The organism is Ferruginibacter sp. HRS2-29 (assembly GCF_024343615.1).
In the GTDB taxonomy this organism is placed as follows: Bacteria; Bacteroidota; Bacteroidia; order Chitinophagales; family Chitinophagaceae; genus Ferruginibacter.
In genome coordinates this window covers 1-91,928 of the sequence record NZ_RJUB01000126.1, presented here as the reverse complement: position 1 = coordinate 91,928, position 91,928 = coordinate 1, and the positions used below count along the sequence as shown (strand labels likewise).

Sequence of the window (91,928 nt, the reverse complement as noted above, 5' to 3'; positions counted from 1 at the left end):
CATTTACCTGGCCGTAGGACTCAATAGGGACGGTAAAAAAGAAGTACTGGGTATGTGGTTGGGCAAAAGTGAAAGCGCCGCATTCTGGTTGGGTGTATTAACCGATTTGAAGGCAAGAGGCGTGGAAGATATCCTTATTACAGCTACCGACAATCTCAATGGATTTACACAAACTATCAAGCAAGTGTTCCCTCAATCACAGACACAGATATGTGTGGTACATCAGATCCGTAACTCAGCCAGGTATGTCGTATGGAAAGATAAAAGACAGTTTACAAAGGATATGAAGCAGATTTATGATGCGCCTACCAAACAGGCAGCTAAAGCTTCACTGGAACATTTTGCTTCGCAATGGAACCATAAATATCCATATGCCATTAAATCCTGGGAGGATAACTGGGAGGAACTCACCGTATTTTTTGACTTCCCGCTTGAAATCAGAAAAATCATTTACACCACCAATCTTATAGAAAATCTGAACGGTAAAATAAGGAAGTATACCAAAAACAAATTATCATTCCCGACAGATGAGGCAGTTTTAAAATCTGTATTTTTGGCCCTGAGAGAGGCTACGAAAAAATGGACGATGCCCATACAGAACTGGGGCTTAATCCTAAACCAGTTCTTAACAATATTTGAAAAAAGGGTTCAGCTTTAATAAAAAAGCCAAACCCTAATATTTTACTTACACACTTTATGGGATAGTGTCTTTTACGAAGTAAAACAATCTGTGTAATCACCCTCATCCCTTTATAATCTGTGATCCTCTTTCGCTAAGATTGTTAATTCTTAATTTTAAATTTTTAATTCTTAATTAAGCAAGGTTACCTATTCAGAGATTCGTGTATTATGTGATAAGGATGCATCCGATATCTTATCACTAACAAATCAATCAATTTTTATGTTTAAGTTCAAACCCTTTATCGGGGGCGTGGTTGCGCTCCTGCTGATAGCTTCATGCCAGGATGGAGTGAAAGAATCCAGGTCATCCAACGATCTCATCTCTTCCGTTGAAACATCCCCCAATGATGCCGGCACCCACAAAGATATTCCCGTCATCAACGACCAGCAACCTCTTGCCACCGACAGTACTACACCAACATCCGGCCCTTCTGCCGGCACAACTCCGGCAGTAAAGTCTGCTGCGCCCATAACAGTAGTGGATTGGTCAAAAAAGATCATCAAGACCGCTACGGTAAAAATAGAAGTGAAAGATTTTAAAACATATGGCGAAGGGCTCAACGGAAAGCTGAAACAATATGGAGCCTATGTTGCGCAGGAAGACAACAACATGACAGAAGGAAGATCGGAATCGGTACTTTCAATCAAAGTGCCTGTTCAGTATTTCGATGAACTGATGGCCGCATTGCCGGGGACGGATGCTGTGGTTACCGAAAAAAGTATCCGTACCGAAGATGTTACCGGAAGCATTGTGGATACACGCTCCAGGCTGGAAGCAAAAAAGCAGATGCGCCTCAAATACCTGGATTTCCTGAAAGAATCAAAAAATATGGCGGAAGTGCTGCAGGTGCAGGAAGAAATAAACGGCATCCAGGAAGAGATAGAATCAGCCGCGGGAAGATATGCATCACTCACATCGCAGGCGGCTTACAGCACCATCAACCTCACTTATTTCAAGGGAGCAGGAGCATTGAAAGCACCCGATGAAAGCCCGTCATTTTTTGCAAAAGCAGGGGAAGCGTTTTCTACAGGCGCTGCCTGGGTGGCCGGCTTGCTGGTAGGGCTCGTATCCATCTGGCCATTGATATTGCTGATAGTAGCAGTATATTTTATTTACAAAAAAAGAAAGCCGGCGGATGTTTCGAAGCAAAATGTTTAATTTGAAACATGAAAAAGAAACACCTGGTGGTACTCACAGGCGCCGGTATAAGTGCCGAAAGCGGGTTGAAAACTTTTCGCGACAGCGATGGATTATGGAATGGGTATGATGTGCGGGATGTGGCAACACCCCGGGCATTCATCAAAGATTCCGCATTGGTGCTCGATTTCTATAACATGCGTCGCCGCGATGTTGCTGCCGCTTCGCCCAATGCCGCACATACCGGGCTGGCAGGACTGGAAAAAGAATTTAACGTAACTATCATTACACAAAATATAGACGACCTGCACGAACGTGGCGGCTCAACAAATGTATTGCACCTGCATGGAGAAATTTTCAAGATGCACAGCATAGGCCGTCCTGGTGAAGTGCTCGAAATACGGGGAGATATAAATGTAGGCGACAAAGGAAACGATGGTACACAACTCAGGCCGCACATCGTATGGTTTGAAGAGCCCGTACCCATGATTGAAAAAGCAGTGCAGGTGGTATTGACGGCAGATATTTTTGTGGTGATCGGGACATCCTTGCAGGTATACCCGGCCGCGTCACTGATAGATTATGTGGCGCCGTCTGTTCCAAAATTCATCGTTGATAAGAGTATCCCTTTTGTAAATGATCCATCTATACAACTGATTGAAATGCCGGCTACGACAGGAGTAAAAGAGTTGAAGAAGCTACTAGATAATGGATAATTGATAACGGAATAATGGATAATGTTTCCAATCGATGGTATTCTCCTTATACGGAAGAACTTTCAATAGGAAGCATTATCCATTATCCTTTATAAAATTATCAATTAAATCGCCTTCTCTACGAAAGAAATTCCATGTTTTTCCAATTCTTCCAGCACCGGCTCATAGATCACCGGACTTGTAGGAATATGCAATCCTTTTAACTTCAATTTGTCTTCCAGTATCAGTTTTGCGGCAATTCCGAGCGGAAGACCGACCGTTTTTGCCATGGCCGTATTCATACTGTCTTCGCCTTTTACGATCAATGAGCTGGTGAGTAATTTTTTTGCGCCGTCTTTTATATATTCTATTTCATGTACCATCACCACCAGGTCTTTGTCGTGTGGTTGCAAAACCAGCTTTGTTTCCAGCGCCATTTGCAATACGTCCGCAGCACTGCAAAGTCCTTTATTGATGAAGGTCTCACTATCATCCATTCCTAAAAAATTGAGTTGTTTTACCACCAACTGCGGAAGGCCGGATAATTTATCGCCGGCATGAGCCTGAAAAAAATCCTGCAGCGTTCTTCCATCACTTTCATAAGAAATGGTTTCATCAGTGAGGTTCAATGCGATGATATGTTTCCATCCTTCCATGAAATCAGGATAGCGAAGGGTAGTGCGCACGAAAGTTTCTACATGATGAAGTTGGTAAAGGTCAAGATAGGGCAGGCTGTCGCGATTGGGGTAATAACTCAGCGAACCGATCGTTTCATCACCGGTAGGGATAGCCCTGTCAGTCCTGAAAAGCTCATCGTATTTCTCAGTGACCGTATGATTGTTTTCTTTGTAAACGGCGCCTGCTTTTCCCGCCAGGACCACATTCCGCGGATTCCAGCTGATCTTGTAATGCCATGGGTTATCATCACTTTCAGGTGCTACCAATCCACCGCAATGGCTTCGGAAAGAAACCACATCGCCACCTTCAGATTTGATGCGGTTAAGCAGCAATAAAGCGCTCATGTGATCGATGCCCGGATCCAATCCCATTTCGCAAAGGAATAGTAATTTACGATTGCTGATCTCATCCCGCAGGCTGCTGATCTGTTTGTCAAGATAGGAAGCGGTAAGCAGATGTTTCCGGTATTCCACACAATCTTTTGCCACCAGGAAATGCAGGTGCGGCGGCATCATGGATATCACGACATGCGATTTCTCTATCAACTTCGAGCGTTGCTTCTCATTGGTGATGTCCAGCTCAACCGCTTCTGCATAACGTGAATTTTTGGTCTTGAGCAGTATCTGTTCTTTATTCGCATCTGCGATGATAAACTTCCAGTTGTTCTTTTCCGCTTCGTCTGTAAGGTAATCTATAAGTACAGTGGCGGATTTTCCGGCACCGATGAGGAGTATCGTTTTCAAGCAATTTGATTTTTTGCAAAGTAAACGATTTTTTACCTAACGAGTTGTCAACTCCCATGAGTTGTCAACTCGTAGGAGTGGACTACTCGGAGCGCAAACTATTGACCGGGTTGGCCCTCGCCGAACGTACCGCCTGAAAGGATACCGTCAGCAACGTGATGATGGCCGCCAAAAACGCGGTGATGGCAAATACCCACACGCTGATGCTGATCCGGTAGGCAAATTCCTGTAACCACCTGTTCATCACATACCAGGCGATAGGTGATGCGATGATGAACGCGATCAATACCAGTTTCAAAAAATCTTTCGACAACATCGCTACCAACCCGCTTACATCGGCGCCCAACACTTTCCGGATACCGATCTCTTTCCTGCGTTGTTCAGCCATGAAAGTAGCCAACCCGAAGAGGCCGAGACAAGCCACAAAAATGGTGAGCCCGGCGAAAATGCCGAGGATACGGCCGATGTATTGTTCGGCTTTATATGTATTATTAAAACGGTCGTCGAGGAATGAATACGAAAAAGGTGCTTCTGCATGAAGGTTCTTCCATTTTTGCTGAATATTTGCCAGCAATCCCGGCATGTCTGCAGTTTTCACTTTCACGATCACGCTGCCATTATCTTTGGCCAATACCATCACCAGCGGCGTGATGGCTTCGTGCAGCGAGCGGAAATTGAAATCTTTTACCACACCGATCACATGATAACTCTCCTTTGAACCATCATTTGAATTATGCGTAAGCGTATGATTCAACGGATCATTTGTCCAGCCAAAACTGCGTGCCGCCGCCTCATTGATGATGATGCCTGAAGAATCGGTGGGAAATTGCGGAGAAAAATTTCGCCCGCTGGCGATACTGATCCCGAGGGTGGGGAGGTAATTTTCGTCTACATCATAGCGTAAGGTCTTTATCAACTGCTGTGCATTATCATCCGCCGAAACAAAAAAGTTGTTATTCGCCGAATTTCCTGCCGGGAGAAAACCTGATACCGAAACGCTTTTCACCCCCGGATCCTGCATGAGCTGGCTGCGAAATACATCCAAATTATTATTGAGCCAGTATGCCTGTTCGATCACTAGCACCTGTTCCTTATCAAAACCCAATTCTTTATTGCGGATATAAGAAAGCTGTTTATATACTACGGTTGTACCAATGATAAGGCTGATAGAAATGATGAACTGAAAAACCACCAGGCCACTCCTTAGTCCGGCGCTTTTTTTACCGGTCGAAAACTTTCCTTTCAATACTTCCACAGGCTTGAAGGAGGATAAAAAGAAGGCCGGGTAACTGCCCGCCAGTATGCCTGTAAACAATCCGAATGCGATCAATAACGGTAATGCATAGGGGCTGTTTGTCAGGCTTATCTTAAGATGCTGGCCGGTGAGATCATTGAAGAATGGTAGCAGCACGTAAACCAGCAGGATGCCGATCAGCAAAGCGATGGAAGTGATGAAGAGAGATTCGAGCAGGAATTGGGATACCAGTTGTTTTTTGACCGAACCAAGCACTTTCCTGATACCGATCTCTTTTGCTCTTTTTGCAGCGCTTGCGGTAGAAAGGTTCATGAAATTGATGCACGCGATGAGCAGCATGAAAAGCGCCACCGCACTAAAGATATATACATACTTTATATCACCGCCGGGTTCCATATCACCTGTCAGGTTGGAGTGTAAGTGAATATCGGTGATGGGCTGCAGGGCAAAACTGATACTGTTCCCTTTACTTTCAAGTTCTGCAAGCGTTACTCCAAGCCCCTGCTTCAATTGAGGGCCGATATATTTTTGCACCATTTCGGGAAAATGACCGGCAAATTTTTTCGGATCAGTGCCTTTACGCAGCACCACATAAGTGTAAAAACCCGATACCATCCACGAAGATTCGTTGGCCTCCGGAAGGTTGGATGTTGACGCGAAAACTTCAAAGTGAAAATGTGAATTTTCCGGAATTTCTTTAACCACTCCGGTAACTGTAAAAAAGGTATGCTGATCTTTCAACGTGAGCACCTTTCCGATAGGATCAGCCGTACCGAAATACTTTTTTGCAAGGACACTGGTGATGATGGCTGTATTAGGCTCCAATAGTGCTGTAGCCGCATTGCCCTTCTCAAGGGGAAGTGTAAAGACCGTAAAAAAATTCGGATCCACATAGGCAAGGCCGTCGGTAAAAACCTTGTTTCCATAGGTGATCCTTGTACCACCTCTTGCCTGTAAGCGGGTTGCCTCTTCCACTTCAGGATAATCATTCTTAAGGGTTTGGGCCACCGGCGGCATTACACTGGCTTCTTTGAGATCGCCGCCCTGCATCCGGCTATTAAATGTGACACGATAAAGCCGATCGGACTTCTCGTTGAACCGGTCATAACTTAATTCTTTCTGCACAAAAAGCATGATCAATAAACAGGTTGCAATTCCCAGCGAGAGGCCGAGAATATTGATGGTAGAAATACCTTTGTTTTTCCACAAATTCCGGAGGGCTATATTGAAGTAATTTTTAAACATCGGATGGGTTTTATTTTATTTCACATACAAGTGCAAAGGGATCACAAAGTCACGGCTTTGCTTTATCCCTTGAACCTTTGCCTGAAATTATTGCCAAAGGTTATGCCGGTAAAATAACTTATTAATAATCAACACTATAGATGTAAGCCATATTTTCTTACTGTCCGATTACGATACACATCCTGTTCAGTTATGAAACAGCAGTTCCGTAGAAAAATAGTTCTCCACAAATGTGTACAATATCACCCTAAAACAACGCTGTTTTAACGTGGAAAAACGGCTTATTTTCAGTACTTTCGCCACCTAGAAAATTATATGGAAAATAACGAAATCAATGACGAAGCTAACCTCAACAACCGGGGCAAGATAATACCGGTTAATATCGAGGAGCAAATGAAAACTTTTTACATCGATTACTCCATGAGCGTGATCGTTGGCCGTGCACTTCCGGATGTACGTGATGGGTTCAAACCCGTTCACCGCCGTGTCTTGTTTGGTATGATGGAACTGGCCAATTACAGTAACAGGCCTTATAAAAAATCTGCCCGTATCGTAGGGGAAGTAATGGGTAAATATCACCCGCATGGTGATTCATCCATTTATTTTACCATGGTACGTATGGCGCAGGAATGGGCGATGCGGTACACACTTATCGATGGCCAGGGTAACTTCGGTAGCCAGGATGGTGATATGCCGGCTGCCATGCGTTATACGGAAGTACGTATGCAGAAGTTCGCTGAAGCGATGATCGAGGATATCGATAAGGATACGGTGGATTATCAGCTCAATTTCGATGATTCGTTGAAAGAGCCAACAGTACTGCCAACCCGTGTTCCGCAATTACTTGTAAACGGAAGCAGCGGTATCGCGGTAGGGATGGCCACTAACATGATGCCCCACAACCTCAGTGAGGTGATTGATGGCTGTATCGCCTATATCGACAATAACGATATCGAACTCGAAGAACTGATCAAATATATAAAGGCTCCGGATTTTCCTACAGGCGGTGTTATTTACGGCTACGAGGGCGTTAAACAGGCATTGCTTACCGGCCGAGGCAGGGTAGTATTGCGGGGCAAAACTACCATTGAAACCGATGCACGTGGTAAAGAAAAGATCGTCATCACCGAGATACCTTACCAGGTGAACCGTGATCAGCTGACGCAAAAGATCGGCGACCTGATCAACGATAAAGTGATTGATGGCATCAGCGACGTAAACAATGAAAGTAATAATAAAGAAGGAACAAGGATTGTTGTAGAGCTTCGTAAAGATGCTGTAGCGCAGGTAGTAGTGAACCAGTTGTTCAAACATTCCGAGCTGCAGACATCTTTCGGTATCAACAATGTGGCGCTGGTAAAAGGCCGCCCGAAGATCCTGAACATAAAAGAACTCATCTCCGAATTCATCGAATTCAGGCATGAAGTCGTGGTTCGTCGTACGAAGTTTGAATTGAAGAAAGCGGAAGAGCGTGCACACATCCTCGAAGGATATATCATCGCGTTGGATAACCTGGATGCTGTGATCCAACTCATCCGCGAAAGCGCCACTCCAACCATCGCACACGAAGGGTTGATGAGCAATTTCGGCATGAGCGAAATTCAGTCGAAAGCCGTACTGGAACTGCGTTTACAACGCCTTACCGGTATGGAGATCGATAAGATCCGTGAAGAGCATGCAGAGATCATGAAACTGATCGAACGGTTGAAAGAGATCCTTGCCAATGAAGGTCTGCGTTTCCAGATCATCAAAGATGAACTGGCTGAAGTGAAAGCGAAATTCGGTGACGAACGTAAATCTGAGATCGTATACGCAGATGATGAGATCAATATGCTGGATCTGATAGAAGAAGAAGATGTGGTGGTAACCATTTCACATCTTGGTTATATCAAACGTACTTCTGCACGTGATTACCGCCAGCAACGCCGCGGTGGCCGCGGGGCGAAGGGAAGCAGTACCCGCCAGGAAGATTTTATCGAGCATCTGTTTGTGGCAAGCACCCATCATACACTGATGATCTTTACAGAAAAAGGCCGTTGCTTCTGGCTGAAAGTTTACCAGATACCGGAAGGCGACCGCACCAGCAAAGGACGTGCATTGCAGAATATGATCCAGATAGCGCCGGACGATAAGGTTCGTGCGATCATCGATGTGAAGAATTTCGAAGACGAAGAGTACGTCAACAACCACTACATATTATTGTGTACCAAACAAGGTATCATCAATAAATCCAAGCTGAAAGATTTCAGCAGGCCAAGGCAAACGGGTATCAACGCGATCGAGATCCGTGAAGGAGATCAGCTGATAGCAGCCCGCATGACCGATGGAAACTGCGAGATCATGATGGCTGTGAAGAGTGGCCGTGCGATCCGTTTCCCTGAGAATAAAGTACGTGCTACAGGCCGCGGCGGTATCGGCGTTTACGGTATCGAAGTGGATGAAAAAAATGATGAAGTAGTGGGTATGATCACGGTGAATACGGAAGATAAAACCAGGACAGTTCTGGTAGTGAGTGAAAAAGGTTACGGAAAACGTACTTTCCTCGATGATCCGGAAACGGGTGAAGCAAACTACCGTATCACCAATCGTGGTGGTAAAGGGGTGCGTACCATTAAGATCACTGACAAGACGGGTGGGCTCGTTGGCCTGCTGGACGTAACTGAACAGGAAGATCTGATGATCACCTGCGAAAGTGGTATTACCATCCGCATGGCGGTGAAAGCCATCAGCGAGCAAAGTCGCGCTACACAAGGGGTTCGCCTGATAAAAGTAGACGAAGGGGATTCTATCGCGGCTATTACCAAACTGGATGAACAGGAGGAAGAAGAAATAGAGGAAGCAGTAGTGGTAGCAGAAGATGGTACATTGACTACCGAAACTGTAGTACCGGCGCCTGAAGGTTTGGAAGATGCTGATGAAGCAACTGATCAAATTGAAGACGAAGATGATGCAGAAGATACAGAAGAAAAAACAGAAGAATAATTATAGTGTGAGCACTAAATTGAGAATGGCTGCCTGTGAAGGCGGCCATTTTTTGTTTAAACCACAGAGAACCGGAGAACTCAGAGTTTCCAGAGAAAGAAAATAAGCTTTTTTACTCTGTGCCCTCCAATCCTCTGTGGTTCACCTTAATTCGCTTCTAACAGCTGGTTAGTTTCTTCCCGGTTATTCTTTTTGAACTCCAGTTTCCCGAACTTCCACGTGAAGTTTATACCGATCGATCTGAAAGGTATCTGACGCAGCCTTACCGCATCATACCCGGGCCCGAAAAGGCGTGTACGCTGATCAACATATTTTGCAAAGAAATTATTGGCAGTAAGGGCAATGCTGCCATTCTTGTTCCAGAATTGTTTGCGCATCGCGAAAGTATAGGATATGAATGCCGGATTAGTGCCCTGTGCTTCTCTTCTGCGTGAGTTGAAATTCTGGAAATATTCAGCCACAAGGGTAGGGGCAAACTGGTAAGTAACGTTGAGGTTGATCCTGCAAAAATAACTTTTAGCGTCAAAGCCTTCATCGATCACGTTGATCGTATGCCTCCTGAAAATGAAAAAATTCCCCCGCAATCCGAGCTTTGAAGTAGGGTGCATATCACCGAAAAAATTCGCACCGAAATCTTTTTCCGTCCCGATATTCTGATCTGTGGTAACAGACACATTCGTGTAAACGCTGTCGCCAACGGTGTAAGAAGGATAGTAGAGAGCGTAAGACTGGATATCGTTTTCATTGACACGGTAAAACATACCGATGCCTGCAGAACCTTTTTTACCAAAATCAATATTGTAGTTCAATGCCAGTCGCTTGCTGGTTTCGGGTACGAGACCGGGATTGCCGGTTGAAAGATTTTTTGGATCGGTGGTATTCACAAATGGATTCAGCTCATTGTAATCCGGGCGCTCGATCCTTTTTGAATAACTTAAGGTCAGCGACTGGTGATCGTCCAGTTTTTTATTCAAATAAAATGAAGGCACAAATGTGTTGTAGCCCGGTACATTTTGTTGCTGCTGCGCATTGGAGAAAAATGCATCTGTTTCCGTGCGTTCATAACGTCCGCCTGCTTTTCCGGCGATGCCCGCAAAAAGTGGAAAGCTCAGTTCCGCGTAAGCGGCATATACCTTTTGATGGTAACGCAGGCTGCTGGATAAGGAATTATCAGGAGTATATTTTTTCGATACGTCGTCATATTTCAATGCCGATGAACTGCTGTTAATGTCGTCGATGCTGAGTTTTACGCCGGTGCCCAATACAAGATCTTCGCTGACAGGCTCGGTGTAATCTGCCGATAATTGTGTGGAAACCGTTTTACCGGGGTTATTACTTTCTGTACCAGTACTCAATACTGATTGGGGATAAGCGTATTGTTCATTGGAAGTGATCGTACGGCCATTGCCGATGCTGCTGTTCACTTCAAGGTCAAGTTCACGCCCGTCTTTTGGAAAGGTACGTTTGTAATTAAAGCTGAGATCGGTGTTATGAAATTTCGGCCGGGCCAGGCTGTTTATTTGTGTAAACACAGGAGCCGGGCCACCATTTTTATCTACATCCAGTTGCTGAAAGGTGGAGCCCTTTCCTTTGCTCCCAAATTCATTGTAACTCACAGCGCCGGAGAAGCTATTGTATTTTTTTACCGTCCAGTCGAAGCCGATACCTGACTGGTATCCATGCCGCTGAAACCTGCTGCGGCCGTCCTGTTCAAGATAATCGATGGTAGTACCATTCGCGGTATTCCTTTCAGAATGAAACAGTACCGTTGCGGGTAATCTTGCACTGCCGCTGACAAAAGCGTTCATGCCGAAATTATTGTTGCGCACATTGAAATTGAATGAACCGTTCTGCTGTAATGTTCCTGCCGTCAACGAGAGGTTCCCATTGTAACCCTTTGTTTTACTGGCTTTGAGAATGATATTGATGATGCCACCCATTCCCTGTGCATCGTATCTGGCACCGGGATTGCTGATGACTTCAATGCTTTTTATCTGGCTTGCAGGAATGGATTGTAATACATCCGCGATGCTGCTTCCGAAGGCTGTGGAAGGTTTGCCATTGATGAGGAAACGTACCCCGCCACTGCCGGCAAGCTGCACATTACCGTCCACATCCACGGATACCTGCGGCACTTTCTTCAACACATCTGAAGCGGTACCGGTCTGCGAACTGATATCTTTTTCCGCATTGAATACCATACGGTCAATTTTATGCTCTATCACTTTTGCCTGAGCCGTTACAACAACAGCATCCATGGTTTTTCCGCTGCTGCGCAACGAAAATGTTCCAAGGTCGCGGGATTTATCTGTGCCGGCGATCACAAGATCATGTATGGAGAAAGGTTGATGGCCGATACTTTCTATCAGCAAAGTGAAAGTTCCTTCCGCGGCATCATCCAGGGAAAACTTTCCGGTCGCGTCTGTGATCGTGCCTGTCAGCGGCTTTGCTATTCCTATGGGCAATAGGGTGATCGTTGCAAACTCCACAGGGCGGCGGCTGGACGAATCGATCACCGTTCCTTGTATGATAAACTTTTTTTGACCTTGAGAATTAGCAATGCCTGAAATACAGAGGCAGGCGAGGAGTAACACGAGGATTTTCATTCAGTGATAAAATTTACGAAGGCAAATGTCAGCGTAAAAATTGTAGGAAAACTGAAGAGGAAGAAAATTTTATTACCGTTCATCAAATAATGATCGCTGATTTTAAAAGGATGAATGGATGACGCAGATTATTTTGCTACGCAAAATGAAAATGCAGTTTGTAAAATTTTGAATTCTTTACAAAGTTCAGCATTTTATAAACTGCATTCAGCTTTCCTGCTTTGCAGGAAAGAATCAGCGTAATCACCCAATCTTTTTTAATCAGCAATCACTTTTTGCATCAGTACTTATCTGCAAATTCTTTTGCAAAATCTTCCAGTTTGATTTGCCCGGTTACAGGGGCGCCTTTCGCAAAAAAATCTGCCGCAATGTTTCCGTTCCGCAAACCTTGTCCCATCTCGGTATACAAACCTGCGATCTCGTGGGGCAAGCCGGCTTTCAACATACCATCCAGCGATTGTTCGTCGGTGAATTCCACCCAGGGTAATCCATCTTTGCCGATCGCTTGTCCGAATACTTTGGCCGCATCGGCAGGAGTGCGGAGGTCGCTTATTATATAACGTACATTTTTTCCTGCAGATGGGTTCACCAGTTCATCGGCAGCAGCGGCTGCAATATCAGCAGGATGCACCAGGGGCATTTTCGTTTCCGCCGGGTAATTGGCGCCTATGATCCCCAAACCTTTGATCAACGGAACATCATTGTAATAATTGGTATAAAAAAATCCCGCCCGCAGGAAAGTCACTGAAACCCCTTCCAGGTCATTGTACAATTTTTCTATCTGGTGAATGGAAGCGATAGGGCCGTTTCCGCCGGGAAGATGGGCGCCGATGCTGCTGAGCATTACTACGTGTTTCACACCCGAATTGAGAATCGCTTCTGAAAAAGATTTACCCGCGTTAACCGTGTTTTCAATCACGTTGGAGCCGCCCATGTTTGGCGGGGTCATGGCAAATACTGCATCTGCACCGGTCAATACCTGTGTCAGAAATGCGGCGTCGCTCACGGATCCGATTGCCGGAACAGCGCCAAGCGCTTCAATAGCTGGTTTCCGGTCAGCAGAGCTGGAAATTACCGTCACCTTATGTCCGGCTTGTACTAATTTGTTTGTCAATGGTTTACCTACGTTACCTAAAGAACCTGAAATGATGATGTTCATTTTTTTATTTTTTAATTGTTGGGCAACAAAGGTATATTTGTACATACTTTTATACAAGTACTTACCCTAAAGTATGTATCATGACAGCTATCAAGGAACAATCGACCATCCAGGAAAACAAACGGTATGCGCTGGCGCAATGCCCGGTGACTTATGTGATGGAAAGGATCGGCGGTTATTGGAAACCGATCATCATTTATCATCTCGCCAAAGGAGAAAAGCGTTACAGTGAACTGAAACGGAATATTCCGGCTGTGACAGAAAAAATGCTGATCCAGCATTTAAAGCAACTGGAAAACGACGGGATCATCATCCGGGAGGCAAAGCCCGTGGTGCCGCCGCATGTGACTTACAAACTCAGCGAATCCGGTAAGAAATTATATAAGGTGGTAGATGCTATGGCCATTTGGGCGATCGGGGAATTGAGTGGAGTAAAGGAGTATGAGATGTAGGAAACGTGTTTCTAAACTAATTATCCAAAAAGTGGTTGATATTTCTTTAAACCACTACTTAACATAATATTAATTATAGGTTTCAAATATGATTTAGTTGCAATAAGCAGTTTATTGTAAACAATTGTAAATTAGCAACATATTAGACAAACCGCAAACCCAACGCACATGGCAAAACTCAACCTATCTGAAATCAGCGATCAGGAACTTCTCCGTAATGAAAAGTTGTTGAAAACATTGATCCCGGTTTTTATTACGGCGCTGGTGATATTATTTGTTTCTTCCATTTTCCTCGGCTTACGAAAAGGTTTCTCCGCATTGTCGGTAGTACCGGTTGCGTTGTTGCCGGTTTTGATCATAAACATCAAAAGCCGCCAGGAGATCCGGAAAGAGATCAAGGCAAGAAATTTATGAAACCCCGATTTTTTACTTCTCAGCAAAGCCTTCGTTCCTGGTTAAAAAAAATCACCGGCAAACCAGAACCATTTGAGCGCTAATGTGACTTGCTTGCACTTTAAGGGAATGTTATAACTGATAAAATGAAACCCACACTTGTATTATCTGCATTGTTATTGGTAATGGTATCATCCTGCAACCACCGCGATACGGCAATAAAATGAAGAGAAATGACCAAAGAAGAAAAACTACATTTCAGCAATGGCTACTCCGACGTAAACGGATTGAAAATGTATTACGAAATTTATGGAGAAGGCAAACCACTTGTGCTGATTCACGGAGGGGGTTCTACCATACAGTCGAATTTTGAGAAAGCAATTCCTCTGTTTGCAAAAAACAGGAAAGTGATAGCCGTTGAATTGCAGGCGCATGGCCGCACAAGCGACAGGAATAAAGGTTCTTCCTTCGAACAGGATGCCGATGACGTGACTACCCTCCTCAAAAATTTAAACATTGCCAAAGCTGATTTTTTCGGTTTCAGCAATGGTGGTACAACCACGATCCAGATCGCCATCCGTCACCCGGAGATGGTGAACAGGATCATTCTGGGTTCCGCATTAGCCAAACGCAATGGTGTACCCCCATGGTTCTGGGATTTCATGAAAGAGGCAAAACTGGAAAATATGCCGCCACAATTGAAGGCCTCCTATTTAAAAGTAGCGCCCGATTCGAATGGCCTGCAGGTGATGCACGACAGGGATGCCAAGCGTATGGTTGATTTTAAAGACATTCCCGATGAACAGCTGGCTTCCATCAAGGTTCCCGCTTTGATCATCAATGCAGATAAAGATGTGATCACGATCGAACATGCCATAGAGTTGCATAAAAAGATCGTCCATTCCGAATTAGCCATCATTCCCGGTGCTCATGGAGAATACATCGGTGAGATCACTACTATCAAACCGGATTTTAAAGAAAGTGAACTGGCAGTGCCGATGATTGAGAAATTTTTGAACCAGAAGAACTGATGACTGAATTTTATAACAACAACCAGTACTTTTTAAAGTCTTTTACAATCCTTACACAAGCCATCATCATTTAGAGAACTATAGACTCTGCTACATCAGCCCTGTAGTCTTCTCCCGGATAGAATACCCTACCCACAATTCCCTTTTGCAAAATTGCTCCCACTGCGTTATTTTTATACAACATCTCAAAATCAATCTTCATGGGAGAGCAAAAAAATGAATCAGCTGACCTGGCCCCTAAAGTGACCGGCATCGGCGGTATTTTCTTTTATTCAGATGATCTACAGAAAACAAAAGACTGGTATACACAAAACCTGGGAATAGAAATCAATGCCTGGGGATCGTCAAGTTTTGATTCCAGGAACATCGATAAACCCGAAGAAGTGAACACCCTGCAATGGAGCCCGTTCAAAAAAGACAGCGATCATTTTGCTCCTTCCCAAAAAGAGTTCATGATCAATTACCGCGTACAAAACCTGGATGCATTATTGAGCAGGCTCAAAGAAAACGGCGTTTCCATACTGGATGATGTCGCTACCTACGACTTTGGAAAATTCGTACACATCATGGATGCCGAAGGCAACAAGATCGAACTGTGGGAACCGGCGGAATAAAGTTTGCTTCTTAAATCCATTCACCAAAATCTTTACCCATGCACGAAGATACTTTGGCCTACAACGATCACCAGTCCGGTGACGAACAGCTCATCTGCCGGGAACTGGCCGGATTGATCGATAAAAATCTAAAAGCTGCGGAGAACAAAGTATGGCATGCGCATCCTGTGTGGTTCCTGGATGGCAATCCTGTGGTCGGTTATGCCAAACGTAAATGCGGCATCAACCTGCTTTTCTGGAGCGGGCAATCTTTTGACGAACCTGGATTAAAGCATGAAGGAAAATTCAAAGCGGCTGAGATCTGTTATTCTGCTTTATCTCAGATCAATAAAACCGATCTCAAACGCTGGCTTAAAAAATCTGCAGCCATACAATGGGATTATAAAAATATAGTAAAGAGAAAAGGTGTGCTCGAAAGGTTGGTCTGACTGATATTCAGTGAAGAACCCATAAATCGTTTTCGCCATGAAAGTGTCTGCCGCTATTTTTTTTATCATTTGCTCCTGCTCTTCCGGATGCACCATTCCCTGTAATATTTAATACTTCCCGGCTGACAACTTCATGTGCTACATCAATGCCCGGCTTTTTTGATCATCGCATAAATAAACCCGATAATGATCGTAACTATTACTGTGGAAATGAAAAAGAGCAGTATCCCTATAATATAACTCGACAATCCTCTAAAGAACCCGCCAACACTACGTTGCTGGAAAAACTGCATATATACCCCGATGTGATAACTTATCGAGATCACACTGATAGTGATGCTGAAAAAACGGATGACATTAAAATCCGTACCGGTAATGAAGAGGAACAACATCAGGATCATACTGATCAGGGTTGTCTGGGCGGTGATGAATGTATGCAGGGTAAGATGTTCAGCATAATTGAGTTTATATTTTCGATACACCCAGAAGGTCGCCAGCGACATAAACGGTAGTTGCAGGAGGATCATAATGTTATAATACTTACTCTGGAGATATGATATCTGCTGCATCATAGCCGTCTGCTTCGTATTGGCAGGATCGGTCATGGCCATGATCTTCATCGCATTTTCCATGAAATGAGAATTGACCACTACAAACGTGGCGATGGTTCCGATGATAAGCAGGTATTGAAAAGGCATAAAATAACGTTTACGCTTTTCTTCTATGATGTACTCCCGCGCTACGTTTCCCGGCGCTTTGAAAAGGCCCAGCATCAGATGAAAAAATCCTTTATCGGCATGCGTGAATGCATGTGTGATATCATGAAACAAATGCCCCATCGTGATCCGGTGCGCCATCTTTTGCCCGCATCTATTGCAGTAATCCCCTGAGAAATGATTGTCGCAGTTGCGGCAGGTATGCTTGTCCATTAAGTAGTTAGTTTGTTAGTAAGCAGCAAATTAATTAATAATTAATAATGAATAATTAATAATTATTGCCCTTGGGGGCGTGATTTTTTGGTATTGTTTGACCGTTAATCCTAAAGAATTATTCATTATTAATTATTCACTATTAATTAAACTAGCTTTGCAGCATGAACGAAACAAACAACAGCGCTTATTTAAGCAAGCTGAATATAAAGTCGCTGAATGATATGCAGGAAGCGGCGATCAAAACCGCGGCTGAAAAGAACGACATCATCCTGCTTTCTGCTACCGGCTCCGGCAAAACACTGGCTTTCCTGTTGCCAATGCTTGCTACGCTGAAAGAAGATATTAAACTCGTGCAGGCGCTGATCCTGGTGCCGAGCCGCGAACTGGCGCTACAGATCGAGAGCGTGCTGAAGCAGATGCAAACCGGTTATAAAGTGCTTTCCTGCTATGGCGGGCACAAAAGGGAAATTGAAGAAAACAGCCTCGTGGAACCACCAGCCATCATCATAGCTACGGCCGGCCGTATGGCAGATCATATCCGCAGAAATAATGTAGACCTGAAAGAGATCCAATACCTGATCCTGGACGAATTTGATAAATCGCTTGAGTTGGGTTTCCTGGAAGAAATGAAATTCATCATCGAATCGCTGCCAGCGGTAAAAAAACGCATGCTCACTTCAGCAACATTCGCCGAAAGCATTCCTGATTTTGTGAAAATGAATGAACCGGAAATGCTGAATTTTCTTCCGGAAGAAGCTGTTTCGTCGGAGATATTGCGCATCAAAACTGTATTATCGCCCGATAAAGACAAACTGGAAACACTGCTGCAATTGATTTGTTATGCCAATAATACCTCCACCATCGTTTTCTGCAATCACCGCGAAGCGGTGGAACGTGTGAGCAATTTCCTCAGCGATCAGGGCCTGGTAAATGTATTTTATCATGGCGGTATGGAGCAACGCGACCGAGAAGTAGCCCTTACGAAATTCAGGAATACCAGTTCCAACATCCTTATCACCACCGATCTTGCCAGCCGCGGACTCGACATCGCCGACATCCGCAACATCGTGCATTATCACCTTCCATTGGAGGAGGCATCTTTCACTCACCGCAACGGCCGTACTGCCCGCATGGGCACTACGGGTAACGTATACGTGATCCATTCGGAAGATGAAAAAATGCCCGCTTACCTCACGGAAAATGCAGAAGAATTCGTGATGCCCGACAGGCTGCCGATACCTGAAAAGCCCAAGTGGAGCACGCTTTTCATTGATGCAGGTAAAAAAGACAAGATCAATAAGATTGACATCGTAGGGTTCCTTTCACAAAAAGGTATGCTGAAAAAAGATGAGATCGGGTTGATAGAAGTGAAAGATTTTATGGCTTTCGCTGCTGTACGCAAATCTAAAGTGGGGAATGTATTGGAGCTGATCAAGAACGAAAAACTCAAAGGAAAGAAGATAAAGATCGCCGTAGCCAAGTAATTACGAATTAGTAATTACGAATGATGCGGAGAGCGAAGCGAATGGGATCACAGATTTCAACTGATGAAGGGATTACACAGATTATTTCCTGCTTCGCAGAAAATTGAAATGCAGTTTATAAGTACCGCAACTTTTAAATCAAAGTCAAGGTCTTATAAACTGCATTTTTATTTTTCACGAAGTGAAAAAGCAATCTGTGCAATCCCCTTCATCAGTTGAAATCTGTGATTATCCTCTCGCTTCAATCACATTCGTAATTCGTAATTCGTAATTATTAATTGATCATTGTTCTCATCATCGGCCCGCCCGGCACTGCATTATTTCCTCCGCTTCCCGTACCCGTGAATTTATTGAACCTGAATACAAAACTGAGCATGTAATACCTCCCCAGCCTGTTAGTACGTGTATCGGTGAAACCCGTACCAGTCACAGTTCTTGTTACACTGGTGTTTTCGTTCAACATATCGTATGCGTTCAACTTTATGGAAGCATTGTATTTTTTAGAGATCAATTTTTCTATACTGCTGTTGATGATGAATGGATTTGCAGTAACGTTGTCTGCATAACCATCATTGATCGATTTGTCGAGGTCGTAAGCGATCGTGATATCTTTCGGCAGAAATATGCGGGAGTAATGAGTAAGACTCCAGGCTTTGGTATTTGAATTCAACCGCTTGTTGAGTGAATATTTAGCGTTATTCAACGTGAAGTTGGCGCCGGCGCTGGTTTCCAGCCATTTTTTAATGGTGATGGTGGTAGAGAAACGTTGCCCGACAATCCAGTTCTGCCCGGTATTTTTGGCGCTTTCAACGAAAGAAATATTGTTGTTGTACATGATCGAACCTCCGTAATTGAACACATATTTCCTGTTGCGGATCGGTTTGCTGAACGCATAGAAACCGGATGCGGTGTAGTACCCATCAGTATTCAGGTACCTTGTTTCCTGCCCGATGTATTTCGGGTTGGTGGGATCGCTCACATCAAAACGCTGAAATACATTGTTGACGATCTTATCTTTTATGTAAGAAAAATTAAGGTTACCAAAGAATACATTCCCGGTAATGAAATCAAAATTATTGTAACGGATGTTCACGTTGTTGTTGAATTCCGGTTTGAGATCAGGATTACCCAGCGTGATGTATTGCGGATTGGAATAATCATACACCGGTTGCAGTTGCTGGTACGAAGGCTGCGATGTGCTTCCGTTGTAATTCACGCTGAAAGAACGGCTACGGCTGAAATTGTAAGCAAACCGGATCACCGGGTAATAGTTCACCAGGTTCTGCGAATACTTTGTGTTCGTGGATTTCGAATCACTTTTGATGGTAGCAGGCTGCACCGCAAAACCAATCGTGTAATTATATTTCTTCTGCGTGGTGCGGAAGTTTACACCGATCCTGTTGGTGATATAATCATTGTCGTAAATGTTGCTCGCCGTATCCACGAAGGTTTTGTTGCCATTCAATGGATCAACTGCAAAGTTTTCACGATCGATGCCGGTGTAACGTTTGTTATACGAATAATTGAATTCGAGGCTTTGTTTTTTATTCAATGGCTCAATGTAAGAAGCCGAAATGCCATAGTTGTGATTGTTATTATCCTGCGTTACAAACTGGTTGAGCACAGAATCTTTATACTTCACACCCAATGTATCGTAAAAACCCGTGAGGCTGGTGTAGATATCTTCGCCATCGGAGGAAGAACTGCCGCCGCTAAGGTTGAGGGATAATATCCTTCCTTTTTTATCGAAGCGGTGATTGAACAGGATCGTACCGCTGATATTCGGCGCTTTGGAAGTTGTACGGTCTGTGGTGCGGCCGTTATTGCTAAGTTTGTTATTTTGCGCATTGCTGAAGTCAGATATATAATTACTGTTCGTGGTCGTGTAATTCACTGTAGGCGTGAATTTCAGATAATTGAACGAATCGATCTTGTATTCCATGTTGAACGTAAAACGATGATTATCGGTAGTGGTATAATCATTCGTCTGTTGTTTATTAAGGATATTCGAACCCTGGAACAGTGTCTGTTGTGTAACATCCCTTTCGGTGCTGGTTTCTTTGTTGGTAAAACTGTAACTGCCATAAACAGATATTTTGCTGCCCCATTGATCGCGGTAATTCAACCCGATGGATTTGGTGGTGGCGATACCGTTACCCGTGTTGCCTGAAAAATTTGCCCCCATGCTGCGGGCCATTCCACCCATTGCCCCACCCATCGAACCGAAGTTGAAGGTACTGGCATTGGTATTATTGAGGTTGCCGAGCAGCGAGATCTGCTGCTGTCCGTTGAATTTATTTACATTAATTGAATTCGTGTAACGCCCTTCTGTACCGGCTCCCAGCGAAGCATTCCCAAAATATCCTTTGTTCTTATCTTTTTTCATCTGGATGTTCAGGGTCTTCGTCGCCTCTCCGCTTTTTACGCCGGTGAAAGCCGCCTGGTCCCCATAATCATCAATGATGTCGATCTTGTCTACCATATCCGCATTCAGGTTACGGGTTGCTGTAGTTACATCGCCACCAAAGAAATCCTTACCATTCACTTTTACTTTTGTCACCTCCTGCCCCTGCGCCGTCACTTTACCGGTTTTATTGTCCACTTCCACCCCTGGAAGTTTTTTCAGCACTTCCTCCACATTATCATTTTTGCGGTACATGGTACTATCGATCTTGTAAGAAACGGTATCTTCCTTTATCTGCACTTTGGCAGCTTCCACTACCACATTGGCAAGGGTTTGTCCCCCGGGGGTGAGTTGCAGGTCTACAATATTCTGTTCACCGGTAGCGGTAGAATAATCGTAATACCTGGCAAGCGTGTTATACCCGATAAATGACACGATGATGCCGGTATTGGCCTGTTTTACATTGGTAAACTGGAAAACGCCTTTATCGTTGGTAACCCTGCGCACACTGTCTTTGGCACCTTCATAAAAAAGTGTGACGGAAGCATTGCTTAAGGGCTTTCCATCTTCATTGCGTACCACACCACGTATGCTGATGGTTTGTGCACTGGCTGCCGAGGCAAAAAACAAAAGGAATACAAAAGGTAAAAAAGATCTCATGTTATTAAATTAATTTCTGGTTGAACGGGTATCAAATGATGCGGCAAAAATAATGGAACTCTGATCTACGAAAGTTACCGTTTATCATTTTAAAGCGCTAATGTGAAGATTATTTACCCAACGGCAGCGTCGGGAGTGGAATTTGCATATTTATTAACAGAATTGAAGATTATACCGGCAAATTTTTCGGTTTCGCCGAATAAAAAGCGGTGACGAATAGGAATTACAAAGACCGGGAAATCCAGCAGCTCGTTTTTATATTTTTCCAGGCGCACGGCATCTTTTTCTGTGGTTAAAACGATTTTCTGCTCCGACTGCAGTTTTTCAAATTGTTTTTTGATGTCTTTCAGGTCATCGGTAGAAAAAATATGATGATCCGCATACCGCAGCATATCATAACTATGCACCTGCGAAGCCAGGAATTCTTTCAATGGTTTGGGATTGGCGATCCCGCAAACGAGCAGGCAATCGGTATTACCATCCATCTGCACCGGCGCTTTGCTGAACAGGTGATAAGGTTGTGAGTAAACGATCTCCGTAAAAAATACCGATTGGTTCGCCAATGGTTTTATCTCTGCAATGAGCGCTTTTCTTTCTTCTTCCGAAAGCCCGGGTTTGCATTTGGTCACCACGATCACATCCGCCCTGCGGGCACTTTTTTTCACATCACGCAGGTCGCCCGCAGGCACCATCAGGTCGCGGGTGTAGAGGTTTTTATATTCGGTCAGCAATATGTTCAACCCGGCTTTTACTGTACGATGCTGGAAAGCATCGTCGAGAATGATCACCTCCGTTTCCGGCCGGTCGTGCAGCAACTGCGGTATCGCCACCAGCCTCTCCTCTCCTACCGCCACCGTGAGCTTTGGAAATTTCTGATGGAACTGCATCGGCTCATCACCGATATCGAGCGCTGTGGTGGCATCGCTGGCGATGGCAAACCCTTTTGTCTTACGTTTGTATCCTCGGCTAAGCGTTGCCGTTATATATTTATCCTGCAGCAATTCCACCAGGTATTCGGTCATGGGTGTTTTGCCTGTTCCACCAGTAGCCAGGTTTCCCACGCAGATGATGGGAAAATTAAAAGAAGCCGATTTGAGGATGTTCTTGTCAAACATCCAGTTGCGCAGCCACACCACCGCACCATAAATAAGTGCAAAAGGGAAAAGCAGGTATCTGAAACTTTTAAGCAAACGTATCTGGTTTTTTAAAATTCATAAATAGTTTCCGGGGTGATGCAGAAATCCAGCGGCACATCCCATTCATCGGTATCATCAATCGGCTGTTCCGCTTCAAAAAAACTGAAGCCGATCCTGATCACATCTTCGCGGCAGCGTTTCAGGAAACGGTCGTAGTAGCCTTTTCCGTAACCCACCCGATGCCCGTTTACATCAAATGCCAGCATGGGGACGATCACCAGGTCAATTTCGCCGACAGGCATCTCTTCGCCGCTCTCCGGTTCGCCGATGCCATACCTGTTTTTTACAAAAATACTGTCTTCCTCCACAATAACCGCACGCATATCATTGCTATCGCCGTCCACCACCGAATAACTCAATACCTGGTCGGGATTTTTGAAAAGGCAATAATCGGTGATCAGCTGCGGATCAAACTCGTTGAATTTTCCAAAAGGCGCATAGGTCATGATATTCGCGGGGATCTCAATATTGAGCCGCTGAAACTGTATGAGAATTATATCCTCCAGCTTGTTTTTTTGCTGCGAAGTGATGGAGAGGCGCTTTTGTTTGTATGATATGCGGAGTTCGTTTTTTGTCATATTGGTTGTTGAACCACAGAGAAACAGAGGACACGGAGTAACACGGAGGCTGAAAAAATATACTCTGTGTCTCTGTGGTTCTATTCGTTTATGAAGACAGAAAATATCGTGGTGCCGTAATTCCTCTCCGACCGGTAAAAAGGGAATTTTTTATAATCGTTCCTCGGTGTATGCTCCAGCACAAACCATCCGCCTTTTGTCAGCAGATTTTTTTCAAACACCATTTTCGGCAGGTCATCGATGGTGGTAAGCGCATACGGCGGGCCGGCAAAGATGAAATCGTATTGCTGGTTGGTACTTTCCATGAACTTGAACACATCTGATTTTACGAGCTTGAAATTCTCGAGCTTCAGCATTTCAGCCGTGTTTTTGATGAAATCGTACATCTTATTGTCTTTCTCCACGATGGTGAGATCGGGCGCCCCCCTGCTGGCCAGTTCGTAACTGATGCAGCCGGTGCCGCCAAAAAGATCCAGCGTTTTCAATTCATCTATTTCCAGGTTGTTCTGCAAAATATTGAAAAGCCCTTCCTTAGCTATATCCGTGGTAGGCCTGGTATGAGGCATGTTTGCAGGCGGGTTAATTCTTCTGCCACCATGTATGCCGCTGATTATTCGCATGCAGCCAGTGAGATTAAATGTTGAAAATAATGTGGGGGAAATTCTTCAAACCCTGCTGATAAGGTGACACTCTCCGGCAAAGGACTGAATTCTACCTGTAAAAAATAATTATATAACTCTTTGTAAAGCGCTGACTTTCCGTCTATCATGCCGCTTAATGCTAATTGAACATCCTCCGGCTGAAGTTCAAATTCCCGGCAGGTATGAAGTAATTGATATACGATGTCGATGGCCGTAGTGTAAGAAAAATGACGGGCTATCTGTAGCCTGCCGTCCTTCAGCAGCAGCATATTTACCGATTGCTGGTAAATGATGCAATGCAGCCTGGCCCCTTCCACCGGTACCTGCGGTATCAGCAATGTATTGACATGGCCCGAAACGGAGAACGGAAAGAACTCCCGCAGCGCATCCACGATTGATCTGTTAACACGGTAAATATTCACCATATCCTTTCCCTTCACCTGCTCATCCGATACAGCCGCATCTTTATCACTTCCAAATATCAACGCCAGTATTTCTTCCTTCACAAACGGGTTGTGAAAGCTGGAAGGAACCAGCGTAGCTTCTTTTACATTATATAAGATACGGGTAGAATGGAAACTTTGTTTTAAAAGAGGCTCATCCGCCAGCAATGTTTTGAGATCGGCCGCCACCTGTGTTGCATCCTGAACCCCTTCTAGCTGGTATGCCAGCAACCCCTCCCCCCGGAACGGCGACCTCGTATACAAAAGAAACGAAATATTTTCGGTTCCGGCTTCTACCAGCAGGTGCTGCGGCCGGCTGATTTCTTCCGTTGGCAATATTTTAAAAGCGGTCTTCAAATAATTAATTTTGGGTCGCAAAATAAGATTTATTTTGCTGACTTTATGGAAACAGCGGTATCAAACAATAATTTAAAAGTTGAGGTCAACAACCGGCAGATACTCTCTATCGCCCTGCCGATCACGCTGGCCATTCTTATTCCACAGCTCAACCTGCTTATTAACAGCATATTCCTGGGGCGTGTAAGCGAAGAAGCGCTCGGCAGCGCAGGTATCACCGGGGTATTTTACCTCATTTTCGCGGTAGCGGGCAATGGGTTGAATAATGCCATGCAGACTGTTTTTTCAAAATATGCTGGTGCCGATAAACCAGATGCTTTCAAAACCATCCTTACCCAGGGCATACGCATCAGCCTTCAATTTGCGGTGGTATGCATCATTTTCACCTGGCTGATAGCGCCTTTCATCATGCAGGCGGCATCAGATCCTGCCAATTATCCCCGCGAAATGGGTTTCCTGCGCATCCGTATTTTCGGCCTGCCGTTCCTGTACCTCTTCCAGATGGGCAACGCGTTCCTGGTGGCTTCGCTCAACAGCCGCTACCTGATGATCGGGTTCATCGCCGAAGCATTGGTGAACATATTGTTCGATTACCTGCTCATTTTTGGTAAGGCCGGTTTCCCCCAAATGGGTTTCAATGGCGCCGCGGTGGCTTCCGTAATGGCCGAATTCGCCGGGTTCATCACGGTACTGATCGTACTCAATAGTACAGGGCTGAAGAAAAAATACGGCCTATTAAAAACATTCATTTTCGATAAGGTCATCAGTAAGGAAGTATTGAAAGTATCGCTGCCGCTGGTTTTGCAATACCTGATCAGTGTAAGTACCTGGCTGGTATTCTTTCTGCTGATCGCCTCAAAGGGCGATGATTCCAAAGCGATCAGTAATATCATGCGCAATGTATTCGGACTTGCAGGGGTATTCGTGTGGTCGTTTGCCAGCACTTCCAATACCATGGTGGGGAACCTCATGGGACAAAAACGCGAAGACCTCGTCCTGCCTGCCATCACCCGCATCACCTGCTGGAGTTTTCTTTTCGGCGCTGTGATCTGCGGCTGCCTGAACCTTTTCCCTGAATTATTTTTCCGTTTATTCGGACAGGATGAAAATTTTGTGCAGCAGGGCATCCCGGTGATCCGTGTGGTTACGCTGGGCATTTTGTTCCTGAGCATCGCCAATGTGTGGCTCAATGGCGTAACAGGTACCGGCAAGACAAGGATGAACCTGGCGATAGAGATTGTGGCTATCTCGCTCTACATGGGATATACCTGGTATTTCACCAAGCTGCATTACGTTTCGCTGGCAATGGCATGGAGCAATGAATTTGTGTACTGGACGGCCATCTTCCTCATGGCATTCTTATATTTGAAAAGCGGGAGATGGAAAACAAAGCCTGCCACTTAAACGATATCGATGAATCATTTTAAGATTATTTTTTGCTTACTGTTCTCACTTACTATGTCGGGGAATTCGTATGCCCAGCAAAGCCTTAGCGGCACATGGACAGCAGTGTCGCTCACCGTGTCCGACCAGGTTTATATTGACATGGAAAAAGATTCGATCCATATCGAAATGAGCTTTATTAAAATATATGGTCGAAAAGATATAAAGGATAGTGCCGGTTTAAGACGTGCGTTGCTAAAGGATTTCAGCAAACTTGTTTTCACTATCGATAAAGAAGGTAGTATTTACGAAAATTCGGAACATGAAAAAATGGGTCACTACAATGCTTCGGATAATACGATCACCTTTATTGATAACACCAGGAAAAAAGAAAAGACCCTTCCGGTAGAAATGAAGGATGGATTGCTGAAATTTGTTTCGCCGGTGGCGGAAGACAAGGTGGTATTGTGGTGCAGGAAAACCAACTGAGCATTAAGCATGTCGTTCTCAATTAATCAATGATAAAAACAACTACAATGATAAAAATGATCAAAGTCAGCCTGGTAATTGCTGCACTCCTCTTTTGTTCAGCAGCCTGCTTTGCACAGGCAAAACTCGAAGGTTCCTGGAAACCGGCAAAAGTGGAGATAGGCAACCTGATGTATATAGATGTAGATAAGGATTCTGTATTTTTTTCGGATGCCTTCATGAAAGAGCTGGACAAGGATGGTAAAATGGACAGTGCCGCCAAAGCAGGTACGGTAGACGTTTTGAAAGCTACCTTGGGAAGTGCATTCCAGAAGATCACCATCAATATCGATAAAAACGGGGGCATTTACGAAGGTGAAAAGAAGGAGAATATCGGTCAATATGATGCCACTAAAAACCTGATCACTTTTACTGATAAGGATACAAAAAAATCTATAACAGGGCCTGTTGAGATCAAGGATGGATTGCTGAAAGTGATCATGCCATCTGACGAAGAGCAACTGGTGATCTGGTGCAGGAAAGCCAATTAATTACGAATTAAAAATTACGAATTACGAATGCCTGAGTTGTCATTCTTAATTCTTAATTCTTAACTCTTAATTTTTCATGCTGTTTTGTATGAAATTTACCATCACCAACGGACAAGGCCTGATCTCGATCGGGTTAAGCGAGATCGGAAGTTATTTTTCCTTTCGTGCTCCTTTGTCTGTGGTATGGGGCGATTGCCGCGGATCGATCGGTAAATATTTCTGCCTGCTCCCCTACGATCAAGAATACCGGAATGCTCTTCGCGATAAACTGCTCGGCCATCTCAACACTGATTTTTCTGAAAACCTGCAGGGGCTCTACGATCTGCTGAGCCCTATTTTTCCATTGTTCCAATCGGGCGAATATTATTTGTCGTTCGCCAGCATGGATTCCATAACATTGGAAATAACCGAAGCCACCGATATTGCAAAGACCGAAGAGAAGCAAAAAGAACATAAGCTGGCGATGCAGGCCAAAGACCCAACGTATTATATCAGCAATATCCTCGAATACAGCACATACAATAATTATGAGGTCGACACTTCGTTGTATGCTAAGCAACCCATGTCTTCCATCGATCAAACACGTGTACAATATTTTGAAGAAAAGATCAGCAGCGGCGAGCGTCCGCTCGTGATACTTTTCCAGAGCTCCATCGGGGATCTTTATTCGGAATATTTTGTGCTCGATGGCCATCATAAATTATTGGCGTATCAAAAACTCGGGGTCAACCCTCCCGCGGCTTTTATCACTTACGCTCCGCAAACCGAAGAAGAGCTGGAATTTGATGCTGAAAAACTGGCAACACGCTTGTTCCCCTGGCAGACAAAACATCTGCTCAGGAACTGGGACGCGAAAGATGCCTACATCGTCGAAAAATTAAAAGATCCGGAAAGCCCTTTACATGCGTTTATCCGAAACGGTTATGTGAAAGAGTACCATGAAAACGGGATGCTGAAGCATGAAGGATCTTACATCAACGATCATCCCGAAGGGGAAATAAAAGAATGGTTTGAGAACGGGAAGCTGAAGTACCGTAAATTTTTTGAGAACAGGTTACGCAAAGGAACCTGGGAAGAATATTTCCCTTCGGGAAAATTGTATTTCGTACAGCCTTTTGATGACCAGGGGCAATATCATGGCGATATCATTTCCTATTATGAAAATGGACAAAAGCGCATTTTGCAACGGTATGAAAATGGCCGGAACGCAGATGGCATAACGTATATCGGGTGGTTTGAGAATGGTGATAAAGAAGCCGAACTCACTTTTGAAAAAGGCATCATGACCGTGCGTAAGAACTGGAACATCTATGGGGAATTTGCCAATCACGAAGTATACGATCCCGAACAACACCGGTTAGTAAAAGTGGATATTCCCACACGCGAAAAATATGACCTAAGTTCCCAAAACTATCACGTACACCAGCAGGAATTGAAGGAACTTGTTCGCAGGAGAAAAAGCCATTCTCCACCTTACGATGCAAAATTTTACCTCAGGATAGCCGCACTTATACTCCTGGCAATGATGTTTTTGATGAGAGCCTGTAAATGATGATCATCTTTTGTGGATACTAAAGATCACCATGTCTGAATGATCGCCCTGCACATTGAACGTCTGGTAAATATTTTCGCAGCAAGCCTGTTCTGTAAATAATTCGGGAAAACCGGGGATGCAATAGGCTACAAAGAGCGGCTCTTTTTTCTGTTGCGCATGTTCAATGATATTCATCACCACAGCTTCCATCGTCTTTTTTCCAAAGGGGTTGAACAGGTAGATCAGGTTGACAGTGTCGGGGATCTTATAAACCGTAGCATCGTTCTTTCCCACCTGCCAGGGTACTTTGTATCCATTACGGCTCATTGTTTCGCAATTTCTTCGGGCACTTTCCGAAGCTATTCTATCGAGTTCCACACCAAACACTTCGTTTACCTGCAGCAGCATGGCCATGTTGAGCACGCGCCCGTCGCCGCAGCCGATATCGAGCAAATGTATTCCGGTAGCAGGCAGACCTGTTTTTTGAAACACTTTTTTTAAATGATAGAAGGAAGAAGCATGGTTGGGATGTGCATCGTTATGCACCGAGCGGGCATTGGTATCTTCCAGGTCGAAATTGCCATCCGGGTGCACCACGCCCATATTGCGGAACTTACGGCGGTAATAATGCTCGAAATATTTGAACTTCAAAAATTTCCATATGCCCCTGTAGTGGACTTCCCGCACAAGAGCCCCCGATTTTGCCCGTAAAGATTGAAACATATGAAAGATTTTAGTCTAAAAAATCCTTCTCATACTTCAGGGAAAATGCCGGCAAACGAACACTTGTCTGCGGTTTACCCTGTTAAGTTACACAAAAAAACCGCCGGGGAAATACCCGGCGGCCGATAAAGTTATCCTCATTTTTGCATGCTAATTTCCCGGAGACGCAGCCTGGGTGGCCGTCCACACGTTGTTATCCATCTTCACATCGGGAAATTGTTTTTCGGCGTCGATGGTCACGCTTTGCAATTCTTCCGTTGTATTCAGCTTCACTTTAAATGTTCCTGTATTGTTCCATATCTCTACAGGAAGGCTTTTAGTGCCCTTCACGCCCGATCTGGTTTCGTAAGTAAGCAGCACCGGCATGGCCATCTGCTGCAGGTTCAGTAAAGTAACGATGGCGCCATTGGCAGGTTTGTCTTTTTCATAAGTCACTCCGCCGATGGCCTGATCGAGTTTGTAATTTTCTACAAACCATCCTTTCCAGAACCAGGTAAGGTCTTCGCCCGCGGCATTGTCCATAGTGCGGAAAAAATCCCATGGCGTTGGATGTTTGTATGCCCAGCGATGAACATACGTGCGGAAAGCATAATCAAATCTCTCGGGGCCGAGCACATAGTCCCTCAGCAGTTGAAGGCCGTAGCCCGGCTTTGCATACAAAGCATTCCCGATGTTTCCTTCCTTCATCGCGTCAGGGGTATACATGATGCCTTCGCTGTTGGCACCAAACAGGTTTTTCGCCATACCTTCCTTGCTGCGTTTTGCGCTGGCGTATTCGCCCTTGTTGAAATCCTGTTCTGCCAGCGAATTGATGAACGTATTGAACCCTTCATCCATCCAGCCATATTTACGCTCGTTGCTGCCCACGATCATAGGAAACCAGGTATGGCCAAATTCATGGTCGGTTACCCCAAAGAGCCCGCCCCTGCTGGCATTGGAGCCGCAGAATACGATGCCCGGATATTCCATGCCGCCGATATTGCTGGCCACATTGGTGGCTACCGGGTACGGGTACGCGAGCCAGCGTTTGCTGTAATTTTCAATGCTTCCTTTTGTATATTCTGTAGCCCTGCCCCATTTGGTATCGCCATCACTTTCTATAGGATAAACACTTTGCGCCAGCGCTTTTTTACCACCCGGCAGATTGATCTTTGCCGCATCCCAGATGAATGCTTTCGAGCTTGCCCAGGCAATATCCCGTGCATTCGTCATTTTGAATTTCCAGGTAAGTGTGGGGGTTTGGGTTGGCCTCGAAGCCGGATCAGCCACTTCGCCTGCAGAGCGTATGATCACCGTCTTGTCGCTGTTCTTCGCTTCAGCCATACGCCTGAGCTGCGTGGCTGTAAGCACTTCAGCCGGGTTCAGCAATTCGCCGCTTGCCACCACGATGTGGTTGGAAGGCGCTGTGATGCTGAAATCAAAATCGCCGTACTCGCAATAGAATTCACTGGGGCCAAGATATGGATTGGTGTTCCAGCCCAGCACATCGTCGTACACACACAAGCGTGGGTACCATTGCGCTACTGCGTATATATCGCCTTCTTTGGTAGACAATATCCCGCAGCGGTCAGCGCCATATTTCGGCAAGGTGAAAGAATAATCGATTTTTATTTTGATCGTTTCACCGCCTGCTTTCATTGCCTTTGGCAAACGAATCTGCATGCGGGTATCGGTGATGATATAGTCGGCATTGCTGTTATTGGCCAGTAATTTCACCGCACTTATTTTATAGCCTCCATCAAAGTTGCTACCGGCATCGCCATAGCGGCTACGGGCACCAACCGGCATACGTGCCTGCCCGCGGCTTTCGCTGTTGAACAGGTTCTGATCGAGTTGCAGCCACAGAAAAGCCAGCGCCTGCGGACTGTTATTTTTGTAGGTGATCGTTACCGATCCTTTAATGATATTGGTCTTGTCATCCAGGGAAACGGCTACCTGGTAATCGGCCCTGTTTTGCCAGTAAGCCGCACCCGGTGCCCCATCAGCTGCCCTCGTGGGAGTGCCGCCAAAAGGATAAAAGTTGGGAGCGAATAAAGCATGTGGATCGTAGGTAGAAGTGTTGTTGGCCTGCCCGAAAGAAAGGACAGTGATGCTGCAAAAAGCTGCAGCCAGGAAGAAACGAACATTCATAGTCAAAAAATTTGCTCCGAAGTTATCGAATAACAGGAAGGAAGGGTTTAAATATTGGATAATTGGTAAATAAGGTGGATGCATGCAAAAATAGGCTGTCAGCCTGAGCTTGTCGAAGGCATTGCCGAATCCATCCTGCCTTCGACAAGCTCAGGCTGACAGCAGGAAATGTTTATTCGTAATCCTTTATCATCTTCAGCGCATCCGCTTTATGCTTTGCATCGTCTTCTGTAACATTGGGAAATCCCTGCACCGCTTTCAGCAACGCGATAGCTTTGGTGTCTTCATCATTTTTATGATAAGCTTTTGCCAGTTCGATATTGTTGAGGATAAAATGCGGACTGAGCGTGCGGGCCTTTTCAAAATACATGATGGCATCTTTCAACGATCCCTGCGGAATGCCGCCAAAGAACACTTTAGCAGCGGCTTTCTCTACGCCGCTCACGTTACTCAGCTCGTAGTTCCACCTGCCGAGGATATGCCAGGCCAGGTAATTGGAAGGGTTGGTAGCCAGTGCCACATCCAGGTGTCTCTTGATCTCTTTGGCCGATTTTATCTTTTCTTTCCCGCTTTTGGTGAGTGATGATTTACCCAGCGCCATTGCCCTGCACACATTTGCCCGATCGTTTTTTGCATCTATCAGCAATGCTTTATTGGCATACGATAATGCTGCCGCAAAATAGATATCGCGGTTGGCCGCAATTTTTTCGCGGCTGCCGATCCTGCTGCACAATTCGCTGCACTTGGTGAGCGCCTGCATATTGCCGGGCTGCACCACCAGCACTTCTTTAAATTTGTTGAAAGCTGCTGTTTCATTGGGCACCAGCTCCAGCCTGTCGGCCTCTTTGAGCAACGCCGCCGCATCCTGTGCAACAGCACCGCTGAACGACCCGATGAATAATAAAACAGAAAATAAAAATTTCATAGTCAATACGATTTTAAAAGGGATACCCCTACACTTCCTATAAAATTACTGATCGGCGGGTGCAATTTTGTAATGGTTATGTTAATTGTGCGGATGCGGTTGTCCAGCAGGGATACATTATCGCAGATATCATGTGCGATGCTTTCCAATAGTTTTGTCGGCCGCTGAAAGATCTCCTTGATCACATCATACACTTCCACATAGTTGATGGTTTGTGGGAGTGTAGTGATCTTTTCCGGAGCATCAAAGCTGATGGAAACCGATACATCGAAATCGGTACCCGTTACCCCTTCTTCATCATGATAACCATGGTGTGCGAAGAAGCGGAGATTGTTGAGATGGATGCTGTTCATATTTTTTTATTACACGAATTATAGCGAATTACACGAATTTAAAAAGACCACCGACGACGGACGACCAACCACAGAGTAACAACTACACACTACGTACGTCAGGAGACTAATATTTGTTACAAAAGGTTGTCAGAAATCTTCCCTTCTTCCCGACAAAATCTCTATTGAAACCCCTTATCCCAAGGGGTTTCATCCGGGTGGAAATTACCTGAATTATTTTAAAATAAAAGCCGTTTCTCCCGCGAATTGTACTTTTTACTCTTCGAAGGCACAAATATTCATCCTGAAGCTGCTTATTCTAAAGTAAAAATGCCACGCTTAAAAACGTGGCACATATATGATAACCCTCAAAGGTTTGACTATTCACTATTGACCATTCACTATTAAAATGCCGGAGGCTTTTTAATGCAACCCCGCTTCGCCCAGATACCTTTCCGCATCCAGCGCTGCCATACAACCGCTTCCCGCTGCCGTCACCGCCTGGCGATAGATCTTATCCTGCACATCGCCGCTGGCGAAAACGCCTGCAATGTTGGTCTTGCTTGTACCGGGGATCGTTTTGATATAACCCGCTTCATCCATATCCAGCACGCCTTTGAAGATGTCGCTGTTGGGTTGGTGACCGATGGCCACAAAGAAAGCGCTCACTTCTATCTCACATTTTTCGCCGGTCTGGTTGTTGAGCAGGCGCACGCCTTCCACTTTTTTGTCGCCCAATACCTCGTCGGTTTCGGCATTCCAGTGTATGATGATGTTGCTGGTCTTTAATACCCTGTCCTGCATTACTTTGCTGGCGCGCATTTCGTGCCTGCGCACGATCATGTGTACGTTGTTGCAAAGTTTGGAAAGATACAAGGCCTCTTCAGCAGCCGTATCCCCTGCCCCTACGATGGCCACATCTTTGCCTTTGAAGAAAAAGCCATCGCACACGGCGCAGGCGCTCACGCCATGGCCATTCAGTTTTTGTTCGCTCGGTATGCCCAGCCATTTAGCCGAAGCGCCGGTGCTAATGATCACTGAGTCGGCTTCGATCCATTTTTCTTCATCTATCTGCACTTTCAGCGGATGGCCCGAAAAGTCTACTTTGGTAGCCAGGCCATAACGGATATCCGTACCCATACGGGCCGCCTGTTTTTCAAAATCCAGCATCATTTCCGGCCCCTGGATCCCTTCCGGGTAACCCGGGTAGTTTTCTACTTCGGTAGTGATGGTCAGCTGTCCGCCGGGCTGAATGCCCTGGTACAGCAATGGTTTCATGTTTGCCCTGGCGGCATATATGGCAGCGGTATAACCTGCCGGCCCCGATCCTATGATCAGGCAGCTTACTTTTTCGTTTCCTGTATTCGTTTCTGTGCTCATCTTATAGTTTATTTCAATTGTACTTTATTTGATTATTTGGCGTGCAAGATAATGTTTAATGGATAATTGTATAATGGATAATGGATAATGTTTTCGGATTGAGAGCTCTGGCGTACAGGGAATAATGTTCGAATCAAAAACATTATCCATTATTCTATTATCCATTATCCATTACTCTTTATCCATTATCAATTAGCAATGATCCTCCTATACACCGCCCCATACCCCGCAAACACCCCCAGCGCCCCATTGCTGACGTTGCCGATCACTTTATTGGGCTGCGCAAAGGGGTTGCCGATGCTCTGGTACGCAAATTCCCAGGTGTTCCAGAAAGTGTAAGTGGCTTTATTGATATTGGCGAATTTCACCGTGATGGTATCCCCTTTTTTGAAAAAGTTGCTGTCCGATTTCGGCGGGTCGTTGCGGTCAATGCCCCTCTCCAGTTGCACATCGAAGGTGGTACCATCGATCACCTGGTCGTCGAACACCGAATTTTCCCCCGCGAGAAACGGGCCGCTGTTTACTTTGGTAAAATACCGGGCATAATCGCCGCGGCCAGCCGGATCGGTGCCTCTTACAAACAACACCCGCTTATTTGTATCCGGGTTTTGCGGTGCAGGTTTTGTCCATACGGAATCCAGCACGCCCCGCAATACCGGTATGGTAGTCTGCGCTGTATATTCTTTTCCTTCCGAAACGATGCGCAGCGAATAACTGGTATTGTAAGCCCCTGTAAAAGCTGTGGCAAGGCTCGAAGAATCGATGCCATAATAATAACCGGTAAAACCCGGCACCAGCGGGTACGAATATTCCTTCATCTTGTGCGTGAGCACGCCATTGGAAATATAAATGTCCGCATTGTGCACGAATGTATTGGCCAGCAGATCGGGCGATATATTACTGAAATACGAAAGGCTTTTGGTGAGTACCACCGTTGGCGGCAGCTCGTTCTCTATCTGCGCATCCACTACCAGTACCGGCGAGGTTTCCGCCAGGTTGAAATTTATATCTTTTTCGCAGGAAGCCAGCGTGATAGCCAGCACTGCGATGAACCATTTTCGCATACTCAAAATTAATCAATATGTATAGGCAAAAACATAGCCAGCGGCAGAATTTCCGTATTTAGCAGGCGGAGTGACAAATCTGCCTGACAGACTAACGCTTATATCTCTGCGAAACCTCTGCGTTCTCTGGCACTCTGCGGTTACAGAAGCCCTCCTCACCCCACGCCGTTCGGCGGGGCAGGCGCAGAGAACGGGAGAAAGCAGAGGTTTCGCAGAGAATCACGAAGGTGAAAATGTGCCGGGAAGACGGGAAGAATTCATAAGGGATGTTTCCCGTTCTTCCCTTCTTCCCGGCAACTCTTTACGGGAGAAAGCAGAATTTTGGAGAGATCTTCCGCTCTTTTTAAGGAGAAAAAATCGTGAAGGGGATAATTTGCCGGGAAGACGGGAAGAATTCGTAAGGGATTTTTCCGTTCTTCCCGTCTTCCCGGCCCCCTTTTCGCTGAGTTCACAGAAAAGTTCACAAAACCAAAAAGTTCACACGTAATTGGTGATTTTTTGCCCAAAAGTTCACAAAGTTAATTCGTTGATATTCCGGCAACTGTATTTTTTTTATACGGAGTTCACAAAAAAAGTTCACACGCAAAAGTTCACATCGCTTTTTTCAAAAACTTTTTCGGAAATTCAGCAAATCAAACCTTCATCACTTCCCTTATGATCTACGATCTGAAAACATTCCGGATAGCCAATGGCCTCACTCAACAGGAACTGGCGGATGCCCTGGGGCTCAAAAAAAGCGCCGTCTCCATGATAGAAAGCGGCAAGCGTGAAATACCCGACGCTGCCAGGCAGAAATTATATCAATTGCAACAGCAACCGGGCACCAGCAATGCCACCCCCGCAGTACGGGCCGAACCTTTTTACAAGACTTTCAAAGCCAAACACCATCAGGAATCTACTGAATATATAAAGATGTATATCGGCGACCTCCAATCGGAAAAGCACCGGCTCGAAAAACATATCAAAAGCTGGACTTCCAAATTCAATGCCGCGGGAATGGTGTTGAAGGAAGCGGAAATATTATTGACCCTGGTGGAACAAAAAAAGCTGGAATATGCCGCCGCAATGCCCGGCCTGCTCACCCGAAAGCACAATGCCGAAGAACAGTTGCGGGAAATCACCCGGCAAAAACCGGAGATAGCGCTCATCCGGCTGGAAGGCATCAAAAAAGAACTGGCTGCGGCAAAGGCGCTGCTGGCAAAGCGGCAGCGCTTCCCCATATTGGATACCGTGAGTTCGGCCTTTGGGGTGGCGGATACTACCCTAAAAATTGGCGCGCCGGTAAGCAGGAAGGAATTGCCTGACGCGGAGTAATTTTCACGCAAAGCCGCAAAGTTTACGCAAAGCCGCAAAGGAAAAACAAAAGCCCCAACTATATTATCTGTCAGCCTGAGCTTGTCGAAGGCGAATCTTGACCAGCAAAAGCCCCGACTATATTATCTGTCAGCCTGAGCTTGTCGAAGGCGAATCTTGACCAGCAAAAGCCCCGACTATATTATCTGTCAGCCTGAGCTTGTCGAAGGCGAATCTTGATCAGCAAAAGCCCCGACTATATTATCTGTCAGCCTGAGCTTGTCGAAGGCGAATCTTGACCAGCAAAAGCCACGACTATATTATCTGTCAGCCTGAGCTTGTCGAAGGCGAATCTTGACAGCAAAAGCCCCGACTATATTATCCGTCAGCCTGAGCTTGTCGAAGGCGAATCTTGACAGCAAAAGCCCCGACTATATTATCTGTCAGCCTGAGCTTGTCGAAGGCGAATCTTGACCAGCAAAAGCCTTCGACAAGCTCAGGCTGACAGAAAGGATAACTTCTTTGCGTAACCTTTGCTGCTTTGCGGGAACCTTTTGCAGCCACTAAACATTCTTTAGTCTGACTAAACTTTATTTAGCCCTTTTACTCCCCTCTCCCTGTTTAAATATTGTACATTTGAAACATATACGATAGCTCATGAATGTAAAACTTTCGGAGGCGCAGAAGAAGAAACCGATCGATGGTTCGGATGGTGTGGCCGCCATCATGCAGCAGGTTTTGAAACGCGAAAATAAATTCAGCCGCAGCCAGGAACACTTTTGGGTGGTAGGGCTCAACAATGCCAATAAGATTCTCTTCATAGAACTGATAGCCCTCGGCCGCCAGAACCGCGTTACCTCCAACCCGACCGATGTATTCCGCATGGCCATCTACAAACTGGCCCTTAAAATGATACTCGTACACAACCACCCCAGCGGCGAACTCATCCCCTCCACCGCCGACCGCTCCATTACCGATCGCCTCATCAAAGTGGGCGAGATCATCAACGTAGATGTGATCGACCACCTCATCATCAGCGAAAAAAGCTACATGAGCTTTGCCGATGTGGGGCTGATAGCGAAGATGAAAGCGAGTGATACGTGGAGGGTTGTGGAGAAGGAGGAGATGGAAATGAAGAAGATGAAGGCGGAGATTGAGCTAAAAAAAGCAATGAAGCAAAATAGTATTGACATTGCCAAAAGGTTTAAGGCAATGGGATTGGATGATGCGGCGATAAAGAAGGGAACGGGGTTGAGTTTGGCGGAAATAAAAAAATTATAAATTAACTTATCATTTTTAGGTAATTAATTTAAAATTACCTAATTTTGGTAATTCAGTGAGACTTACTTCTCTTTGAATTTTTAAATCAAACAGCTCTTTTTTTAATGGTTATTAAAATTAAGAACGCCTATTTGGCAAAGTTATTTGCTGGCGAGGTTGTAAGAGGGAAACCCCGATACAATACCGATACAATCGTAAAGTTCAAAAAAACAATCCTAAAACTTACAAATGCTGAAAGTTTTAGAGAACTTGCTTCTCAGAAGAGCCTCCATTTTGAAGCGCTCAAATGTAATTTGAAAGGTTTCCATTCTGTAAGAGTGGATATACATTACCGGTTGATCCTGAGTTTGGAAAAAGACGGTACTATTGATGTCACGGATGTTATATTGGTACATGATTTGTCAAATCATTACCAGTAATTATTTACAACAATGAAAAGCTTTGTCAAAGTATTACAGCATCTCAGGTTTGACAGGCAAAAGAAATCAAAATGAACAATTACAAGGTTCTAAATGTAAAAGGTAAGGAGATACATACTGATGTAACCTTACATCCCGGTGAGATCCTTATGGATGAACTGGAAGCCAGGAATATCAAAAAAGCAGATTTTGCTGAACAGCTGGGTATAGCGCCCAGTCATTTAAGCGACCTGCTGAGGGGAAAACGCCACGTAAGTGCTGCCACTTCTCTAAAGCTCGAAAAGCTGCTTGGTATCAAGGCTGAATATTGGATGAGGGTTCAGGTTTATTACGATCTTTTTGTAGAACGTAATAAACTCAGGAAAGCAGCGTGAACCTGACTTTGAAACATTTTTTGAGAAGTCCCAGCAAGATGTCGGGACTTTTTTATGGTGGTTTTAATAATGCGGAAAAGATGTAAACTATAGTTTTGCTTTTAGTATTTTTTTAAAATGTATAAATTACTTTCTTTATTAAAGATGGATTGATAAATAGTATTTTCTAGTTGTATAATAAACTCGTCGTCGATTCTGTTAATTTCGCTTCCGGTATACCGCAAAATCTTGTAGCCATTAAGTGTAATAAATCTACTCCTTGAATTATCTCGTTCCAGTTGCTCTTTTGTATTATGCCAGGCAAATCCATCACATTCAATTACGAAGTCGCCTACGTTTACATTTTTTCTATCATAAACTTTTATTACAAAATCAGCGTAATATAATTTTTCATGATTAAATATGGGGTATTGAGGAAATATTCGATAAGAAACATCTCCACAAGTGAATTGAAACCCACAAATTCTTTCTGGTTCGCCAGTTAGAGGATCAACATGTTCAGAATTTGAATGATTCAGTTTGATCTTTAATCCCTTCCTATTCGAATGAAAATATACACTTTCGAAAAAGGTATCATTCACTATTACGAACTCATTAACTCTTTGAGTAATTAAGTTCACTGTTACGCCATGCTTCAAAAAAAAGCTGTAGATTTTGCCAACAAAAATTTCTTCTATGGGACTATTACATAGTTTAAGATTTTTTTCAAACTTTTCTAATTCAAATCTTTGTATCTCTATTTTAAAATTTTCAACTAACATGAGGGAATTAGTTTTATGTAAAACTGTTGAATATTTGCAATATTATCTTTAAAAAATAGGGTTAACCCAATTTACTTTTAATTGATTCAATCAAGGCAAGCATTTTATCAGGAATTCCGTGATCATGTTTACATACTTTACAAAAACTTATCTTCAAATCTTCTATAGTTTCATTTTTTATTCTTGTAAGAATTCGATATTGAAATTGATGCTTCGTTAATGTAGTCAAAATCTCTTTATTATCGCTGGATGTAGTCTGGAGCTTTTCTAAAAGCAGATTAAAAATCTCAAGAATACTAAAAAATTCAGCTACACAGGGGTTATCTAAAAGTTCATCTTCGGTTCCATGAAAATCGCAAAGAATTTGAGATAATAAATTATAAATACCCTCACTACCCGTTGTGAGTACAGGATCCGGCGGCACTGGCCCACTTGGTGTAAAGCCCATTTGCAAACTCAAAAACTTAAAATTATTTATACTTTCATTTAAATAAGTATAAAGTTGATTGAGATTTTGAGTCTGCTTTTCTTTTTCTTTTTCAATATTATCTGCGAATAGTTGATTTTGAAGCAATGTATTCGCTTCGATTTGTGCCTGCAATGCAAAGAATACTAATCCAGCTCCCACCAAATTAACTATGGGTGATGTTATTCCACCAATAGTATCTCCAATTTGTCCAGTTTGTGAGAAATTTAAACGATCCCAAAAATTTGTAATTGTAAATATCCATGGACTGACTATAATTAAGACTAATCCTACAAAAAACAAAATTTTTGCATTCTTCAAAGTTTTACCTTGATTCATCACAACAATGTTAATTCAGTAAAAGTTTTATAATTATTATTTCCTTATTTACTTTCAGCTCTTCATATGAAGTTTGTAGCAAAAACAAAGTAAAAATAAATTTGGCAATCAAAGTGAAGGACATAAGGTTACGATTCCCTAATTCTACACATTCCTCCCAACAATTACAAATATTCTTTTCTTTTTCATCCCCTCTTACGGCTTCCCGTACTTCCCCTCTGGCGCAAGTGTTCACAGCTCTACTCTCCTCCATTACAAACCCTCCGTGACCACTTGTGCCTGCACAAGTCCGGCGGTCTGCGACCGGCTTAGAACCACTATCCACCCAAACGCTCCGGGGTTAGCAGAAAACCCCGGAGGTTTTTCTTCAACCTCCGGGCGTTTTAGTGTGAAGCTCCTGCGCCAAACAAAGTCTTCCCGTCTTCCCGGCAAAAACAAAAAAGGCAGCACAAAGCTGCCACTACAAAAAGATCATAATAGTTATTCCTCCATCCTCATTTTCAAATCCATACTGCTATGCAATATCCTCACAACTTCAATTTTGTCTTTCTTAACTTCCCTGTAGAAAATGATATGCATCCCTGTTCCAAAACCAAAAATTCCTTCGCCAACTTCGGGGTAATGTTTACCGGCAACATTTTTTGTGGCTAATTCCTGGCAGGATGCTAATAGCAGTTCGTAATATTTCTCCGCCTGCCTTTCGCCCAGGCATCGTACGAGTAATTCCAGATGCCGGAAAGATCCTCCACCGCTTTATTGGATAACCTATAATTAACCATTTTTCTTTCGGGCGGCTTTTAATTTGGCAAGATGTTTTTTTGCATCGAAGTTTTTGGCTACCCTACTGTCGATACCCTCTTGAATAGCATTTTTTAAAACAACGATCTTGCTTTCTTCTTCTTCCAGTAGCCGTAATCCGGCCCTTATCACTTCGCTGGCATTTTTAAACCTGCCTGCGGAAACTTTTTTGTCTATAAAATTTTCGAAGTAATCGCCCAGGGCAACAGAAGTATTTCGTCCCATGATAATATTTTTCATAAAAGTACCAAAAATTGGTAATTATTGAGCGGTTAAAAATATTTGAGGGGAGGATTCCAAAATGATAGCAACTGCTGTCAGCCTGAGCTTGTCGAAGGCAGCATTTAGTGCATAATCCGCCTTCGACAAGTTCAGGCTGACAGTGAAGTGAAGATCATCTTACCGTCTTTCCGGCAAAAAAGAAGAGGGCAGCCAAACAGCTACCCCCCTCCCATTGTATGAAGAAGAAAATTTATTGCAGGATCACCTGCTGCGTAGCTGCTTTGTCAGCTTGCAACATTGAAATATTATACACGCCTTTTGGCAATATCGAAAGATCCAGTCGCTCGGTTGAAACTCCTGCAGTGATGGTAAATCTTTTCACTTCAGCGCCCACCATGTTTCGAACGCTTAATACTCCACCCTTTTCATTGTTAGCAAACACCAGGTTGATCATCCCTTTACTCGGCACCGGGTAACAACTGAAGCTTGCCGTAAACGTGCTGCCGAAAGAAACTGTGCGCACATCAGACCAGGTAAACTTACCATCCGCATCCAGGATTTCCAGCCGGTAATAGTTGATGCCTTTTGATGGAGCAAGATCGGTAAAGCTGTAGGACGTTTGGCCATGCGGTCCACCGGTAGCAGCTACAGCTCCGATCTTTTGAAAATGGATGCCATTGGTGCTTCTTTGTATCTCAAAAGTTCTTGTTCCGGTTTCCTGCTCGGTGTGCCAGTTGAGGCGGGAAGACTTCCCGATCGCCGTTGCGGTGAAGTCTACCAGCTTGAGCGGTAGCACGGTACCTGTGCTGTTGTTGATACGCGCCACTATGAGTCTCGGTATTTCAAAAGGATTACCCTGCGGCTGGTAAGAGGAAGTACCGCCGATGATGAGCTTTGTTCCCTGGAAAGCGATGTTGCCCCAGAGGTCGTCGGTGCCCCCGTTAAGATATATTTGTCCGCTGGCGCCGGTAGTGCCCGACTGGCCGAGGGCAAAATCGTTGGTGAGGGTTAGATCCAGTACGCCTGCGGATGTGTACCGGTAAATGAGAAAATCGCTGCTGGTGCGTTGGGTGATGATGTTGTACGAAGTGAGCGTACCGCCCAACACGATCTTGTTGTCTTGCTGTATGAGGATGCTGTAAAACGATCCGTCGCGGTTGCTGGAGTTGAATGACAAGATACCGGTACTGGCAAATGTTTCATCCAGTGAACCATCCTCTTTCAATCGTACGATGGTAAATTTATCAGGATCGCCGGCGATGAATTTACTGTTGCCCGCAATGATCACTTTATTGTCTGGCTGCACGGCCACGCTTTTTACACCCGACTGGTAATTGCTGATGTTGATGATGGCCTGGCCGTTGTTTCCAAAACTATTATCGGGCACGCCTTCGCTGCTGAAGCGGAGCGCTACGTATTGCGTATGCCCCGCCACGGTTGCTGTTCCGGCCACTACTATCTTTCCATCGGCCTGCAAAGCAAGCTGGTAAATATCGTTGTTAGCCGTGCCAACACTATGGATGATCCTGCCGTTGTTGCCGAAAGTATTGTCGATACTGCCATTGGCATTGAACCTCGCCAGCAAACCATAGCGGATGCTTTCGCTTTCGTTGTTGACAAAACCAGCCACCAGTATTTTTCCATCGGGCAGCACTTTGATGTTGTATGCCGAAGCCAGGTAACCCGGTTCATCGTAGAGCATTTTCCCATCTGTATCGAAACTGTTGTCGAGTGTTCCATCGATATTGTAACGGATCAGCACGAGGCTACTCAGGAGGTGCATACCATCCCCGCTGATAAAATTTGATCCGCCGCCAACGATCACTTTGCCATCGGGCTGAGCTGCAATAGTGGCAGAGTTATCCTGGAAGGTCGACACTTCTGTAGTCACCATTCCGTTGGTGCCGAAAGTATTGTCGATGCTGCCATTGGCATTGTAACGTACTGCTGCGTATGTCTGCCCGTTGTTGTAGGAATTGCTGTTCTGCAGGATCTTTCCATCTGCCTGCACAAACGTAACGGTACGGGAAGCTGCGTCTACGGATTGATTATACGCTTTTCCGTTGGTGCCAAAAGTGAGATCGAGTGTGCCGTCCTGCGCCTGCGCAAAAAAAATAGTGGATGTAAAAATCAGGGTAAATATCTTCTTCATACTGATGGTGTTTTAGGGAAACCAAAAGTATATTCTTAATGAGTGCGTTATCATACCCCGCGGCGGGTATATTTGAAGATTGAAAGTTGAAGGTTGATGGTTGAAAGTTTGTTAGGTTGGGGCAACTTTTCTTAATGCCGCGGTTCATTACATGGAAATTGCCATAGCCTTAAAAAACGGCATTAGTTTTAGCGCCGTCGTTTGCTTCGCTTCGCTAGCAAAGACGGCGCTATCCGGCAATGAAGCCTCTGGCGCAAGTGTTCAAAGCACCAATCTCCTCCATTACAAACCCGCCGTGACCATTTGTGCCTACACAAGTCGGCCGGTCTGCGACCGGCTTAGAACCACGATCCAAATCCTTACCATAATTTATCAAAAGGAGAAAAACAACCATCTTCCATGGTTAAAATAACCAGATTAACTGCTGGAAACCTCCATGCTTTATCTTCCGCAAATAGTAGCTTGTGCAAGAAATGATTCAACATTTATGTCACGTAAATATAAACCCGGAGATAACCAGTTACCTCATTTTATTACCTTCAGTACTGTTGACTGGATAGATGTTTTTACAAGAGATATATACCGGCAGATACTTATAGACAGCCTTCAATATTGCCAGAAAAACAAAGGACTATGCCTGAATGCCTGGGTAATCATGACAAATCACCTGCACCTGATTATGAGTGGAAGAAAACAAACGCTCATCAGTGATATATTACGTGACTTCAAAAAATTTACCAGTAAACAGATACTACAAGCCATACAAAATAATCCAAAGGAAAGCAGGAAGAATTGGTTGTTGTATATGTTTGGGCGGGCTGGAAAAAGAAATAGTAATAATGAGAATTTTCAATTTTGGCAACAGGAGTATCATCCTATAGAATTGAATAACCCAGAGATACTTCGCCAGAAACTGGATTACTTACATGAAAATCCTGTGAGGGCAGGATTTGTGTATGAGCCGCAACAGTACATTTATAGTAGTGCTGTTGATTATTATACTGATAGAAAAGGGCTGATTAAAATTGAATACCTGTAGTAATGATGGAAAGCAAGCGTGCTCATGGGGAGTGAGTACGGAATAAGCATGGAGGTTTTGATGCAGGTCACAGACCTGCTGACTTGGGAAGGCACAAGTGATCACGGCTGTTTTGTGATGAAGGAAGTTGATGCGGTGAACACTTGCGCCAGAAGCATGTTGAATGAACTTGACGCAGAATACAATAATATCCCCATTGATGAGATAGTTCGATTGCTCAGGTAAAAATTGTAAATTTGCCTGTTATGTTATTCTTATTAGACATAGATGGTGTAATGGTTCCTGCCACAGGTTGGAAAAGTCCGGAAATATTAAGTGATGGATTTCCCGCATTTAGCAGCAAGTCAGTTTTCGTACTTCAGAATTTAGTTTCTGAAGGAGATACCGTTATGCTTACAACCTCTCATAAAGCAAGGTATAGTATTCAGGAATGGAAAAATATTTTTGCTGCCAGAGGTATTACTATTAAAAAGCTTGAATCTCTTCCTGAAAACTTGAATAATCTAACCAGAAAACAAGAGATTGTGGATTGGTTTAAGGCTAATAAAATTGAAGAAGGATTCCTTATTATCGATGATGATAAATCTTTAAGTGACCTTCCTCTTTTTTTAAAAAAGAATCTGATACAAACAAGTCCTTACATAGGACTTGTTGAGGAACATCTGGAAGTTGTAAAGTCGATATCACAAAAGGCTTTTCAGCCTGCTTAATAAATTTTGAAAGTACATTTTGTAGCACCTCACTCCTTAAAAAGTGAGGTGTTTTATATAATATATAACTTATCTCTTTTACTTAAGAACAATTGCAAAAAAATCTCGATGATTATAATAGTGCAGGTGTAGGTGTAGGTGTAGGAGTTGGCGTTTATTTCTTCTCATAATGGAGTCCTATCACCCCACAAGAAAATGTTTTCGCCTCCGCCAATTTTAATTGCGTGATTTCCTTCACTCCTTTGAATAATTGTATCCCCTCGCCCAGCAGCACAGGGTTTACGAACAACCAAAACTCATCTACCAACCCTTCAGCCAATAATGAATGCGAAGCCCGCGGGCTTCCGAAGATGAGGATATTCTTTCCGTCCTGCTGTTTTATGGCGTTGATGTTATCGGCAAGCTGGTTGCTGATGACGGTGGTATTCTCCAGGCCTTCTTCACTGAGCGTGGTGGATAATACTACTTTGGGAACCTGTTTATACCAGGCCGAATGTTCTTTATCGTGTTTGGAGGCATCGGGTGCATCTCCGGCGGTTGGCCAGTATCCCTGCATCATTTCGTAGGTGGTGCGGCCGTAGAGTGCGGTATCGGCCTTGTCGGTCATGGTGGCTACAAAGTCGAAAATTTCATCGTCTACTTTTATCCAGTTCATTTCTCCCTTGGGGCCTGCTACGAAACCGTCGAGGGAAGAGTGCATGAAGAAGATCAAATGTCTCATCTTGTATGTTTATTGATTCAAAAATATTTTACCCGGAAATATAATTTCATCTTTTCATTAAAGGAAACTACTACTGAAACAATCGCGCCAGCGTATCCTGCAATTCTTTTCCTTTTACATCTTTGGCGATGATCTTTCCATCCGGATCCAGCAAAATATTGGCAGGGATAGTAGTAATGCCATAAAGCGCCGCGGCCTGGTTCTTTTCCTGCAGGTCGGATACCTGCGCCCAGGGGAGCTTGTCGGTATTGATGGCATTGATCCATTTTTGCCTGTCCTTCCGGCTATCGATCGAGATGCTCAGGATGGTAAAGTTTTTATCCCGGTATTTATTGTAGGCATCTATCAGGTTGGGGTTTTCGGCACGGCAGGGCGAGCACCAGGATGCCCAAAAGTCGACCAGTAAATATTTGCCCCTGAAGTCTGCCAGGTTTACCGGTCGCCCGTTTACATCGGGTTGTGTAAAATCCCTGGCCTTCATGCCTATAAAGGTTTTGTGGCCCTCGTTGATCCTGCGCAAAATATCATTACCCTCCGGCAACGATCTCAACCGCGAAGGTAACCTGAAAAAGACCTCTTCCACCTGCGGCAAAAACGCGCTGGTTTTGGCGATGGGCGCCAGGTTGGCCAGGCTTACATACGAATTCAAATGCCGGTTGATAAATTTTAACCGCACCAGGATGCCTTCGCGATACAGGGCGGCCGATCTTTCTGTTGTTTGCCTGACCAATGCCGTATCTTTCAATTCTTCAGGGGTAAATTCTTCGATATCTTTTATGTTCCTGCTTTCGGTCATCACCGGCTTTAACGCGGCTATAAGTTTCGCCTGGTCGTTGTTCAGCGGGGTACCGGATACCACAGAATTATTGAGCGTATCGGCAGATTGGAGGATGATGTTGCCCTTTTCAATGTAAATATCGAAAGCATCTTTTAACAGCATCGCAGTACGCGGATTATCATTCCGGCAAACATATCCTTTGCTGATGGTGTTGAATTTTCCTGTAAACCGGAAAATATTATTTTTCACCACCGTGGAATCTGTGATGTGCTTCCCACCTTGTTTAAACGATAAGAAAATACTATCGCCGTTTTTGTATGATCCTCCATAACCGCGGATCGTAAAAGAATGTTGCGCAAAAATTGCCATCGGCAACAGGCCCAATCCAAAACAAATAATTTTTTTTAACATCATCAGGTATTTATATGGGCTAACCATTATCGCCCCCGGGCGATATCATTTCAGTCAATAAAACAAATTACTTCATTTGCTCACTATACTCTTTCAACAGCCTGATCAGTGATCCTTCCGTTTTCATAAGAGAATCCATGGTAACTTCCTGGTGTTTCTCTTTGATCCATTTATCAAAAGCGGCGTTCTTTTTTTGAAAATCCATCATATACGCAGAGTATGATGCTGTCGAATCGATCCGTACTTCCGAAATTCTATTGCCCTTAGAAGCAAATGTCATGATCCATCGGGGATTTTTTATTTTCAGGTATTTGAAGTATCCGCTCTTGTCTTCTACAAGATATTGAACGGGCTCCTCATTGCTGAGTACGCTGATAATATCAAAGCTTCCCAGATAGGCTTTCGAATTTGGAACATAGTCCTGAAGAAATGTTTTTTTATCGTTACTAAAACTGGTGTAATTTCTCACCAACCTGAAATCCTCCGTCAACAGATTTTCGAGACTGTCGCGCTGGTAGCTGTTTAAAAAGCTTAGAAAGCTTTCCGCCGGAACAGGTTTGGTTTGACCAGTGATGAATAAAAAATTAAATAAGAACGTGAGAACGAGGAAGGTGATTTTCATTTGAAGTTTTATTGAAACGGTTGCAAGGAATTTTTATCAGTAAGGCCTGAATGTATATACCACCCTTAGAGCATTGTCATCCGTCCGTAAGATCCCTTTATAAAAGTCGTACCAGCCGTCGGTGGGGCCACCCTGTCCCTGGTTGGTATGTATCATAAATTTGCCGGCTTTGTAGCAATACCCATCCACTACCACAGAATGCCCGAAGTCTTTCAGGTTGGCAAAATGGAGGAAAACAGGGCGTTTGTCATTCAGTTCATTGTAAATGATCTTTTCCAGTTTGCCAAGGGTATTGGGAACAAGTTTATGCCAGGCTATATAACGGTTCACTTTTACTTTGTAATGTTGTTCCAACTGGTCTGCAGAGGCCAGCTTGTTCATGTACCGGTCTGTACCAAAGTCTTTTTGAACCGCCAGTGCTGCATAATAATTATACCGGGCTAACTGGCTGATCGTTTCCTCGGAAGTGGTGCTGTCGATGGCCGCTGCAAATAAATTGAAATTGAATTGGGTGCTGTCCAGGTCTTCGTTGATCTTATAATTTTGCCGCGAGGTATATTCCACATGGCCGAAAGGCTTGAGTTGATGATAATAAACGATCTGTGCCAACGCGGTACTCCAGCAGCCCGTTCTTAAACTGTCAGGTGTGTATTTTTCAAAACCGCCCATTTGCTTCCAACGGGTTTTTGTAAGGGATTGGCTGTCCGTCATACACATTGACTTATCAGGAAAAAAAGGGAAGGAAGTGCAGGCAAACAAATAGGTAAAGCCTATCAGGAAAAGAATAACTAAAGTGATTTTATATCCTTTCTTCATCGTTTGTAAATACCTTTTTTAGGAGAATGAAAATAAATGATCGCCTAGACTTACTGATAAATTTATAATTAAAAGTTGAGTTAAAGCAACTGTCCCCAAAGTTTCCGGTAAGCCCCGTATGGAAAAATCACCTTTTTACGGGGTTACAATCCGTTTGTCACGAAACTATTTTTACAGAGTGAATCATTCATCATTTAAAATATAGTTGTATGAAAAGTTACCTTCTCCTGTTCCTGTTACTATCCTGTACCGGCACGCTCCTGTCGCAAACCAAATTCGGCATTGCAACCTTCAACATTCCTGCCGGCTGGCAAAGCACGCAAACCAGGTCAACCGTAGTGCTGGAAAGCAACAGCAGGAAAGGCGGTACTTGCAAGGTTACCATTTATAATTCGCAAAATATAGTGGTCAATACTGCCGGCCTTTACCAGCAAAGCCGCAACGCCAATAATACGGGCAACACAACGTATGGCACCAGCCTGAAGCAAATAACCAAAACGGAAACGGAGGATGGTATTATCGGCTTTAAATCGGCAGGCACCCGTTTGGTTAACAAAAAAGAATTGAGTGTTTACTTTTTTTCGTTTACCAACGGCAACGAAAGTTTTTTTGTAGAAGCACAGACAGATAGTCAAGAGTGTACCCCAGAACTGAACCAGTTCCTGTTGGCATTGCTGGTAGATATACCCGCCGGAGCAGTTCAGGGTCATACCAAAGCAAAGAAAAGGAAGGCCGCTCCTGCATGTCCTGCAGCCCCCGCTCCTATGATGTAAGATAAAGCTGGTTGCGGCATAAAAAAATGAATTCCAAAGAATAGAAAATAACGGGGTTAAGTTTTGCCGGGATAAAAAAATATTGGCTTTCATTATACTAAAAATCATGCTCCTGCCTTAAATGACTAACATCAATGGTAAGTTTTTATTAAACATACAACAAGAAAAAGGGCAGCCATAAAGCCGCCCCGTTCGTGTTGTATGAAGAAGAAAGAAGGTTGGTTACAGGTGATGAGTTAAGGCTGGTTGATCGTTAGCTAAATTTTATTTTCTATGCGAACGATCGCCCACCCGCTACCCGCAACCGATAACTATTGTAATACAATCCGTTCAGTACTATTGGCCATTGCCGTTCTCACCTGGATGAAATACGTACCCCTGGCATATTTACTCAAATCAAGGATGAGTACACTATTGCTGTTTGCCGCAATTTTCAATTGATTCACCACCATTCCTGCGGCATTGAAAATGTTGATCACTTTCGGTTCTTTCTGCAAAGCTTCGGTGAGTTTGATGTTGAGCAGTCCGGCTGTCGGATTCGGGTAGTAACTCAGTGATCCTGCATTCAGTTGGTCGAAGTTGATCACCCTCGTTGGCGTGTACACGAAATGCCCGTCGAGATCAATTTGTTTGATGCGGTAATAGTTGAGGCCTTTGATAGGCGCATTGTCTGTAAAACTATACTCAATTGCTGTGTTTGAATTTCCTGCAGCTGCTACACTGCCGATCTTCGCGAAGGTGAGTGCATCACTGCTGCGTTCTATTTCAAACGTAGCGCTGTTGAGTTCCTGCGCTGTTTTCCATTTCAGCAAAGAAGCCGGGGTGTTCAGTTTTGTTGCGGTGAAATATTCAAACGTAACAGGCAACGGCCCCTGTGGACGATACGCCGAGGCCCAGCCATCACCCACCCCACCAAAGAAGATATTGTTTTCCGGTTGAGCAAAGGATGTCTTATCCCAGCCATCACCCGCGCCTCCGCCAAAAATGGCGTTGAGTGGTTGAGCGTACGAAGTCTTGTCCCAGCCGTCGCCGATGCCGCCGCCAAAAATAGCATTGGCGGGCTGTGCAAAGGAAGTGCTGCTCCATCCATCGCCGGCGCTGCCGGTGAAGATATTGTTGCCGGCTTGCGCAAAGGAGGTTTTGTCCCAGCCATCACCATTGCCACCGGTAAATATGTTGTTACCTGCCTGCGCAAATAACGTTATGCTGATGCCATCACCGTTCCCTCCTGTAAAAATATTATTGGACGCCTGTTGAAAGGATGTTTTATCCCAGCCATCTGCATTGCCGCCACCAAAGATGGTATTGTTCTGCGCTGATGCGACTGTAATTCCACTCCCCCACAACCATACGAAAATCATCAGTTGTTTCATGTTGTAATTTTTAGTAGCAGTGCGTTTGATCTACCGGCGTTTATTCTCCGACTGTCAGCCTGAGCTTGTCGAAGGCTAACTCCAGACTTAATCCTGCCTTCGACAAGCTCAGGCTGACAGCTTAGACTGGTAAAAACATTTTCCACTACATAATCAATAATTAATTAAGGGGCTGTTCTCACAAGACGGGCGCCATGGCCTGCACCCACGTTGTCGCTCGGATAGCTGGAGAAAAAGGCTGCAGCCACCCTGTCGGAAGTACGGGCATTCGCAAGCGGGGAAATATAACTTCCGCCTCTCATGCCGAATGCACGGTGATCGCGCCAGGCGGCGATATCGGTATACCCATCATTCTCCAGGTAGCCATCGCCATGCACGGTTGCGCTGATGGCTCTGCCAAAAGTGGAACCGGTGTAGATGGTGATCTCTTCAACATTATCGCCCATGTTCATCACGCCGTAATAGGTACCACCGCTGAGTTCGCGGGTAGAACCGGTAGTGCGGGCAAATAAACCGGCACGGGTAAATACACTGATGCCGCTTTGTATGTTGGCGTTGGCATTTACAGGTGTAGCTACTGTTTCGTTGGCAAGCCCTGCATTGGTAACCGTTACCAGCGGTACTATGGTAGTAGTTCCCCAAACATATTCATTGGCCACAGCCGGTGTATTGTAACCACGGCAGGCTTTTTCAAATTCCATTTCGGATAGCGGTCGCAGGCCCGACCAGTCAGCCAATGCCCCATTAAACCTGAATCCTACCTGGGAAACGGATTTTTCGCCCGCAACCGGCGTAAACCCTGGATGGCTGCCGGTTACACTTGCCGGCGAAGTGTTCAACACAGTTGCCCTGGCCTGATCGATATGATTTAAAAAATCGGCGTATTGTTGCTGTGTAGCTTCATATTTCATGATCCAGAAAGCATTGAAGCCGGTAGGAAAAGTAGCCGGTATGGGGCTGCCGGTTCCGTTGCCACCATAGTTGAGCGTACCTGTAGTGGTACCCGTGTTAATAGCCGACGCATCTGCTACCAGGTATGGAGCGGAACCCGAACCGTTGGAGAAAGCAAAACTTTCCGTACCACCGCTGCCGAGGTAAAAGCTACCGGAAGGGATGTATACCATTTCCAACGCAAACACGCGGATCTCCACGGTTTCGTTGTCGAGGATTCCATCAGCGCCATAGTTCCACACGAGCTGGTTGCCGGTATAGCTAACATTACCGATACCATTTGCAGAGCGATAAATGAAAGCGCCTTTACCATCTGCAGGCACCGAGAAGGTGGCCCCTGTTGCAGCAGTAAAGCCGGTTCCGCTGATGGTGCAATGACGCCAGTCGGTAGTACCCTGTTTGCGGAACTTTACAAATATCCAGGCACCGTCGTAATTATTTTCGTTGGTGGAAGTGCGCCAGCTGTTGTCCCACGCCACGTTGAAGTTGATGATCTCTGTATGTGCACTTGTATTCTGTCCACTCAAGGTTGCGGTGGAAACGCTGATGTTATTGGTAAAGCCGGTTGTGGTAAATACCAGCAGCGATGCAAGGAAAATGTAGAATGCTTTCATTTGTAAAAATGTTTTTAGTTTTTTACAAATGTAACGGGGAGGGATAGGCGAAGTTATACCCTGCACACGGTATATTTAGTGAATGGTGAATAGTGAATAGTGAATAGTGAATAGTGAAACCTTTGAGAGTTGTAAAAATTATCAGCTACTTTTTTTCAGTAGTTGCGGGTGACGGGTTGCAGGTTGTTGATCGTTTGCAAAGCTTCTGTGCGAAAGTTTTTTATTCTTTTGAAATTTTAAGATTAAGAACTTTTTCTTAAACCCACGCCATTCAGCGGGGCAGGCGCTGAGAAAAGAGAGAGCAAAGTTTGCGCAGGGAAAATCTGCAAGAAAAGGAAATACGTATAAAGGTTTCACTATTGACTATTGACTATTCACTATTCACTATTGACAAAAACGAAAAGCTCTTCCAATTGGAAGAGCTTTTCGTTTTATATAATTTTTATCCAGATCGAATTAGCCTAGATACGCTTTCAGCGCACCACTGTACCTTGCTTTCTGCAGGCGTTTGATGGCCCTTTCCTTGATCTGGCGGATACGTTCTTTCGTAAGATCATATTTCTGCCCAATCTGTTCGATGGTAACTCCATTTTCGCCATCCAGTCCGAAGTAAGCATTTACGATCTCTGCTTCACGTGGAGAAAGTGATTTCAGTACGCGGCGAATTTCATTTTTCAATGAATCGTGCATTACGTCTTCATCGGTTTCATCACCACCTTTCAGCAGGTCGCCCATCGCCACATCTTCTGCTTCATGCACCGGTGCATCGAGGGAAGTATGACGGGTATTGCTCTGGAAAATGTTGTTGATCTCGGTTTCGCTCATTTCGAGGAGTTCTGCCAGTTCTTCGGTAGATGGTTCCCTTTCATGTTCCTGTTCAAAGGCCATGTAAGCTTTGTTCGCTTTATTGTAAGTACCGATCTTGTTTTGTGGCAAACGTACCAACCTGCCCTGTTCGGCCAAAGCCTGGAGGATAGACTGACGGATCCACCAAACGGCATAAGAGATGAATTTGAAACCTTTGGTTTCATCAAAACGCTGAGCGGCTTTGATCAGACCGAGATTCCCTTCATTGATCAGGTCACTTAATGAAAGACCCTGGTGTTGATATTGTTTTGCAACGGAAACCACGAAACGAAGGTTAGCCTGCACCAGTTTGTCCAGTGCACGTTGATCACCCATCTTTATCTTTTGCGCCAGGATGGTTTCCTCTTCGGGGGTGATCATTGAAATTTTTGAAATCTCCTGCAGATATTTCTCAACAGCCTGTGAATCTCTGTTGGTAATCTGGGTAGCGATCTTAAGTTGCCTCATTGTATAGTATTAAATTCAGAAATGTACACTCTATAGACAATAATTATTGGGAAAATGTTGCAATTAGGGGAAATTGACCAAAAAACCAACAAAAATCGTTCGCAAAGGTAATACGTAAAAGTTGTATTTCATAATGTTATCGAAAAAAAGGGATAAGTGGTGTATAACATTGTCCCGAAAATTCCTTATAACAACACTTTCTTATACAGCAAAAATCAATCCATTTAGTGTTGTAACAATGAAACAGACGAAAAGTGTCGTAAATCTTAACATTGCCTGAGGTGCAGCGACAATAAAGCCGGATTAGGGATTAGGGTTGAGAAAGTTGAGAGGGTTTAGGGGTTTAAAGGGTGGCCGGGATAGTAGTTACATTAGGAAAGAAAATTTTAGCACTCCGTGTAGTTTGGGCTTTGAGTTAAAAAAATACTGATATTTGAGACCTCCAACATTTTTAATTCTTAATTTTTAATTCTTAATTGTGATAACAGACTTACGATCAGACACATTTACAAAACCTTCCGAAGCCATGCTGCTTGCGATGATGCAGGCGAAAGTCGGGGATGATGTTTTCGGGGAAGACCCTACGATAAACGAACTGGAAGACTATGCCCGGAATATGTTCGGCATGGAAGCCGCTTTATTTTGCCCGAGCGGTACCATGACCAATCAGATCGGGATAAAATGTCATACCCGTCCCGGTGATGAAGTGATCTGCGAGGCCAGCAGCCATGTATATATATATGAAGGCGGGGGCATTGCTTCCAATAGCGGCAGCCAGGTAAAAGCGATCCAGGGTGACCGCGGCCGGATCACTGCCCCGCAGGTGGAAGAATCGATAAACCCGGACGATATCCACAAAGCTGTAAGCAGGCTGGTAGTGCTGGAAAATACTGCAAACAGAGGTGGAGGTAGCATTTATAAAATAATTGATATTCAGGATATTAAAACAATTTGTCTTAAGCATGACCTGAAGTTACACCTTGATGGAGCAAGATTATTTAATGCTTTATCCCAAACCGGAGAAACAACCTTGCAATATGGTGAATTATTTGATAGTATATCAATTTGCTTAAGTAAAGGTTTAGGCGCTCCGATTGGAAGCCTTTTATTGGGCGATTTTGAATTCATCCGCCAGGCGAGGCGTGTAAGAAAGGTTTTTGGCGGCGGAATGCGACAGGCCGGTTACCTTGCCGCTGCCGGGTTATTCGCGTTGCAGAATAATATCGAGCGGCTGCAGGTAGATCACATCCATGCCAAACAGGTAGCGGAAGCTTTGCTGACGAAAGATTTTGTAGGCAAAATGCTTCCTGTGGAAACTAATATCATCATATTCGAACTCATCGGGCATTATACTGCTGCTTCTTTTTGCGAGTACATGAAAAAATATGAGGTGCTTTGTCTGCCCATATCGGCCACACAGGTACGAATGGTATTTCACCTCGACGTTGTAAATGAAATGGTAAACCGGCTGATCCAGCTCATTCACACGATGGAGTAAATCTATGATGGATGATCTATGATCTATGATGTATGATGCGTCAATGGGTGAATGAGTCAATAGTGAAACCTTGGAAGATTTTACTACTCCACGAACATAGTACAGGTTGCACTTCTGCAACCTTTTTTATTTTCCAGTGCTGATCTTAAATGATCTGCATTCTTAATTCTTAATTTTTAATTCTCAATTGATTAGTAACTTAGCAAACCGGATTTTGAATGTAACCCATTCGTAATTCGTAATTTTTAATTCTTAATTGTCTTTATGTTTCCAAAAATTAACCCCACCACTACTCCATCATGGCAATCGTTGTCACAGCATTTTGAAGAGATGCAGCCTGTGCAGATGAAGGAATTGTTTGCAGCAGATGCTGATCGTTTTAAAAAACACCACCTTCGTTTTGAAGATATCATATTTGATTATTCGAAAAACATTTTCAACGAAAATACGCTGGAACTCCTGTTGCAACTGGCGAATGACTGCAACCTGAAGGATGCGATCGATGCGATGTTTGCCGGGGAAAAGATCAATGAAACTGAGGGAAGAGCAGTGCTGCATACGGCTTTACGCAATTTTTCGGGTAAACCGGTAGTATTGGATGGTAAGGATATCATGCCGGATGTGCAGGCGGTGCAAAAACAAATGAAAGATTTTTGTGCAAAGATCCACAGCGGGGAATGGAAAGGTTACACCGGTAAAAAAATAAAATACATTGTCAATATCGGCATCGGCGGCAGCGATCTTGGCCCGGTGATGGTGACCGAAGCCCTGAAACCATATTGGGTAGAAGGCATCCAGCCTTATTTTGTAAGTAATATCGACGGCACGCATATTGCCGAAACATTCAAAAAGATAACTCCTGAAGAAACCTTGTTCCTGGTAGCGAGCAAAACGTTTACCACACAGGAAACCATGACCAATGCGAATACCGCCCGTGAGTGGTTCCTGGCGGCTGCAAAAGATGAAGCGCATATCGCCAAACATTTTGCGGCGCTCAGCACCAATGAAAAAGACGTGGTGAAATTCGGCATCGCTCCGGAAAACATGTTCGTGTTCTGGGACTGGGTGGGCGGCCGTTACAGCCTTTGGAGCGCTATCGGTTTGTCGATTGCGCTTACGATCGGGTATGATCATTTCGAACAGTTACTCAAAGGGGCGCATGCCACCGACCAGCATTTTCTGAATACGGAATTCAATAAAAATATCCCGGTGATCATGGCCGTGCTGGGCATCTGGTATGGCAATTTTTATGGCACACGCACAGAAGCCATTCTTCCTTACGATCAATACCTGCACCGTTTTGCCGCATATTTCCAGCAGGGAAATATGGAAAGTAATGGTAAATATGTAGACCGTAATGGTGAACGCGTAACGTATGCCACCGGGCCGGTGATCTGGGGCGAACCCGGAACAAATGGCCAGCATGCATTCTATCAACTCATTCATCAGGGCAACCAGGTGATACCGGCAGATTTCATTGCGCCGGCCATCAGCCACAATCCTATCGGCGGGCACCATCCTATTTTACTGAGCAATTTCTTTGCACAAACAGAAGCCTTGATGAACGGGGCTTCCAATGCTGATGTATACAGGGTGTTTGAAGGGAACAGGCCAACCAATTCGTTTTTACTGAAAGAAATAACGCCCTATACACTCGGTCAGCTGACTGCACTTTACGAGCATAAAATATTTGTTCAGGGGGTGATCTGGAACATCTACAGCTTCGATCAGTTTGGCGTGGAACTTGGAAAAGTACTGGCGAAAAAAGTATTACCGGAACTGGATGGAAGCACTGAGATCTCTTCTCATGATTCTTCTACGAACGGGTTAATCAACGCTTTTAAGAAAGTGAATGGTGAATAGTCAATAGTCAATAGTCAATAGTGAAGACTTCGTTACTGCATTCTTAATGGTAAGATCATAAAATCAGATATTGTAACTAAAAATGCCGCTTCATATGAAGCGGCATTTTTTTACTATTAAAACTTCTGTTGAATTAGAATCGAACTATGCAATAACCCGCAAAGGTTTGACAATTGACTACTCCCTATTGACTAAATTACCATTTGTCTACTTCTTCCGTGCTGCCATTATCCTGTGGAGGCGCCGGAACTTCTTCTTCTTTTACCGGAGCAACTTCTTCTACTACCGGAGCCGCTACTTCGGCAGAAGCTACTGGTGCGATGTAAGATGAGGCGGCTTCAGGATTGTAAGGCTGCCCTTCTTCATCATATGGATTATCGTGGTTGAATGCATCGAAATCAAAATCCGGCATCAGGTCAGTTTTTACGTAATCTACTGCCTCATTCAATCCTTTTACAAACTTGTTGAAATCTTCTTTGTACAAAAAGATCTTATGCCTGTCGTACCCTTCAGAATCAAAACGTTTACGGCTTTCAGTGATCGTTAAATAAAAATCGTTTCCACGGGTTTCTCTTACATCAAAAAAGTAAGTTCTGCGTTTCCCTGCTTTTATGCGTTTGCTGTAAACGCTTTCCATTTTTTTGTCGTTGTTTTCGTACGCCACTTTTGATAATTGTTTTTATTTAAAAAATTGTACCTGAATTAATGGCTTCAAAGATAAAATTCTTTTTGATATGACAAAATTTATGGTATAAAACCCCGGAGGTTTTTAAAACCTCCGGGTGTTTCTTTAGAACAAACACTCCGGGGTTAGAAGAAAACCCGGGAGGTCTCGCTACTTTCGCCCGCCTGCTGCTTGTTGTACATCTCTGTATAAATACCATTTTTAGCCATCAATGCGGCATGAGTGCCTTGTTCTACTATCCTGCCATCGTCCATCACGATTATCTTATCGAAATTGAACAATGAAAATATCCTATGGGTAATGATGATGGCCGTTCGATCCTGGAGGTATTCGTATAAGTTGCCGAGGATCGTTTTTTCAGTCCGTGCATCCACCGCACTCAGGCAATCGTCGAAGATCACGATCTCGGGTTTTTTGATCAGCGCCCTTGCAATGGATATCCTTTGCTTCTGGCCACCGCTCAATGTAACGCCCCGCTCACCTACCAGGGTTTCAAATTTTTCATCAAACCCTTCGATCTCGTTGTAGATATTCGCTTGTTTTGCGGCATCAAATACTTCAGTCTCTGTAGCAGCGGCATTACCAAAACGAATATTATTTTTTATACTGTCGCTGAAAAGAAAAACATCCTGCGGCACATAACTCATCTGCGAACGCAGGCTTTCCGTCTTGAATTCGCGGATACCTATTCCGTCATAAGCAAGCTTGCCGTCATTAATATCATACATGCGGAGCAGTAGCTGTGCAATGGTTGATTTGCCTGAACCTGTCCGTCCAACGATCGCTATCTTTTCGCCCTTCTTCACTTCGAGTGAAAAATCTTTAATGGCATGAATGCCTGTGTGCGGATAGGTGAAATTCACTTTTTCAAAACTGATATTGCCCTGCAACACCTGATCGACGGCGCCTGGCGCATTTTTTATCTCCGGCTGCAGGTGCAGGAATTCATTGATCCTGCGTTGCGAAGCTACTGCCCGTTGCGTCATGCTGGCCGTCCAGCCGATGGCGCTTACAGGAAAGGTGAGCATTTGGATATACAACACAAATTCCGCGATCTTGCCTACAGAATAGGCCGGATTGCCCGGGTGGTTCACCACATCGAGTGCGCCCACCAGTATCGTCATCAAAGTGCTGAGGCCGATCAATAGGGCCATGCTGGGAAAATAGATCGCTTCTGTTTTTGCCAGGCTGAGTGCGTTGCTGCGGTAGGATTCGCTGTTGTTTTTGAAAAAACTGAACATGTTTTTTTCCTGTACAAACGATTTGATGACGCGTATACCCGAATAAGATTCCTGGGCATTGGTGGTGAGGTCGCTGAGCAATGCCTGAATGCGTTCGCTCTTGCGGTTGATGATGGTATTGACGAAATAGATGGTGAATGCAAGTATCGGTAGCGGACAAAGCGCTACGATGGTAAGTTTTACATCGGAACGCAACATGAAATAAACACTAAAGCCGATCGTTGCCGCAAGGTTGATAAAATACATGAGCGCCGGGCCGGTGTACATGCGCACGCGGCTGACATCTTCTGAGATACGGTTCATGAGGTCGCCGGTACTGTGCATTTTATAGAAAGCTGTATCCAGTTTCTGGTAATGGGTAAAAACTTCGTTCTTCTGGTCAAACTCAATATGACGGCTCATCACGATGATCGTCTGCCGCATGAGGAACATGAAGAATCCGCTGATGACTGCCAGTACCAGTAAAATGATGCCGGTGAAAAGTATCCTGGTCTTGAAATCCAACGCATTGAAATACTGTATGGTCATTTGTACCAGCCAGTCGTAATTATTGCTGCCAGTATGTTGGGGGGCGTTTCGGCTGATGGTATTTACCACTGTATTCACCACATACCCCGTTATCTGTGGAGCAAGAATGCGGAAATAATTGGTAAGGACAACGAATATGATACCAAGTAAAAAGTACCACCGGTATTTCCAGAAATATTTATTGAGGGTGGAAAGTTGCTTCATTCAGGCAAAGATAGTGAAAGGTGAAAGGTGAAAGGTGAAATCATTGAAGTGGATATTTTTTGGCTACATCATATTACACAAACTAAAAATGCAGGTCTTACAACCTGCATTTTCTATTAAAATGTTCGACGATTTCACCATTCACTTTTCACCATTTCACGATCACAGATCGGTGATCGGTTGATACTTCGGCACCAGCGTTTTCATAATGAACCAGCCGATCAGGTATGCTACAGCGCAGATGGCGAATATGATGAAATATCCTGATTCGATGCCTTCGAAGCCAAGGAGTTTCATGTTGGTATTTTTTGCGTGGTCAAACAGCACACCCGAGCCTTTATTGATAAAGAAAGAGCCGATACCGCCCGCCATTCCACCGATGCCGGTAACAGTAGCAATAGCTTTTTTGGGAAACATATCTCCAACGGTGGTAAAAATATTGGCCGACCAGGATTGATGGGCCGCCCCTGCGATACCGATGATGATAACAGGGATCCACACGGAAATATAACCCAGCGGTTGCGCCAGTAAAGTAAGTAACGGAATGAACGCGAATATGAGCATCGCTTTCATGCGGCCATTGTAAGGATTCATACCTTTCTTTTCTACGAAAAATGTAGGCAGCCATCCACCGATGATCGATAACAATGTGATACTGTATAACACGAATATTTGCGGGGCACTTTGAGTGGAATCAAGGTTGTAAACAGATTTGAGGTAGGCCGGTGTCCAGAAAAGAAAGAACCACCATACACCATCCGTCATGAATTTGCCGATAGCGAAAGCCCATGTCTGCCTGTAAGATAAAGCTTTTGAAAAGCTGACTTTTGAGGAAGCGGAAACAAATACCCCGTCTGCCGTTGAAATATTATCAGCATCATCCTGCTGGATATATTTCAGTTCATGTTCATTCACTTTCGGATGAACATGTGGTTTTTGGTAAATAAAAACCCAGAAGCCCATCCAGATGAAACCCAGCGAACCGATGATGATAAATGCCATTTCCCACCCGTATGCTTTTGCGATGAATGGAATGGTAACAGGTGCCAAAAGCGCACCAACAGTGGCTCCGGCATTGAAGATACTCGTAGAAAATGCCCTGTCCTTTTTAGGAAAATACTCGGCGGTAGCTTTGATGGAAGCGGGAAAATTCCCAGCTTCACCCACCGCCAGCACGATACGTGCAATGATGAATAAGGTAACGCTTATAGATGCGATGCGTGCGGTATCTCCCACGGTACCGATGATCTCCTTTGCTTTCGCAAATCCAACAAACCATTCGCCTTTTAAAACTCCGGCGGTAGCTATGCCGCAATACGCATGCAGGCATGCACCCAATGACCAGATAAATATGAACCAGAAAAATCCTTTTTTAGTATCCATCCAATCGATGATCTTACCGGCAAACAACATCGCGAAAGCGTATACCAGCGAGAAAGTTGCGGTGATAGTTCCGTAGTCATTGTTGGTCCAATGAAACTCCGGCACGATCGAGTCCTGCCACGTCAGGGACAATACCTGGCGATCAAGATAATTGATGGTAGTGGCAAAAAACAACATAGTTGTTATTGTCCACCTGAACCTGGTCATTTTAGGTTGGTCCATATGGCAAGAAATTATTTTTTACAATCGTTAATAATAGCAAGCACTTCTTTGGTATGCGTGATCAGTTCATCGTATTGCTTATTGGCAATCACATCTTTTGTCAATAATTTACTTCCCATTCCTACGGCGCTTACGCCGGCATCAAACCATGCCTGGATGTTTTCGCGGGTGGTTTCAACACCACCTGTTGGCATGAAACGCATCTTTGGGAACAGTTCACGGATGGCAGCCATATAACCGGGGCCCAGTACATTCCCCGGAAATAATTTCACCAATGGTACGCCCAGTTTTTCCGCTTTCAATATTTCTGTAGGTGTCATGCAGCCTGGCATCCAGAGCACATGCTCTTTTTCAGCCACTTTAAAAACATCTTTTGCCAAAGCCGGGCTGATCAAAAAATCAGCGCCTGCTTTTATGAATGCTTCCGCATCTTTACTGTCTTTGATCGTTCCTGCGCCGAGGTACATATCCGGATATTTTTCTACCGCAACTTTTTTCATTGCTGCAAAATTATCCAACGCAGCAGGCCCGCGATTGGTAAACTCCAGCAGGCGTACACCAGCACTGTATAAGGCTCCCATTAGTTCGATACAGGTTGTTTCGTCTTCATGAAAATACAAAGGCATGAGGCCTTGCTGGTTCAATAATCCGAGTATATTATCCTTTTTGCTCATTGTCTGAAATTATTTTTTGTACATCTTCCACTGTGTTTGTTGTGGCATCCCCTAACTGCTGAAGCTTACCGAAAGCCGCCGCTGCAGCGAATTCTATGATATCCTGCGGAGGATTTTCATTCACCAGGCCGTAGATCAATCCTCCCATGAAACAATCGCCGCTCCCTACCCTGTCTACGATATGCTGTGTGCGATATACAGTGGAAGAAAACTGTCCTTCTTTTGTATTCAGCGCAGCAAAATATTTTATTCCCTCGCCTTCATCAAAGCGAAATGTATTGGCGATGGTGTGGCATGCAGGGAATGTCTCACTGATCTTTTTCGAAGTAATATCTGCTTGTCGAAGATAGGCTTCCTTATTACCCGATACAGGATCGAAATCTTTTTCATGCTCAATGCCCAGCAGCATCTGCGCTGCCCATACATTGCCCATGATCACGTTACAATATTCAGCCAATGCCGGCATCACTTCAATTGGCTGCTTTCCGTACTGCCAGAGTTTTGCACGATAATTAAGGTCGACTGAGATCGTGATATTTTTTGCGGAAGCGGCTTTCACGCCTTCCAGGCAAATGGCCGCAGCATCTTCATTTAATGCCGGGCTTATAGCACTGAAGTGAAACCATGTAGCGCCTTTGAGAATATCATCCCAATTCAACTGTCCGGGTTTCAATCCCGCGAATGAAGACCTGGCACGATCGTAGATCACACCGCTATGTTTAAGATCGGCACCCTGCGGTAAATAATAGCTGCCAATGCGGTCTCCGGTGAGTACAACAGAAGATGTATCGATCTTGTTTTTATGAACAGATTCCAGTATTTCTTTCGAAAGATAATTGTCCGGCATAGCCGTAACATATTTTGCGGGAGTTTTCCATGCGGCTAGCGCATTGGCGACATTCAACTCTGCACCGCCGATGTATACCGGCATTTTTGCATCCTCGATGAACTTCCCCTGCAATTGAGGGGAGAAGCGGATGAGTATCTCGCCGAAGCAACAAATAAGTGAATTGTCAATAGTCAATAGTGAAATCTTTGAAGGTTATTTTTACTTTTTTTTAATTCCTTAGTTATGAAGTCAATTAATAACCAGGATATTTCAAACCCACCACACATTCTTAATTCTTAATTCTATCTCCCCATCCATCCTCCATCAACCGTCAATATTGTTCCCTGTACATATGAGGATGCTTCGGAAGCGAGGAATACAACGGGGCCTTTGAAATCGTCGGGATTGCCCCAGCGCCCGGCCGGTATCCTGTCGAGGATAGATTTGCTGCGATCGGGGTCATTGCGCAAAGCTTCGGTGTTGTCGGTAGAAATATAACCAGGGGCTATGCCATTTACATTGATGCCCCTGGAAGCCCATTCGTTGGCCAATGCTTTTACCAGGCTTGCGATAGCGCCTTTGCTGGCGGCGTATCCCGGAACATTTACACCACCCTGGAAACTTAATAACGAGCAGGTGAAAATGATCTTGCCACTACCCCGTTTCAACATATGCTTGCCGGTTTCGCGTGCAAGGATGAATTGTGCATCGAGATTTATATTAAGCACTTTATCCCAATATTCATCACTATGTTCAGCCGCAGGCGCACGCAGGATGGTTCCGGCATTGTTAACAAGAATATCGATCGCCGGATTTTCATCAAATACTTTTTGGATGAATACATACAATGACTCCCTGCTTGTAAGATCTGCCTGGTATGCTTTAAATTTTCTTCCTGTTGCCAAGACTTCTTTTTCCACTTCGCTCCCCGATGCCGCCAGCGAATGCGATACACCGATGATATCTGCCCCCGCTTCTGCAAGTCCTATGGCCATTGACTTTCCGATGCCTTTGCTGGCGCCGGTTACCAATGCGGTTTTTCCTGTAAGGTCAAATTGCTGTAAGCTCATATTTTTTTTATTACACGAATCAGGCGAATTACACGAATTACTTATTTTATTCTTTAACGACCTTTCGAAGTTGGCAATTCTTAATTCTTAATTACCAATTAAAGTATTGCTTCGCATTATTGAAACATATATCCTGTATGATCTTGCCTGTCCATTCCACATCGTTGGGCAATTCTCCGTTCTCAATTTCTTCGCCGAAAAGATTACATAATATCCTTCTGAAATATTCGTGCCTCGGAAAAGACATGAAACTCCTGGAATCGGTGAGCATGCCAACGAACTTGCTGAGCAGTCCCATATTCGACAAAGCGTTGATCTGTTTTGTCATTCCATCTTTCTGATCAAGGAACCACCATGCCGAACCCCATTGTATCTTTCCTTCCACTGATCCGTCGTTGAAATTGCCGATCATGGTCGCCATCATTTCATTGTCGGCCGGATTAAGATTATAGAGGATCGTCTTTGCCAGTTTATCTTCCGTATCCAGCCGATTCAAAAATTTTGACAATGCCCTGGCCTGTGAAAAATCCCCGATAGAATCCCAGCCGGTGTCAGCGCCCAATTTTCCAAGCATCCTGCTGTTGTTATTACGGATAGCACCAAGATGATATTGTTGCACCCAGGATTTTTCTGCATCCCATTCCGCGAATGCGATCAGCATTGCCGATCTGAATTTGCGGTTCTCCGCAATATACAAATCTTTTCCACTGCGGATCTTATCGAAAATATTGCGGATCTCTTCATCGGTAAAATCTTCAGCATAAATTTCTTCGAGGCCATGATCCGAAACTTTGCAACCATTTTCCGCAAAAAAATCGTGACGTTTTTTCAGTGCGTTTAAAAAATCTGCATGACTTGTTATGGAAATCCCGGAAACTTTTTCTAGCTGATCAACATACTTATTAAACCTGGCCGCGTCATCCACGTTCATTGCAGCATCCGGCCGAAATGCAGGCAGGATGGGGATCTCGAAGCCGTCGTTCTTTAACTGAACATGATGTTCGAGGTTATCCAACGGATCATCTGTGGTGCAAACAACCTTCACATTCATCTTATTCAAAAGCCCTCTTACGGTGTAACCGGGCTCCTGTAATCTGGCTGAACAGATGTCATATATTTTTTGTGCAGAGCTCTCGTTGAGCACTTCGTGCACATTAAAATAACGTTGTAGTTCGAGGTGCGTCCAGTGATATAAGGGGTTGCGCAAAGTGAACGGCACCGTTCCCGCCCACTTAAAAAACTTTTCCACATCGGGTTTATTTCCGGTGATAAAACTTTCATCCACCCCATTTGTGCGCATGGCACGCCATTTATAATGATCGCCATACAACCATACCTGTGTAAGATTCTCATATTTTTTATCCTTCGCGATATCTTCCGGAGACAAATGGCAATGGTAATCTATGATCGGCATCTGCCTGGCATAGTCGTGGTATAATGTCTGTGCTGTCTTGTTGTTCAGCAAAAAATTTTCATCTAAAAATTCCTTCATGATCTTTTATTTTTATCGCAATGTGTTCTACGAACCTTGCGAATTTATTTATTTTGCTTCATAACCCATAAATCGTTCCTACGGAACGAAACAAAAATGAAATCATTTTTCTACCCACACTACGTTCCTACGCAACGAAACAAAAATGAAATCATTTTTCTACCCACACTACGTTCCTACGGAACGAAAAAATGAAATTACTCTTCTACCCACACTACGTTCCTACGGAACGAAAAATGGAACTATTTCCTACCTACACTGCGTTCCTATGGAACGAAAGCCCTGGATCAGTATTCATAAGCCGAAACCAGCACTCCAGCCTCCATTCTTAATTTTTAATTCGTAATTCGTAATTGATTACAGGCTTACTCCCCGTTTCCAGGGAATAAAATCATCCTGGTTAAGCAACACTGCCTTCGGTATCACATGGCCGCTGGCGGCTTCAATACAGTATTCCAGTATCTCTTCGCCCATTTGCCCGATGGATTTTTCTCCTTCGATTATGGGGCCGGTATCGATGTCGATTATATCGGCCATACGTTTTGCCAGCTTCGTATTCGTTGCTACTTTAATGGTGGGACAAACAGGATTGCCTGTCGGTGTACCCAGCCCGGTAGTAAATAATATCAAGGTTGCCCCCGATGCAGCTTTACCCGTAGTAGCCTCCACATCATTACCAGGCGTACAAACCAGGCTCAGGCCGGGTTTCGTGGCCTGTTCTGTATAATCCAACACGTCTACCACAGGAGATGTTCCGCCTTTTTTTGCGGCTCCTGCACTTTTGATAGCATCCGTGATCAATCCATCTTTGATATTGCCGGGAGAAGGGTTCATGCTAAAGCTTGATCCGGCCTGCGTTACCATGTCTTCGTAACGATGCATGAGATGAATGAATTTTTCCGCCTTGTCTTTATCAGCAGTGCGATCAATAAGATTTTGCTCCACACCACATAGCTCCGGGAACTCGGCCAGCAGTACTTTCCCTCCTAAAGCCACGAGCAGATCTGCGGTATAGCCGACGGCAGGATTTGCAGACAAACCGCTGAAACCATCGCTGCCGCCGCATTTCACACCCAGTGTAAGTTTGTCCAACGTAGCAGGCTCTCGGTGAAGCTTATTCGCTTCTATCAATCCTTCAAAAGTCTGTTTGATAGCATCACTGATCAATTGCTCCTCACTTTGAGATTGCTGTTGTTCGAAGATCAGTAATGGCTTGTCAAATGCAGGGTTCGCAGTTTTAAGATCGGCCAGGAAATCCTGTACCTGCAGGTTCTGGCATCCGAGGCTCAACATCGTAACACCAGCCACATTCGGATGATCGGCATAAGCTGCCAGCAATTTGCTCAATACAGCGGCATCCTGCCGTATACCTCCGCACCCGCCCTGGTGATTCAGAAATTTTATGCCATCGATATTTTTAAACAGCCGTGCATTTTTTGTATTACCAGCCGTAAATTTTACAGATTCAATATCTTCCTTCTTATTATATGCCTCAGCCAATTCATGCACAAAATTCTTGTATTTGGCTGTCACAGCGTATCCCAGCTGATTGTGCAATGCTTCTTTGATCACATCAAGGTTCCTGTTTTCACAAAAAACGGTGGGGATGAAAAGCCAGTAATTAGCCGTACCTACTCTCCCATCCTTACGATGATATCCATCAAAGGTCCTGTTTTGGAATTTTGAGACATCCGGCGGCTGCCATAGATAATGTGCGGCCCTGTAGCCATATCCGCTGGAAGCATGTTTAACGTTCGCAGTGGTCATCAGGTTTCCAGGCTGCAGCGCAGACTGTGCTTTTCCTACCAGCACCCCATACATGATGACGTCATCACCTTCCTTTAATGACTGTAAAAAAAACTTATGTTTTGCCGGGATGTTTTCCAGCAGAGTTGTTGCCATACCATCATACGTGATCACCGCACCTTTTTCAAGATCCTGTAAAGCTACCAGCACATTATCGGAGGGATGTACTTTTAAGACATTATTTTTCATCTGATCAATTCCTTTTTTTGTTTAGCGGCTTGCTGTATCGCTGCCTTAGCGCCTACATTCATCAACAATTGCAACCAATGCAATATTTCATTTTTCAGTCCCGGCAGCACCGAAAGATCTTCGTTCCAGATCGACTCATTGCCGAGCAACTTTGCCAGGATAATTTCCAGACCGCCCTGTTTCCACGCAGCTGCATAAATTGCGGCATGCTGATCATTTACAAGATAAGGCACTCCATTGAGTTCCCCGTAAAAATTACCATCTTCCCCTTGCGTAGATCGCATGAACAAAATATGGGCGGCAAAACTCAACCCCATGTACGGCGGCAGATAGCCATACTGCTGCATGTAAGCCTTTACCACAGCTACATTCCGCATGTTCATCTTGGAAGCATACTGGGCGGTAATGCTTAACCATTTGTGTTCGATAAAATTATTGCGAAAACGATCGAGTACTTTTTCTGCAAAATTTTCAGCATCGCTGCGGCTTATATCCCCTTTGCTGATCACCGGAATAATTTCCTCGTGCATCATCTGACGGATATAATTTGCAAATGCATCATCATCCATTGCTTGTTTAACTGTAACAAAACCCGCCAGGTGAGCAAGGCCGCAGGCAAATGTGTGTGCACCATTCAACAATCTCAATTTCAGTTCACGAAACTTTTCTATATCCGGAGCTATCACGATACCATCATTGCATGCTGCAAAAGACAATATATTTTTCACTTTTTCATTGGAAGATTCAATGGCCCAAAGACTGTATACTTCGCTTACGATCATCAGTTCATCCGTGTATCCTAATTCCTTCTCCAATTGGTGATGAGCCTCGGCAGGCAACTTACCCGGTACAATCCTGTCTACAAGCGAATTACAGAAGAAATTCGCATTTTCGATCCAGTCGATAAACGCAGTTTCAAGGTTATTCTGATGCGCCAGTTCCAGTACGATCGATAACAATACATCTCCGTTATCCGGGATCAATTCTGTTGGAATGATAACAAGTCCCTTTGTTGTATCACCATGAAAATGTTTAAATCGCTGATATAAAAAAGCCACCAGTTTTCCAGGAAATGATACCGGCGGCGCATGATGGATATTATCCTGGATCAGCGTGATGCCCACTTCTGTCGTGTTAGAAATGATCACCTGCATATCAGGATTATCGGCACATTCGAGTATGCTATCCCATTCATTGCCTGCGGAAAGCACGCGGCTGATAGAGGAAACGATATGGTTCTCCTCTGCTTTTTTTCCATTATCAATGCCTCTCACACAAACGGTATACAACCCATCCTGTTCTTCAAAAGCATCTGTACTGCCTGTAGCCGTTGACTTTACCACCACTATCCGTCCATTAAAAATACCGTTGTTATTGGCATGACCGATCATGAAATCAGGCAAGCCACGCAAGAGGATCCCTGTTCCAAACTGCAATACTTTTTCCGGTAACTCAAACATATTATCCGAAGGTTTTACCAGTGTATCCGTTGCCGTTATGTGTGCGAGAGCGCTCCTGTTTAATTTCATTTTATTAATTTATCAGTGGGTTCCACCTGTTACCAAATACCCATGCCGCATCAATTTTTCGTGGATCAATATTTCCATTGGCGGAAGAAAGGTTATCGGCAAACCAGATATAATCGCCATTCTTCCTGTGACAGTTAAAGTAATACACCCTCCGCCCCCACCGGATCGTATTTGTGGTAGGCACCAGGTAAATATCCTTATCGGCCATGTTAGCCGCAAAACTGCAATTGATAAGATAAAACTGTGCATCCCTGTGATACCGGCCCAGCTTGAAATTATCGATCCCTTCAAAACTGCAATTGACTAAAACTGTTTTTGAATCCTGTACTTTCGAGCCGTCGTGCCAGATAGCCGCTTCGCCGGAATGAGTGATAAATGTGCATCCCTCGGCATAAGCCCATCCACGCGGGCAATAAAAATCCACCCCACCCTCCATGATACAATCCTTAAAATAAAACATACCCGATTGCACATTCCACGGGCTAACGGTATCACCGGCATAAGCCCTGAACCGGCAGTTGATGGCTTTCAGCCTCGTGGTGTTCATGGTGCGAAGTGCCATCTGGTGGCTATTTGGCCGGATTATTCTTTGTTGCGCCCCGGTGGTATCAGACGGACAAAATATCACTTTGTCCTTTTTATTCTCAAAACCATAATTATTTAAAACAGTAAGATTTTTTAATGTGATGTCATTTGCATCCACATTCATCGTGGCTACGCCCCAGTCTTCATTGTGCAGGCAACGCCATTCGTCCCTTGAAATGGATTGACGTATGATGGTCTTATCGCGGTCTTCACCTTCGAGAACAACATTATGTTTTTCGAGATAGATCTTTTCGTTGTAGGTTCCGTTTTTGATATAAATGATCCTTGTTGTAACGGAAGAATCACTAAGGCTGTTGAGGGCAGCCTGGATGGAATTGTAATCCGCTTTTCCTTTCAGGGATACGGTTATTCTCTGCTGTGCCACTGCATTTGCTGTGATGGCAAAACAACACATCATTAGCCATATGGAAAGATTTGTCTTCAATTATTTTTTTGTTTGTTTAACAAGCCATGCCACCAGGTCTTCAGCTGCTTTAAAGTTTTCCAACGTATCAGGAAGTTTTCTTCCATCAAGATATTCGTTATAAACCCACGGATCGCCAATGGCGAAAACGGTGCCTTTGCCTACTTTTGCAACTGCCACGATATTATCGCCCTTGTCTGTAAGAACAGCCCTGGCCGGTGCTTTCAACGACAGTGTGCTGATCTCTTTGATATAAATGTTCTTCGCTGTTTTGAAGATCTCGTTGCCTGCGGGAATATCGATCGTCCCAGTCGGGTAATCATTTCCTTTGACCAGGTTTCGCGGCTTGTTCTCATTGAAATGTATCCCGAATTTTTCAGCAAGTTGGTTGTAATGGGTGAACTCAACATTTCCGCTATCGTTTGAGAACATCATAAGCACACCACCGGCTTTGACCCAATTATAAATTACCTCGATGTGTTGAGGAAGAATATATTCCGGCGACGGATTTTCTTTCGGCCAGTCAGGATCTATGATAAAATAGACAGCTGTTTTCTTCAGGTTTTCAGCTGTTGGCGCAACAGTCAGCATACTTGTCTGAACACCATACCGGTTAAAAATATTTCCGAAAAGGGAATAACCACCATTATCCATCTGGTTCAAAACATAATGTGTCTGAATGGTTTTTCCGGTAATATCTTTTGCGGTTTCGTGGTTAAAAAAACCGTCAATAGCCAGTTTGCGGCCCTCTCCCTGTTTGAGCGTGGATAACATTTCAATCTCAGTTGCCGCCATAATAGCAGCTCCGAGGCCTTTCGGATCATTCACGATCACCGGTTCTTTAAAATAATATTCGAGGCTTCCATCGCGGAATGGCTTGCCACCAAGACCGGAAACTTTCACAGTTCCATGGAGATTAACCTGTCCATTTTCAGTTTTTATAAATCGGGCAACTATGCCTGCATATCCTTTTGTTGCAATAGACAACTTACTTTTAGGAATGAGCCCAAGCCGCACCCCTTTTGCAACAGACAGCACGAACATGCTGCTGGCGGATGCTTCAAAATAATTTCCTTTCGCAGCAGGTTTGTCTAATACATCGTACCAAAGCCCGGTCTTTTTATCCTGCACTTTTTCAATCGCTATTACCAGCCTGTTAAGAATGTTTACCAAGGCTTTTCTTTTTGGATGATCTGCCGGAAAGTTTTCCAACACATCTACCAATGCCACTGCATACCAGCCCATGGCCCTTGCCCAGAAGTTGGGCGACAATCCTGTTTTTTTATCGGCCCATGCCATTTGCCCCGATTCATCCCAGCCATGATACAACAATCCGGTTTTGGCATCGCGGGCATGATTTTCCATCCAGATGAATTGATTGGCGATATCGTCGAAAGCGCTGTCTTCATGGGCGATCATAGCGTATTCAGTATAAAATGGCTCGGCCATGTAGAGCCCGTCCAGCCACATCTGGTAAGGATATATCTTCTTGTGCCAAAAGCCTCCTTCATTGGTACGAGGCTGGTGGCGCAGCTGTTCACGCAAGGTGGTAGCGGCTTTCCAGTATTTTTCTTTCCCGGTTACCCGGTACAACATCAATAGCGATCTGCCATTTTTTATATTATCAATATTATAATCATCCTGTTTATAAGTATTGATAGTCCCGTCATCCTTCACATAAAAGTCCATACTCTTCTGGATGTAATCGAAGCAGGTCTTGTCGCCTGTTTGTTTCCATACCGCCGCAACACCCTCCAATATCACCCCCTGGTCGTAAGTCCATCGCGAAGCAGGTTTACCCTCTGTTGCAAACGAATCTTTTTTCCATGTATCCATTACCGTTGCCGTCAGCAATTTGCTGTAAGCAGGCTGCTGTGCTTTTATTGTGGTTATGCAAAACAGCCAGAGGAGAACAATAATGGATAATCTATACAAGATTTTTATTTTCATATTTTATATTTTAACAACCCGAAGCTGCAGATCCGGGATACAATATCATTACTGAACCTGCAATGCATTTTTGGTTGCCCCAAATTCAAAGACAAGTTGTGAATCTGCTACCACCGGGCTTTGCAGCCACCTGATGCCGGAGGTCTTTTCGCCGCCAAGGCGTAAATAAATCCGTGGCTTATCGGTTGTGGTGAATTTTGAGAAGCTGATATTACTACTGTTGTAAATGCCGATCAAAGGTTCTGCTTCACCAGTTACGATCTTCACATTATTCATTGTAATGGTCTGTGCTTCGTCGATCTCTATACCTTTTTTTGCGGTAATGGTGATGTTTGATAAGTTGATATCATGGATATTCATTTCAGGTAAACCGCGGATGAAGATCGCTTTGGATGCTCCATAACACACTACATTTTTGATATCAAAATTCCTGAAACGAGGAGTTTCATCTGTAACCGGCTTCAACTCTACTTTGGGAGCTTCCCGTTTTTCTCCGGCAAGTACGATGGGATCTTTGGCCATGTAGTACATATCAAACAGAATAGCTTCGCCGGGGATATCACGCATAGCAATATTGTTAATGAAAATATTTTCAACTATTCCACCACGGCCGCGGGTTGTCTTGAAACGCAGGCCAATATCAGTTCCGATGAAAGCACAATTGTCTACAAAGATATTTTTTGCACCGCCGCTCATTTCACTGCCGATTACAAATCCGCCGTGGGCGTGATATACAACGCAGTTGCGAACGATCACATCCTGTGTCGGCATCGCTCTTTTACGCCCTTCCGCATCACGGCCGCTCTTGATGCAGATACCATCATCGCCTACATCGAAACTGCTATTTTCCAGCAATACATTCCTGCAACTTTCCAGGTCGATCCCGTCGCCGTTTTGGGCATACCAGGGATTACGGACTGTAATATTTTTGATCGTGATGTTGCTGCTCATCAGTGGATGAAGACACCAGGCGGCCGAATTTTGGAAAGTAACACCATCCAGCAATATCCTGTCGCAGTTGGTGATCACCAGCAGGTTCGGACGAAGAAAATCTTTGATGCTGTCATAATCGGCCACAGTTTTGCCATTCAGCAAAACGCCTGCCTTTTCTACCTTTGCGCCCCTTTTTGATGATTCGGAAGGATACCAGGTACGATTATCCTCACTCACCAGCCCACCGCTTTTGAGCAGGTTTCTCCATTGGGATTCGGTGAGTTTGTCTTTTTTTACAGCCCTCCATGCATCCCCGTTTCCGTCGATGATGCCCGCCCCGGTGATGGCGATATTGGTGGCATTGGTAGCCGATATAGGCGATTCGTTTCGTGCTGCAGGCAAACCTTCCCAGTTGGAAACGATTACCTTGTATTGATCTTTATCATCGGTGAATTGCAGGATGGCACCGCGTTGTACGCAAAGATTGACATTGGATTTCAAAACGAGGGGGCCGGTAAGCCAAAGTCCCGGCGGCACTACCACTACGCCTCCGCCTTTTTTACTGCAGGCGTCAATGGCATCGGTGATACTTTTGGTATTTAATGTTATCCCATCGGCTTTGGCGCCGTATTTTATAATGTTGAAAGTATCTTTTTTAAAAGAAGTAGCTCTTATCACCGGCAGCTTTTGCGCCTCAGCAAATAAAACCATACAGGCCAGCAAACCACACAATCCCCATTTTTTAATCATATAACACTAATATTAAGGCCTTTCGGCATAAACAATCGTATGCAATTTTAACCTTTCTACCCTATATACCTGTTCCGTAGTGTTGGTTTATTTACGCAATCGTTATCGGGAACGTAGCCAAAAACAATTAAAAATTAAAAATGAAGAATTAAAAATGAGTTCCACCTATGGAACGACAGTCATCATCAGTCGCTCGTCAGTTCTTCCCGATCCTGAACCAGTCAATTTCCGAGTAGCCGGCATCGTTAGTTTTCACTGTGGAAGTGCTGAACAGACCAACTTTGGCACCTACCCATTTTCCCGGGGCCGCCCTGAATTCTCCGGGTATGGTGATGAATGTCTTTCCATCTTCACTGAAACTGAATGTAGCTACAGCATTTGTGGTGACAGCTACTTTAAGCCAGGCATCTTTTCCTGTGATCTTTTTTACGAATAGTTCATTTTCCGGTTTGTTTTTTTCTGCCCCTATGCAGGTATTGTAAGTGATGAATACACCGCTATCCTTTTTTACCAGTGAAACAAACGCATAATCCGTTCCGAACAGTATCAAACCGGTTCTGTCATTGTTATTTTTCGGGTAAAAAGAAAGCCTGGTAATGGCGTTGAAATTTTCCGCGGGCAATTTTTGCGAAAGCAGGTTTGGCAGCATCCAGTAATTATTCAGGCTATCCCGGGGACAGATGCAAAACATGGTGAGATGTCCTTCACTTGTTGGAAATGCCCAACCAGGCTGTGGATCAGCCTGCCATTGCCATTGCAGCCCCGGAGAAGGCTTATTAAATTCATCCGATTCCACGATAGTGTTGACAGGAAAAACTTTACCGGTAAAAGGTTTTTTGTGCGTAGCAACGGGTTCGCCTATCCCATCGCCATCTTTATCTATCCCTATCACCGGCCAGTCATTTTTCCATGCCATTGGCTGCAGGTGCACGATCCTTCCATAAGCATCTTTATCCTGGAAATGGAAAAACCAATCTTCACCTTTTGAAGTGGTTACCCATGCACCCTGGTGTGGCCCGTTGATGAATGTTGAACCTTGCGACATCACTACTCTTCGCTCGTAAGGGCCATAAATATTTTTGGATTTCAAAGCAAGTTGCCAACCTGTACTTACTCCGCCTGCGGGTGCAAAAATGTAGTAGTAGCCATTATGCTTGTAAATTTTCGGGCCTTCCAGGGTAGGATCAGTTTTGTGCCCATCAAAAACCATAACAGCGTTGCCAATGACCTTATCGGCTGTAGCATTCATTTCCTTTATTACCAATATGCTCTTAAAACCGGCACGGCTGCCGGCATACGCATGAACGAGGTATACTTTTCCGTTGTAGTCCCACAGCGGGCATGGATCTATCAATCCTTGTCCGGCCTCTACCAGTAATGGTTTGCACCAGGGGCCATTTATATTTTTTGCTTTGGTGAGAAATATTCCCTGGTCGGGATCAGGATAAAAAATATAAAATTCATTTTTATGATAACGGATCGCCGGAGCCCACACGCCCCCGCCATGCTGCACTTTATCAAAATCCTTTTCGGGTACCTGGCGTTGCAACGCATGGCCGATCAGTTGCCAATTGACCATATCTTTTGAATGAAGGATGGGCAGCCCTGGAACTGCATTGAAACTGGATGCAACCATATAATAATCCTCACCTACCCGTATCACATCGGGATCAGAATAGTCCGCATGAATGACCGGATTTTTGTAAGTGCCATCACCATTGTCGGCAACCCATACTTTAGAAAGCTCGTTTGAGTTTTGTGCAACTGCAGATTGCGAAAGCGACAATAAAAAAAACAAAATGATGATCCGGTTCATGTTCATTGGTTAATATTTTCGAGCCAAAGCTTCAAACGGTCTGTCCATGCATCATTGGTAGTTTTGTTATTCAGGCCAAACCCATGGCCACCTTTCGGATAAAGATGCATGGAGGTATTCACATTATTTTTTATACACGCTTCATAAAAGCGAATGCTGTTGGCCACAGGCACTACCCGGTCATCGCCTGCATGCACGAGGAATACCGGAGGTGTTGCAGAAGTGACCTGCAATTCATTAGAATAGAAATTTACCTGCTCTTGCGAAGGCTTCTTGCCCAGCAAATTATTTCGTGAACCTTTGTGTGTAATGGCTGAATCGAAACTGATAACGGGATAGATGAGTATGGAAAAATCGGGGCGTGTTGATGTGGTATCTTTATCAGCAGCATCTGCTTTGAAAGTAAAATGAGTAGTTGCTGTTGCGGCAAGATGGCCTCCTGCAGAGAATCCCATGATACCGATCTTATTTTTTTGTACTCCCCATTTTGCTGCATTCGTACGAACATAACGTATTGCCTGTTGTGCATCCTGCAAAGGCGCAAGGCTTTTGTCCATATCAAATTCATCATCGGGTAAACGATATTTCAGCACGATGGCCGTAACACCCCATTGATTCAATACCTCTGCAACCCTTGTCCCTTCATGATCCCAGGCGAGTATGGCATAACCACCACCAGGACAAATGATCACCGCCTGGCCATTCGGTTTTGCTGCAGGGAAGATAGTGAGTGTGGGGATGCTGACTTTTGATATCCGCGTAATATTATCTGTAGTAACAGCTTTCTCCACATTTGGGGCGGGCTTTGAATTTGGAATTGCCCCGGGATACAAGGCAACTTCCTGTGCGTTTGCAGTGAAATGGAATATCGATAAAATGAGCAAGACTTTTTTCATAAATGATGGGTTATTTTTTTTTCGTCCATGTAAAAATTGTAACAGGTTTTAAATACCAGTCACGTTCTTGGTTGTCGGCAACAATTGTTTTTCCAAAAATATGGGCAGGTGTGTAAAACGAAGCTTCTTTATCTGTGAGTTGTTTCACCCATTTTACACGTCCGGAAGTAGTTGAACCTGCGCCCGTATTTTTATATTCTACATACGAGGTAGTTTTTTCATTGCCCGGATCATTCCAGTTGTGCCAGCCGCTTGCTGAAATCTGTGACGGCAATTCACAGTACAAGAAAGCAGTTTTTGCCCATGCCCGCCATGGCCTGCCAAGGTATAACTCAGATACGGCAGAATCCGCTGTGACCCTGCAATGGAGAAATACGAATCCGAAAGTATTACCTTTTGTGGTATTGGCTGCAGTGATGTATGAATTGGATTTGCAGCGAATAATGCATTTATCAAAAACTGCTGTTGATGGGCCGAAGATAAAATCCGTTGTCCCCTCTATGTAACAATCTACAAAATATTGCCGGGAGTTTTCGCCGGCGGCAAAAATGGTATCCTGGTTACCAATAAAACGGCAATTTCTGAAAACGGCTTTATCTGCATCCACATATAACGCCAACGCCTGTCCGACGGGGCCGGCGCTGTTTACAAAACTGATATTTTCTGCGGTAAACCTGTTACCCGAAATTTTTACTGTGTAAGAAGTAAACGTATTTATCCTGCCCCTGCCGGAATAATCATTGAAAGCGATGATGGTCTTTTCAACGCTCTCCCCCACAAAAGTCACGTCTGTATTGCTTTCCGGGAGTTCTATCTTTTCGTTGTAAATCCCGTTCTTTATATATAAAGTGATCGGAGCCAATGGATAAACCCGCATCGCATCGATCGCATCCTGGATATAGGTATAGTCTCCGCTGCCATCTTTCGCGACAGTGAATATATATTTATATTTCTGCGGATCGGCAGTTTGTGCAACAGATAAGCCTGTAAACTGCATCAGCAAAAGCATTATGAAAGTTATCCTTATCAGCATTCGCGTTTATTGATGGAATATTTTTTTCAAAAAGGAATCGATGTAATTTACTGTCGGCTGAAACCAGGGCTCAAACAAACAAAAAGAATGCGGCGCGTCCGGAAAATTCTGTACTTCTGAATATATATTATTTTCATTCAACACTTTAATAAAATCATCGCGGCCCGCGTGCATCCTTTCGACAGAGCTATTGATGAACAAGGTCGGTGGAGTTTTGCCACTTACGTAACTCAATGGCGATGCGGCTTTCCAAATTTCCGGGTTTTCTTTTTTTGCATAACCAAACCAGTAAGTACCGGCAGATGTTTTTTTTGAATCATCACCCTCACCGCTTTCCGGATGCACAAAAGAGAGTGTTCCATCTATATCTACAACAGCATTTACGCCGGATGATTGATGTGTGTTACAATTTGTACCTTCAAACAAAGGCATATTTCCGGTAGTGCCCAGGAATGCCGCCATTTCGCCACCTGCGGAAAAACCCAATGCTACAATTTTAGATGTATCGACATTGTATTTTTCTGCATTTTCCCTGATCCATCTTATTGCAGCTTTTATATCAAATATTGCCGCGGGAAATAAGGCTTCTGTCGACAAACGATACTCCGGTGTAAAACAGGTGTAGCCCAGTTCTGCCAGTTTTTGAGCCAACGGCTGATGCTGGTAACGGTTTCCCGAACGCCAGCCACCGCCATGAATGATCAGTATGGCCGTGCCCGGTTTGGCTGCTTTTGTTTTGGGATAAAATGCGTCCAGCTTCAGCGATCGTTTTCCTATTTTACAATAGGTGATATCGCCTTTCTCAATTATGGATGGAATTTGAAAAGATTGTACAATTGTAATTCCCGGATTGGTTTTTACGCTGTTGAGATAAGCGCTGTATGTGGTATAAGAAGTATCCGGCTTACCGGTAATTCCACGCAGAGACTGTGCAGGCAAAGTTTTTACAGCCAGGCTGAAAATCATGAACATCGAAAATATGGGAAGCTTTCTATACATACAGCTGAGAGATCTTTTGGCTCTAAGTTACTTCTTTACCGGTCTTTCCACAATCCTTTCAACGAGGGGCATTTTTTGAGCCCTCATTTCTTTGAGCACCAGTTGTGCTACCAGGCGGGCCCCCAATTCGTTGAAATGAGTATTATCTTCCTTGCCTTCAGGATAGTTAGGATGCTCACCAGGCTTTAATTGTAGAAATAACAGCTTTGAATTTTCCACCCCGAATAACTGATACATGGCACGGCTAAGTTCATCCGCATCGATGAACAGCACCCCGGTTTCTTTAGCCACCTGGCGGACAAGATCGCTATAAACACCATGCGTTTGTACGGCTGTTCCGGTGCTATCGAATTTTCGTCTGCTCACCGGCGTTAGTAACACGGGAATCGCTTTCTTTTCTTTCGTTTCTTTGATATAGGCAGTAAGGTTTGCTTTGAATTCTTCCGGTAACGTATAACGTTCTTTCTTTTCTTTGGATTCATCATTATGACCGAACTGGAGGAACACATAATCATCGGGCTGCAATTCATCGGTGATAGATTTCCAGATCCCCTCTGAGCGGAAAGTTTTAGTACTGCGGCCGTTTTTTGCTTTGTTGACAACTGTTACAGAAGAATCAAAAAAATAAGCAAAGGGCATCCCCCAGCCCGTTTCAGGATAATAACGCGGCTCTTTGATGGACATGGTAGAATCACCGGCCATAAAAATCCTTATCTTTTTTTTATCGGTCAACATGTTTACAGATAAAATTAAGCCCGCCATCCATAACAAACTGTTTTTTGAAAGCAATAAATTCATGGGACTTATTTTTTTCTTATTACTATGAGGTTATTGAGATACATTTCAATATGGGTATAGAAACTTCCCTGCTGCAACAATGAAGCGTCTTTAGGATCATTGGGATCAAGCTTCCTTTCTTTCTCCCATTCATCCGGAATACCATCCTGGTCAGTATCCCGCGGAGCAGGCAACGATATCAAAGTTGGCCATGCCGTTTTTGATATCCCGTAAGGTGTTCCATGCGGAAAACCTCCCTGTACATCAATGATTCTGCCGGTGCGGTTTCTTACATCATTTACGATCCGTGTATCCAGACTATCTCTTCGCGGAAAATCAGCACCCGCATACTGCAATACAGTATTGTAAGCCATTTCAGCAGTTTCGATATTCATCTTCGGGACGGCAAAAGGATTGGAAAGTTTTGCTTTCATTTTATCATCCGCATTCCCCTTTTCCATATTCACCCCTTTCCAGTTATCGGCGGTATTGTCTGGCGAACCATCCACAAAATTTCCATCAACATACCATTTGCCAAAAGGAATGCTGCTGCTCTTGTAGGGATTGGCGATCCTTCCAGCAACAGATCTTTTGGTAGAAGGGCCATACTTGTAATAATTATTGATGATGTTGTAAGTGCCGCCCTCACCGGCATACGTGTTATTGCCTTCCCAGTTGTAGATCACATTGTTGGTGATGTCGGCATTTTCTTCCGGAATGTTCCTGATGCCATCAAAACGTGGGGTACGGTTGGCACAATGGGCAAAGAGATTATGATGAGCGCTGAAGTGTTTGCCACCCCAGATAGCGCCGTAGCCATGATGTTCAAAATCTTTATCCCCTGTTTCAAAATGATAGGAATAATTCAGCGGTTCCGAAATAATATTGTACTGTAATGTAGTGCTGTCGCCTGCATACACAGAAAATGCTTCATCGGTACTCCAGCTGATACTGCAATGATCGATGATGATATTGCTTCGGTGGGTACCTCCCAAAGCATCATCGCCGCCGGCCCCATCTACCATACCTTCATTGGCATACCGGTCGCCCATACGGAAGCGCAGGTACCGCACGATGATATTGTTTCCGCCAAGGCTCACCGCCTTATCGGCAATGCAGATACCATCACCCGGCGCTGATTGCCCCGCAATAGTGCAATTTCCGGCAATCACCAGTTTTTTTTCAAGATGTATGGTACCGGAAATACTGAATATGATGGTTCGTGTATCCTTTGCCGTTACAGCTTCGCGAAGGCTGCCAGGCCCCTTGTCATTGAGGTTGGAAACAATCACTACCCTGCCTCCACGTCCCCCCGTAGTATATTTTCCAAAACCCTCCGCTCCTGGAAAAGCGATAGGTTGAACGTGAGATTGATCGTTGTTGGTAAGTTTATTCTGTGATGAACAATTGAAAAAAGTACACGATATGACGGCCAGGGCAATAGCAACGATGGGAGATTTCATACGCAAATTTTTTTGCAGAAGAAAGGCTGCCGGTTAAAGCAGCCTTCTTAACACCTTAAACGATTGCAAACTAAAATTGAAAATGCTTTTACAAGCTAATCTTCCTCAATTCTAATCATTTATTCTTGTATAAAATGAGTGGAAGAAGGGTTTATTTACGCAATCGTTCCCAATGAAGTTCAAAAGTTTAAAAGGTTCAACAGTTCAAAAGGTTAGCTCAACTTTTGAAGTGCATTTTAACATTGAACTTTTGAACCTTTAAACCGTTTGAACTATAGTGTTATGACAGTGCCGGTGCCGTTACTCATGATCACAGCCTCTATTATTTTCATCACTTTCAAACCGTCTTCTCCCGAAACCAGCGGGGTTTCATCATAAGCGATCGCCCTGAAAAGCCCTTCATACAAAGCCATATAATTTCCCTGTTCGGATGGAATGGTTTTGCGGATGGTTTCGCCATTCACCAGGATATTCAACCATCCTTCGGCCCCGGCCGGTTCCTTGCCCCAGTCTTCGCCTTGCGGCAAAGCCCCCGTCTTCAGGGTATCTTCCTGCACATCGGCACGCGATTTTAAGAATGAACCATTGCGGCCATGCAGGATAAAAGATGGTTGTGGTTCCTTCACGATCAATCCCGTTTTCAGGCGCATATTCATTGCAGGATAAAACAACAGGATATCCACATAATCATTTACCAACGATGCCGGACGGGTAATGCGTAAGGTGCCGAAAACTTTTTCGGGCATACCAAAAAGATAGATCGCCTGATCGATCAGGTGTGGCCCAAGATCGTGCAATAAACCAGCACCGGGGTTCGTGGTTTCTTTATGTACTTTGGGGCTCAAAGCCTGGTTGAAACGATCAAAATGAAATTCCGCTTCCACAATTTCCCCCAGGTCACCGCTGTCCAGGACTTTTTTAACGGTCTTCAGATCACTGTCCCAGCGCCGGTTTTGGTACACCGCCAGTTTCTTATTCTTTTGTTTTGCCAGCGCAACCAATTGCTCCGCTTCACTAACGGTAACAGTAAACGATTTTTCAACCAATACATGTTTGCCTGCGAGCAATGCTTTTTGTGCAAATTCAAAATGGGTATAATTGGGTGTATTTACTACAACCAGATCAATTGCTTCATCTGAGAGCATATCGTCGAGCAAATCGAATGAGCGGATGGAAGGATATATCTCCGCTGCTTTTTTTGCTGAACGTTCCCATACAGCATACAATTCAAAGCCCGGATGCAGGTTGATGAATGGTGCATGAAATACCAGGCCACTCATCCCGAAAGAGCATAAAGCTGTATTGATCTTTTTCATAATAAAATATTACACGAATTTACGTCAAACGAACTGTAAGATATTTAGTGTTGATACCATAATTTGAAAGCCCCGCTTGTGGCGGGGCTTTCATGGTTCTTCAGAATATCAATCAATACCCGTAATCCTGTGTGAGGTTACGGTTGCCATCAAGCACAGATTGCGCCAGAGGCAGTAATTCGCTTTTGTTTGGTGTAAATGAAACTGCATAATACAAACTGATTGTGCTGTTGATGGAGCTATGCAACCAGTTAACACCAGTGAACGTAGAGGTTGCAGGTGCTGGTGTCACGTTTGGTTTGTAAAAAGAGCCCGCCCAAACCAAGCCGGATGTCAGCAATTTATTATAATACATGGTTGTAGGATATGTATTCCATGGTGCTGTAGTCCTTGCTGCCATGGCTGCCAGCGTGAGTTTGGTTTCTGCAAGTTTTGTCCCCAGCAGATTCCAGCGAATGAGGTCATATTTACGGATGCCTTCGCCACCGAGTTCCAATGCACGTTCCTGAACGATCGCATTGAAGAATCCTGAGTAAGTGGTGGGCGCAGGATTATTGGTGAGATAAGAAGGGTTAGCTGCGAAAGCCCTTGCACGTACTTCGTTGTAGGCTGAGATCGCATCTGCGGATGGCCCGTTGTTGAGTTCGTTATCTGCTTCGGCAAACATGAGCAGTACATCGGAGAAACGTATCACCGGCCAGTTCAATCCGAAGTATTGTGCGGCAGAACCTACTACAGACGGGGTGATCCAATCCCTCCTGAATTTTCCATCTACCATGGTGGCGGCAGTTCTGCCGGCAAAAGTGCCGTTGGAATTTACATTATATATTGCGCACATGACATCCCTGCGGCTATCGGTAGAATCGAATGCGTAGAAGTAGCTTGGCAGAACGGTCAGCGCACTGTTGCCTACATTATTGTATCGTGTACCATTGTAGTAGCCTAGTTTGCTATCGCCAGTGGCGCTGCTGCCACCTGCCATGGCAATCTCAAATAGGACTTCTCCATTGGTTTCAATCCTGTGTGCACAAATATTGTCTTTGAAAACACTCTGGTAACTGGTGTTTAGTTTATGCTGGTCGCGGCGCGACATGATGGCTGCACATTCTTCCTTGGCGATCTGGTAGTAAGTAAGATGATTGCTCCCCCTTACCATTTGTTTGCTGCGGCGCAATGAATAACCACCGCGGTATAAGGCTATCCTGGCACGCAAAGCCCTTACAGCTCCCTGGGTGATACGCTCGTCGATAGCTACTTCTGTTCGCCAGGGCACCAATGTTTCTGCGGTTTTCAGGTCATCGAGCAGGTGATTGTAAATAGTATCACGATCGGTTTTGGATTTGTAAAAATCATTATCCGAAAATGATGGCGCCCATTGCGCAGGCACGTCGCCCCAGTTGCGCACCAGTTCGAGATAATACAATGCCCTCAGGGTAAGCGCTTCTCCATGCAGCCTTTTCAACTGGCTCTGCTCCGCATTGGTGCCGGAAGTATATTGCGGCATCTGCGGAATATAATAGATACAAAGATTGGCACGTTCGATGCCCTGGTACAATTGGTTGAAAGGCGCTGCCAGCTGGGTATTGGTAGGCGTTACATTGTAATGAGCAATATCCCTTCTTTCATTATCGGGATAAGGCGTACCGCCCTGTCCCATCATAATATCATCATCCAGCGGATAATACATGCTGATACGGATACCGTAGCCATTATCGCCGCCGGCACTTGCATAAGCACCCAGCACAGCTTTCTGCGCATTGTTTACATTATCGAACGTAAATTCTGTATCGAAATAAGAAACAGGCTTTACATCCAGGTATTTTTTACATGAAACGGCAAATAGAATTGCAGTGATCACGAGGGCCGATACGAGCCATTTTTTTTGCAATCGTGTTTTCATTTTAAAAACGATTTAAATTTTTTATAAAGAAAGATTTACACCTATTATGAATGAGCGGCTCCTTGGATAAGCAGCATAATCCACACCTGGCGTTACGCCACTGCTCCTGCGTGTACTCACTTCCGGATCGTACCCGGAATAGTTGGTAAATACTTTTAAGTTATTAACGGTGCCGTATACACGCAGTTTGGAAACGTGTATCCTTTTCAGCATTGATTCCGGCAAAGTATACCCGAGAGAAATATTGTTGATCCTCAGGAACGAGCCATCTTCAATGGCCCATGAATGCAGGATGAACGAATTCGCCTGTTTGCTCGGAGTCCAGATGGTCGCATTCGCATTCAATGCTGCCAGCGCTGCAGGATCTGTAACAACCTGGCCTGAAGAATTGATATTTGTCCAGCGACCGTTCATGGTGGTTAAAAGATTCGCATTAGGAATGTAACCTGAAGTAAACTCCAGCTTGTTCGCATTATATACATCATTACCCACCTGGAAATTTACAAAAATGCTGAGGTCAAAATTCTTATACGCAAACTGCTGATTCAAACCGCCGAACATTTTAGGGTTTGCATTACCGATGATGGTACGATCCTTATCTGTGATCAGTCCATCGCCATTGATATCCTTGAAGCGCATAACGCCCGGCTGTGGCGGCGTTGAGGTTAATGCAGCATTGTTGGCCACACCTGTCTTAAGCGTGTAAACTTTAGTGGTTGCATTGTAATCAAAATCACTGATACCATAATACCCGTCTGTTACAAAGCCCCACATGGAACCAACAGGATCGCCTACACGAACAATATAATCTGCCGGAAAGTTGGTACCCAACCAACCTGAATTCTGCAAATATGACTTCTGGAAGTCACCAAGACTGAGTACTTTGTTCTTGTTGAAAGACATGTTCAGGCTTGCATTCCAGGTAAAATTCTTTGTTGATACCGGCATACCGCTCAGCTGGAATTCAACCCCTTTATTTTGCGTAGAACCCACGTTCTGCAATTGGGAAGTGTATCCTGTGGAGGTCGGGATCGGCACATTCACCAACAGGTCTTTGGTGGTGTTTTTGTAAATATCCATGCTGAACTGGAACCTGCTTTTGAAGAAAGAAAGATCAAGCCCGATATTCTGAGAATTTGTCCTTTCCCATACCAGGTCCGGATTGGCAAGCGCAGGCGATGCATAAGCTGTTACCAGCTGATCATTTATTCCGTAGATAGCACTTGCTGTGTAAACAGTTGTGTAGAGGTAATCCGAAATACGGTTATTTCCCGACTGTCCGTAACTGAAACGCACTTTCGCTTCGTTCATCGTGTTCTTCAAAGGAGCAAAAAATTTCTCCTCTGAAAATTTCCATGCCAGCGATCCTGACGGGAAAAAGCTCCAGCGGTTGTCTTTCGCAAATTTCGATGAGCCATCGGATCTCGCTGCCAATGAAATAAGGTATTTATTGTCCCTGCTGTAATTGAAGCGGGCAAAGCCTGATACAATTCTGCTGGTCACTTCAAACGTGGTAGATTTTGGTTGTGATACACCTGCAGGCGGAGTTCCCAGGTTCATATTTGACAAAGCAACTGTTGGTGTTATTCCTAATGGGAAATAGCGCGTTTCCACATATTGCGATTTATCCGTGCGGTCGTAGATCTCATGCCCCAGGATTGCGGTGATGCTGTTTCTTTTTGAAAAATTATTGCCACTGCCGGCATTGCTGTAAGTCAGCACATTCGAATTGTTGTAAGTAACTCTTTTGGTGGTATTGATAGAAGCCAGTGGCAATCCAGCACCATTCAGCTTTGAATTACCCGACAACGAATCGTCAAAGGCATTTTGTATCCCATTGGTAAGATCGTAACCGAATGTGGTGCGGAAGCTGAGATAATTTGTCAGCTTGAGATTGATGTAACCGCCTACGTTGAATACATCAGTGGTATTACGCCTGTATTCCGATTGATTGTACAAAATAGGGTTCACCAGTTGAAGGCTGTTGCTGTTTGTTTCAGCAGCATAAGCGGCATCGTAATCAGTAAGGTCCTGGCCTTTGATCAGCAACGGACGATATTTTACCGCGTGCCTCAGCCGGTTGGTAGAGAAACTTCCATCGTTGGAAGTACCCGCGCCTTCCACAACCGTACGATTGTACCGGGTGGTAAAACCTACTTTCAATGCACTGTTGACATTATGATCCATGCTGAAATTTACCAGCTTACGATTATAACCGGTATTCAGCAGGATACCTTCTTCATCGTTGGAAGTGAAGCCCAGGTTGAATTGTGTGGCAGCACTACCGCCACTCATGCTCACATTGTGGGTTTGGAACATGGCATTGCGGCCAAACATTTCATCCTGCCAGTCGATGAACGGAACATTTTTATAATTGCTGAGTGTATCCCATGTAGTTCCGTATGCATTGACAAAGTTTGAGCTGTCAGTTGCATTGCCGCGACTGCGTTCGTATTGGTAAATAACAAAGTCGTACGGATTCATCACATCAAGCGTATTGGCTATTTTTTTGGTACCGATAAAACCATTGTAACTGATCACTGTTTTACCTGAACGGCCTTTTTTAGTGGTGATGATCACAACCCCATTGGCACCACGTGCACCATAGATTGCGGTAGCCGATGCGTCTTTCAACACATCCACAGATTCAATATCCTGTGGAGAAATTACGGACAGGCCATTTTCCACCTGTATCCCATCAATGATATACAAAGGCGTGTTGTCCTGTGTAATGGAACCGCCACCACGAACCCTGATGGTCACTTCGGCACCGGGTTTGCCTTCGGTGCTGGTAAGCTGTACACCCGCAAGACGGCCGGTAAGTGCTTCTGCGGCTGAATTCACAGGTATGTCCTTGATCTGTTTAGAATTAACAGAGGATACCGATCCGGTAAGATCTTTCCTTTTCACCGATTGATACCCTACCACTACCACTTCTTCCGAACTGGCAATACTTCGTGTAAGGGTTACCGATAGAGGATCATTTCCGGCACGTGCGGTAACGGTTGTAAATCCAACAGAACTGAACACCAGCTCATTGGTGCCGGAAGAAATGGTGATGGTGAAAGTTCCATCTTTTTCGGTTTGTGTACCTTTTTTAGATCCCTTTTGCACCACGGAAACACCGGATACCGGCGTACCGTTTTCGTCAACCACGGTTCCCTGCACTGTTTTACTTTGTGCAAAGGAAAACGCAGCCCAGAAGAAAAGGCATGTAAACAAGATAATTCGTTTACTCATAACAGAATTTTGTTGGTTAAATAAATTTTAGCGGAGATGAACGGCAATATGGCGTAAAGCAATCATCATTAACTAAATGTTAATCAATGCTACCCATTTTAATCTGAACAAAACGATATGCTCCGCATTTTTTTTACGCAATCGTTCCCGAGAACGATGTCAGGGAAGGGGAAGTGAAAATAAGGAATAAGAAACATGAAATGAGGAAGTGAAATAAATCCTAAGCTGTCATCCCGGGTTTGTCGGAGGAAATTCGATCTGATAAAATGATGTGCGGTTTCCGGATGCCGGGTATCGTAGCGGATAACCCAGGGGTAATCCGGAAAAATATCCAGCTTCCGGCATCCAGCATCTTTTCTTCATACCTTTATCTTCACAACGATGCATATATGAAATTCGAAGCTGTTACCATAAAAGATATTGCAAAAGCATTGGGAGTTTCGACTTCAACCGTGTCGAGGGCTTTGCGGGATAGTTACGAGATAAGCCCGGAAACCAAGGAACTGGTGCTGGAATGCGCCAGGAAGCTGAACTACATGCCCAACCCCATCGCCCTCAGCCTGAAGGAGCGCCGCAGCCGTTCTATCGGCGTGGTGGTTTGCGAGATCGCCAACAGTTTCTTTTCACAGGTAATTAATGGAATTGAGTCTATCGCGTACGACAGAGGGTATAATGTGATCATTGCGCAGAGCAACGAATCGGTGGAAAGAGAGATCATGGATCTTCATTACCTATCTTCCAGGTCGGTGGATGGACTGATCATTTCCCTTTCAACAGAAACAAATGATATCAGCCATTTGCAGGATCTGCATAATAAAGGATTACCCATCGTGATGTTTGACCGGGTTACCGATGAGATCAAAACGCATAGTGTAGTGGTGGATAATTTCAAAGGTACTTATGAAGCCACGGAATACCTCTTGCAAAAAGGGTACAAAAGAATCGCTGCCATTGCAAATTCCGAATTCCTTTCCATTACCAGCGAACGACTGGGCGGTTATAAAGATGCCTTGCAGGCGTACGGGCAAAAATTCAACAAGAGTTATGTCAAACATTGTTTTTATGGCGGAATGGTTTTTTCAGAGATCGAAGATGCTGTCAACAAACTGATGACGCTGAAACAGCCGCCCGATGCCATCATCGCTACCAGCGACAAACTTACCACTGGTTGCCTGAAAACGCTGATGCGCCGTGGCATCAAAGTGCCCGATGATATCGCATTGGTTGGTTTTTTAAATTCGGATATAGCAGAGCTGATGAACCCTGCGTTGACCGTGGTTCACCAACCCGCGCTGGAAATGGGCAAGGCCGCCATAGAATTATTGCTGCAATTGATAGAATCCAAAAGGCCTGTTACGCAATTTGAAAAAAGGGTGCTGACACCGACGTTAGTAATCGGAAAGTCTGCAATGGATGTTAATTGATAATGAATAATTAATAATTAATAATTTCCAACACATGAGAAGCCTTCCCTTTTTAGAATTATTAATTATTCATTATTAATTATTCATTCGAATGTTGTTCAAAGAAAAAGTCCATGCCGCTTTCCTGCAATTGCAAAGTAAAAAGATTGCGGAGTTAAAAAAGGTCATTGCCGATCTTTCGTATAGCGCTGCCAATGAAACTAAAAGCACTGCCGGCGATAAACATGAAACAGCCCTCGCACACCTGCAGACTTCCATAAGCCAGGCCTATCAACAGTTGCAGGAGTTGAACAATCAATACAATCTTCTTACCAGCCTCCACCCTTCTTCCACACATTTGCAAATTGCACACGGCAGTATTGTCACTACCAACCGGAACATTTTTTATATTTCAGCGGCCATCGGAAAACTGAACATCGATGGAAAGACTGTGTATGCCATGTCGCCTTCGTCTCCGCTTGCATTAAAAATGATGGGCAAAAAAGAAACAGTCAGCATTGAGATGAATGGCATCATTCACCTGATCAGTGAAGTCAGTTAAAATATTTGTTCATCATTACATCACATTTTACTTACAACTTCGTAACAGCACGGTAATGCTTCGGTAATACCGGCGTTTGATCTTTGCGCTGACAAAAAAACGTCGACTTATTAAACCGAAAATTATGAAACCAATTAAAAATCTATTTGTAAAAATTTGCCTGGCAGCAACTTTGATGATATCCTTTTTTGCCGCAACGGCAGCGTCTGAACCAGGTTCGGCAAAATCCAATTCTGTGGCATTTGTAAAATCCGAAGGCGATGCGCTGGTGTTCAGAACAGACTTATTGAAACTGCCGTCGGGCGGATGTACGTTGTACATCAAAGACGAAGAAGGAAATGTTCTGTTCAGCGAAAACATCACTACAGATACGCATCAGAAGCTCTATCGTATCAACCGCGAAAACATGAAAGCGATATTTTTTGAAGTCCACAGCAGAAAATTTTCTTTCCGGGAATCGTTTAATTTTAATACGAAGCTGGAAGAAATATTTACAGTAACCAAAGTAAATTAGGATAGATCACAGATTTTAAAGTGATGAAGGAGATTACACAGATTGTTTGACTCCGTCAAACAGAAATGCAGTTTGTAAAAATCTGGCCTTATTTATAAGTTCAAATTTTTACAAACTGCATTTTTTCATTTTTACGAAGTAAAAATAATCCGTGTAATCTCCTTTATCCTTTTGGAATCCGTGATCACCTTATTTGTTGCTATTATTACAGCGTTGCCATATCAATTACAAAGCGGTAACGTACATCCCCTTTTTCCATGCGATCGTAAGATGCCTGGATGTCTTTGATGTCGATCAGTTCAATGTCTGATACGATGTTATGTTCTGCACAGAAATCAAGCATTTCCTGAGTTTCAGCTATACTGCCGATACCGGAACCTGCAAGGCTCCTGCGCCCACCGATCAGGCTGAAAGCCGCTATCTCAGCAGGTTTTGGGGGAACACCCACACAAATATGTACACCATTTACACGCAGCAACGAAAGGTACATGTTGAAATCGTGTTCGGCAGAAACCGTATCCAGGATGAAGTCGAAGCTGTTGGCTGCAGCTTTTACCTGCGCCGCATCGGTCGTCACAAGGAAATGATGTGCACCCAGTTTTTTCGCATCTGCTTCTTTCTTTGGAGAAGTGCTCAATACGGTTACTTCGGCACCGAATGCCACACCGAATTTTACGGCCATGTGCCCCAGACCGCCAAGGCCGAGCACCGCCAATTTGTGCCCCTTGCCTACTTTCCAGTGGCGCAACGGCGAATAAGTGGTGATACCTGCACAAAGCAGCGGGGCTGTGCCAGCGAGATCAAGTTTATCGGAGACGTGCAGTACAAAATCTTCATTTACTACGATCGTGTTGGAATAACCGCCATAGGTCGGCGTCTTTTTATCCTGCTCCAGGCCGTTGTAAGTCTGTGAATTTCCATTGAGGCAATATTGTTCCAGGTCTTGTTTGCAGTTTTCGCAAACGCGGCAGGAGTCTACTATACAGCCGGTTCCGGCAAGATCGCCTACTTTGAAGTTTTTCACGTGATCGCCTACTTTTACCACTCGGCCAACGATCTCGTGTCCTGGTACCATCGGGAATATTCCGGGAAACCAGTCATTCCTGACCTGGTGAAGATCGGAGTGGCATACGCCACAGAACTGGATATCAAACTGAACATCGTGCGGCCCTACTTCACGCCTTTCGAATGTCCATGGCGCAAGCGGGGTTGTTTCGTTTTGCGCAGCATAAGCTTTTGTTTGGATCATGATTTTCTGAATTTTTAGAAGGAAACCGGCCTTAAATGGCCGGTAGCAAATATAACTTTAAGTCATTGCTTTGGGGTGCCTGTTAAAAATTTATTCCGCAAAACGGAAGCTAAAAACGCAGGGATACTACCCGAAAGTATTGCCCTGCGTTCTACCTGTTACCGAAAACGTTTTCGTCCTAATCCACTACCACACTGCTCAACCCCTTTTCCACAGCCTGCTCTTCATTGCCCGGGATACCCACTCCTTCTATGCGGAAAACGGTGATATCCGACAGGCCGATAAAACTCAGCATAAATGTGAGGTATGGTACCACAAAATCATTCGCTTTTGCCGCACCTTCGGAATAGATCCAGCCGGAACTCATGGCGATGTACACTTTTTTTCCCCTGATCAATCCTTCAGCGCCTTTTTCGCCAACGGAAAATGTGATGCCTTTGCGTACAATATGATCCAGCCAGGCTTTCAGCGAAGAATGTATGCCAAAATTATACATCGGCGCACCGATCACGATGATATCAGCTTCCTGTATCGCCGCGATGGCCTCATCTGAATGTTTGACGGCTTCCAGGTTTTCTTTTGTGCGCACTTCTGCCGGCGTAAAAAATGAAGTAAGGTGGGCTTCCTCAAGATGGGGAAAATGGACATTTACGAGGTCGTACTCTTTAACTGTGCTGCCAGGATATCCGGCCAGCAATTTTTCTACTATCTTATTTCCTAAACGGATACTGTAAGAAGCATTGCCCCTCGGGCTTGAAATAACGTGCAATATTTTTTTCATTGTCATAATTTTTTTGTTGACCAAAATTATGCACCTTTGGTAACCAAAAGTAAGTACTATACAAAAGATTAGCGGTAACCTTTTGTATAGTTAACTAAAAATCAGTTAATTATGGAATATGCAAAACCAGCCAATCATACGGAATGTATCAGCCGCCTGTCTTCCATCGACGATGCGCTTTATGTGATCGGGGGCAAATGGAAGATCCGGGTGATCGTGGCGTTGAAGGAAGGCAGTAAACGTTTCAATGAAGTGCAGCGGGCCATTTCGGGCATTTCCGCCCGGGTGTTATCGGGGGAATTGAAGGATCTTGAAATGAACGGTTTTGTAAAAAGGCTCGTGCATGATAAAACGCCGGTGGTGGTGGAATACCAGCTAACCGATTACGCCGATTCTCTGGGAGATATCCTTCAATCGCTGTACGAATGGGGGCACAAGCACAGGGACAAGATCAGGATGGAAAGGAAGATGGCAGCAGGCGTTTAAGGAAAATAACATAAAAAGCAGGTGAAGTAACTCAACAAAAAAAGCACTGAATATCAGTGCTTTTTTTATTATTTCGGCGGAGAGCGAGGGATTCGAACCCCCGGACCTGTAACAGTCAACAGTTTT

General features: G+C 44.4%; 78 protein-coding genes. 27 read left to right on the top strand and 51 right to left on the bottom strand.

Translation table 11 applies throughout. From position 1 onward, the window contains the following. The 3 genes from EGI32_RS13690 to EGI32_RS13680 form a co-directional block, all read left to right on the top strand. A partial coding sequence (locus tag EGI32_RS13690) for an IS256 family transposase (protein ID WP_255155927.1) occupies positions 1–658 on the top strand: 658 nt, incomplete at its 5' end. Between the two features lie 243 nt (positions 659–901). Continuing rightward, the gene (locus tag EGI32_RS13685; RefSeq protein ID WP_255155926.1) at positions 902–1,840 is read left to right on the top strand and encodes a DUF4349 domain-containing protein; all 939 of its coding nucleotides are present in this window, start codon (positions 902–904) and stop codon (positions 1,838–1,840) included. Positions 1,841–1,848: 8 nt separating this feature from the next. Beyond that, complete coding sequence (locus EGI32_RS13680; RefSeq protein ID WP_255155925.1) at positions 1,849–2,535, top strand: Sir2 family NAD-dependent protein deacetylase; 687 nt, start codon at positions 1,849–1,851, stop codon at positions 2,533–2,535. 104 nt (positions 2,536–2,639) lie between these two features. Here the strand turns inward: EGI32_RS13680 and EGI32_RS13675 are convergent, their stop codons facing one another. After that, a complete protein-coding gene (locus EGI32_RS13675) occupies positions 2,640–3,935 on the bottom strand; it encodes a saccharopine dehydrogenase C-terminal domain-containing protein (protein WP_255155924.1) in 1,296 nt (431 codons plus the stop codon). A gap of 82 nt (positions 3,936–4,017) precedes the next feature. Then, positions 4,018–6,435 carry an ABC transporter permease gene (locus EGI32_RS13670; RefSeq protein WP_255155923.1) on the bottom strand — a complete coding sequence of 806 codons (2,418 nt, stop codon included), beginning with the start codon at positions 6,433–6,435 and terminating at the stop codon, positions 4,018–4,020. A gap of 315 nt (positions 6,436–6,750) precedes the next feature. Here EGI32_RS13670 and gyrA point away from each other — a divergent pair, with 315 nt between their 5' ends. Next, complete coding sequence (gyrA, locus tag EGI32_RS13665) at positions 6,751–9,417, top strand: DNA gyrase subunit A (RefSeq protein ID WP_255155922.1); 2,667 nt, start codon at positions 6,751–6,753, stop codon at positions 9,415–9,417. A 146-nt stretch (positions 9,418–9,563) separates the two neighbouring features. Here the strand turns inward: gyrA and EGI32_RS13660 are convergent, their stop codons facing one another. After that, positions 9,564–12,023 carry an outer membrane beta-barrel family protein gene (locus tag EGI32_RS13660; RefSeq protein ID WP_255155921.1) on the bottom strand — a complete coding sequence of 820 codons (2,460 nt, stop codon included), beginning with the start codon at positions 12,021–12,023 and terminating at the stop codon, positions 9,564–9,566. 280 nt (positions 12,024–12,303) lie between these two features. After that, positions 12,304–13,182, bottom strand: coding sequence for an NmrA family NAD(P)-binding protein (locus EGI32_RS13655; RefSeq protein WP_255155920.1), 879 nt, complete (start codon positions 13,180–13,182; stop codon positions 12,304–12,306). An 80-nt stretch (positions 13,183–13,262) separates the two neighbouring features. On the opposite strand from EGI32_RS13655, the gene EGI32_RS13650 reads away from it, so the two are divergent. The 5 genes from EGI32_RS13650 (at position 13,263) to EGI32_RS13630 (ending at position 16,100) form a co-directional block, all read left to right on the top strand. Then, complete coding sequence (locus EGI32_RS13650; protein ID WP_255155919.1) at positions 13,263–13,634, top strand: helix-turn-helix domain-containing protein; 372 nt, start codon at positions 13,263–13,265, stop codon at positions 13,632–13,634. Between the two features lie 168 nt (positions 13,635–13,802). Further along, entirely contained in the window at positions 13,803–14,048 is a 246-nt protein-coding gene (locus tag EGI32_RS13645; RefSeq protein ID WP_255155918.1) for a hypothetical protein, read from the top strand. 212 nt (positions 14,049–14,260) lie between these two features. Next, on the top strand, positions 14,261–15,058 hold the full coding sequence (locus EGI32_RS13640; protein ID WP_255155917.1) for an alpha/beta fold hydrolase: 798 nt from the start codon (positions 14,261–14,263) through the stop codon (positions 15,056–15,058). 200 nt (positions 15,059–15,258) lie between these two features. After that, on the top strand, positions 15,259–15,672 hold the full coding sequence (locus EGI32_RS13635) for a VOC family protein (RefSeq protein WP_255155916.1): 414 nt from the start codon (positions 15,259–15,261) through the stop codon (positions 15,670–15,672). A gap of 38 nt (positions 15,673–15,710) precedes the next feature. Beyond that, positions 15,711–16,100 (top strand): DUF1801 domain-containing protein, encoded by a 390-nt coding sequence (locus EGI32_RS13630; RefSeq protein WP_255155915.1) that lies wholly within the window; start codon positions 15,711–15,713, stop codon positions 16,098–16,100. Between the two features lie 143 nt (positions 16,101–16,243). Here the strand turns inward: EGI32_RS13630 and EGI32_RS13625 are convergent, their stop codons facing one another. Beyond that, positions 16,244–17,029, bottom strand: coding sequence for a DUF3667 domain-containing protein (locus EGI32_RS13625; RefSeq protein ID WP_255155914.1), 786 nt, complete (start codon positions 17,027–17,029; stop codon positions 16,244–16,246). 164 nt (positions 17,030–17,193) lie between these two features. Here EGI32_RS13625 and EGI32_RS13620 point away from each other — a divergent pair, with 164 nt between their 5' ends. Further along, a complete protein-coding gene (locus EGI32_RS13620) occupies positions 17,194–18,516 on the top strand; it encodes a DEAD/DEAH box helicase (RefSeq protein ID WP_255155913.1) in 1,323 nt (440 codons plus the stop codon). 274 nt (positions 18,517–18,790) lie between these two features. Here EGI32_RS13620 and EGI32_RS13615 read toward each other — a convergent pair whose 3' ends face one another. The 5 genes from EGI32_RS13615 to EGI32_RS13595 all read right to left on the bottom strand — a co-directional run bounded on the left by EGI32_RS13615 (position 18,791) and on the right by EGI32_RS13595 (position 24,795). Next, entirely contained in the window at positions 18,791–21,580 is a 2,790-nt protein-coding gene (locus tag EGI32_RS13615; protein WP_255155912.1) for an outer membrane beta-barrel protein, read from the bottom strand. Between the two features lie 113 nt (positions 21,581–21,693). Further along, entirely contained in the window at positions 21,694–22,770 is a 1,077-nt protein-coding gene (gene lpxK / locus EGI32_RS13610; protein ID WP_255155911.1) for a tetraacyldisaccharide 4'-kinase, read from the bottom strand. 14 nt (positions 22,771–22,784) lie between these two features. Further along, positions 22,785–23,354: a 5-formyltetrahydrofolate cyclo-ligase gene (locus EGI32_RS13605; RefSeq protein WP_255155910.1), complete on the bottom strand. Its 570-nt coding sequence runs from the start codon at positions 23,352–23,354 to the stop codon at positions 22,785–22,787. A gap of 80 nt (positions 23,355–23,434) precedes the next feature. Continuing rightward, the gene (locus EGI32_RS13600; RefSeq protein ID WP_255155909.1) at positions 23,435–23,974 is read right to left on the bottom strand and encodes an RsmD family RNA methyltransferase; all 540 of its coding nucleotides are present in this window, start codon (positions 23,972–23,974) and stop codon (positions 23,435–23,437) included. Beyond that, positions 23,965–24,795 (bottom strand): DUF3822 family protein, encoded by an 831-nt coding sequence (locus tag EGI32_RS13595; protein WP_255155908.1) that lies wholly within the window; start codon positions 24,793–24,795, stop codon positions 23,965–23,967. The genes EGI32_RS13600 and EGI32_RS13595 overlap by 10 nt, the downstream gene beginning before the upstream one ends. A 45-nt stretch (positions 24,796–24,840) precedes the next feature. Between EGI32_RS13595 and EGI32_RS13590 the strand changes: the two genes are divergently transcribed. The 4 genes from EGI32_RS13590 to EGI32_RS13575 all read left to right on the top strand — a co-directional run bounded on the left by EGI32_RS13590 (position 24,841) and on the right by EGI32_RS13575 (position 28,749). Continuing rightward, on the top strand, positions 24,841–26,199 hold the full coding sequence (locus tag EGI32_RS13590) for an MATE family efflux transporter (protein ID WP_255155907.1): 1,359 nt from the start codon (positions 24,841–24,843) through the stop codon (positions 26,197–26,199). A gap of 54 nt (positions 26,200–26,253) precedes the next feature. Further along, positions 26,254–26,667 (top strand): hypothetical protein, encoded by a 414-nt coding sequence (locus tag EGI32_RS13585; protein WP_255155906.1) that lies wholly within the window; start codon positions 26,254–26,256, stop codon positions 26,665–26,667. A 47-nt stretch (positions 26,668–26,714) separates the two neighbouring features. Next, complete coding sequence (locus tag EGI32_RS13580) at positions 26,715–27,197, top strand: hypothetical protein (protein WP_255155905.1); 483 nt, start codon at positions 26,715–26,717, stop codon at positions 27,195–27,197. An 88-nt stretch (positions 27,198–27,285) separates the two neighbouring features. Continuing rightward, positions 27,286–28,749 carry a toxin-antitoxin system YwqK family antitoxin gene (locus tag EGI32_RS13575; protein WP_255155904.1) on the top strand — a complete coding sequence of 488 codons (1,464 nt, stop codon included), beginning with the start codon at positions 27,286–27,288 and terminating at the stop codon, positions 28,747–28,749. A 3-nt stretch (positions 28,750–28,752) separates the two neighbouring features. Here EGI32_RS13575 and EGI32_RS13570 read toward each other — a convergent pair whose 3' ends face one another. From EGI32_RS13570 to EGI32_RS13545, 6 genes are all read right to left on the bottom strand, one after another. Continuing rightward, a complete protein-coding gene (locus EGI32_RS13570; protein ID WP_255155903.1) occupies positions 28,753–29,454 on the bottom strand; it encodes a class I SAM-dependent methyltransferase in 702 nt (233 codons plus the stop codon). A gap of 150 nt (positions 29,455–29,604) precedes the next feature. Further along, positions 29,605–31,584 carry a M1 family metallopeptidase gene (locus EGI32_RS13565; protein WP_255155902.1) on the bottom strand — a complete coding sequence of 660 codons (1,980 nt, stop codon included), beginning with the start codon at positions 31,582–31,584 and terminating at the stop codon, positions 29,605–29,607. 172 nt (positions 31,585–31,756) lie between these two features. Next, positions 31,757–32,509: a M48 family metallopeptidase gene (locus EGI32_RS13560; RefSeq protein WP_255155901.1), complete on the bottom strand. Its 753-nt coding sequence runs from the start codon at positions 32,507–32,509 to the stop codon at positions 31,757–31,759. Between the two features lie 2 nt (positions 32,510–32,511). Continuing rightward, positions 32,512–32,862, bottom strand: coding sequence for a dihydroneopterin aldolase (folB, locus tag EGI32_RS13555; RefSeq protein WP_255155900.1), 351 nt, complete (start codon positions 32,860–32,862; stop codon positions 32,512–32,514). A 402-nt stretch (positions 32,863–33,264) separates the two neighbouring features. Then, the gene (gene trxB, locus EGI32_RS13550) at positions 33,265–34,221 is read right to left on the bottom strand and encodes a thioredoxin-disulfide reductase (protein WP_255155899.1); all 957 of its coding nucleotides are present in this window, start codon (positions 34,219–34,221) and stop codon (positions 33,265–33,267) included. Between the two features lie 188 nt (positions 34,222–34,409). Further along, complete coding sequence (locus EGI32_RS13545) at positions 34,410–35,285, bottom strand: DUF4249 domain-containing protein (protein ID WP_255155898.1); 876 nt, start codon at positions 35,283–35,285, stop codon at positions 34,410–34,412. A gap of 654 nt (positions 35,286–35,939) precedes the next feature. Here EGI32_RS13545 and EGI32_RS13540 point away from each other — a divergent pair. The 4 genes from EGI32_RS13540 (at position 35,940) to EGI32_RS13530 (ending at position 38,652) form a co-directional block, all read left to right on the top strand. Further along, positions 35,940–36,599 carry a helix-turn-helix domain-containing protein gene (locus EGI32_RS13540; RefSeq protein WP_255155897.1) on the top strand — a complete coding sequence of 220 codons (660 nt, stop codon included), beginning with the start codon at positions 35,940–35,942 and terminating at the stop codon, positions 36,597–36,599. Positions 36,600–37,235: 636 nt separating this feature from the next. Next, entirely contained in the window at positions 37,236–37,859 is a 624-nt protein-coding gene (locus EGI32_RS13535; RefSeq protein WP_255155896.1) for a JAB domain-containing protein, read from the top strand. Positions 37,860–37,963: 104 nt separating this feature from the next. Continuing rightward, positions 37,964–38,278 (top strand): type II toxin-antitoxin system RelE/ParE family toxin, encoded by a 315-nt coding sequence (locus EGI32_RS21395; protein ID WP_369681664.1) that lies wholly within the window; start codon positions 37,964–37,966, stop codon positions 38,276–38,278. Between the two features lie 71 nt (positions 38,279–38,349). Further along, a complete protein-coding gene (locus tag EGI32_RS13530) occupies positions 38,350–38,652 on the top strand; it encodes a HigA family addiction module antitoxin (protein WP_255155895.1) in 303 nt (100 codons plus the stop codon). Between the two features lie 101 nt (positions 38,653–38,753). On the opposite strand, the gene EGI32_RS13525 is transcribed toward EGI32_RS13530, so the two are convergent. From EGI32_RS13525 to EGI32_RS13510, 5 genes are all read right to left on the bottom strand, one after another. Further along, the gene (locus EGI32_RS13525; RefSeq protein ID WP_255155894.1) at positions 38,754–39,413 is read right to left on the bottom strand and encodes an endonuclease domain-containing protein; all 660 of its coding nucleotides are present in this window, start codon (positions 39,411–39,413) and stop codon (positions 38,754–38,756) included. Positions 39,414–39,474: 61 nt separating this feature from the next. Further along, a complete protein-coding gene (locus tag EGI32_RS13520) occupies positions 39,475–40,218 on the bottom strand; it encodes a hypothetical protein (RefSeq protein WP_255155893.1) in 744 nt (247 codons plus the stop codon). A gap of 480 nt (positions 40,219–40,698) precedes the next feature. Then, complete coding sequence (locus EGI32_RS21390; RefSeq protein ID WP_369681665.1) at positions 40,699–40,926, bottom strand: type II toxin-antitoxin system RelE/ParE family toxin; 228 nt, start codon at positions 40,924–40,926, stop codon at positions 40,699–40,701. A 63-nt stretch (positions 40,927–40,989) separates the two neighbouring features. Next, a complete protein-coding gene (locus tag EGI32_RS13515) occupies positions 40,990–41,256 on the bottom strand; it encodes a type II toxin-antitoxin system ParD family antitoxin (RefSeq protein WP_255155892.1) in 267 nt (88 codons plus the stop codon). A gap of 232 nt (positions 41,257–41,488) precedes the next feature. Continuing rightward, positions 41,489–43,390 carry a T9SS type A sorting domain-containing protein gene (locus EGI32_RS13510; RefSeq protein WP_255155891.1) on the bottom strand — a complete coding sequence of 634 codons (1,902 nt, stop codon included), beginning with the start codon at positions 43,388–43,390 and terminating at the stop codon, positions 41,489–41,491. 436 nt (positions 43,391–43,826) lie between these two features. Between EGI32_RS13510 and EGI32_RS13505 the strand changes: the two genes are divergently transcribed. Then, on the top strand, positions 43,827–44,429 hold the full coding sequence (locus EGI32_RS13505) for a transposase (protein WP_255155890.1): 603 nt from the start codon (positions 43,827–43,829) through the stop codon (positions 44,427–44,429). 245 nt (positions 44,430–44,674) lie between these two features. Further along, a complete protein-coding gene (locus tag EGI32_RS13500; RefSeq protein ID WP_255155889.1) occupies positions 44,675–45,139 on the top strand; it encodes an HAD domain-containing protein in 465 nt (154 codons plus the stop codon). Between the two features lie 154 nt (positions 45,140–45,293). On the opposite strand, the gene EGI32_RS13495 is transcribed toward EGI32_RS13500, so the two are convergent. From EGI32_RS13495 to EGI32_RS13480, 4 genes are all read right to left on the bottom strand, one after another. Continuing rightward, the gene (locus EGI32_RS13495; protein WP_255155888.1) at positions 45,294–45,860 is read right to left on the bottom strand and encodes a dihydrofolate reductase family protein; all 567 of its coding nucleotides are present in this window, start codon (positions 45,858–45,860) and stop codon (positions 45,294–45,296) included. A gap of 70 nt (positions 45,861–45,930) precedes the next feature. Beyond that, positions 45,931–47,049, bottom strand: a complete 1,119-nt coding sequence (locus EGI32_RS13490) for a TlpA disulfide reductase family protein (RefSeq protein ID WP_255155887.1) — start codon at positions 47,047–47,049, stop codon at positions 45,931–45,933. Between the two features lie 67 nt (positions 47,050–47,116). Further along, positions 47,117–47,671, bottom strand: coding sequence for a hypothetical protein (locus tag EGI32_RS13485; protein WP_255155886.1), 555 nt, complete (start codon positions 47,669–47,671; stop codon positions 47,117–47,119). Between the two features lie 36 nt (positions 47,672–47,707). Then, on the bottom strand, positions 47,708–48,382 hold the full coding sequence (locus EGI32_RS13480; RefSeq protein ID WP_255155885.1) for a C10 family peptidase: 675 nt from the start codon (positions 48,380–48,382) through the stop codon (positions 47,708–47,710). 314 nt (positions 48,383–48,696) lie between these two features. Here EGI32_RS13480 and EGI32_RS13475 point away from each other — a divergent pair, with 314 nt between their 5' ends. Then, positions 48,697–49,260 (top strand): hypothetical protein, encoded by a 564-nt coding sequence (locus tag EGI32_RS13475; protein ID WP_255155884.1) that lies wholly within the window; start codon positions 48,697–48,699, stop codon positions 49,258–49,260. Between the two features lie 311 nt (positions 49,261–49,571). On the opposite strand, the gene EGI32_RS13470 is transcribed toward EGI32_RS13475, so the two are convergent. From EGI32_RS13470 to EGI32_RS13460, 3 genes are all read right to left on the bottom strand, one after another. Continuing rightward, positions 49,572–50,633 carry a T9SS type A sorting domain-containing protein gene (locus EGI32_RS13470; protein ID WP_255155883.1) on the bottom strand — a complete coding sequence of 354 codons (1,062 nt, stop codon included), beginning with the start codon at positions 50,631–50,633 and terminating at the stop codon, positions 49,572–49,574. Between the two features lie 164 nt (positions 50,634–50,797). Continuing rightward, positions 50,798–52,198 (bottom strand): SUMF1/EgtB/PvdO family nonheme iron enzyme, encoded by a 1,401-nt coding sequence (locus EGI32_RS13465; protein WP_255155882.1) that lies wholly within the window; start codon positions 52,196–52,198, stop codon positions 50,798–50,800. Between the two features lie 456 nt (positions 52,199–52,654). Then, entirely contained in the window at positions 52,655–53,512 is an 858-nt protein-coding gene (locus EGI32_RS13460) for an RNA polymerase sigma factor RpoD/SigA (protein ID WP_255155881.1), read from the bottom strand. A 478-nt stretch (positions 53,513–53,990) separates the two neighbouring features. On the opposite strand from EGI32_RS13460, the gene EGI32_RS13455 reads away from it, so the two are divergent. Together EGI32_RS13455 and pgi are read left to right on the top strand one after the other, a co-directional pair. Beyond that, positions 53,991–55,010, top strand: a complete 1,020-nt coding sequence (locus EGI32_RS13455; RefSeq protein ID WP_255155880.1) for a GntG family PLP-dependent aldolase — start codon at positions 53,991–53,993, stop codon at positions 55,008–55,010. Positions 55,011–55,274: 264 nt separating this feature from the next. Continuing rightward, on the top strand, positions 55,275–56,873 hold the full coding sequence (gene pgi / locus EGI32_RS13450) for a glucose-6-phosphate isomerase (RefSeq protein ID WP_255155879.1): 1,599 nt from the start codon (positions 55,275–55,277) through the stop codon (positions 56,871–56,873). A gap of 196 nt (positions 56,874–57,069) precedes the next feature. On the opposite strand, the gene EGI32_RS13445 is transcribed toward pgi, so the two are convergent. The 21 genes from EGI32_RS13445 to EGI32_RS13345 all read right to left on the bottom strand — a co-directional run bounded on the left by EGI32_RS13445 (position 57,070) and on the right by EGI32_RS13345 (position 86,807). After that, positions 57,070–57,537: a DUF3276 family protein gene (locus tag EGI32_RS13445; RefSeq protein WP_255155878.1), complete on the bottom strand. Its 468-nt coding sequence runs from the start codon at positions 57,535–57,537 to the stop codon at positions 57,070–57,072. A gap of 146 nt (positions 57,538–57,683) precedes the next feature. Beyond that, positions 57,684–59,531: an ABC transporter ATP-binding protein gene (locus EGI32_RS13440; RefSeq protein ID WP_255155877.1), complete on the bottom strand. Its 1,848-nt coding sequence runs from the start codon at positions 59,529–59,531 to the stop codon at positions 57,684–57,686. 162 nt (positions 59,532–59,693) lie between these two features. Continuing rightward, positions 59,694–61,136, bottom strand: coding sequence for an MFS transporter (locus tag EGI32_RS13435; RefSeq protein WP_255155876.1), 1,443 nt, complete (start codon positions 61,134–61,136; stop codon positions 59,694–59,696). Between the two features lie 11 nt (positions 61,137–61,147). Beyond that, positions 61,148–61,810, bottom strand: coding sequence for a bifunctional 4-hydroxy-2-oxoglutarate aldolase/2-dehydro-3-deoxy-phosphogluconate aldolase (locus EGI32_RS13430; RefSeq protein WP_255155875.1), 663 nt, complete (start codon positions 61,808–61,810; stop codon positions 61,148–61,150). Further along, complete coding sequence (locus tag EGI32_RS13425) at positions 61,794–62,834, bottom strand: sugar kinase (protein ID WP_255155874.1); 1,041 nt, start codon at positions 62,832–62,834, stop codon at positions 61,794–61,796. The genes EGI32_RS13430 and EGI32_RS13425 overlap by 17 nt, the downstream gene beginning before the upstream one ends. A 107-nt stretch (positions 62,835–62,941) precedes the next feature. After that, positions 62,942–63,709, bottom strand: coding sequence for an SDR family NAD(P)-dependent oxidoreductase (locus tag EGI32_RS13420; RefSeq protein ID WP_255155873.1), 768 nt, complete (start codon positions 63,707–63,709; stop codon positions 62,942–62,944). A gap of 91 nt (positions 63,710–63,800) precedes the next feature. After that, entirely contained in the window at positions 63,801–65,201 is a 1,401-nt protein-coding gene (gene uxaC / locus EGI32_RS13415; RefSeq protein ID WP_255155872.1) for a glucuronate isomerase, read from the bottom strand. A gap of 357 nt (positions 65,202–65,558) precedes the next feature. Further along, entirely contained in the window at positions 65,559–67,196 is a 1,638-nt protein-coding gene (locus tag EGI32_RS13410) for a UxaA family hydrolase (RefSeq protein ID WP_255155871.1), read from the bottom strand. Next, positions 67,193–68,725, bottom strand: a complete 1,533-nt coding sequence (locus tag EGI32_RS13405) for a tagaturonate reductase (protein WP_255155870.1) — start codon at positions 68,723–68,725, stop codon at positions 67,193–67,195. Before EGI32_RS13405 ends, EGI32_RS13410 begins: the two co-directional genes overlap by 4 nt. Positions 68,726–68,729: 4 nt before the next feature. After that, positions 68,730–69,755: a pectinesterase family protein gene (locus tag EGI32_RS13400; RefSeq protein WP_255155869.1), complete on the bottom strand. Its 1,026-nt coding sequence runs from the start codon at positions 69,753–69,755 to the stop codon at positions 68,730–68,732. Next, on the bottom strand, positions 69,756–71,684 hold the full coding sequence (locus EGI32_RS13395) for a glycoside hydrolase family 88 protein (protein WP_255155868.1): 1,929 nt from the start codon (positions 71,682–71,684) through the stop codon (positions 69,756–69,758). 48 nt (positions 71,685–71,732) lie between these two features. Beyond that, on the bottom strand, positions 71,733–73,367 hold the full coding sequence (locus EGI32_RS13390) for a glycoside hydrolase family 28 protein (protein ID WP_255155867.1): 1,635 nt from the start codon (positions 73,365–73,367) through the stop codon (positions 71,733–71,735). A 196-nt stretch (positions 73,368–73,563) separates the two neighbouring features. Then, the gene (locus EGI32_RS13385) at positions 73,564–75,183 is read right to left on the bottom strand and encodes a glycoside hydrolase 43 family protein (RefSeq protein ID WP_255155866.1); all 1,620 of its coding nucleotides are present in this window, start codon (positions 75,181–75,183) and stop codon (positions 73,564–73,566) included. Between the two features lie 2 nt (positions 75,184–75,185). After that, on the bottom strand, positions 75,186–76,079 hold the full coding sequence (locus EGI32_RS13380) for an alpha/beta hydrolase (RefSeq protein ID WP_255155865.1): 894 nt from the start codon (positions 76,077–76,079) through the stop codon (positions 75,186–75,188). 10 nt (positions 76,080–76,089) lie between these two features. Next, positions 76,090–77,112 (bottom strand): pectinesterase family protein, encoded by a 1,023-nt coding sequence (locus EGI32_RS13375; protein ID WP_255155864.1) that lies wholly within the window; start codon positions 77,110–77,112, stop codon positions 76,090–76,092. Positions 77,113–77,118: 6 nt separating this feature from the next. Continuing rightward, positions 77,119–78,111: an alpha/beta hydrolase gene (locus EGI32_RS13370; protein WP_255155863.1), complete on the bottom strand. Its 993-nt coding sequence runs from the start codon at positions 78,109–78,111 to the stop codon at positions 77,119–77,121. A gap of 27 nt (positions 78,112–78,138) precedes the next feature. Further along, entirely contained in the window at positions 78,139–78,909 is a 771-nt protein-coding gene (locus EGI32_RS13365; RefSeq protein WP_255155862.1) for a rhamnogalacturonan acetylesterase, read from the bottom strand. 5 nt (positions 78,910–78,914) lie between these two features. Further along, the gene (locus EGI32_RS13360) at positions 78,915–80,351 is read right to left on the bottom strand and encodes a polysaccharide lyase family 1 protein (protein ID WP_255155861.1); all 1,437 of its coding nucleotides are present in this window, start codon (positions 80,349–80,351) and stop codon (positions 78,915–78,917) included. A 272-nt stretch (positions 80,352–80,623) separates the two neighbouring features. After that, a complete protein-coding gene (locus EGI32_RS13355; protein WP_255155860.1) occupies positions 80,624–81,667 on the bottom strand; it encodes a Gfo/Idh/MocA family oxidoreductase in 1,044 nt (347 codons plus the stop codon). 112 nt (positions 81,668–81,779) lie between these two features. Continuing rightward, positions 81,780–83,567 (bottom strand): RagB/SusD family nutrient uptake outer membrane protein, encoded by a 1,788-nt coding sequence (locus EGI32_RS13350; protein ID WP_255155859.1) that lies wholly within the window; start codon positions 83,565–83,567, stop codon positions 81,780–81,782. 21 nt (positions 83,568–83,588) lie between these two features. After that, complete coding sequence (locus EGI32_RS13345; RefSeq protein ID WP_255155858.1) at positions 83,589–86,807, bottom strand: TonB-dependent receptor; 3,219 nt, start codon at positions 86,805–86,807, stop codon at positions 83,589–83,591. Positions 86,808–87,196: 389 nt separating this feature from the next. Between EGI32_RS13345 and EGI32_RS13340 the strand changes: the two genes are divergently transcribed. The 3 genes from EGI32_RS13340 to EGI32_RS13330 all read left to right on the top strand — a co-directional run bounded on the left by EGI32_RS13340 (position 87,197) and on the right by EGI32_RS13330 (position 89,286). Then, on the top strand, positions 87,197–88,231 hold the full coding sequence (locus EGI32_RS13340) for a LacI family DNA-binding transcriptional regulator (RefSeq protein WP_255155857.1): 1,035 nt from the start codon (positions 87,197–87,199) through the stop codon (positions 88,229–88,231). Between the two features lie 91 nt (positions 88,232–88,322). Beyond that, positions 88,323–88,772 (top strand): hypothetical protein, encoded by a 450-nt coding sequence (locus tag EGI32_RS13335; protein WP_255155856.1) that lies wholly within the window; start codon positions 88,323–88,325, stop codon positions 88,770–88,772. A gap of 124 nt (positions 88,773–88,896) precedes the next feature. Continuing rightward, a complete protein-coding gene (locus EGI32_RS13330) occupies positions 88,897–89,286 on the top strand; it encodes a hypothetical protein (RefSeq protein WP_255155855.1) in 390 nt (129 codons plus the stop codon). 205 nt (positions 89,287–89,491) lie between these two features. Here the strand turns inward: EGI32_RS13330 and EGI32_RS13325 are convergent, their stop codons facing one another. Then, a complete protein-coding gene (locus EGI32_RS13325) occupies positions 89,492–90,535 on the bottom strand; it encodes an NAD(P)-dependent alcohol dehydrogenase (RefSeq protein ID WP_255155854.1) in 1,044 nt (347 codons plus the stop codon). Between the two features lie 178 nt (positions 90,536–90,713). Then, complete coding sequence (locus EGI32_RS13320) at positions 90,714–91,316, bottom strand: FMN-dependent NADH-azoreductase (protein ID WP_255155393.1); 603 nt, start codon at positions 91,314–91,316, stop codon at positions 90,714–90,716. A 111-nt stretch (positions 91,317–91,427) separates the two neighbouring features. Between EGI32_RS13320 and EGI32_RS13315 the strand changes: the two genes are divergently transcribed. After that, positions 91,428–91,802: a helix-turn-helix domain-containing protein gene (locus tag EGI32_RS13315; RefSeq protein WP_255155392.1), complete on the top strand. Its 375-nt coding sequence runs from the start codon at positions 91,428–91,430 to the stop codon at positions 91,800–91,802. Positions 91,803–91,928: the final 126 nt, after the last annotated feature.

What these genes read in the sequence shown, in the direction of transcription:
- folB (WP_255155900.1), bottom strand. Translation starts at nt 32,862, where the DNA reads ATGAACAGCATCCATCTCAACAATCTCCGCTTCTTCGCACACCATGGT.
- EGI32_RS13505 (WP_255155890.1), top strand. Translation starts at nt 43,827, where the DNA reads ATGCTTTATCTTCCGCAAATAGTAGCTTGTGCAAGAAATGATTCAACA.
- EGI32_RS13460 (WP_255155881.1), bottom strand. Translation starts at nt 53,512, where the DNA reads ATGAGGCAACTTAAGATCGCTACCCAGATTACCAACAGAGATTCACAG.
- EGI32_RS13385 (WP_255155866.1), bottom strand. Translation starts at nt 75,183, where the DNA reads ATGAACCGGATCATCATTTTGTTTTTTTTATTGTCGCTTTCGCAATCT.
- EGI32_RS13335 (WP_255155856.1), top strand. Translation starts at nt 88,323, where the DNA reads ATGTTGTTCAAAGAAAAAGTCCATGCCGCTTTCCTGCAATTGCAAAGT.
- EGI32_RS13365 (WP_255155862.1), bottom strand. Translation starts at nt 78,909, where the DNA reads ATGAATTTATTGCTTTCAAAAAACAGTTTGTTATGGATGGCGGGCTTA.
- EGI32_RS13600 (WP_255155909.1), bottom strand. Translation starts at nt 23,974, where the DNA reads ATGCGAATAATCAGCGGCATACATGGTGGCAGAAGAATTAACCCGCCT.
- gyrA (WP_255155922.1), top strand. Translation starts at nt 6,751, where the DNA reads ATGGAAAATAACGAAATCAATGACGAAGCTAACCTCAACAACCGGGGC.
- EGI32_RS13540 (WP_255155897.1), top strand. Translation starts at nt 35,940, where the DNA reads ATGATCTACGATCTGAAAACATTCCGGATAGCCAATGGCCTCACTCAA.
- EGI32_RS13440 (WP_255155877.1), bottom strand. Translation starts at nt 59,531, where the DNA reads ATGAAGCAACTTTCCACCCTCAATAAATATTTCTGGAAATACCGGTGG.
- EGI32_RS13545 (WP_255155898.1), bottom strand. Translation starts at nt 35,285, where the DNA reads ATGCGAAAATGGTTCATCGCAGTGCTGGCTATCACGCTGGCTTCCTGC.
- EGI32_RS13530 (WP_255155895.1), top strand. Translation starts at nt 38,350, where the DNA reads ATGAACAATTACAAGGTTCTAAATGTAAAAGGTAAGGAGATACATACT.
- EGI32_RS13320 (WP_255155393.1), bottom strand. Translation starts at nt 91,316, where the DNA reads ATGAAAAAAATATTGCACGTTATTTCAAGCCCGAGGGGCAATGCTTCT.
- EGI32_RS13390 (WP_255155867.1), bottom strand. Translation starts at nt 73,367, where the DNA reads ATGATTAAAAAATGGGGATTGTGTGGTTTGCTGGCCTGTATGGTTTTA.
- EGI32_RS13465 (WP_255155882.1), bottom strand. Translation starts at nt 52,198, where the DNA reads ATGAAAGCATTCTACATTTTCCTTGCATCGCTGCTGGTATTTACCACA.
- EGI32_RS13525 (WP_255155894.1), bottom strand. Translation starts at nt 39,413, where the DNA reads ATGTTAGTTGAAAATTTTAAAATAGAGATACAAAGATTTGAATTAGAA.
- EGI32_RS13660 (WP_255155921.1), bottom strand. Translation starts at nt 12,023, where the DNA reads ATGAAAATCCTCGTGTTACTCCTCGCCTGCCTCTGTATTTCAGGCATT.
- EGI32_RS13565 (WP_255155902.1), bottom strand. Translation starts at nt 31,584, where the DNA reads ATGAATGTTCGTTTCTTCCTGGCTGCAGCTTTTTGCAGCATCACTGTC.
- EGI32_RS13380 (WP_255155865.1), bottom strand. Translation starts at nt 76,079, where the DNA reads ATGAAAAAAGTCTTGCTCATTTTATCGATATTCCATTTCACTGCAAAC.
- EGI32_RS13430 (WP_255155875.1), bottom strand. Translation starts at nt 61,810, where the DNA reads ATGAGCAAAAAGGATAATATACTCGGATTATTGAACCAGCAAGGCCTC.
- EGI32_RS13615 (WP_255155912.1), bottom strand. Translation starts at nt 21,580, where the DNA reads ATGAGATCTTTTTTACCTTTTGTATTCCTTTTGTTTTTTGCCTCGGCA.
- EGI32_RS13340 (WP_255155857.1), top strand. Translation starts at nt 87,197, where the DNA reads ATGAAATTCGAAGCTGTTACCATAAAAGATATTGCAAAAGCATTGGGA.
- EGI32_RS13620 (WP_255155913.1), top strand. Translation starts at nt 17,194, where the DNA reads ATGAACGAAACAAACAACAGCGCTTATTTAAGCAAGCTGAATATAAAG.
- EGI32_RS13680 (WP_255155925.1), top strand. Translation starts at nt 1,849, where the DNA reads ATGAAAAAGAAACACCTGGTGGTACTCACAGGCGCCGGTATAAGTGCC.
- EGI32_RS13645 (WP_255155918.1), top strand. Translation starts at nt 13,803, where the DNA reads ATGGCAAAACTCAACCTATCTGAAATCAGCGATCAGGAACTTCTCCGT.
- EGI32_RS13345 (WP_255155858.1), bottom strand. Translation starts at nt 86,807, where the DNA reads ATGAGTAAACGAATTATCTTGTTTACATGCCTTTTCTTCTGGGCTGCG.
- EGI32_RS13655 (WP_255155920.1), bottom strand. Translation starts at nt 13,182, where the DNA reads ATGAACATCATCATTTCAGGTTCTTTAGGTAACGTAGGTAAACCATTG.
- EGI32_RS13590 (WP_255155907.1), top strand. Translation starts at nt 24,841, where the DNA reads ATGGAAACAGCGGTATCAAACAATAATTTAAAAGTTGAGGTCAACAAC.
- EGI32_RS13485 (WP_255155886.1), bottom strand. Translation starts at nt 47,671, where the DNA reads ATGAAAATCACCTTCCTCGTTCTCACGTTCTTATTTAATTTTTTATTC.
- EGI32_RS13410 (WP_255155871.1), bottom strand. Translation starts at nt 67,196, where the DNA reads ATGAAAAATAATGTCTTAAAAGTACATCCCTCCGATAATGTGCTGGTA.
- EGI32_RS13560 (WP_255155901.1), bottom strand. Translation starts at nt 32,509, where the DNA reads ATGAAATTTTTATTTTCTGTTTTATTATTCATCGGGTCGTTCAGCGGT.
- EGI32_RS13580 (WP_255155905.1), top strand. Translation starts at nt 26,715, where the DNA reads ATGATAAAAATGATCAAAGTCAGCCTGGTAATTGCTGCACTCCTCTTT.
- EGI32_RS13490 (WP_255155887.1), bottom strand. Translation starts at nt 47,049, where the DNA reads ATGTTAAAAAAAATTATTTGTTTTGGATTGGGCCTGTTGCCGATGGCA.
- EGI32_RS13420 (WP_255155873.1), bottom strand. Translation starts at nt 63,709, where the DNA reads ATGAGCTTACAGCAATTTGACCTTACAGGAAAAACCGCATTGGTAACC.
- EGI32_RS13685 (WP_255155926.1), top strand. Translation starts at nt 902, where the DNA reads ATGTTTAAGTTCAAACCCTTTATCGGGGGCGTGGTTGCGCTCCTGCTG.
- EGI32_RS13325 (WP_255155854.1), bottom strand. Translation starts at nt 90,535, where the DNA reads ATGATCCAAACAAAAGCTTATGCTGCGCAAAACGAAACAACCCCGCTT.
- pgi (WP_255155879.1), top strand. Translation starts at nt 55,275, where the DNA reads ATGTTTCCAAAAATTAACCCCACCACTACTCCATCATGGCAATCGTTG.
- EGI32_RS13500 (WP_255155889.1), top strand. Translation starts at nt 44,675, where the DNA reads ATGTTATTCTTATTAGACATAGATGGTGTAATGGTTCCTGCCACAGGT.
- EGI32_RS13640 (WP_255155917.1), top strand. Translation starts at nt 14,261, where the DNA reads ATGACCAAAGAAGAAAAACTACATTTCAGCAATGGCTACTCCGACGTA.
- EGI32_RS13350 (WP_255155859.1), bottom strand. Translation starts at nt 83,567, where the DNA reads ATGAAAACACGATTGCAAAAAAAATGGCTCGTATCGGCCCTCGTGATC.
- uxaC (WP_255155872.1), bottom strand. Translation starts at nt 65,201, where the DNA reads ATGAAGGAATTTTTAGATGAAAATTTTTTGCTGAACAACAAGACAGCA.
- EGI32_RS13330 (WP_255155855.1), top strand. Translation starts at nt 88,897, where the DNA reads ATGAAACCAATTAAAAATCTATTTGTAAAAATTTGCCTGGCAGCAACT.
- trxB (WP_255155899.1), bottom strand. Translation starts at nt 34,221, where the DNA reads ATGAGCACAGAAACGAATACAGGAAACGAAAAAGTAAGCTGCCTGATC.
- EGI32_RS13360 (WP_255155861.1), bottom strand. Translation starts at nt 80,351, where the DNA reads ATGAAATCTCCCATCGTTGCTATTGCCCTGGCCGTCATATCGTGTACT.
- EGI32_RS13605 (WP_255155910.1), bottom strand. Translation starts at nt 23,354, where the DNA reads ATGACAAAAAACGAACTCCGCATATCATACAAACAAAAGCGCCTCTCC.
- EGI32_RS13670 (WP_255155923.1), bottom strand. Translation starts at nt 6,435, where the DNA reads ATGTTTAAAAATTACTTCAATATAGCCCTCCGGAATTTGTGGAAAAAC.
- EGI32_RS13370 (WP_255155863.1), bottom strand. Translation starts at nt 78,111, where the DNA reads ATGTATAGAAAGCTTCCCATATTTTCGATGTTCATGATTTTCAGCCTG.
- EGI32_RS13625 (WP_255155914.1), bottom strand. Translation starts at nt 17,029, where the DNA reads ATGGACAAGCATACCTGCCGCAACTGCGACAATCATTTCTCAGGGGAT.
- EGI32_RS13570 (WP_255155903.1), bottom strand. Translation starts at nt 29,454, where the DNA reads ATGTTTCAATCTTTACGGGCAAAATCGGGGGCTCTTGTGCGGGAAGTC.
- EGI32_RS13315 (WP_255155392.1), top strand. Translation starts at nt 91,428, where the DNA reads ATGGAATATGCAAAACCAGCCAATCATACGGAATGTATCAGCCGCCTG.
- EGI32_RS13435 (WP_255155876.1), bottom strand. Translation starts at nt 61,136, where the DNA reads ATGGACCAACCTAAAATGACCAGGTTCAGGTGGACAATAACAACTATG.
- EGI32_RS13575 (WP_255155904.1), top strand. Translation starts at nt 27,286, where the DNA reads ATGAAATTTACCATCACCAACGGACAAGGCCTGATCTCGATCGGGTTA.
- EGI32_RS13395 (WP_255155868.1), bottom strand. Translation starts at nt 71,684, where the DNA reads ATGAAAATAAAAATCTTGTATAGATTATCCATTATTGTTCTCCTCTGG.
- EGI32_RS13585 (WP_255155906.1), top strand. Translation starts at nt 26,254, where the DNA reads ATGTCGGGGAATTCGTATGCCCAGCAAAGCCTTAGCGGCACATGGACA.
- EGI32_RS13520 (WP_255155893.1), bottom strand. Translation starts at nt 40,218, where the DNA reads ATGAATCAAGGTAAAACTTTGAAGAATGCAAAAATTTTGTTTTTTGTA.
- EGI32_RS13515 (WP_255155892.1), bottom strand. Translation starts at nt 41,256, where the DNA reads ATGAAAAATATTATCATGGGACGAAATACTTCTGTTGCCCTGGGCGAT.
- EGI32_RS13510 (WP_255155891.1), bottom strand. Translation starts at nt 43,390, where the DNA reads ATGAAGAAGATATTTACCCTGATTTTTACATCCACTATTTTTTTTGCG.
- EGI32_RS13470 (WP_255155883.1), bottom strand. Translation starts at nt 50,633, where the DNA reads ATGAAACAACTGATGATTTTCGTATGGTTGTGGGGGAGTGGAATTACA.
- EGI32_RS21395 (WP_369681664.1), top strand. Translation starts at nt 37,964, where the DNA reads ATGGTTATTAAAATTAAGAACGCCTATTTGGCAAAGTTATTTGCTGGC.
- EGI32_RS13635 (WP_255155916.1), top strand. Translation starts at nt 15,259, where the DNA reads ATGGGAGAGCAAAAAAATGAATCAGCTGACCTGGCCCCTAAAGTGACC.
- EGI32_RS13405 (WP_255155870.1), bottom strand. Translation starts at nt 68,725, where the DNA reads ATGAAATTAAACAGGAGCGCTCTCGCACACATAACGGCAACGGATACA.
- EGI32_RS13535 (WP_255155896.1), top strand. Translation starts at nt 37,236, where the DNA reads ATGAATGTAAAACTTTCGGAGGCGCAGAAGAAGAAACCGATCGATGGT.
- EGI32_RS13475 (WP_255155884.1), top strand. Translation starts at nt 48,697, where the DNA reads ATGAAAAGTTACCTTCTCCTGTTCCTGTTACTATCCTGTACCGGCACG.
- EGI32_RS13630 (WP_255155915.1), top strand. Translation starts at nt 15,711, where the DNA reads ATGCACGAAGATACTTTGGCCTACAACGATCACCAGTCCGGTGACGAA.
- EGI32_RS13495 (WP_255155888.1), bottom strand. Translation starts at nt 45,860, where the DNA reads ATGAGACATTTGATCTTCTTCATGCACTCTTCCCTCGACGGTTTCGTA.
- EGI32_RS13480 (WP_255155885.1), bottom strand. Translation starts at nt 48,382, where the DNA reads ATGACGGACAGCCAATCCCTTACAAAAACCCGTTGGAAGCAAATGGGC.
- EGI32_RS13355 (WP_255155860.1), bottom strand. Translation starts at nt 81,667, where the DNA reads ATGAAAAAGATCAATACAGCTTTATGCTCTTTCGGGATGAGTGGCCTG.
- EGI32_RS13650 (WP_255155919.1), top strand. Translation starts at nt 13,263, where the DNA reads ATGACAGCTATCAAGGAACAATCGACCATCCAGGAAAACAAACGGTAT.
- EGI32_RS13375 (WP_255155864.1), bottom strand. Translation starts at nt 77,112, where the DNA reads ATGCTGATAAGGATAACTTTCATAATGCTTTTGCTGATGCAGTTTACA.